Genomic DNA, 93,678 nt, shown 5'->3' with positions numbered 1-93,678 from the left:
CCTGAAATGGCTCGCTGGAGTAATACACATTGCCCAAATGCTGTGTGTCGGCTGGGACTTAAACACATTAAATAGTAATAGTTTTCAGTTTTTATGAGGTATAAATATGGAATCAGACAATATGAAAAAAGCATTGATCGCCATGAGTGGCGGCGTAGATTCTTCAGTGGCCGCTTACCTGATGAAGGAGCATGGATATGACTGCATCGGTGTCACCATGAAGCTTTTCCAGAATGAAGATGCCGGTGTGAGCCGCAAAAAAAGCTGCTGTTCTCTGGATGATGTGGAGGATGCAAGGAGCGTAGCGCATAATCTTGGAATCCCGTATTACGTGTTTAATTTCACCGCAGATTTTAAAAAACAAGTTATGGACCGCTTCGTAGCAGCCTATGAAAACGGTGCGACTCCCAATCCCTGCATTGACTGCAACCGCTATCTGAAATTCAACAGCCTTTACCACCGCGCAGAAGAATTAGGCTGTCACTATGTAGTAACCGGACACTATGCCAGAATTGAACAGCGGGAAGATGGAAGGTATCTTCTGAAAAAAGCGGCTGACCCTGCAAAAGACCAGAGTTATGTTCTTTACTCTCTTACTCAGGAGCAGCTGGCACACACCATGTTTCCACTTGGAGACATGAATAAACATCAGACCCGCATGATCGCAGACCAGCAGAATTTCTATAACGCAGATAAGCCGGATAGCCAGGATATCTGTTTTGTCCCAGATGGGGATTATGCTGGATTTATCCGCCGGTTTACAGGAAAAGACTATCCGGCAGGCGATTTTACAGATAAAGACGGAAATGTGCTTGGGCATCATAAAGGAATTATTGGCTACACGGTAGGTCAGCGAAAGGGGCTTGGCATTGCAGCTGGCAAGCCTGTTTACGTTACCAAAATCTGTCCGGCAGAGAACCGCGTGATTCTGGGAGATAATGAAGATTTGTTCCATCGCGAACTGGATGTGGAAGACTTTAATTTCATCTCCTTTGATACCCCGCCGGCAGAATTCCGCGCCAAAGCCAAGGTACGTTACCGCCAGAAGGAGCAGTGGGCAACTGTAAAAGTTACTGGAGAACATAGTGTACACATCATTTTTGATGAGCCCCAGCGAGCTATTACCAAAGGGCAGGCAGCTGTGCTTTATGATGGAGACGTAGTCATTGGCGGTGGTGTGATCACAGGCTGATAAAATCCGAAATTGCATGATATCTGTTGAAAATACATTGATGTAAAACAACCGGAAGAAATATAGCTAAGTCTATATTAAATTCTGGTTGTTTTTTGTTTATGCAGGCAGTTTACAAAAAATTAAGAATATGTATTTGTTTTATAGATGACGAACCCCATGGGAAAATGTTACAATAATCCATATCAGGCATCGAAGTGGGGCGTATAGATGATAGAATGCCTTTTCAAACACGCTCCAGGCAACTACAGTGAAATATTCAGAAATGGAGGTATATGTGGAAAAAAGAAAATTAATCAGAGAACTTCAGTCCCATCAGTCCGTCTTAAAGGAAAAAGCCAGGGAGAAAGCCAGAGAATCCATCAGCGCAGTGATTCCCATTGTACTGATCGTTTTTATACTTGGTTTTACCGTGGCTGCGTTATCTCCAGGCATCCTGGTGGAATTCCTGGTAGGATCTGTGCTTGTGATCCTGGGAATGATCTTTTTTTCCATGGGAGCAGAATTATCCATGACGCCCATGGGAGAACATGTGGGAGGCAGTATGCTTCGCACGAAAAAGTTAGGCTTTATTATAATTATCGGTTTTATTCTGGGCTTTATTATCACAATATCTGAACCAGATCTGCAGGTTCTTGCAGAACAGGTTTCCTCTGTGCCCAATCTGGTGCTGATCTTATCTGTGGCACTTGGTGTTGGTGCGTTTCTTGTTGTGGCCTTATTGCGTATCCTTTTTGGAATTGCGCTGCCGCCATTGTTATTCAGTTTCTATATTTTAGTATTTGTATTAGCCATGTTTGTTCCTGAGAATTTTCTGGCAGTGGCATTTGATTCCGGTGGAGTGACCACTGGACCTATGACGGTACCCTTTATTATGGCATTGGGTGTTGGTATTGCATCCATCCGTAATGATAAACATGCCGGAGATGATAGTTTCGGGCTTGTGGCTCTATGCTCCATTGGACCTATTTTGGCAGTTCTGATTCTGGGACTTTTGTACCACACGGAAGGCAGCGCTGCGCTGGAAGTGGTTTCTGAAGTGGAAAATTCGATAGAACTGGGAAAATTATTTGCAGTTGCACTGCCGAAATATTTTAAAGAAATCGCTGTATCCCTTTTCCCAATTGTTGCTTTCTTTGGAATTTTCCAGATTGTTTCGCTGAAATTGAATAAAACTGTGCTGATTAAAATCTGTATCGGCTTATTTTATACATACATAGGACTTGTTCTGTTCCTTACCGGGGCGAATGTAGGCTTTATCCCAGCTGGAAATTATCTGGGGATGGTATTGGGAAATCTGCATTATAACTGGATTCTTGTGCCTCTTGGAATGGTGATCGGTTATTTTATTGTAAAAGCCGAGCCTGCGGTATATGTGCTGATGAAGCAGGTAGAGGAACTGACTGACGGTGCGATTTCCGGGAAATCCATACAGATTGGTCTGTCTGTGGGTGTGGCAGTCTCTGTTGGGATTTCCATGCTCCGGGTGCTGACTGGAATCTCCATTTTCTGTTTTCTGGTGCCAGGTTATGCCATTGCCTTAATCCTCAGCCTGTTTGTTCCCAAAATTTTTACTGCCATTGCATTTGACTCCGGTGGTGTTGCCTCAGGACCTATGACCGCAACCTTTCTCCTTCCTCTGGCACAGGGAGCCTGTGAAGCTGTGGGAGGAAACATTGTGACAGATGCCTTCGGCGTAGTGGCAATGGTTGCTATGACGCCGCTTATTACTTTGCAGGTGCTAGGCTTGGTTTACCGGGTAAAAGGCGGCGAGCTTGGAGGCAAGGGGAAGAATTTGCCTGCGAACAAAATACCAGTGGAAGCTATACCAGTGGCGGAACTGTTTGAAGAACTGGAAGACACAGAAATTATAGAGTTATAGAAAATTAAGAAAATAGGGATTGAGTGTTGACTCAAACACATTATAAATGAACAACTATAGTTAGGAACACCTAATAGATGCCATTTTTGTGTAGCACAAAGTGGAAGTACAGATTATAGGAATGATGATTGGGTACACTCAGGAGAGATTATGAACAGTGTTAAAATTTGCAAAGAAAGGAATCATCTATGAGCGAATTATACATGATGGTTACCATCACCAACCGAAAATACATGTCGAAATTTGCAGCATTTTACCGGGAAAATCAGATAGAAGTAGGAACGATTTCCCTTGGTATGGGAACTGCCTCGAGCTCCATCCTTGACTATATGGGATTAGAAGATGATGAGAAAAGCATCTGTTTTCACTTTGTGACAGCAGCCACCTGGAAAAAGGTGAAAAAGGGCTTGCAGAATCAGCTTAGGATCGATGTGCCCGGAACCGGGATCGTGTTTACCATTCCCATGAGCAGCATTGGCGGCAAGCGGGAACTGGGATTTCTCATTCAGGGGCAGGAGTTTGTAAGAGAGGAGGAAGGTACATTGAAAGAGACAAAGCATGAACTGATCGTGGCAATTGCCAATTACGGATATAACACCCAGGTGATGAAAGCAGCAGAGGAGGGTGGCGCAACCGGCGGTACGGTTCTTCACGGAAAAGGGGTAGGAATGAAGCGTGCCGAACAGTTTCTTGGCGTTTCCCTGGTTTCCGAAAAAGAGGTGATTTTCATTGTGACAAAATCAGAGCAGAAAAATGCCATTATGAGTGCTATCATGGAAAAAGCCGGTCTTACCTCCAAAGCAGGAACCATCGTATTTTCCCTCCCCGTAACCAGCACCGCCGGGCTGCGGATTCTGGAAGATGAGGAAGAAAATTCATAATCTCCACTTTTTTACGTGGAGAAGTCATGAAAATATTTGCAGATTGATGTTGTTTTTGCATTCTGAGATTATAGTAATAAAATTATGGTGACCGCTTTACAATAGAATAGAACTTATTTTTGAGGAGACATCCTATGCTTGGAAAGGCAATAAGAAAGGCGGTTTTACCAATTTTGCTGGCCAGTCTCATGGTGGGACCTGGCTGTCGGATTGTATATGGGGAAGCAGATATATCGTTGAATGAAAGGGCAGAAAATTTTACAAGTGATAATACCGCTGCATCCCAGGAAGAACAAGAAAAAACCACGGAGCCAGCAGTATTTGATGATGCGCTTGTGCAGGCACCTTCTGCTCTTTTAATGGAGGCCAGTACAGGCACTGTAATTTACGAAAAAGATTCGGATATCAGGCGAAGTCCGGCGAGTATTACAAAGATTATGACTTTAATCCTGATTTTCGATGCGTTGGAGAATGGTACACTGAAAATGGATGATCTGGTAACCACCAGTGCCTATGCGAAATCTATGGGTGGCTCCCAGGTATTTCTGGAGGAAGGAGAAACCCAGGACGTGGAGACTATGATCAAGTGCATTGTGATCGCCTCTGGAAATGACGCCAGTGTAGCAATGGCAGAGCATATTGGAGGCAGCGAGCAGGAATTTGTACGGCAGATGAATGAGCGGGCAGCAGGGCTTGGAATGGAGAATACCCATTTTGTAGACTGCTGTGGATTGACAGAATCCACAGATCACTACACAACTGTTCGGGACATTGCCATTATGAGCCGGGAGCTGATCACCAAATATCCGAAGATTCTGGAATACTCCTCTATATGGATGGAAAATATTACTCATGTGACCAGACAAGGCTCCAAAGAGTTCTGCTTAACGAACACTAACAAGCTCCTTCGCAGCTACGACGGATGCATCGGTCTGAAAACTGGAAGTACCAGTCTGGCAAAGTATTGCGTATCTGCTGTGGCGTCCCGAAATAACATTACCTTGATTTCTGTAGTTATGGCAGCACCCGATTACAAAGTTCGTTTCAAGGACGCCGCTGCCATGCTGAACTACGGTTTTTCCAAATGCAGCTTTTACACGGATGAAAATCCCGAAAAGCTTCCCCAGATAGAGGTCCGAAAAGGAACCAAACCTACCACAGAAGTAAAATATGAAAAGAACTTCCAGTATCTGAGCACCGACGGCAAAACCATAGGCGAAGTGGAACGGAAACTGAATTTGGAAACCCAGGTGCAGGCTCCGGTGAAAAAGGGCGAAACTGCTGGTACTCTGGAATACTACAGAGATGGGCAAAAGCTTGGCGAGATCAACATTCTTTTCACTGAAACCATAGAAAAAGCAACCTATAAAAACTGTTTGGAGAAAATAATTACAGAAGCATTTTGACAAAATAGTCCTCGTCGGTTTATAATAAACTCTGTATGAAAATTTTTGCTGATGTCTTACAAAAATATAGCAGCAAAAGCGGAGGAGAATCATATGAAACAAGAGAAAAAACAGCCTGGCAGATTAAAGATGCTTGCAGGCTATTATAAACCATATAAGGGACTGTTTTTTGCAGATCTTTTTTTTGCATTCCTTGGGGCTGCAGTGACACTTGTCATTCCACTGATGGTTCGTTATATTATGAATTCCATAAGTGAAATGCCAGCGGCTGAAGCGAAGACCATGATTTTGAAAATCGGGGTGGGAATGCTGGTATTGATCTTGGTGCAGCTTGGAAGTCGTTATTTTATCACCTATTATGGACATATGATGGGGGCTTACATTGAGCATGATATGCGAAACGAGATATTCAGCCATTACCAGAAACTCTCTTTTGCATTTTATGATAATCAGAAGGTCGGTCAGCTTCTTTCCAGGATCACAAGTGATCTTTTTGATATTACAGAGCTTCTCCACCATGGACCGGAGGATATTCTGATCTCAGTGATCAAGCTGTTCGGAGCACTGATCATTCTTATGAATGTAAAGCCGCAGATGGCGCTGCTGTGTTTTGCAGTTGTAATTATTATGCTGATCTATGCACTGATTTATAATAAAAAGATGAAAAGTGCATTTAAGGAAAACCGTGTGCGCATGGGCGAGATCAACAGCCAGATCGAGGACAGTCTTTCCGGAATCCGTGTGGTAAAATCTTTTGGAAATGAGAAGCGTGAGATTGAGAAATTCCGTAAAGGAAATGAGCGTTTTGTGGATTCCAAGCGTGTGACTTACCGCTATATGGCAGGTTATCATGCAGGCATGGATGCGTTTACCACACTGATCACAGTTACTGCACTGGTTTCCGGAGCCATGTTCCTGGCAGCAGGAGATTTAAGCGCCACAGATCTTGTGACCTTCCTTTTGTATATTAACAATTTTACAGAGCCGGTTACCAAGCTGGTAAACTTTACCGAGCAGTTCCAGAACGGCTACAGTGGTTATGACCGCTTCCTGGAAATGATGTCCATTGCGCCGGATATTGAGGATGCGCCGGATGCCGTTTCTATGGATCATGTAAAAGGAGATATCCGTTTCGAAAATGTTTCTTTCCACTATGAAGACCACAATGAGAAAGTGCTTTCTAACGTAAATCTGGAAGTGAAGCCCGGTGACTATGTTGCCCTTGTAGGCACCTCTGGAGCTGGAAAGACTACCCTTTGCAGTCTGATCCCCAGATTTTATGATGTTTCATCTGGTGCCATTTATCTGGATGGAAAAGATATCCGAAAGATCAAACTGAAGGATCTTCGTAATCAGATTGGCATTGTGCAGCAGGATGTATACCTGTTTGCAGGAAACATTATGGAAAATATCCGATATGGCCGTCCGGACGCTACCGACGAGGAAGTCATCCGCGCAGCCAAGCTTGCCAATGCTCATGATTTTATTATGGAAATGCCGGATAACTATGGCACAGACATTGGACAGCGTGGCGTGAAGCTTTCCGGAGGACAGAAACAGCGTCTTTCCATTGCGAGAGCTTTTCTGAAGAATCCGCCGATCCTGATCTTTGATGAGGCAACATCCGCCCTGGATAACGAAAGTGAGAAGGTAGTGCAGCAATCTCTGGAACGTCTTGCCAAAGACCGAACCACCTTCGTGATCGCCCATCGTCTTTCCACGATCCGCAATGCCAGAAGGATCCTGGTGCTGACCGAAGATGGAATTGCAGAAGAAGGTACACATCAGGAGCTGATGGAGAAGGACGGCGTATATGCGAAACTTTGCAAAGCCGGATTGTGATCGTAAACAGCAATTATATGCGAAAGGATGAATTGCAGAATGAAAGAAATAAGAACCGAAGACGCAGCAGGCCAGATCCTCTGCCATGATATTACACAGATTATAAAGGATGAGAAGAAAGGCGTTCTGTTTTCCAAAGGACATATTGTGAAAGAAGAGGACATTCCGCTGCTCCTTTCTGTTGGAAAAGAACATCTTTTTGTGTGGGAAAAGAAAGAGGGAATTCTTCATGAAAATGAGGGCGCTGATATTTTGTATAAAATCTGTGCAGGAGATTCCATGCATGGAACTGATGTGAAAGAAGGCAAGATCGAACTGGTAGCAGACGAGGACGGAGTTCTGAAAATCCGCAGAGATGCCCTTCTGGCAGTGAATTCTCTGGGGGAGATGATGATTGCTTCCCGCCATGGGGACTTCCCGGTAAAAAAAGGAGATAAACTGGCTGGCACCAGGATCATCCCTCTTGTAATCGAAAAAGAAAAAATGGACAGAGCTGTGGAAGCCGCTGGCCCGGAACCGATTTTTTCCATTCTTCCCTATCATTTTAAAAAGGTTGGAATCGTTACAACTGGAAGCGAGGTAAAAAAAGGTCTGATTCAGGATACTTTTACCCCTGTATTAAAAGAAAAGCTTTCTGAGTACCCCACTGAGGTGATCGGTCAGACGACTCCAGGAGATGACAAGGCACAGATCACAGACGACATTATGGAATTTATTAACCAGGGTGCAGACATGGTAGTCTGCAGCGGCGGCATGAGTGTAGATCCAGATGACCGTACACCTGGAGGAATCCGTGATACAGGAGCCAGAGTTGTTACTTACGGTGCACCGGTACTGCCAGGAGCCATGCTTCTCATCGCTTACTATGAGAAAGAGGGCAAATGCATTCCGATCCTTGGCCTTCCCGGATGTGTCATGTATGCGAAGCGTACTGTATTTGACCTGGTTCTGCCAAGAATCATGGCAGACGATGAAATTTTCCCGGAAGAAGTTGCTGCATACGGAGAAGGCGGTCTCTGCCTGAGCTGCAAAGTCTGTACCTTCCCCAATTGTGGATTTGGAAAGTAAGCAGGGCCTGGGGCGTGCAGATTGCAGAAGGCCTTTTTCAAACACGCTCTGGAAATTACAAAGTATTTAAGGAGATTTATGGAAAAATTTCGAATTGTAACCTATGAAGTCCATAACCCGAAAATAAAAAAAAGCGTGCGCTTTGCTGTTCTTGCAGACCTTCACGGAAGCATTTTCGGCGAAGAGAATAGTGCTTTGCTGAAAAAAATCCAGGAAAATGCCCCCGATGCCATTCTTCTTGCCGGAGACATGGTGGTCCGGATGGATCCTTTCACCCTGGAAACTGCCAGAAAACTGCTTTGTACACTGGCGAAGAATTTCCCCATCTTTTACGCCATGGGAAACCACGAAACCAAAATGAAAGCCAAAGGGCACCTTTATCGGAATGAGTACCTGAAATATCAGGCAGAGTTGAAACAAAAAGGAATCTGTTTTCTGGCAAATGAGAAGAGCAAAGTTGTTCTGGCTGGCAATTCCTTTGTGGTAAATGGACTGGAACTTCCACTGGAATACTATCACAAGCCTTTTTCCCCGAAGCTAACTTCTGAAAAAATGGAAGAGCTTATGGGAAAGCCAGATCCGGAAGCCATAAATATTCTTCTTGCCCATAACCCAAAATATGGCAGAACCTATTTCCGCTGGGGCGCCGACCTGATTCTGTCTGGACATTACCATGGCGGTGTGCTCCGTTTTTCCAGACATGTGGGAGCCATCAGTTCCCAGTTTATACCTTTTCCAAAATACTGTTGCGGCGATTTTTACAAAAATGGCAAATGTATGATCGTAAGTGCAGGCCTTGGGGAACACACAGTGCCTCTTCGGATCCATAATCCAAGAGAGCTGATTTTTATAGAAATGAAACCGTAAGGGAGAGAGGAAAGCGCATGGCAATTCCCATAAAACTGAATGTTTTTGAAGGACCGCTTGATCTGCTCCTTCACCTTATTGATAAAAATAAAATTGATATTTATGATATACCGATTGTGGAGATTACGGATCAGTATATGGAATACATTCACGCTATGGAAAAAGAAGATCTTGGAGTTATGAGTGAGTTTATGGTCATGGCAGCCACACTTCTGGATATCAAGTGCCGGATGCTTCTTCCAAAAGAAATCAATGAAGAAGGAGAAGAGGAGGACCCCAGAGCGGAGCTGGTTCAGAAACTTCTGGAATATAAGATGTATAAATATATGTCTTATGAGCTGAAGGACAAAATGGACGATGCCAGCGGCGTTTATTTCCGTGAGCCGGATGTGCCAAGGGAGGTGCTTCAGTATCGGGAGCCAGTGGATCCCTCAGAACTTCTGGCTGGTCTTACTCTTGAGAAATTAAACGCCATTTACCAGTCGATCATCAGGCGGCAGGACGACAGACGGGACCCTATCCGAAGTCAGTTTGGAAAAATCGAGAAGGAAGAAGTCAGTCTTTCTGATAAAATGCTGGAGATGAAAGAATTTGCAAAGACTCACAGGAAATTCAGCTTTCGGGACCTGTTGAAAAAGCAGTGTTCCAAAGTACAGGTAATCGTTACCTTCCTTTCCGTGCTGGAACTGATAAAAATGGGACACATTCATGTGGTTCAGGAAGAGATTTTTGATGACATTCAGATCAATGTTGTGACAGAGCCGGAAACCTGGAAGAATCTGACAGAATTTGCAGAGGAAGAAGGATAGTGTATGGAAATTAAACGATTAGAAGGTGCCGTTGAGGCAATCCTGTTTGCGATGGGTGAATCTGTGGAATTAGGTCAGATTGCGAAAGCAATCCAGCAGGATAAGCCAACGACAGAAAAACTACTCCATAATCTGATGGATAAATATAAGGATGAGGGAAGGGGAATCCAGATCATTGAGCTGGAGGGCTCTTATCAGCTGTGCACCAAACGGGATTACTATGGCTGTCTGATCCGGATTGCCATGCAGCCTAAGAAACCTGCCCTTACAGATGTTATGCTGGAAACGCTGTCTATTATAGCCTATAAGCAGCCTGTGACAAAAGCTGAGATTGAAAAGATCCGGGGAGTAAAAAGCGATCATGCAGTAAATAAGCTGGTTGAGTATAATCTGGTAAAGGAGCTTGGACGTCTTGATGCACCTGGACGGCCGATCCTTTTCGGCACTACAGAAGAATTTCTTCGCACATTTGGTGTTCAGGGTCTGGAAGAGCTGCCGGCTGTGGATCCGGTAAAAATGGCGGATTTTAAGGCTGAGGCAGAAGAGGAAGTACAGCTGAAGCTGGATATATAAGACAGGACAAGTAAGCCGCAGATAAACTGCAGGCGATAAGACAGGAGAGAAAAAATGCCCACAACATATGCACATGATTTGTTTGGTCAGAAAGTATACAGGCAATTGCCCGATCAATTGAAAGAAATTATTCGGAAAAACGGTGAACTGTATCGGATCGGTCTTCACGGACCGGATATTTTCTTCTATTATTTTATTTTTAAGAATCACGTAAGCAGTGTAGGATACCGTATGCACAAAGAAAAAGCCCGGGCATTTTTTACCCAGGGAATGGCGCAGGTCAGAGAGACTGGTGATGAGGCACTTCTTGCCTATCTTCTTGGCTTTGGCTGTCATTATCTTCTGGACTCTTCCTGTCATCCTTTTGTAAATGAAATGAATGATAAGGGCAGGATTTCCCACAGCCTTCTGGAAATTGAATTTGACCGCTTCCTTATGGAAGAAAATGGGAAAAATCCATATGCCTTTTATCCTTCTGATTGTATCAAAGCAAAACGCAAAAATGCAGCGGAAATCCACAAGGCTTTTCCTCTTGTAAAAACAGGAGATATTCTTCTGAGCCTTAAACTGATGAAATTTATGACAAATCTGCTGGTATGTGACGATGGCGGGACGAGACGGGCGCGTCTGTCGAAGCTTTCCAGCCTTGGAGGAAGAAGAGCACAGTCTGCTTTGATCGATCACTATATGATGGCTCAGCCGGCAGGTGGCAGCAGGGAACCTGTGGAACAGCTGAATACATTGTTTGAAAAAGAGGTGAAAGAGGCACCGGCAGAATTGCTGGAGCTGTATCAGCTTTCCAAAGAGGACAGGCTGTTGTCTGAGCGATGGAATCTGACTTACAATGGTTAGCTATAATATACAAATTGAAAATTGAACCAATTTCAGGAACAGGTATTTCTGTAAGATACCTGTTCTTTTTATCAGGCAAAACTTGTAGAGTGAGCTTTGCATAGTTTGGGACAGGTCCGCGTAAAATACTATAAACGGAATGTGGGGTGGACTATGAAAAGCAGATACAGATTCTTTTGTCTTACACTGACCTTTGTACTTGTTTTATGCACTGCTGCCCAGGTGTCAGGAAGCACTGGCACAGATGAAAAAAAGGCTGTCAGCTCCATTGTGCAGATGATACCGGCAGCTGTTGATATGAAAGAAACAGACGGACCTGGAAATCTCTATGCCTTATCCGCCGTTCTTATGGATGGGGATTCTGGCCGGGTACTGTACGAAAAAGAGGGCTATACAGCTCGCCCAAATGCCAGTACCACAAAGGTAATGACCTGTATCCTTGCACTGGAAAAGGGCTCCGGTGATGATTATGTAATGGTGTCAGAAAATGCGGCCTCTCAACCAGAAGTAAAGCTGAATTTAAAGGAAGGGGAGCAGTATTACCTGGAAGATCTTCTTTATTCTTTAATGTTGAAAAGCCATAATGATACGGCTGTGGCAATTGCTGAACACATTGGCGGTTCTGTGGAAGGGTTTGCAAAAATGATGAATGCAAAAGCAAAGGAGATTGGCTGCACGAACACTCATTTTGTTACGCCGAACGGTCTTGACAGTGCAGATGCAGGAGGCATTCATCAGACTACCGCAAGAGATCTGGCTTTGATCATGAGCTATGCTGTGAAAAATAAAGCATTTCTTCATATCACACAGACCAGGGATTATTCTTTTTCTGATATTACAGGAAAACGTCAGTTTTCCGTCCATAATGCAAATGCATTTCTTGATATGACTCCGGATGCCATTTCAGGAAAAACCGGTTTTACAGGAAATGCGGGTTATTGTTATGTGGCAGCCTGTGAAAATGAGGAAAGAAAATTTATTATTTCCCTTCTTGGCTGCGGCTGGCCGAATAATAAGACATATAAATGGAAAGATGCCATGAAACTGCTGGAATATGGCAAAGCAAATTTTCACAAGGAAACCTATTGGCAGGAGCCGGAGATTCCGGCTATACCAGTAAAGGACGGGACTGACGAAAGCAGCGGGAAAGAATCTGGCAAGGAAAACAAGGAAAATCCCGGAAAAATTCTCACAGAAACTGGGACAGGTTTCGCAGATGTATATATAAATGGCCGGATTCAGGCATCTGATTCTGACAAAAAGAAACAGATCCTTCTGAAAGAAGGGGAAAAGATTACCTGCCATCTGCGTATTGAGAAAAATTTGACAGCACCTGTGAAAAAGGGGCAGAAAATTGGTCAGGTCACTTTTTGTCTTGGAGAACTTGTCTTGGATAACTATTTTGTGACAGCAGATCGCAATATTGTTAAAATCACCTATTTATGGTGCGCAAACAAGGTGTTTCATGACTTTTTTCACTAAAAAGCCTGACGGAATATGTATGATATATAAAAAAATCCCCCGAAAATCGAGGGATTTTTTTGCATAAAAACACGGAAAACTATTGAAAAATTGTGTGAAAAAATGTACAATTAGAATCGGCAGAATTTTTGGTTATACTTTTAAATTATTATAAAATGGAGGGCAAGAAAGAATGAGTAACGCAACACAAAGTTTAGCGGGCACAAGAATCACTTCTTTGCTTGACGCGAACAGTTTTGTTGAGATCGGCCAAAGTGTAACAGCCAGAAATACAGATTTCAACATGACTGAGAAAAAAGCACCTTCAGACGGTGTTATTACCGGATATGGTGTAATCGATGGAAATCTGGTGTATGTGTACAGCCAGGATGTTTCCGTACTGAACGGAACCGTTGGTGAAATGCATGCCAAGAAGATTACCAGACTTTATGATATGGCTATGAAGACCGGTGCTCCGGTGATCGGCCTGATCGATTGTGCAGGTCTCCGTCTTCAGGAGGCAACTGACGCACTGGAAGCATTCGGTGAAATTTATATGAAACAGACTCTGGCATCCGGACTGATCCCACAGATCACAGGTATCTTCGGTACCTGCGGTGGTGGTATGGCACTTGTACCGGCACTGACAGACTTCACATTTGTTGAAGAGAAGAAAGGCAAACTGTTTGTAAACACCCCGAACGCCCTTGAAGGCAACCACGTTTCCAAATGTGACACATCCTCAGCCAGATTCCAGAGCGAAGAGACAGGTCTTGTAGACGGAATCGGCACTGAGGACGAGATCCTTGGAAAAATCCGTGAACTCGTAACATATCTGCCATCTAACTGCGAAGACACTGATTCTTACATGGAGTGCACAGACGACCTGAACCGTGTATGCGAGGATATTGAGAACTGCACAGGTGACACAGCCATTGCACTTTCCAGAATCGCTGATAACGGTCAGTTCTTCGAGGTAAAAGCTGACTACGGCAAGAGCGTTGCTGTTGGATTTATCAGACTGAACGGCGCTACCGTTGGTGCTGTTGCAAACAGAAGCGAGAGCTATGATGCAGAAGGCAAAAAGGTATGGGAGTCTGATGGTACCCTTAGTGCACGCGGTGCAAGAAAAGCAGCAGAGTTCGTAAAATTCTGTGACGCTTTCGAGATCCCGGTACTTACTCTTACAAATGTAAACGGCTTCAAGGCTACTGTATGTGGCGAGAAGATGATGGCGAAATCTGTCGGAGCACTGGTTCATGCATTTGCAGACGCTACTGTTCCGAAGGTTAACGTTGTGATCGGCAAAGCATTTGGAACCGCTTACACAGCTATGAACAGCAAAGCAATCGGTGCAGACATGGTATACGCATGGGAGAACGCAGAGATCGGTATGATGGATGCAGACCTTGCAGCCAAGATCATGTATGCAGGCGATGACGCAGCAGCTCTTACTGAGAAAGCAGCTGAGTACAGAGAACTTCAGAACTCTGTTTCCTCTGCAGCAGCAAGAGGATATGTTGACACCATTATCAGCCCGGCTGATACAAGAAAATATGTGATCGGTGCATTTGAAATGCTGTTCACAAAAAGGGAAGAACGTCCGTCCAAGAAACACGGCACGGTCTAAGCGAGGTGGAGCATATGAAACAGATTTTTAAGAAAGTATCCTCCCTTTGCACAGTACTTCTCATGATGGCAGTTCTCACTCTTACCGGAGTATCCTCCGTATGGGCAGCTGATGAGGTAGATGACACGGTAAAGCAGACCCTGGTCACTACCGCTGAGGGACTTACCGATACCATCATTGCTCTCAGTGATGAAGATATTGAGAATTATACCAAGTCATCTGATGAGTTTACTGTTGGAGCAATGACTGCATGGGCAGGCTCCAAGGATGAAGTTGGGGCTTTAAAGGAGAGAACCGGAGAGACAGAGGTGAAGGCTTCTGACGACGGATATACCGTTACTGTACCGGTCTCCTTTGAGAAAGCAGATGCAAATTTCGTTTATATTTTCGATGCTTCTACAGGAGCACCTACATCCCTTACTGTTGATGTACAGTACTCCATGGCTGAGACCTTAAGAAGAGCTGTTATGAATACTATCATGGGTATTGCAATCGTATTCATCGTTCTTATTTTCCTGAGCTTCCTGATCTATCTGTTCAGATTCATCCCGAATCCGGAAGCAAAGAAAAAAGCTCAAGCTGCAGCAGCCCCTGCCCCTGCACCGGTGGCAGCACCAGTGGAAGCTGCAGAAGCAGACGATACAGAACTGATCGCGGTTATCGCAGCAGCAATTGCAGCAGCTGAGGGAACCACTACAGATGGATTCGTTGTTCGTTCCATCCGCAAAATCAATCGTAAAAAGAGATAAATACAGGAGGATCCTAAAATGAAAAGTTATACAATTACCGTTAACGGAACAGCATATGAAGTAACTGTTGAAGAGACAGGAAGCGTTTCCGCACCAGCAGCTGCAGCTCCAGCAGCAGCTCCGAAAGCAGCACCGGCACCGAAGGCAGCTCCTAAGGCAGCAGCCGGAGCAGGCGCAGTTAAGGTTGCAGCTTCCGTACCTGGAAAGGTTCTGAAAATCGCAGCAAGCGTTGGACAGGCTGTAAAAGCCGGTGACAACATTGTAATCCTGGAATCCATGAAGATGGAGATCCCGGTTGTAGCTCCTCAGGACGGAACCGTTGCAAGCATTGACGTTGCAGAAGGTGCCTCTGTAGAAAATGGAGATACCCTGGCAACAATGAACTAAGTCGGGAGGTAATAGGATGTCTTACGTAGCAGACACTTTGTCCAACCTGATCCATCAGACCGCATTTTTTAATCTGACATGGGGTAACTACCTGATGATCGTGGTTGCTTGTGTATTCTTATATCTTGCCATTGCAAAGGGATTTGAGCCTCTGCTGCTTGTTCCCATTGCATTTGGTATGCTCCTTGTTAATATTTATCCGGACATTATGGCAAATCCGGAAGACATGTCCAACGGTGTTGGTGGTCTTCTTCATTACTTCTACATCCTTGATGAGTGGAGTATTCTTCCTTCCCTTATCTTTATGGGTGTAGGTGCCATGACAGACTTTGGTCCGCTGATCGCGAACCCGAAGAGCTTCCTGATGGGTGCTGCAGCACAGCTCGGTATCTATATGGCTTACTTCCTTGCAATCTTCCTTGGATTCAACGGAAAAGCAGCAGCAGCAATCTCCATCATCGGTGGTGCAGATGGTCCGACCTCCATTTTCCTTGCAGGTAAGCTTGGTCAGACTGCTCTTATGGGACCGATCGCCGTGGCGGCATATTCTTATATGTCACTGGTTCCGATCATCCAGCCTCCGATCATGAAACTGTTTACTACTGAGAAAGAGCGTAAAATCAAGATGGAGCAGCTTCGCCCTGTATCCAAGCTTGAGAAGATCCTCTTCCCAATCGTAATCACAATCGTTGTCTGCATGATTCTTCCGACAACAGCTCCTCTGGTTGGTATGCTTATGCTTGGTAACCTGTTCAGAGAGTGCGGCGTTGTAAAACAGCTTACAGAGACAGCTTCCAATGCACTTATGTACATCGTAGTTATCCTTCTTGGTACATCTGTTGGTGCTTCCACAAGTGCAGAGGCATTCCTGAATGTGGATACTTTGAAGATCGTTGTATTAGGTCTTGTGGCATTTGCATGTGGTACTTTCGGCGGTGTTATGCTCGGAAAGGTTATGTGCAAGCTTACAGGCGGCAAGATCAATCCGCTTATTGGTTCCGCCGGTGTATCTGCGGTACCTATGGCAGCCCGTGTTTCCCAGAAGGTTGGTGCTGAGGCAGATCCTACCAACTTCCTTCTGATGCATGCAATGGGACCAAACGTTGCCGGTGTTATCGGTACAGCCGTTGCTGCCGGAGCATTTATGGCTATTTACGGAATCTAATAATGATACCAGAAATTCGGATTTTTCCCGGCTTTCTATAGTGAAACCGGGAAGTCCGGATGAACTAAATAAATAAGGAGAACAATTATGGCAGAAATTGAAAAAAAACCTGTTAAAATTGTGGAAACCATTCTGCGTGATGCACATCAGTCCCTGATTGCAACCCGTATGACAACAGAGCAGATGCTTCCAATCGTTGATAAACTTGATAAAGTAGGCTACCATGCAGTTGAGTGCTGGGGCGGTGCTACTTTCGATGCAAGCCTTCGTTTCCTTCATGAGGATCCGTGGGAAAGACTTCGTAAATTACGTGCAGGATTCAAGAACACAAAGCTGCAGATGCTTTTCCGTGGCCAGAACATTCTTGGATATCGTCCATACGCTGATGATGTAGTAGAGTATTTTGTTCAGAAATCTCTGGCAAATGGTATCGATATCATCCGTATTTTCGACTGTATGAATGACCTTCGTAACCTTCAGACTGCTGTACATGCTGCAAACAAAGAGCATGGCCATGCACAGGTTGCTCTTTCCTATACACTTGGTGATGCGTATACTCTTGAGTACTGGACAAGCATTGCAAAACGTATTGAGGAAATGGGTGCAGACTCTATCTGTATCAAAGATATGGCCGGCCTTCTTCTTCCATATAAGGCAACTGAGCTTGTTACAGCCCTGAAAGAGACTGTTAAGATCCCGATCGATCTTCATACACATTACACCTCTGGTGTAGCTTCCATGACTTACTTAAAAGCTGTTGAAGCTGGTGTTGATATCATCGATACTGCAATGTCTCCATTTGCACTGGGTACTTCCCAGCCTGCAACTGAGGTTATGGTTGAGACCTTCAAAGGCACTCCATATGATACCGGATTTGATCAGCAGCTTCTTGCTGAGATCGCAGACTACTTCCGTCCAATGCGTGACGAGGCTCTTGAGAGCGGCCTTCTGAATCCGAAGAACCTTGGCGTAAACATCAAGACTCTTCTGTATCAGGTACCAGGTGGTATGTTATCCAACCTTACTTCCCAGCTGAAAGAGCAGCATGCAGAAGACAAGTTCTATGATGTTCTTGAGGAAGTTCCGCGTGTACGTAAAGACCTTGGTGAGCCGCCGCTTGTTACTCCATCTTCCCAGATCGTTGGTACACAGGCTGTATTTAACGTTCTCATGGGCGAGAGATACAAGATGGTTACCAAAGAGACAAAAGATGTTCTCAGCGGAAAATATGGTGCTACAGCAAAACCATTCAATCCAGAAGTTCAGAAGAAATGTATCGGTGACACACAGCCGATCACATGCCGTCCGGCAGATCTTCTTGAGAATGAGCTGGGCAAACTTGAAGGCGAGATGGCACAGTATAAAGAGCAGGATGAGGACGTTCTGTCCTATGCACTGTTCCCACAGGTTGCTACTGACTTCTTCAAGTATCGTCAGGCTCAGGAGAAAAAGGTGGATGAGACGGTTGCTGATACCAAAAACGGAGCATATCCGGTTTAATCAGTGAGGAATAATTTGTCAGTGTCTGGCCTATAGACACTTTGCTGACAAAAATAATGAAAGACACGTGCAGAGAAGCCTTTTGCACGTGTCTTTTTGAAAAATATAAGTAAAATTTGTGTAACTTTCGGTAGTTACTGAATAGTTGCAAATCTGTTTTATGAAAGGTATGTAAATGAGTAAAATACTGATCATAGGCGGCGGTGCTGCCGGAATGATGGCCGGTGTTTATCTGGCAAGGGCAGGACATGAGGTCCACATCCTGGAGAAAAACGAGAAACTTGGAAAGAAAGTGTATATTACAGGAAAAGGCAGATGCAATGTTACAAATAACTGTGACACGGAAGAACTGTTCCGGGCAGTTATGTCTAACCCGAAATTCCTGTACAGTGCTTTCTATTCTTTCACGCCCCAGGATGTAATGGAATTCTTTGAAGAAGCGGGAGTTCCACTGAAGACAGAGAGAGGCAACCGGGTTTTCCCTGTGTCTGACCATTCTTCAGATATTATCCGCGGTCTGGAACGGGAACTTAAGAAAGCTGGTGCCCATATCCATCTTCGCACAGAGGTGAAAACGGTGAAGGTCAGTCCCTATGAGGAACCGGACGTGGATGAGAAAAAGGCACATCACAGCCGGGTAACAGGTGTAGAACTGGCAGATGGAAGTTTTATGGAGGGCGATCATGTTCTGGTTGCCACTGGAGGGCTTTCCTATCAGTCAACAGGCTCTACAGGTGATGGCTATCGCTTTGCAGAGGAAACCGGCCATAAAGTAAAGGAGCTTTCTCCGTCACTGGTTCCTCTTAAGACAAAAGAGGATTATATCCCAAGACTTCAGGGACTTTCCTTAAAAAACACCGAACTTACGATTAAGTCAGGCAAAAAGGTGCTCTTCCGGGATTTTGGTGAGATGATGTTCACCCACTTTGGCGTGACAGGCCCCATGATTTTATCTGCAAGCGCACATATTGGCAAACAACTGCAGAAATCCGGAGAATTGAATGCTTATCTGGATCTGAAGCCTGCCCTTACCATGGAACAGCTGGATGCCAGGATTCTGCGGGAATTTGAGGCAGGACAGAATAAACAGTTTAAGAATGTGATCGGCGTACTTTTTCCATCATCCCTTACACCTGTCATGCTGGAACTGGGTGGTATTTCTCCGGAAAAAAAGATACACGATATTTCCAGGGAAGAAAGAATTCACTTTGAAGAACTGGTGAAAGCTTTCCCATTTACCATCAATGGAATGGGAGAATATAAAGAAGCAGTTATTACAAGAGGCGGTGTTTCTGTGAAGGACATTCAGCCGGGAACTATGGAATCCCGAAAGGTAAAAAATCTCTATTTTATTGGAGAAGTGCTTGACCTGGATGCGGTAACCGGTGGCTATAATCTTCAGATTGCCTGGTCAACTGCGTATCTGGCAGCCATGGCATTGAAAAATGGATGAAAATCTGTTATAAATGTAAGAAGTGAAAAAACTGCGATTTAAGAGGAGGTAACAGAGAAAATGGGATGTAACATTGCCATTGACGGGCCGGCAGGAGCAGGCAAAAGCACAATTGCAAAGAGAGTGGCAAAGGAGCTGTCTTTTATCTATGTAGATACAGGCGCTATGTACCGCGCCGTAGCACTTTATCTGCTGAGAAATGAAATTGACGGAACAGATGCGGAAGCAGTTGCAGATAACTGTCAGAGCGCTGAGGTTTCCATTCGATATGAAAATGGAGAGCAGGTTGTAATTCTTAACGGTGAGAATGTAAATCAGTATATCCGTACGGAAGAGGTTGGAAACATGGCATCCAAAACATCTGCAAACCCGGCGGTAAGGGCACATCTTCTCAATCTTCAGAGAAATCTGGCAGCAAAGAATGATGTTGTAATGGATGGCAGGGATATTGGAACTGTAATTCTTCCGGACGCACAGGTGAAGATTTATCTTACTGCCAGCGTGGAGACCAGAGCTAAGAGGCGTTATGATGAATATCTTGCCAAGGGCGAGGGTGCTGATCTTGAAGAAATCAAGAAAGACATTGAAAACCGGGATCATCAGGATATGACAAGAGAGATTTCCCCGCTCCGGCAGGCTGAAGATGCCGTGCTTGTAGATTCTTCTTTCATGAATATTGACGAAGTTGTAGCTGCAATTCTCGGAATCTACAAAGATAAGGTGGAATAACCATGGAAGTGAAGGTTGCGAAAACAGCAGGCTTTTGTTTTGGCGTACAGCGTGCTGTAGACAAGGTTTACGAGCTAATCGGCAGTTGTCCTGACAGGCTTTTTACCCTGGGTCCAATTATTCATAATGAAGAAGTAGTGAATGATCTGGAAAAGAAGGGGGTCAGAGTGGCATCTGAGGATGATCTGAGAACACTTCCTGAGGGCAGCACGGTTGTGATCCGTTCACATGGTGTGGGAAAAGAGGTTTATGACCATCTGGAAGAATACGGACTTTCCTATGTGGATGTAACCTGTCCCTTTGTTCTGAAAATTCACCGGATCGTAGAGAAAGAGAGCAGGGCAGGCGCCCATATTGTGATCATAGGAGACCCGGATCATCCGGAAGTGGTAGGAATCTGCGGCTGGTGCATGGGACCTTACACGGTAATTCGGACTGAGCAGGATGCACTGGATTTTGTGTTTCCGGCTGACAAAAGCATATGTATTGTGTCTCAGACAACATTTAATTATAATAAATTTAAAGATTTAGTTGAAATTCTTTCAAAAAAGAGGTATGATAATACTGTTTTAAATATTCTTAATATTTTAAACACTATTTGTAATGCTACCGAAGAACGGCAGAGAGAAGCAAAGAGCATAGCCGGAGAGGTAGACACTATGTTAGTCGTAGGAGGCCGACATAGTTCCAATACTCAAAAGCTGTTTGAAATATGTAAAAAGGAATGTGAAAATACTTACTATATACAAACACCTGTAGACTTGGATTCAGATATGTTCCAATGCAGTAGTTATGTAGGTATTACAGCAGGGGCTTCAACCCCAAAGAAAATTATTGAGGAGGTTCAAGAACATGTCAGAATTAAGTTTTGAACAGATGCTGGAAGATTCCGTAAAAACAATCAGAAATGGAGAAATCGTACAGGGAAAGGTCATCGATGTGAAAGAAGATGAAATTATCCTGAATATTGGCTATAAAGCTGATGGTATTATCACCAAGAGTGAATATAGCAATGATCCTTCCGTAGTACTCACAGACGCTGTACATGTAGGTGACTCCATGGAAGCCAAAGTGCTTAAGGTAAACGATGGCGAAGGCCAGGTTATCTTAACCTACAAGAGACTTGCTGCAGAGAAAGGCAATAAACGCCTTGAGGAAGCATTCGAGAATCAGGAAGTATTAAAAGCTCCTGTAACTCAGGTACTTGACGGTGGATTGTGTGTTAACGTTGAGGAGACACGTGTATTCATTCCTGCAAGCCTTGTTTCCGACACATATGAGAAAGATCTCAGCAAATATGCTGATCAGGAGATTGAGTTCGTTATCACAGAGTTCAATCCAAGAAGACGTCGCATCATTGGTAACCGCAAACAGCTTCTTGTTGCTGAGAAAGCTAAGAAACAGCAGGAGCTTATGGAGCGTATCCATGTTGGCGATACAGTAGAGGGTGTTGTTAAGAACGTTACAGATTTTGGTGCATTCATCGATCTGGGCGGCGCTGACGGACTGCTTCACATCTCTGAGATGTCCTGGGGCAGAGTAGAGAACCCGAAGAAAGTATTCACAGTTGGTGAGACTGTAAAGGTTATGATCAAAGATATCAAGGGCGAGAAGATTGCTCTTACAATGAAATTCCCAGAGGAGAATCCATGGCTTACAGCTGCTGAGGATTTCGCTGTTGGAAACGTAGTAACTGGTAAAGTTGCACGTATGACAGACTTCGGTGCATTTGTTGAGCTTGCACCTGGCGTAGATGCACTTCTTCATGTATCTCAGATTTCCAGAGAGCACGTTGCAAAACCATCTGATGTGCTTACAATCGGACAGGAAATCCAGGCTAAAGTTGTTGATTTCAATGGCGAAGACAAGAAGATCAGCCTTAGCATGAAAGCTCTTGAGGCTCCGGCTGAGGAAGAGTCTGTAGAGGAATAATTTAACCAAGAGGGAAGTGTTGTGCATTTCTCTTGTCCCATGTAACTAACCGCCATTCACAGGATTTGTGAATGGCGGTTAGTTTTGATATCATGAATATGATGTTGATAAAAAGACATTGTCTGTTAGAGCGTGTCTGGAAAAGGCTTTCTGCAAGATGTGCGTCACAATTTGCGGGAGATTTTGTCCGGATGAAGGCGCCGTAGCGAGCTACGACAACCGAATTCGGGTGAATCTCCCGCAAGTGGGGTGTTCAGATTGTGGGAATGATTTTTCAGATACGCTCTGGGGATGATGTCTTTTTTACGTGAGATTTTATATGCTTTGGAAGTTAGAGTATGTTTGAAAAAGGTTTTGGGAATTTTGAAATATAGGTTGAAAGTTTATTTTAATTTCCAAAATAAATATTCCAGGGTATGTATTAAATATTGCTTTTGCTTTTCTTCATTTTCCAGAAATTCCTCTGTGCATGGAAACCAGGTATAACAGGTCTCTCTTGTAGCAGATTTTTTCAGTCCTTTTTCCATAAATTTGCTAATAGATTTAGGGACTGCCATGTCCTCTCCGGGCAGATAATCATAACTTTTGTAATCACTGTAATATTGGCGGATACGGCCATTTAAAGGCTTTACAAGGAGGCTTACCAGGTTGTCCTGACCTGTAATATAGAATTCTTCTGTGCCGTTAGAAAAGGAAGCGGGCAGGCTGTAATGGGGGTTTATCTGCAAAATCAGATTGTCCCCGTCAAAATCAGTTCCGCGAACAGTAAATGCACCATCCCTGAGCGCAAGATACCCCATCATCTTAAACACATCTCCAAGTCCGAGAAGATCTTCCATATTGTGTCCCATAACCGTATCCAGGTCTGTCTGCTCCTGGTGTGCCATATATTTTTTATAGATTTTAATGCATTCCCCGCCATTACAGTAAATGCGCTTCTGTTCTCCTAGAAAGGCTTCCATCTGTTCCTGCTTTAACCCTGGGAGCTTTAAAAATCCCTTCAGAGGGCGAAGCACTTTATACAGGTCAAAAGAAGAAATCCCCTCAAAAGGATCTGGTAGCTCATAGAATTTATAACGAGCCTGAAGGTAAGGCTGGTCAAAAGAATCTCCATTGTATTGGATGGTACAGCTGAAATTTTTTATAAATTCTGAAAAAAACTCCAATAATGCTTTTTCTTCCCGGAAATCGGGTGCAAGCCACTGATATAGCTGCCAGGAACCAGATTCATAGCAAACTGCACCAATTAAATATAAAAAAGATGAATTTCGTCCCAATCCAGTGGTTTCAATATCATAAAATAATGGTGAAAAATTGACATCCTCAGCAGCATTTCCAGATAAATTTTTAACAGTCTCAAAGTCCGGAAAACCTTGCAAAATCGGCATTTTTTTAACAATCAGCATGTTTATACTCCTTTCATGGATTGTATTTAATTATACACAATTTTTTTATTTTTAGGTAGTGAATTTTTTCATAAAATGCGGTATAGTAGAATGTATAGAATAGTCAGAATATATAAAGAAAAGGAGAAACCTATGTGGGATTTAGCAATTAATGGAGTGGATTTCTATCACATTGCCAATTGGTTTTACATATACAGTTTTCTTGGCTGGCTTTGGGAAACCTGCTACGTGTCTGTGCGAAAGGGCAAATTGATAAACAGAGGATTTATAAATGGTCCCCTGTGTACCATATATGGCTGTGGAGCTCTTGCTGTATACTTGATTCTTCTTCCCATCAGTGATAATCTGCTTCTTTTATTTGTGGGTGGAGTTGTAGTCGCCACTGCACTGGAATATGTGACAGCAGTGTTGATGGAGAATATTTTCCACACATCCTGGTGGGATTACAGTGATAACAAGTTTAATTTCCAGGGACGTATCTGTCTGGGCTGTTCCCTTGGATGGGGGGTGTTTACCGTTGGGCTTTTCAGAGTGCTTCATCCGGTAGTTCAGGAATTTACAGAATTGTATACCAGAAGAACTGGAGAGGTGGCTGTCTGTGTAATTACAGTCGTTTACATTGTGGATTTTGCTTTTTCTGCAGCTGCCGCTTTCCATTTGCACGAGCGTATTCCTGCATGGGAGCAGGCACTGGATCAGATGCGTGCAGAACTGCTTGTACAGGCGCGTGAGAAGATGGAGAATCTGGAGGAGAGCAGCGGACTTTCCAGAGATAGAATCAAGAAACAGTTAGAGAATAAGCTGGGACGCCTTGATGATGTTGCACTGATCAAGGAACTGGAAGAGAAGAGAACTGCTATGATGTCAGATATCTCTGAAGAGCTTCAGAAGCGTAAAGAGGCTATGGCTGGAAAGGTCAGCCACAACATGCAGCGTTTTGTAAAGGCATATCCAAATCTGAACCGTGGATATAAGCTCCATAAGAAATATGGATTTGGCAGGAAAAATAAAGACGCTGAATAAATACTCAGACAAAAGTGATATTAATAATATAAATCAAACAGACAATAAATCAGGTTGCTGCAGACAAAAGAGTCAGTGATCAATAATATAAAGGCGGTGAATATTAGTGCGATTAACTTTTAAAGGAGGCGTACACCCCTTCGAGGGGAAAGAAATGTCAAAGGACTGCCCGGTGGAGAAATATCTCCCTAAGGCAGATCTGGCGTATCCATTGTCCCAGCACATTGGTGCTCCGGCGAAGCCTGTGGTTGCAAAGGGGGACCACGTGCTTGCAGGCCAGATGATCGCAGAAGCAGGCGGATTTGTATCTGCCCCTGTTCATGCTTCTGTATCCGGTACGGTGAAAGGCATCGAGAAACGTCTGACAGCTACCGGAAGTATGGTAGATTCCATTATAGTGGAGAATGACGGACTGTATGAAGAGGTGGAATTCCACCCGGCAGATCCGGCTTCGCTTACCCGTGAGGAGATTATCGGAAGGATTCGCGATGGCGGTGTAGTAGGTCTTGGTGGTGCAGGCTTCCCCACACATGTGAAGCTTTCCCCCAAGGAGCCTGACAAGATTGAATACATATTGGTGAACGGTGCAGAATGTGAGCCCTATCTTACAAGTGATTACAGGCGCATGATGGATCAGCCGGAGAAGGTTGTGGAAGGACTGAAAATCGTAGTCGGACTTTTTCCAAATGCAAAGGGTTGTATCTGCATTGAGGACAATAAGCCGGATTGTATTGCCAGAATGAAAGAACTGGCTGCCGGAGTCCCGAATATCGAAGTAAAAGAACTGATGACCAAATATCCCCAGGGTGGTGAGCGTACCCTGATCTATGCAGTGACAGGAAGAGAAATCAACTCATCCATGCTTCCAGCAGATGCCGGATGTATTGTAGATAATGTTGAAACAATATGCAGTATTTATGACGCAGTGGCACTTGGAAGACCGATCATGAAGCGGATTTTCACAGTAACTGGTAAGGGCATCAACCGTCCGGCACATTTTGAAGTCTGTACAGGAACGGATATGGCCGAACTGATCGACGCAGCCGGTGGCCTGAAGGAGCATGCCGGTAAGGTGATTTCCGGCGGTCCTATGATGGGATTTGCCATGTATGATCTTCATGTACCATGTGTGAAGACCTCTTCTTCCCTTCTGTGTATGCAGAGTGACCCGGTATCAGATGCGAAAGAGGAAGAGACAGCCTGCATTAACTGCGGACGCTGTGTAAGTGTCTGTCCCGGACATGTTATTCCGGCAAGACTTGCGACTTTTGCACAGCGCGGCGATATGGAGAGCTTCCAGAAGTTTGATGGAATGGAATGCTGTGAATGCGGCTGCTGCAGTTACATCTGTCCGGCCAAACGTCCGCTGACCCAGAGCATTAAGTCCATGCGTAAAATGGTTCTGGCAAGCAGGAAGAAGAAATAATAAGGGGGAAGAAACGAATGGAACAAATGTTTAATGTATCATCTAATCCCCATGTCCGGGCAAGGATGACCACTGCAAAAATCATGCAGTTGGTTGTCATAGCGCTTTTGCCTGCTGCCCTTATGGGAATTTATAATCATGGATTAAAGGCTCTTGCCGTTCTGGTGGTATCCACCGGTTCAGCAGCGCTTGCAGAGTGGTTATATGATCATTTTATGCACAAAAAGAACACTGTGAAGGATTTCAGTGCAGTGGTAACCGGACTTCTTATCGGCCTGAATATGCCGGCAGGAATTCCGCTCTGGATCCCGGTGCTCGGCAGTATTTTTGCAATTATTGTGGTAAAACAGCTTTTTGGCGGTCTTGGACAGAACTTTATAAATCCGGCCCTGGCAGCCCGCTGTTTCCTTATGATTTCCTTTGCCGGCAAGATGACAGATTTTTCTGTATCAGACAGCTTTAAAGGTGCAGTTGACGGTGTGACAGGCGCCACTCCTCTGGCCGCTCTTCGTGACCATGGCTTTGTGGCAGGCTCCTCCGTTCCGGTTAAGAATCTGATTTTTGGTAATATCCAGGGAACCATCGGAGAGACTTCTGTAATTGCCATCCTGATCGGTGCAGCAATCCTGCTTTGCTACAAAGTGATCAGCGCCAGAATTCCGCTGACCTATATCGGCAGCTTTGCAGTATTTGTGATCATCTACATGCTCGCTTCCGGCAAAGGCTTTGATGTAAATTATCTGCTCACCCATCTCTGTGGTGGTGGTCTTATGCTTGGTGCATGGTTTATGGCGACGGACTACGTTACAAGCCCCATTACACCAAAGGGGCAGTATGTATATGGCGTCTGTCTTGGTGTTCTTACCGGAATTTTCCGTATTTTCGGAGCTTCCGCAGAGGGCGTTTCCTATGCGATTATTTTCTGCAACCTGCTGGTACCTCAGATTGAGCGTTTCACCCGTCCGGTTGCTTTTGGAAAAGGAGGCGCGAAGAAATGAAAAATAAGATCGTAAAAGATACTCTTGCGCTGACCGTGATCACACTGGTTTCCGGGCTGCTTCTTGGTCTTGTAAACGATATTACAGCAGGTCCGATTGCAAGCCAGCAGGCGAAAGAGAAAGAAGAGGCATATAAGGCAGTATTTGCTGATGCAGCCAGCTTCGAGACAGTTACAAGCGGTGAGGATACGGATCTGGAAAGCTATCTGGATGAAAACGGTTTCAAAGCTCAGAATATTGATGAAGTCATGCTGGCAAAGGATGACCAGGGAAATGAACTTGGCTATGCCTTTACCGTAACAACCTCAGAAGGCTATGGCGGGGACATTCAGTTTGCCATGGGCGTTCAGGATGATGGAACTCTGAACGGAATTTCCATTTTATCCATCAGTGAGACCGCTGGTCTTGGTATGCGTGCAACTACAGATGATTTTAAAAATCAGTTCAAGGATAAGAACGTAGAGAAATTTACCTATACAAAAACTGGTGCCACCTCTGATGATGAGATCGATGCTTTAAGTGGTGCGACAATTACCACAAATGCCATGACAAATGGCGTCAATGCAGGACTTGCCGCATTCCGTTATGAGAAAGGGGGCAGCCAGAAATGAAAAAGAATACACCATCTGAGCGACTGATAAATGGTATTATCAAAGAAAATCCTACTTTTGTGCTGATGCTTGGTATGTGTCCAACACTGGCCATCACCACATCTGCAATCAATGGTATCGGAATGGGACTTACCACAACGGTGATTCTGGCAGCATCCAACCTGATGATCTCCCTGCTCCGTAATTTTATTCCGGACAGTGTGCGTATGCCTGCTTACATTGTTGTTGTAGCATCCTTTGTAACAATTGTGCAGATGCTTCTCCAGGGCTTTATCCCGTTTTTGTATTCTTCCCTTGGAATTTACATTCCGCTGATCGTTGTAAACTGTATCATCCTGGGAAGAGCAGAGGCTTATGCATCCAAGAACAAACCAATTCCCTCACTTTTTGATGGTATTGGAATGGGACTTGGATTTACTTTAAGCATCACCTGCATCGGAGCAGTACGTGAGCTGATCGGTGCCGGCAGTATTTTCGGCAAACAGATCCTTCCTCTTGCAGACGCTGCAGCAGGAAAAATGGGCTATGAGCCGGTAACCATCTTTATTCTTGCACCTGGCGCATTTTTTGTCCTTGCATTTTTATCTGCGCTTCAGAACAAATTCAAGATTGGTGCTGCAAAACGGGGCATCGATCCAAGCAATCCGGATTGCAAGGGTGGCTGTGCTTCCTGCGGAAATTCCATGTGTTCGGGAAAAAGGGGGTAAGAGAAGATGAAAGAATTATTACTGATCATTGTAAGCTCTGCGCTGGTAAATAACGTAGTCTTGAGCCAGTTTATGGGACTTTGCCCTTTCCTTGGAGTCTCCAAGACTACAGATACTGCAGCTGGTATGGGTGGCGCGGTTATTTTCGTAATCACATTGTCCTCCTTTGTAACGAGTGTGATCTACAAGCTGATCCTTCAGCCGCTTGATCTGACTTACCTTCAGACCATCGTGTTCATTCTGATCATTGCAGCACTGGTGCAGTTCGTAGAAATGTTCCTGAAGAAAAGTATGCCTTCTCTTTATAAAGCACTTGGCGTGTATCTGCCTCTGATCACCACAAACTGTGCAGTTCTTGGTGTGGCTCTTACAAACGTGCAGAAGGATTACAATATTCTGGAAGGCACTGTAAACGGTTTCGCAACAGCATTTGGTTTCTCCATTTCTATTGTGCTGATGGCAGGAATCCGTGAGAAAATTGCCTACAACGATATTCCGGAATCATTCCAGGGATTTCCAACCGTTCTTTTGACAGCTGGACTGATGGCGATTGCATTTTTCGGATTTTCAGGATTAATTTAAGGAGGCGTCGGGATGAATATTAGTGCGATTATAGCAGCAACAATTCTGGTTGCAGCAGTAGGCCTCTTCATCGGTGTTTTTCTTGGAGCAGCCGGAAAAAAATTTGCTGTTGAAATTGATGAGAAGGAAGTTGCCATAAGAGAAGCTCTTCCTGGAAATAACTGTGGCGGCTGTGGATATCCGGGCTGTGATGGTCTGGCAGCAGCAATTGCCAAAGGTGAAGCGCCTGTAAACCGTTGCCCGGTAGGCGGAGAGCCTGTTGGGAAAATAATTGCCGGTATTATGGGACAGGCGGCAGTTGAGACTGCCCGTCAGGTAGCTCATGTAAAATGCTCCGGAACCTGTGAAAAAGCGAAAGAAGAGTATGTTTACACTGGCGTGGAAGACTGCGAGATGCTTCCTTTCGTGCCAAATGGCGGTGCAAAGTCCTGTACATATGGCTGTTGTGGCTTTGGAAGCTGCGTGAAGGTCTGTCCATTTGATGCCATTCATATTGTAGATGGCATTGCAGTAGTAGATAAAGAAGCTTGTAAAGCCTGTGGAAAATGTGTTGCCAAATGTCCGAGACATCTGATCGAGCTGATTCCGTACGACCAGAAAGTGGCTGTGGACTGCAGCTCCCATGATAAGGGCAAACAGGTGATGGATGCCTGTGAGATTGGATGTATCGGCTGTAAGAAGTGCGAAAAAACATGTCCAAACGGTGCAATTACCGTGGAAGATTTCTGTGCACATATTGATTATGAGAAGTGTACAGGATGCGGAGCATGTAAGGAGGCCTGTCCGAGAGGGGTTATCCGGGAGGCATAAAATAAAAATGAAAAGCCTGTATTTTCAGACTGTTGGCATAGAATGTAAATTATATGAGAACCAGCAGCTGGAATACAGGCTTTATTCTTGGGGTCAGAGCGTGTTTGAAAAATTATTCCCACAATCTGCACGCCCCACCCCGCGGTATATTTTGCCCGAATTCAGTTGTCGTAGCCCGTTACGGCGCCTTTATTGTGACATACATCTTGCAGAAAACCTTTTTCAAACACGCTCTATTGTGCTATGATATTCTAATCGGGTTTTCCCGGAACGTTTTTATATTTCAATAAACAAAAGAGGAGACATGCATATGATCTGGAAATTACTATGGCTGTTTCTCATCTATTCCTTTGCAGGATGGGTGCTTGAGACAGTCCTTGCTTCCCTGAAACAGAAGAAATTCGCAAACAGAGGTATTATTAATGGACCATTCTGTCTGATCTATGGATTCGGCGGATTCTTCATTACTGCATTTACAAGAGAACTGACGGGCATCTGGCTGTTTCTTGGCTGTGCCATTGTAGCTTCCCTGCTTGAATGGATCGCTGGTCATTTAATTGAGATGTGGTATCACGAAAGATGGTGGGATTACCGCAAGATCAAGTGGAATCTGGACGGCTATGTCAGTGTGCCGACCTCCTGTGTCTGGGGTATTCTTGGTGTATTTGTGATCAAAATCGGAAATGGGCTTTGCATGTCCTTGTATGGCATGCTCCCAGGTCTTATAAGCAGAATTATCATACTGGTTTTGCTGGGGGTTCTGGCAGTGGATGCTATTGCCACACTGACTATCCTTTTTGGGCACAGCAAGAATCCTGAAAGATGGATTGCTGCTGACCGGGATATTGACTCTGTAACAAAGAAGCTTGGGGCAAAAATTGATGATGTTGTAAATCGTCGAATTACCAAAGCCTATCCTCAGAAGCAGCACACGGAGAGCGAAGAGGCACATCCGGAGATTTTTGCCTACGGCTGCAGCTTTTATAAAATCGTACTGCTGTTTTTTATCGGCGCATTTCTTGGAGATATTACAGAGACTATTTTCTGCAGGATCACAGCCGGATATTGGATGAGCCGCAGCAGTGTGGTATGGGGAGATTTCAGTATTGTGTGGGGACTTGCCATTGCAGCGGTTACAGCCCTTCTCTATAAATACAGAAACCGCTCCCAGCAGTTCCTTTTCTGGATGGGTACATTTCTTGGTGGTGCCTATGAATATATCTGCAGTGTTTTCACAGAAATCGTGTTTGGAACCGTATTCTGGGATTACAGCGATATCCCGTTTAACCTTGGTGGAAGAATCAATCTTCTGTACTGTTTTTTCTGGGGATTTGCTGCAGTGGCATGGTTTAAAATATTCTATCCGCCTGTTTCCAGGCTGATCGAGAAGATTCCGGTGAAAATTGGAAAAATCATTACCTGGCTCCTTATTATATTTATGCTTGCTGACGGAATTGTATCCAGCGCTGCACTGGCGCGTTATAATGCCAGAAGCAATGGCATAGAAGCGGAAAACAGCTTTGAAAGCTGGGTGGACAAACATTTTGACGATGAGCGGATGGCGCAGGTATATCCCAAGGCAAAGAAGGTTGGTTAAGGACTTGTTTTAACCGAATAATTGCTTGATATAAATTCTAGAAGTTATAATAATGCTGTCAGTGTGAAAGGATTTTTTACACCGACAGCTTATTTTTTGCCGGAATTTAACAGGGGGAAAACAGCGGATTTTACAAATAATGTATAAAATCATACGTGTTCGAATTAATCGCTTTATGAAAAAGAAGGAGAAAATGTACATGAAAGCAAAAAAGATCAGCGCATTATTATTAGCAGCAGCAATGACCGCTTGTGCGGTTCCGGCACAGGGTGCAGCAGCAGATGAACCAAAAGTTCCGAAATATATTTTCTTGTTTATTGGTGATGGAATGAGTTATCCTCAGGTTCAGACAACAAACTATTATCTGAATGCAATTGAAGATGATGGAGATGATATTCTTACAAGTGAAAGCAAACTGAATATGATGAAATTTCCGGTAGCAGGCTCTGCGCAGACCTATGACAGCACTTCATTCTGTCCGGATTCCGCTTCTACAGCTACTTCCATTTCCACAGGCCATAAGACTTACAGTGGAACAATCAATATGGATGAGAAGATGGAAACTTCTTATGAGACAATTGCTGAAAAATTAAAAAAACAGCTTGGCTATAAGGTTGGAATTCTTTCTTCCGTAAACTTAAATCATGCAACACCGGCTGCATTTTATGCTCATCAGGCTTCCCGAAATAACTATTATGAAATTGGTCAGGAACTGATTGCAAGTAATTTTGATTATTTTGCAGGTGGTGGTCTTAAGAAAACAACTGGTTCAGAGGGAGACCAGACAGATTTATATGAGCTTGCTCAGGAAGCTGGATATAAAGTGATTAAGACAAAAGCAGAGGCAGAAAATCTTACTGCAGAAGATGGAAAAGCAATTGTAATTGATGAGACACTTGCTGATGACGATGCGATGAGCTATGATATGGATCTGGAAGATGGCGAATGGGGTCTTTCTGACTATGTGAAAAAAGGTATTGAAGTTCTGGATAATGATACTGGATTTTTCATGATGGTTGAGGGAGGAAAAATTGACTGGGCCTGTCATGCAAATGATGCAGCTGCAACTATTACAGATACTGTTGCAATGGATGAGGCAGTGGGAAAAGCTGTTGATTTTTATAACGAGCATCCAGACGAAACTTTGATTTTGGTAACAGGTGATCACGAGACAGGTGGTCTTACCATAGGATTTGCAGGCACCGACTATGATACATTTCTTGCAAATATCAGTAATCAGAAAATCTCTTACGCAAAATTTGATTCTGATTATGTAGCGGCATATAAAGAAAACAAAACTGATTTTGATACAGTAATGGCTGATATCACAGAACTCTTTGGTTTGCAGGCACCTACTGGTACAACAGAGTCCTCAAATCAGGCTGACAGCAAGGATGTGCACCCAGAAGGCGAAGAAGATAAGGGAAGTCTTGTAATGACAGATTATGAGTATCAGAAGCTTCAGAATGCTTATGAGGAAACAATGAGCAGAACAGGAGAAGAGGAAGAGTTTGGTCAGGAAGAATATCTGATGTATGGAAGCTATGAACCACTTACTGTAACAATTACTCATATTCTGAACAACAAGTCTGGCATTAATTTTGCATCTTATGCACATACAGGACTTCCGGTGGAAGTATTTGCCATGGGAGTCGGACAGGAGCAGTTTGAAGGCTATTATGACAATACCGATATTTTCAATAAAGTGGCTGCAATTACAGGAGTAAAATAAATGGTAAGAGACAGACTTAAAAAAAGTTCTGTTTCTATAATAGCAATATTGTTAATCCTCATCCTCATAGTTCTTCCAACGGGTTATGAGGATGCTGCTATTTATAAGGGAACAGACAGAGTAAGAGCAAAGGTGATTTCCACAGATGAAAGCTCTGTGATTAATAATGGCTTGATTCAGTCAGGCGAGCAGTATTGTAAGGTGAAAATACTTGATGGAAAGTTTAAAAATGAGACTGCAGATGCAGTAAATATGCTGAGTGGCTCTTTGGAAGCGGACAAAATATTTCAGCAAGGAGATGTTGCCCATGTAGTAATCAGTTATAGCAAAGATAAGATTCTTTCAATTATGATGAGTGACCATTATCGTCTGGATAAAGAAGCTATTCTGGCTGGATTATTTGTTTTGCTTTTAATCGGGTTTGCAGGAAAAACAGGTTTAAGAGCAGTATATTCGTTTCTCATTACAATTTTGGCAATCTGGAAAATTTTGACACCAGCTTATTTAAAAGGTGCGAATCCAATATGGTGGGGAATTGCGTTGACTGCCTTTCTTACTCTTCTTATTATATTTTTGGTGTACGGATTTGACAGAAAAACACTGGCTGCATCTTCAGGTGCTTTGCTGGGGGTGTTTGTGACTTGTGTTATGGGGTGTATTTTTACAGACGCTTTTAAAATTCACGGAGCAGTTATGGCATATTCGGAAAGTCTTTTGTACGCTGGTTATCAGAATCTGAATCTTTCTCAGATTTATATGAGCGGTATTTTTATCGGAGCATCAGGTGCTATGATGGATCTGTCCGTTGATATTACTTCGGCAGTAAATGAAGTAATTTGTAAAAAGCCGAATATTGGATGGAAAGAAGCAGCCAGATCAGGAATGAATGTTGGCAGAGCAGCAATGGGAACTATGACTACCACATTGCTTCTTGCTTATTCTGGCGGTTATATTGCTCTTTTGATGACGTTTATGGCACAGGGAACACCAATTGATAATATTATGAATTACAAATATGTTGCGGCTGAATTACTGGATACTGTAGTTGGAAGCTTCGGGCTTGTGACAGTTGCCCCTTTTACAGCCCTGACAAGTGCCTGGCTTCTTACAAAGAAAAAATAATACTACACTTTTACTATTATTTTCTGAAAATTAAAGTGCTATACTCCTTTCGGACAAGGAAATAAGGGCCCGCAAGTTTCCTTCCTGCAACTGAAAGGAGTATTTTATTATTATGAAAAGAAAATATATCGCTTGCCGGCGCGTCCTTTTTGAAAAAATCGAATGAATGTTTGCTTTTTTCGGTGGAATATGGTATGATGACAAAGAATTTCGAATATAACTCTTTACAATAGATAAAACAGGAGGTCCTCCCCATGATCTCATTCATCCGAGGAACAGTAGCAGACCTTACCGAGAATTCTGCAATCATAGAATCAAATTGCATCGGATTTGAAATAAATATGACCGGAAACGCTCTGGCACAGCTGCACATTGGACAGGAAGTGAAGCTTCATACTTATTTTCAGGTAAGAGAAGATGCAATGGTTCTCTATGGATTTTTCAATAAAGATGATTTACAGGTGTTTAAACTTCTTCTTGGTGTAAACGGAGTTGGACCGAAAGCTGCTCTGGGAGTTCTGGCAGGAATCACTGCAGATGAGCTTCGCTTTGCTGTTCTTTCCGATGATGTGAAAACTTTGTCAAAAGCCCCTGGAATCGGTAAAAAAACAGCCCAGAAGCTGATCCTGGAGCTGAAGGATAAGCTCAGTCTGGAAGAAGCCTTTGAGCAGAAGCTTGCCAATGAACAGGCTCAGGCTACTACAGCTGCAGCTGGAGCAGGAATGACAGATGCCAGACAGGAAGCAGTAGAAGCACTGGTGGCACTTGGCTACAGCAGTACAGATGCCCTCCGCGCAGTGCGCAAGGTGACAGATGTGGAGCCGACGGATGTAGAAGGAATCCTGAAAGCTGCATTGAAGAATTTTTAGATTCCATAAATTTTTTCGCAAAGGGTGCTATCGTGAATGAGATGCATCCCGGTATATAAATGCAAACACTAATTTCAAGAGGTAAAAAATGGACAATCGTATCATAACCACTGATGTTATGGAAGAGGATTTTTCTCTGGAAGGGAATCTTCGCCCACAGACCCTGGACGAGTATATTGGCCAGGAAAAAACCAAAAATACCTTAAAAGTATATATTGAAGCTGCCAAACAGCGTCACGATTCCCTGGACCATGTCCTTTTCTATGGCCCTCCGGGACTTGGAAAAACTACCCTTTCCGGTATTATTGCCAATGAAATGGGTGTGCATATGAAAGTGACTTCCGGCCCTGCAATTGAGAAGCCTGGAGAAATGGCGGCGATTCTGAATAATCTTCAGGAAGGGGATATTCTTTTTGTGGACGAGATCCATCGCCTGAACAGACAGGTGGAAGAGGTGCTTTATCCTGCCATGGAGGATTTCGCCATCGATATTATGATCGGGAAGGGCGCTTCCGCCAGGTCGATCCGACTGGATTTGCCGAAATTTACCCTTGTAGGTGCTACCACCAGAGCCGGGCTTCTTTCTGCGCCGCTCCGTGACCGTTTTGGTGTGATTCATCATCTGGAATTTTACAGTAAGAAGGAACTAACCACAATCATCATGCGCTCTGCCCAGGTACTTGGAGTAGAAATTGACGTGAAAGGTGCCGGAGAGATCGCCATGCGCTCCCGGGGAACGCCCCGTCTTGCAAACCGTCTGTTAAAGCGTGTCCGTGATTTTGCCCAGGTGAAATATGATGGAAGGATCACTTACGATGTTGCATGCTTTGCTTTGAACCTTCTGGAGGTAGATCAATATGGTCTGGACAAACTGGACCGCCAGATCCTGACTACTCTTATTGTAAATTTCAAAGGCGGCCCTGTTGGACTTGACACTTTGGCAGCAGCCATCGGTGAAGATTCCGGTACTTTAGAAGATGTGTATGAGCCGTACCTTCTGAAAAATGGCTTTCTGAACCGCACCCCGAGAGGGCGGATGGCCTCCGCACTTGCTTACGAACACCTTGGTTTTCCTGTTCCGGAAATATAAAAGATAAACTTTTGTAAAAAATCCTATACTTTTCAACATTTTTCGATTATAATAGGAGTGCTTACATAAATTGTAATACGAAAAGATAATAAACAGACTGGTTTTTCCGGGCATATTGTGTTGCTGGTCACAGAGTGAACAGTAACAATATGAAGTTGCTGTTTTCTGCTAATATTCCGCGATACGGTTACTGTCTATAGAAGAAAAGCAGCGGATTATTTGGGGGGTAACAGTGTAAGGAGAAGCTGGTAGTATAAAGATACAGGAGGCTTGAACGAATGGCGGTCAAGAATACAGCACAGGTGATCATCGGGGGTAAGATCATTACCCTTGGAGGATATGAATCAGAGGAATATTTCCAGCAGGTTGCATCATATATGAATAAGAAGATAGGAGAGCTGGAGACTGTGCCAGGATACGGCAGACAGCCTATGGAGACCAAGCATATGCTTCTCAGCCTGAACATTACCGACGATTACTTCAAGGCGAAGAAGCAGGTGGAGACTTATGAACTTGATCTGCAGCAGAAGGATCAGGAGATGTATGATCTGAAGCATGAGCTTATTTCTCTTCGTATGCAGATTGAAGAGGCACAGAAGAATGAACAGGAAGCCCTTGACGAGAAGAATCTCCTGGAGGGTAAAGTAAAAGAACTGGAAAAAGAACTGGATGAAATGCTGAAATAATAGCAGGAGGGATTGCTTAGGTGATTCCTCTTTTCCTTTATCAAAGTGTGTAAAAAACGTTTTCGCAATTTGCAGATTTAGGCCTGCTATACATAAAGGAAAAAGCTGTGAATTGTGGAGGCTGTTTTCATTGAAGAAACCTTAAATTCTCATAAAAATTGGAGGACAAACTTTGAATCCTAATAACATAGAATTGCTGGCTCCTGCCGGTTCCTACGAAGGCTTTGAAGCTGCACTTGGAGCAGGTGCGGACGCTGTGTACGTAGGCGGTGCAATGTTCGGAGCCAGAGCATATGCCCAGAATTTTAACGAAGAAGAGCTTCTTCGCGCCATTGATGTGGCGCATATTCATGGTAAGAAGCTGTATCTTACGGTCAATACCCTGTTAAAAAATAGAGAATTAAAAGAAGAACTGGTTTCCTATCTGGAACCATACTACAATGCAGGCCTGGATGCAGTGATCGTCCAGGATATGGGAGTATTTTCCCTTTTGAAAAAAGAATTTCCGAAACTTCACCTTCATGCCAGCACGCAGATGACTGTAACTGGTCCGGAAGGAATGAAATTCCTGGCAGATCAGGGGGCGACCCGGGTGGTAGCTGCAAGAGAACTTTCCCTTCAGGAACTTTCCCGTATGCATGAAGCCTGCCCAATTGAGATAGAGGCTTTTGTCCATGGAGCACTTTGCTACAGCTATTCAGGACAATGTCTGATGAGCAGTCTTTTGGGAGGCAGAAGCGGAAACAGAGGTCGTTGTGCCCAGCCTTGCCGTCTGCCATACCAGGTGAAGAATTTCAGGGCAAAAGAGTATGGAAAAGGAGAATTCTGCCCGTTAAGCCTGAAAGATATCTGTACCATTGAAATTTTACCTGAAATTATAGAAGCGGGAGTTACCTCTCTGAAAATAGAGGGCAGAATGAAGCAGCCGGCTTACACTGCTGGCGTTACCGGTATGTATCGGAAATATCTGGATTTTCTTTTTGAAAAAGGACCTGCGAATTATCACGTGACAGAAAAAGATAAAAAATATCTTCTGGATCTGTTTAATAGAGGCGGTTCCTGTACAGGCTACTATCAGATGGGAAATGGTCCTCAGATGATGGCATTTACAAATGAGAAAAAAACGGGGGAAGTTTTTCTGGAAACGAAGCAGCTGAAAGAGAAAATTACAGGCGAACTTCACCTTGTCCCCGGTTCTCCGGTTCTTCTTCATGTTTCCTGTCAGGGGGAAGATGCATATGAATGTGTTGGAGAAGTACAATACGCAAAGAGCCAGCCGGTAACGGAAGAGCGGGTGCGTCAGCAGATGGACAAGCTGGGAAACACCTCATTTATATGGGAAAAACTGGAAATTTATATGGAAAATTCCGTTTTTGTTCCCATGAAGATTTTAAATGAAGCGCGGCATCAGGCATTAGAGGATCTGAAGGAGAAGCTTTTACAAAAATACAGGCGAAACGTGGGAGACGAGCGGGTTAAGAGAATTGCGGAGGAGACGCCGGCAAAAATCAGTGCGATTGCGGCCTGTGATAATGTTCCCCGCAAAAAAGAGGAATACATTCCGGTTTACGTGTCCTGTGAAAGCGAGGAGGCTTCTGAAGTCCTCTGCCCAAAAGACGGAATCCAGGGTATTTATCTTCCTTACGCATTAATAGAGAAACATTTGCAGACAGGTCTTGACAATGGAAAAGAAATGTATCTTTCTCTTCCTCACATTACAAGAGAAAATCCACCGGAAGGCTATATGGAGCAGGTGAAAAAGTGGCTGGAAGCAGGGCTGAGCGGATTTCTTGTGCGGAATCTGGAGTCCTACAGTGCACTGGCACAGATGGGACTGGCAGACAAGTGTGTGCTGGATCACTCCCTGTATACCTGGAATGATGAAGCCATCCGTTTCTGGAAAGATCAGGGAATCCTTCGAAATACAGTTCCCCTGGAGCTGAATGAGAAGGAACTTCGCCACAGAGAAAATGCAGGCAGCGAGATGATTGTCTACGGCCGTCTGCCTCTTATGCACAGCGCCCAGTGTGTACGAAAGAATACTTTCGGCTGCAATGGACAGGAGGAGAGGCTTGTTCTGAAAGACCGTTATGACAAGGAATTTCCTGTAGTCTGTTATTGTCGTCCATGGAAAATGGGAAATACAAAGGCGGCAGAGTCGTGTTATAATATCATCTATAACAGTCTGCCATACGGTCTTTTGAAGGAAGCTGACAGGGTGAAAGAGCTTGGTGTTTCATCTGTAAGACTGGCTTTTACCATAGAAAGCAGGGAAGAAACAGAACGGATCGTGGAAGACTTTGTGGCTGCATATCATGGCAGCCAGGTATCTCACGAATATGAGTTTACAAAAGGTCATTTTAAAAGAGGAGCCGAGTAAAGGCGTATGATTAATATTGTTGTTGAATTATCCAAATATGTGATCCTGACACTGATGATCGTGTACACAGTTTTGTGCTACTACCTTGTTGTGGGGAAACACGCTTCAGACAGGAAAGGACTTTTAAGAAGTCAGATCACTTTAACCTTTTTTCTGGATTTTACCGCATTTGTTGTGATTTTTCTGAAAACCTTTGATTTTAAGGTTGTCATCTTTTATGCAGAAATGATGATATATTTTGCTGCGATCCTTATTTTATACCGCAGAATTTATAAAAATGCGTCTATGCTGCTTTTAAATAATATGTGCATGCTTTTAAGCGTTGGATTTATAATGCTGTGCAGGCTGGATATTGCCTCTGCCAATAAGCAGCTTTTGATCGTTGCGTGCGGAAGTGCAGTGGCGCTGGTGATCCCGGTTATGATCCGCAAGATGAAATTTCTCAAGGATCTTACCTGGGTGTATGCAGGGCTTGGGATTGTTCTTCTTGGAGCAGTTCTTGTTCTGGCACAGACAAGCTACGGCGCCAAGCTTTCTCTGATGGGAATCCAGCCTTCCGAGGTGATCAAGCTCACCTTTGTGTTCTTTATGGCATCCCTTCTGGCAAGAGAGGTAACTTTTAAGAAAGTTGTGCTGGCTACTGTTGTGGCAGGTCTCCATGTGGGAATCCTGGTGCTTTCAAGAGATCTTGGAAGCGCTGTAATCTTTTTTGCAGCTTATCTGGTGCTGATCTATGTATCAACCAGGAAGCCGGCATACCTTTGCATTGGAATTGCAGGCGGTACAGCAGGCGCTGTAGTGGCATATCACCTGTTTGGTCATGTAAGGCAGCGTGTCAGTGCGTGGAAAGATCCTATGGCAGTTTATCAGAATGAAGGATACCAGATTGTACAGTCCCTGTTTGCCATTGGTACAGGCGGATGGTTTGGAATGGGACTTTGCCAGGGCTCTCCGGAGAAAATTCCGGTTGTAAAAAACGACTTTATTTTCAGTGCGATCTGCGAGGAGCTTGGCGGGATTTTTGCCATCTGCCTGATCTTTGTGTGTATGAGCTTTTTCCTTACTATCGTGGAGATTGCCCTGCAGATCAAGAATCCATTTTATAAACTGATCGCCATTGGTCTTGGTGCGGAATATGCGTTTCAGGTGTTCCTTACCATTGGAGGTGCTACCAAATTCATACCTATGACAGGTGTGACTCTTCCTCTGGTCAGCTATGGAGGAAGTTCCATTATGTGTATGATTTTGATGATCGCTATTATCCAGGGCTTGTATATTTATAGAGAGGACGAGGACGAAGAAATTGAGAGACATCGACGAGAGGCAGCAAAGAGAGCGAGACAGAGAGCTGTTGAGGCAGCGGAAGAAAGAGATTACTAAAAAGCGCAAAGCCAGAAATAAAGAATATACCTTTGTTTCCATCTTCTTTGGGATTATTTTTATCAGTATGATCGGGTATCTGATTTATTTCGATGGCTTTAAAAGCGATGATTTTATTAACAGCCCTTACAATACCAGACAGGATTCCTTTTCCGACCGTGTAGTACGAGGTAAGATCCTGTCTTCTGACGGACAGATTTTGGCGCAGACCAATGTAAGTGAGGATGGAACTGAGACACGTAATTATCCATATTCCAATATGTTCTCCCATGTTGTGGGTTATGATACCAATGGAAAAAGCGGTCTGGAATCAGAGGCGAACTTTACCCTTCTGACTTCCCATTCCTTTTTTCTGACGCAGATGAAGAATCAGTTCCTTAATGAGAAGAATACAGGAGATACGGTTGTATCTACCCTGAATGCCAATCTTCAGAGCATTGCATACAATGCATTGGGTGACAGAAGAGGGGCTGTTGTGGTAATGGAACCATCTACCGGAAAAAGGCTTGTAGAAGTGAGCAAGCCTGATTTTGATCCCAATACCATTGGGGATAATTGGGACTATCTGGTAAACGACGAGAATGACAGCAGTCTTCTGAACAGAGCCACAAATGGTGCATATCCGCCAGGTTCCACCTTCAAGGTTGTGACTGCACTTGACTATTTCCGCAAAAAAGGAACTTTTGAGGGATACAATTATCTCTGTGAGGGAAGTATCACCTTGCAGGATCACACGATCCACTGTTATCACAATACAGTTCACGGGCAGGAGAATTTCTATTCTGCATTTGCAAATTCCTGTAACTGTGCATTTGCAGATATTGGAGTTGGTCTTGGGGGTGCGTCTCTTCGCGAGACTGCGGAGAATCTTCTGTTTAACAAGAGTCTGCCGCTGAACTCCTACAGAACCAGCAGCTTTTCCCTTGATGCGGATTCCGTAACGCCTCTGATCATGCAGACTGCCATTGGACAAGGCAATACTCTTGTGTCTCCTATGCATATGGCATTGATCACCTGTGCCATTGCAAATGACGGTGTTCTGATGAAACCTTATCTTATTGACGAGGTGGTAAATGACAATGGCGATTCAGTAAAAAAGACAGAACCGGTAGCTTATAAACGGCTGATGAGTTCCAATGAGGCCAATCTTCTTGGCAAATTAATGAAACAGGTGGTTGATTCCGGTACAGCTTCCGCACTTTCCGGCAGAAGCTATACAGTAGCAGGTAAGACTGGTTCCGCAGAGTTTGACGAGGAAGGACACAGCCATTCCTGGTTTATCGGCTATTCCAATGTGGATGATCCGGATCTGGTGGTTGCCGTGATCGTGGAGAATGGCGGTTCCGGCAGTGAGGCAGCAGTTCCGATTGCGGGACAGATTTTTGATGCTTATCACGCCAGCTAACAGCAATCTATATGATATTCCCTGTTGCCAGTTTTCTGAAAAAGAGGTATACTATATACAGTTTAGAAAACACACGCATTACAGGAGGATTGCAGCATGATAGAAGCAACGAGCTGTGGCGGTGTGGTAATTCATCGAGGTAAGATTCTTGCACTATATAAATCTTACAAAAACCGTTACGAAGGCTGGGTTTTACCGAAAGGAACCGTAGAGCCAGGAGAGACTCATGAGCAGACCGCATTGCGGGAAGTGAAGGAGGAAGCTGATGTCAGAGCTTCCATTGTGAAGTATGTAGGCAAGAGCCAGTACAATTTCACAGTGCCGGAAGACATGGTCAATAAAGAGGTACACTGGTATCTTATGACGGCGGATAATTATCATAGCAAGCCTCAAAGAGAGGAATTTTTCGTGGACTCCGGGTATTACAAGTTTCACGAGATTTACCATCTGCTTCGTTTTGCAAACGAGAAGCAGATCGTTGAGAAGGCGTACCAGGAATATCTGGAACTGCGAAGTGCCGGATTATGGGACAGGCAGCAGAAATATTTCTGATTCATGGGGAGAATAAAGGCTGCGTAGCTGATTTACGCAGCCTTTATTATATGATAATGTTGCTAGAGCCTGTTTGAAAAAGCATTCCCGCAATCTGCACGCCCCACTTTGCGGTATATTTTGCCCGAATTCGGTTGCCGTAGCCCGCTACGGCGCCCTCCTCCGGACAAAATCTCCCACAAATTGTGGCGCACATCTTGCAGAAAGCCTTTTTCAAACACGCTTTAGGGAATGATTTTTCAAACACGCTCTAGCATCTGACAGGTTCGTTCTGTGAACGAGGTTCACAAGAAATGCTTTGCGGAATAGTTGCAAAATGTTTAAAATTTCCAGAGAAGGGAATCATTAATATAACAAAAGGTGTATGTCAAGCAGTAATAACAAAGGAGAGTTGTGCCGAATATGCTGAAATGGCGAGAAGACTATTATGTGGGAGAAGGAATCAAAGACGCGGCAAAAGCACGGAGGAGGATTGACGCAGGCAGGGTGGCTTTTGGTGTTTATCTGGTCACATTGTCTGAGAATCCGGGAAATCTTCTTGAAATTGTACCGTCCTACATGCTGATCCAGAAGAGCTATTATGCCAGATGTCCTGAGATTGTTGGTATGGCGAAGGGAAAAGACGAAGCCATTGATCTGGCAGTAGATATTGTGAAGAATATTTACGGGGAGACAGGTGCATTTCAGGTAAAAGAATATTTTAAGAACAGGTGAGCGCATGTTACATATACTGTGGATCCTCATAAAGTTTATATTGATCATACTGGGAATCCTGCTGGGACTTGCGCTTCTGGCAGTGCTTCTTCTGTTGTTCTGCCCGGTACGCTACCAGGCGAGGGCTGTGAAGGAGACCGGCAGCTTCAAGGAGACAGAACTGGAAGCCAGAATTACCTGGCTGTTCCACGTCATAGGCGTCAGGTTTTGCTTTCATAATGGAGAAGGAAAGCTGGTGATCCTGTTTTTTGGAGTTTCATTAGAAACTATAAAAGGCTGGCTTAAGAAGCTAAAAGGCGGCAGAAGAAAGAACTCCGTCAGCCAAACCTCCAGGAGTAAGGCAAAGAAGAGGAAAAAGAAATCTGCGCAAACGAAGGGAATATCTCAGGAGAACAGAACAAAAAAGCCAGATGTAAAAGAAGCTTCTGGTGAAGAGTCGAATGTGAGTAATGCTGTTGCTGAAGAGAAAACTAAGCAGATGGCAGAGTCTCGCATAGAAACTGAGAAGAAAGCATCTCAGCCTGAAGCACATGCAGCAGAGAATTTTCAAGATCATGCGCCAAAAACTGAGGCGGTGCTGTTGGAAAATAATACAGCAGAACCGCAGACAGGGAAGCCATCAGCAGAGAAGCAGGAAGAAAATATCAAATCTGCTTCAAAGTCCGGCTTAATTACGCGTATTTGGGAAATACTAAGCAAAATAATCCGATTCCCGGGTAATCTGTGGAATAAGGTTATTTCAATAATTAAAGGTATAATTGAGAAAATTAAAAATATAAAGAAAACAATTTCAGGAATCACAGATAAGCTTGGCTGGTGGAAAGAATTTCTTACCAATGAACGGACCAAGGCTGCAATTTCTCTTATATGGAAAGATGCAAAAGGTCTGCTCCATCATGTACTTCCAACGAAATTGGAAGGTGATGTTACTTTTGGATGCGATGATCCGGCCATTACCGGGACAGTTCTGGCAGTGCTTGGTATGACCTTTCCATTTCACAAGAACAGGATTCATGTGAATCCGCTTTTTGATGGAGAGAACCAGCTGACTGGAAATGTATTTCTGAAAGGTCGTATTTATGGCATTGTGCTTATCAAGGCAGCAATAGAGATTTACTTCAATAAAAATATAAAATACGTTATCAACCGATGGAAGCATAAGGAGGACTAGAAATGGAAAACGAAAACAACTTTAAAGAAACCGTAAGCTCCCTGTTTAAGGGAATGGATGGATTTGTATCTGCGAAGACAGTGGTAGGAGATGCGATCCATGTAGGAGACACCATTATACTTCCACTGGTGGATGTATCCTTTGGTGTAGGCGCTGGTGCATTTGCAGGTGATAAAAAGAACAATGGCGGCGGAGGTCTCGCCGGAAAGATGACCCCATGCGCAGTTCTGGTAATCCAGAATGGTACCACCAAGCTTGTAAACGTAAAGAACCAGGATGGTCTTACTAAAGTTCTGGATATGGTTCCTGACTTTGTAAACCGCTTCGCACCTGGCGGAGATAACAGCGCGGATGAAACTGTAGATTCTGAAGAGAACTAGATCGTGTCTGATCGAGTAACTGATTATAAAAGCTGCAGGCGGTTATTTTAGAAGTTAATGTGTTCAGATGTGGCATTTCAGCATAAAATATACTAAACCAAAGAGGCAAGGCTGTATGAATTATGGGAAAAGCTCTTGGTTTTATGCTGTTTTTCATCGGACTTGGAATGGTGATCGGCTTGCTTGTCTCCGAGACCACCGCACTTCTGATTGCAGCAGCTTTGTGTATGCTGTGTGGCTATCATTTATTTTGTAAATAAAATGGGTATGAAAAGATTATCAGCGAATCCTTTCATACCCATTTACATTTTATGTAACTATCCATTTATTAAAATAATATCTGTCTGGGAGAAGCTGCTCTGGAGTTTGTTGAAAAAGGCTTTCTGCAAAATGTGCGCCACACTTTGCGAGAATGATTTTCAAACACACTTAGAAAATGCTTATTCGGGAAACAAAAAAATAGCCCCCACAAAACTGTGAGGGCAGGTGTTTCTTAGGCTCTTTCAACGTTTCCGGATCTTAAGCAGGAAGTACATACGTACATTTTCTTAGCTCCGCCTTCAGTTTTAACCTTAACGGATTTCACGTTTGATTTCCACATCTTATTGGATCTTCTATGGGAATGACTCACATTATTTCCGAAATGAGCACCTTTTTCACAAATTGCGCATTTAGCCATGATAGCACCTCCTTGACGCTTTTTTTCAACAGTTCATATTCTAACAGATGGAAAAACATTTTGCAAGCAAAAAAAGGAAAATTTTAAAACAATTTAAAATAAATTTGCTATTTGCGTGGATGCGTGCTAAAATTGGACATTGTGTTATGAATGAAAACATAGCATATTTATTGTGTGAATGCTTGCAACCATTGATTTTACAGTATTTAGAAACATATAGAAAACTAGCAAAATACAGTTTTATGCCAATTTTACGACAAACAGCGGAAAATTTCTTAGATTTCAAGTAAGTTGGTATATTGATTTCAAGATTTGCATATGCTATAATTGCCGTAGGCAAAAGAGATTGCAAGTCCATGTGGACAAAAAAGAGTGAAGCCCTCAGTACTGCGAATACTGGGGGCTTCTTCTTGTTTATTTATAGTGGACAAGAAACCACCAGGTCAGTGTTGCCCTACTTGTCGCCGTCTAACCATTTGATGATGAAGTGGCAAGCTACACCAGCCATGCAGGAGACAAGAAAAGAGATTGCAATTTCCATGTAGATCACCTCCTCCCGTTGCCGGGTATCGGTTGGACAACATAGCTAGTATAGCATGGGTTAGAACAAAATGGAACAGGAGAAAATGATTCAATATAGAAAATTAAAAGTAATTCTTTTTTCTGTTGCTATAAAAGTGAAAGTCGTCCATATAGTAAGAAACAGGATGGACTATTTCTTTTTCATATTTTTTTAGAAATTCAGATGATAATTGATAATTATAAAGGTCAGCAAGTTTTATTAAAAAGCCTTCAAGAATTTTTTCAGGTGAATAACCTAAAATAATACTGGAAAAATCAATTTCTCGAATTTCTTCAAGTCGTCGATCAATAATTTTTATTAATTTTTTTCTAGGAATATTAAAGTAGTTTTTTTCAATAAATTCAAATAATTGCTGAATCATATTTTGAGCCAAATTCGGATCAACTCCATGAGAATCGTAACGGTCAATCTCATCAGTTAATATTTCATCGAATAAATATACTATTCGATTTTTTAATATTTTCTTATCGACAATTTCTGTTCTATAGGCATACGTGTAACATGAATCGATAAGAACAGGCGTTTCCGTCTTAATTATAACAGTGCTATTTTCTACAGAATTAAACAGTAGATTATAAATTAAGTGTGCTAATTCAAGAATTTTATTTGAATTAGCTAGAAAATCCATCATAGTGCAAAAATCTTGAGAAAAATCTTGAGAATTTCGAGTAATAAGATCAAGCGCATATGTTTTATCAAGATACTGTTCTATTTGATATTCTATATCTTTATTATTATATGTTTTTGCCATTTCAGCACGCATATTCATGTCCTTGTCTTTACTATTTAGTCCAGTAGTATCAGAAATTGTTAACATATTATGTTTAGGAACATCTATTTCACCAATAAGATAAGCAATATCAACATCAAATTCCTTTGCCATTAAATCTAGGTATTCTATAGGAGGAAAAGTATTATTTGTTTTTCGCATATAATGCTTTAATCCGTTAGTACTTATTCCTAAAGTTTCAGCAATTTCTGCTTGAGTCTTCTTTTTAAGTTTACATAAATTTTTAAAACGTGTAATAAAAATACCCTTACTTATCAAATATAAAACCTCCTGTGTATATTTTAGTGTAGTGACATTATACTACATATGAGATACAATATCAATAGATGAAAAGCCAGCGCGCAGGATGTTTCACAATAAATTATGCAAGGAGGGTTGACAATGAATGCAGCAGTAATAAACAGAAAGGCAAAACTACAGAGAGTACAAGAAGCTTGTTCCGATACTAATTGGAGCAGAAACACTCTTATGAAGGTTGCTACAGAAGCCAACGCGGTTATTCGAGTTGGGCGAACTGTAAGAATTGATATGCCAGTACTTTACAGATACATTGATTCTGTTTACAAAACCAACTAACACATTTCTACGAAAGATAATTAAGCACATTAAACAGGTGCATCTAATACATATGATGAAACTGTCGAATCTGGTAGATGAAAATTCAATTAAATAATACGAAAAAAAATCAAATGAAAGGAGTGGTTGAGCAACGAGAGAGGATTTTGAAACAGTAGCACAGCAGGTAGGCATTGAAAGCGTGGCAAGATATTTACTTGAGAAACAGGGGCATTTGTATAAGTTTCCATCCGAAAGAACGGCGAGTATCCGCATTTATTCGGCAACACAAAGCTTCTATGATTTTGGCAGGGGTTGCGGCGGCGATGTAATCCGTTTGTGGTCGCACGTTAGGGGAGTTGATTCCTGGACGGCTTTAAAACAAATCCGGGAATGTTTCGGGTTAAATACGCCCGATAAGGCACATAGCCGGGATTTGATACGCAAACAGGAAGAAGCCAGGCGGCAGCAGATTGAAGCCAAGAAACAAGAAAAAAAGCGCTGGAGAATGGAAGTTGATACACTGAAAAGCGAGTGTCAACTTTACCAGGCAATTCTTGAAGGCGAACATTGCAGACCGTTGTCATGGATGTGGTGCACTTGTCAGAATCGGTTAACTGCAGCCCGGGGACTGCTAGATTTGCTGTGTGGGATATATTAAAAATTAGAAAGGTGGTCAAGAGCGCCATATGAGAGCCAAGACAAGGTGATTTACAAATGGCAGAAAAAGAGAATTTACTTGTCAATTTAAACGATATAACTGAAAAAGAGGCATCTTGGTTAGTTCCACAACGTATGCCAAAAGGTCAGATTATTATTCTGGCTGGCGATGGTGGTAGTGGAAAAACAAATGCTTGGTGCGCTTTGGCAGCTGCAATTAGTTCTGGGAAGCAAGTGTTTTTTGATGAAACGCCGAAAGAGTTTTTTCAAGCGGAGCCGCAGAGAGTACTATTTTTTTCCTCGGAAGATTCTTTGGAATACACTCTAAAAGCAAGACTTAGAAAAGCAGGAGCAAATTTCAATAATATTTTTTCGGTGGATTTGAAAAATGAAAGGTTTTCGGAAATCAAATTCAATTCAGAATTATTGAAAAGTTTGATTGAGGACGTAAAACCAACCCTAGTTGTCTTTGATCCGTTACAGGCCTTTGTTCCTGTCGATATGCAAATGGGACAGCGAAACGCAATGCGAGCTTGCTTAAGTCCTTTAATTGGAATTGGTGAAGAGTTTGGCGTAACAAGCCTAATTGTTGTTCACACCAACAAAAAACAGGGAGTGTTTGGACGAAATCGAATAGCAGATTCCGCGGACGTTTGGGACATTGCTAGATCAGTGATGATTGTTGGAACTATTACAGGAAGCAGTGAACGATATCTAAGCCAAGAGAAAAACAATTATGCTCCATTAGCACAAACGGTACTATTTAATATTACTGAAAATGGCGCGGAATTTGTAGGATTTTCAGACAAGAAAGATGCAGATTTCGTTAGTGAACGAGATTATGAACGGCGGCAAGCACCACAGAGAGCAGATGCGGAGAAGTTTATAATTGATTTTCTTAGAAATGGCAAAAAGCCAACTTCTGAACTGGACGAAGCAGCAGAAAGCGCAGGCATTAGTAAAAATACTTTAAGTCGCGCGAAAACTGAACTACGCAAAAAGAAATTGCTTAGTAGCGAAGCAGAAGGTTTTGGAAATTCAAAGGTATTTTACAGTTATTTACTCAGCACTTCTCACTAAGGGAGGTTTTTGATGGGGGAATAAGCAAAAAAACCTTTAAAATCAATACTTTTACTTACTCCGCACCTTGGGGTAGTAAAGGAAAAAGTGAAATGCTTACTACCCCACCATGATGAGTAAGCAGAAACCGCATAAACACTGGGTTTGACGCTTACTCATCCATTTAGCTGTACTGTCAGTGACATGTGGTGGAGTAAGTACGCCGAATAAGGAGTAAGCAAGGGATTTCTTCTTATTAGGCCTTATTGTAAAGGTTCGACACTATGTTGAGGAAAGGAGAACATTGAACTTTAAGGAACAATATTTTGATGTTTGGACAGCCGTTTGGAATTTGCACAAAAAATATCATGGCATCCGGCAACAGGACGAGCAGAAGTGGCAGGAGCTTGACCAAGCGTGCGAGCAACTTGATGAAAAATACCGGGGAGAACCAGAACAAAAGTTTGCGGAATCGCTACTGTTGGCGGTTTGCGCGGAATTGGAAGAAAGGAGCAAGGATGAAAAAAATTAGGGCAGAACCGGGAAAGCATAGGCTTGATAATGGGTTTATGAAGTGGAGCCAAGAAACGATTGAAGCAAACAAGAAAACAGGGCATGGCATAACGGATAAAAAAGAAACCTGCCCGAATACTCCGACACATTAAAAAAAGACAATTTGCACGCATGGCATCACGGATAAAAAAAACGACACACCTTGACACATAAAAAAAGGCAGTAGAACCATTCGGAATAATCTTCCGAACCTCGTCAGAATGGTTGGTTTCCTCGTCCTTGGTGACGAATGCTAAAGCCTTGCGGTCAATCTTTGAGCTTATGATTTGTAGCTTGTAGATCAGGGCGATTAGCATGATCCTGTGTGTTCTGCTGCCAGATTGTCACAAATATTGTCATAATCGTGCGTGACAGATGGCACAAAGCCTTATAAATAGGGCGTTTCGAGTCATGAGAATGATTTATTCAGAGAAAAGCAATACATTTTCATGGCTGAAAAATCAGCTATGAACAGGAGGCAGGGAACGCCCCCGGAGGGGTATATATGCCGCCCATCTTGGGCTGAATAACCTACCCTTCCACTCGAGCAAATAAAAAAGGCTTTTAATATCAAGCTCCCTCAAAATTTTTCAAAAAAACAAAAAAGGGACTGAAATATTCTGGATGTCCGTTTTTCGGACAGTCAAAGTTCACAAAATGGGAATTGCTCAAAATTGCTTAGACGAAATTCGTCACCCCTACAATTTACATAATAATAAGCATTAAACGCCCGAATTTTGGATTTTGTGTCGTAGATGGACAATTACCATTGAATGTTTAAAAGCTGATTTTAGGACGAAATAAGCAACCAATTAACAGAGATTAAAGCAAACCTAGGCATTTATTAGGCTAGAAAGGAGATTGAAAAAATGACGATTGAAGAAGCGGCTACGGAACTAATGAAAACCTATTCCCGATTTGGGGTGGATAAAAAAGAGTTAATCCGAATGATGAAAAATGGTGTCCGAAATTATGATTTGACTGTTGCAAGCACATTTCATGGACTTCGGATGATGCTGTCTGAACAGTTTCACACACAAGAATTGTTTTCACAGCGAGATATTGCGGAAATGCTGGACATTTCAGAGCAAGAAGCAGTCGAGCAAATTGAAAAAGCGAAATCAGAGTTGCTAGAGCAGGGCGAGGATATGAGCAAGTACATTATTTCGGAGCCGAAGCGTCAAAAGTTTATATTATCACCGCAAAAATGGACAAGTTAATTTGAAAGGAGATCAGAAAAAATGGAAAAAAAATATTTTAAAGTTTTATCTAAAACTTCAAAAAGCGGAATTGGTAAAGATGGAATGCCGTATTGTTTTGAAAGTTTGACTATTGATTTTTATGGAAAATCAGCAAAAGTTGGTCTGTCCGAGAATATGGAAGTTAAACCGGGGCATTTCGTAAAACTGGGATTCTGCACACGTCGGAGTTATGGCTGTGCGGAAGTTGTTGCAACTGCAGTTGAAGTTCTTAAACCAGAAGTGAAAGGGGAATAAAGGGATGGGAAAATTTGATGAAATTCGAAGAATTATGAAGGATTTTAAGGGCGATGTGGACGGTTTGGCAAATCGAAAAATTGAAGAGATTGAGACTGCAAAGGCTCGACTGAATCCAACGGCATTAAAGGAAGAATTGGCAAGTTTGGATGCAGAATATGGTAAACATTTTGAATTTACCAGAAATATGTACCGGGAAAAATTGGCTGCTGCAGTCGCAGATCGGAGAAGGGGCAACGCTAACAAGTACATAAAGGGCTACTTTGATTTTGATTTGCTTAATAAGATGAATATTATCAGCCAAAGCGAGGTGCAACTTACAGAAGATGAACTGGCCAGCTTTTGTAAGGATGCAATGAAGAGCAGATCGGAATTTTGTGTCCGAAAAGTGCAGTTGATGGCAGAACAGAACGGATTCCGCTTAAATGTTCCGTCAGAAGCAAAGGCAAATGCGGTGCTAGATGAAGTGGCAAAAACAGCAAGTGAAGTCATTGATAAATTTACTGGGGAATTGACCGGGAAAGAAAATGGCGGAACAGGCCGTGATGGTACAAGTATGAAGATTCGTGTACATGCAGAAGGTACTTTTTTAAACAGATATGAACAGCAGTATGAGAAAGAAACAGTTGAAGACGTTCGGATCAGCCGCATTAGTAAGCAAGGCTTTGCAGAAATGGAAGCAAACAAACAGAAAAAGGCAGATCAAGAACCTGTTGAGCTTGTAAATGCTGATGGTGTTCATGTGACAGCTCAATCTAATGGAACGAACAGTGCGGCGGCGTATTTTGCAAAAAATTATTCCAATTGTATGAACCAGAAAACAACAGAGCCAGAAGATTAAGAAATTAAGTTCCCGGTGCTGGCAATCTGGTGCAGGGGCGCAAACAGGAGGGGCTGCAGTGACCGATCAAGAAATTGTTGGATGTTTGATAACGGAATTTTCCACTTTCTATCGGATATCGCCGGAACGTATCGAGAAAGTTTTCCAACTTGCAAAACAAGAGCTGGGCGATTCTATGAACGCATACTACGCGACTCAAACTCTGCTAGTGAATATGTTCCGGGCTAATTCTGAGCCGATCTGGAAAATCTCAAAGCAGACAGAAACAGTCATGAGAAAAATTCTAAGTCAATAAAAAAACCCTGGTTACTCGTGTGCGTGCATTGAATAACCGGGGTTCCTAGAAAGGTGATCGTTATCTATTAATTATTATAGTACAAGTAGCACAGAAACGCAATAAAAAAGACCGCCCAAACGAAAGAGCAGCCCTTTTTATTCATTTAAGGAAATGAAACTATCCTTTTTGTGTAGATTTATGCGTGTGGTGAGTTCGTTAAAGCTCCACGCAAGCGTTAGCCTATTTTTAAAATAGCACAAAAAGAACAAATGTTCAAGCTCTTTTTCTCTTTATTAGGCTTGATTACTTTTTGCAGTCCTGCTCCATGCGCTGATCTACAGCTTTTTTAATATAGCCGTTTACAGATTCCCCGGCGGCTTCTGCTGCCTGGCGAATGATTTCGCGTTTTCCTTTTTCAACACGAATTTTGATTTCGTCATAATTATTTTTCATATATTTTGCAACTGCTTTTTGCTGAGCTTTACTAATCTTGCTTTCTTCCGACATGTTGAACTCCTTTCTATGTTGTTGGATATAATTAAAATTATTATAGTTTATAATACTATCGGGTACAATATACATATTACACAAAATAACATTTTTATATCGGGTACAATATCGTGAATTTTACATATTGATATATCGGGTACGATAGACTATACTATAATCAGTTCAAGGGAACAGAGAACAGCGAAAAGTGAAAATGATGAGATCGCAAGATGTACCAAAGACACTGACATAACACCGGGCAAGGGTAAGCAAAGGCACAGGAGTTGTCGAGATTGGTTTAAGACCTGCCGGAGCTGATCGGGATTTCCAGAAGAGAAAGGAGATGTACATATGAGATATAATTTATCAAAGGTCATGTTGAAAGCCTGGAAGATTTACCGTAAAACAAAGGGTATCAGTTTTGGTGAAGCTCTTCACAGAGCGTGGTTATCTGCAAAGGCTGAGGAAGTAAACAATACTCGCATTGAAACAGCCAAAAAAGCGGCAAATATAACCGAGCCTGTTAATACATGGGCTAGGTGGAAAGAACTCGGATTTGAGGTTATTCACGGAAGCAAGGCATTGTTTAGCACAGCGCTGATTTGGGGAAGCCGGGGAGATGGTGCTACCTATAAGGCGAGCTTTTTCGGGGAATCCCAGGTACAACCGATATGACAGCAGAAGAGGTTTTGAAATACATTCAGCTGGTAAGCAGAAAATCTTTTATTATTTGTCATAGCGGTAATGACTGGAAACCAGAATATGAGATTGAAATGAAGCAGATTGATCAAGAACTTGCTTTACTTCGTCCCTTGGTGGATGCAGAGCATACCAAAAGAAAGGAGTTTGAGAGATGTTCACAGCAACAGAAGCAGTATTAATTTTCTTTTCTGGTGTGATGTGTACCGTTCTGTTTCAGCTCGTACATGATGGAAAAGGAATTTAATAAAAATGCCCTTGTCAGAGCTGCAACTCCGACAGGGGCGTGTAACCCGGAAACAAGCAAATCACAGGGCTACAGGTGCAGTATATCATTCCTGTTAGCCCCTAGCAAGAATTTTATGGAGGAATGATTGAATGAACAGAGCAGAAATCGCAGAAAAATACAAGGCGGTAATCGAAAGAAGATTATCAAAATTCAGAAATGATGAGGCACAGGAATTTTACACAAAAACCCTGCCTAATAGACTGGAACAGTTCAGAGCAAACTACACAGGAGCTCCAGAAAAAATGGAAGCGGCAGTGGAGGAAGAGGAAGAAGAGCGAGTTTTGGATTTCTGGGATTACCTGGATGATGAGACCGCCGAAGAGAAAGAAAAGGCTATTTCCGAGTATGCGGAGAATGATGCAGACTATCAGCCGTTGGCAAGTGAGATCATTACAGACCAGCAGGAAGAAATCGAACAGTTAAAAGCAAAATTAAAGGAAACAGAGGAACTTTGCGATTTATACTACAGTCAGAAATCTGTTAGTACACTGCAACTTGATATTATTAATTTTGTGTCAAGGATATATTCTAAGGAAACATTAAGTTTTTTGTACGGTGCTGCTAAAACGGCTTATGAATACGAGCTTAAACAGGAGGATGAGAACTAATGGAAAGATGTGCATTAACTCAAGTTCCTTGTAGAGAAGCAATTGCGGAGATTGTAGCGGAGAATAAAAACAGATATTTCTTGCAAAGAACTTATGAAGTTGCAAAAATTCTTTTGGACGGAAGCAAAGAAGAAAAGCTTATGAGCATGTCAGAAGAAGACCAAGCGAGATTCTTTTTGATCTGGAATATTTTGTGCGTGAATGAAACCGATGAAATTAAGAAGATACTTAGCTTTTCAGATTGTTTGGCAACCATGCGATTCAGAAAAAGAGCAGAGGCACAGAAGGAGTAAATATGGATTACAAGAAAGAAATTATTGAGATGCTTGACAAAATAAAAGTGGATCAGATTTTACGATACATTTATATTATTATTTCTGACATATTAAAGGAAAACAAAAATGAATAGTACAGATTTAATATATACAGAAGATCAGCAGGAAAAAATATTAGAAGAAATAAAAAACCCTCAAAATAAAGAGGGTCTTCCATCTGCTTCACTTGTTTATTCAGTTATTAACTTGCTTGGAATACAGGCAAATATGATTCAAGAATTGCAAAAAACTATTCAGAAGTTAGAACAACAAAGCAAATGTGTTGTTTCGGGGGAAAAAGAAGAATGAATTACTATAAAACAGAGATTATCAATCTTGTGCAGAATTGTGACAATAGTCACTGGCTAAAAGTTATTTATGCGTATGTGAAAGCCCTGTTAGGGTGAAGCGAATAGGGCGGCGGTAACTGCTGCCCTTTTGTAATAAAGGAGTTGTGGAAATATGGCAAGAAAAAAGAGAACAGACAGCCGGGGCAGAGTGCTGAGAGTTGGCGAAAGTCAAAACAAGCAGGGAAGATACTGCTATAGATGGACTGAACCAGTAACAGGGAAAAGAGGCACTGTATACGCGCTTTCCCTGGTGGAATTGAGAGAAAAGGAACAGCAAATACAAAAGGATATTCAAGACGGTATCAATACCAATTCTGCAAATATGACGCTGAATCAGCTATTTAACATATATATGGACGGTAAAGCAAATATCAGAGAATCAACCCGGTGCAATTACGAGAATGACTGGAATATTAGTGTAAAGCAAAGCATACTTGGTGATATGAAAATATCACAGATTAAGCAGATTCATGTAAAAAAGCTATATGCAGAGCTAAGTAAGCGGAATTTTAAAGGCTCTACAATTCAGACTTGCCATGTATTATTGTCATCAGTTTTTCAAATGGCCGTTGATTCAGATATGTTAAGAAAGAATCCCTGCAAAGGCTGTCAGAAGGAAATAAAAGTGGAGCCGAGCCAGAGGCAAGCTCTGACAGTAAAAGAGCAAAATATATTACTTGATTTTGTGGAGAACAGCAAAACTTATAATGTATATCTTCCCATGCTGACATTTGCCCTGTCTACAGCCTTGCGAATTGGTGAAATTATTGGACTTACATGGAATGACATTGATTTAAAAAATAATTTAATTCATGTTCGCCGACAATTGATATACAGAGATTTTGGAGATGGCTATAAACTTCACGTTGAGCTACCGAAAAGCCGTTCGGGAAATAGAGACATCTCATTAACAGCTATTGCAAGAAAAAGCCTATTAAAGCAGAAAGAATTGGATTTGGTTCTTGGAAAGAGGGTAAAGGAAAGACCAATTGACGGAATTAAGGGATTTGTTTTTATCACTTCAAACGGTACGCCAATATTGCCATTTAATTTCAATGATGTACTGCGGAATATTACCAACGCGTATAATAAAAAGGAGTCCAAGCTGGCAGCAGCTGAGCACAGAGAACCTATTTTGCTACCGCATATAACAGCCCATATATTACGGCACACTGCATGTACGAGAATGGCAGAAGCCGGGATGGATCCTAAAATATTACAGGGAATCATGGGGCATAGTGATATTAGCATGACAATGAATGTTTATAATCATGGAAGTATAGAAAGAATGCAAAATGAAATGAAAAAGCTAGAGAAATATATGTAAGATCAAAGCCATTCCCTACTATTGGGCGTGGCTTTTTCTACGCCAATTTTACGCCAAATTTTACGACAAACAAAGGAATATAGACGCAAATAGACGAAACATAGATTTATAAGAAATTCAAAAAAACCTTGAAAATACAGGCTTTTTGATATATGATGAACCAAGTCGAACTCTAGCATTGCGTAATGAATGAAAAAAGGGTATAATATGGTATATACATTTTGAAAATCAAATTAATGGAGGTAAACCATATGAAGGGACGTATAGATTCCGGCCTTGGCCAGATCATTATTGATACGGATGTAATCGCGACTTATGCAGGAAGCGTTGCAGTAGAATGTTTTGGTATTATCGGTATGGCCGCTGTCAGCATGAAGGACGGCCTTGTAAAGCTGCTCAGGAGAGATTCCTTACAGCATGGTATAAATGTTAAGATCACAGAAGATAATAAGATTCGCCTTGATTTTCATGTAATCGTGGCGTACGGTGTGAATATCAGCACTATTGCAGATAATCTTGTAAACAATGTGAAATATAAAGTCGAGGCTTTTACAGGAATGGAGATTGAGAAGATCAACATTTACGTAGAAGGTGTTCGTGCAATAGATTAGGATTAGAGGAGGAAACTTGTGGTGGATAGACAGACCATAGATGCCAAGATACTTTCCAGAATGTTTCTGGCAGGAGCCAAGAACCTGGAAGCGAAGAAAGAATGGATCAACGAGTTGAATGTATTCCCGGTTCCGGATGGAGATACCGGTACGAATATGACAATGACTATTATGTCAGCTGCATCAGAGGTAAGCAGTCTTACAGATCCTGATATGGAGACACTCGCCAAGGCTATTTCGTCCGGTTCCCTGCGTGGAGCCAGAGGTAACTCAGGCGTTATTCTTTCCCAGCTTCTCAGAGGCTTTACCAAGGGAACCAAGGGACATAAAGAAATGGATGCAGTTGTGATCGCAGCTGCTATGGAGAAGGCTGTAGAGACTGCATACAAAGCAGTTATGAAGCCGAAGGAAGGTACCATTCTTACAGTAGCACGTGAGGCCGCAGTAAAGGCTGCTGAGATTGCAGAGGAATCTGCAAATCTGGAGCTTTTCTTCCGTGCCATTTTCGAGCATGCTGAGAAGACACTTGCCCGCACACCGGAAATGCTTCCTGTCCTGAAAGAAGCAGGTGTAGTAGACTCAGGCGGACAGGGACTTCTAGAAGTTTTCCGTGGTGCATTTGATGGTTATCTTGGAAAAGAAATCGACTATTCTGCATTTGAGAAGGTATCTTCCGGTCCGGCAGTGACCAGGATCTCCCAGCAGGCAGAAGCGGATATCAAATTTGGATATTGCACGGAGTTCATCATTCTTTTGAATAAGCCTCTTCCAGATGAGGAGCTTCACAGCTTCAAGGAGTTCCTTACATCAATTGGTGATTCCATTGTACTGGTAGCAGATGATGAAATCGTGAAAGTACATGTACACACCAATCATCCTGGCCAGGCATTCGAGAAAGCGCTTACCTACGGTGCACTTTCCCGCATGAAGATTGATAACATGCGTGAGGAACATCAGGAGAAGCTGATCAAGGATGCCGAGAAGCTTGCCCGGGAGCAGGAAGAACAGGAGAAGAAGGAAGCTGCTGCGAAAGCTGCCAAAGAGCATAAGAAATACGGATTTATCAGTGTTTCCGTCGGAGAAGGACTCTCCACCCTGTTTAAAGAGCTGAATGTAGATTATATCATCGAGGGCGGTCAGACCATGAACCCAAGTACAGAGGACATGCTCAATGCCATCGCTGAAGTAAATGCAGATACTATTTATATTTTCCCGAATAATAAGAATATTGTTCTTGCTGCAAACCAGGCGAGAGACCTTACCGAGGACAAAGAGATCGTGGTAGTTCCTACCAAGACGATTCCGCAGGGAATCACAGCTCTGATCAGCTTCCAGCCGGAAATGAATGGAGAAGAGAATCTGGAAGCCATGATGGAGGCTGTATCCATGGTGAAGACCGGACAGGTAACATACGCAGTCCGAGACACCAGACTGGATGAGAAAGAAATCCACGAGGGCGATATTATGGGAATCGGTGATCACGGAATTCTTGCAGTAGGCAAGGGACGTGAGAATGTTGCCAAAGAGATGGTGGCAGCTATGGTAGACGAGGATTCTGAGGTGATCAGCATTTACTACGGTGCTGAGACCACAGAAGAGGATGCCGAGAGCCTTGCCGCAGAGCTGGAAGAAGCATATCCGGACTGCGAAGTAGAGGTAAATATGGGCGGACAGCCGATTTATTATTACATTATTTCTGTTGAGTAATGAATGTTACTGTTCACTGATAACGTTCCGCGAGGTGTTTTTTGTGAACAAAGTTCACAGAAAACCCGAGAATTAAGTTTGCGCAGCAAACGCTACTTCTTGTGCTTGTCACAAGAAGGTTCGTCTTTCTGTGCATCGCGAAGCGCGTTACTGGTCACGGAGTGAACAGTAACTAATGAATAGCTGCAGGGCGGCGAGTGATAAAGAGATGGAAGACAGGGTGGAAGATTTCCGCCCTGTCTTCTTTAATAATAAACATAGGCTCATTGGTAATATTAAGTTTTTTTGCGCACCGTGAAGCTGTTATTGAGTTGGAAGTGGTTAGCAGCAGGAGATATTGCTCTGGGTAAAGTGAAATAAGTATGGAAAATTGACAGTCTTTGTTGTAAAATAATGAGAACGCTTTTCGGGTAAATGAAGAAAGACCCGGAAACAGAGATGAATGATCAGAAAGAGAGGAAAAACAGTGGCAAAGCTTCTTCGGGAACTAAAAGGAGTAGGAGAAAAGACGGAAAAACTATTTCAGAAGATCAGTATCACCACAACAGATGATCTGCTCCATTATTATCCAAGAAATTACGACTCATATGAGGCACCGGAGGAAATTGGTTCTTTGAAGGAGAACTCCGTGGTGTCTGTTCGTGGAACTGTCACTGCCGGAGTCTATGTAAACAGGATCCGTAATCTTCAGGTGATCTCCATCACTGTGGCAGATACCACCGGAAAACTTCCTGTGGTATGGTTTAATGCCCCCTACTTAAAAAACACTCTGAAAAAAGGCAGCTGCTTTATTTTCCGTGGCAAAATCTCCAGAAAAAAAGGTCATCTGGAGATGGAGCATCCGGAGATTTTCACACCCGCAGCTTATGAAGAAATCCTTCACAGCATGCAGCCCATATACGGACTTACTGCAGGGCTTACAAACAAACTGATAATCAAGCTGATGCATCAGATCCTGGATGAACAGAGCCTGCAGACAGAATTTCTCCCAGATGAGATTAAGGAATTTTATCACCTGGCAGATGATAATTATGCCATTTCCACTGTCCATTTTCCAGGCAATATGCAGGAACTTCTGGTGGCGCGAAAACGCCTTGTGTTTGACGAATTCCTTTTGTTTATTCTGGCAGTACAGATCCTGAAGGGAAAAACAGAAGAAGCTCCCAATGCTTTTCCCATGAAGCCGGTATGGACCACAGAACAGGTTATGGAAGGTCTTCCTTATGATCTGACAAAGGCACAGCTAAACGCCTGGCATGAGATCGAAAGAGACCTTTGCGGACATACCCTTATGTCCCGGCTGGTTCAGGGTGACGTTGGAAGCGGAAAAACGATTCTGGCTTTTCTGGCAATGATCCTTACTGTGGAAAATGGCTATCAGGCAGCATTGATGGTGCCCACAGAGGTACTTGCAAATCAGCATTTTGAAGCATTTACAAAGCTGATAGAGGAACAGGAGATTTCATCCTGCCATCCGGTTCTTCTTACTGGCTCAACCGCCCAGAAAGAGAAAAGAAGAATCTATGGAGAAATCGCATCCGGGGAGGCAAATGTGATCATTGGAACTCACGCCCTGATCCAGGAAAAAGTGGTGTACGAGAATCTTGGCCTTGTGATCACCGATGAGCAGCATCGCTTTGGCGTGAAGCAAAGAGAGGCACTGACTACCAGGGGAAATGCGCCGCATGTGCTGGTTATGAGTGCCACTCCCATCCCCAGAACTCTTGCGATCATTGTATACGGGGATCTGGATATTTCCATTATAGATGAGCTTCCTGCCATGCGTCTCCCGATTAAGAACTGTGTAGTTGGCACGTCTTATCGCCCGAAAGCCTACTCCTTTATAGAAAGGCAGGTGCGGGAAGGGCGCCAGGCGTATGTGATTTGCCCTATGGTAGAAGAAAGCGAGGGGGCAGACGGGGAAAACGTGACGGACTATACAGCACGGCTGAGAGAGATTTTTCCATCAGACATCACCATTGGAATGCTCCATGGAAAAATGAAGCCCAAGGAAAAGAATGAGATCATGGAACAGTTTGCAAGGGGAGAAATCCAGGTGCTGGTGTCTACTACAGTAGTGGAAGTAGGTGTAAATGTGCCAAATGCTACGGTGATGATGGTAGAAAATGCAGAGCGGTTCGGACTTGCACAGCTTCATCAGCTGAGAGGGCGTGTTGGACGTGGGGCATATCAGTCTTACTGTATTTTTATGCAGGGAAATGAAGAGGAAGAGACCTCCAGGAGACTGGAGATTTTGAATAAATCGAATGATGGATTTTTTATAGCAGGGGAGGATCTGAAGCTTCGGGGACCGGGAGATCTGTTTGGAATCCGTCAGAGCGGACAGCTGGAGTTCCGGATCGGAGATATTTATCAGGATTCAGATGTACTGAAAGCTGCCAGTGACGCCGCAGGAGGAATTCTGGAGCTTGACAGGGAACTGGATCTGCCCCAGCACGAAAAACTGAAGGAAAGATTGAATGCTTATATGAAATATGACCTTGAGAACCTTGGTCTGTAAGGTTATACAGGGAAATAGATGACGAAAAAAACAAGAAAATCCATCCATTTTTTGGCAATAACTGTGCAAGAAAACAAAAATTATCAGGATTTTAAGATTTGTACCCGAAGATTTCCTGAAATTAACAGGTTTTGTTTGTGTACTTTTACCTATGAATTCAGAGAAATGGTTTGTCAAGGGGGATTTTAGCAGAACTTGCAAAAAAAATTGATTCGTAGTATTCTATCATAGAAGCGAAAACGAAGATTATATTCACCGTCAAGGAGGCTATTATAATGGCTACGAAGAGAACTACAAAAAAGGCAGAAACAATGGCGGCCAAGAAGGCTGCTAAGACTGTGGCTGAGGTTAAAGCTACAGCTGCAGCAGAGGTAAAGGCTGAGCCAAGTAAGGCAGAGGCTGTTAAGACAGCTGTTGTTGAGACTGTGAAAGCAGCTACAGAGACTGTTAAGGCTGCTACTGAGAGCGTTAAAGAGACTGCGAAAGAGGCTGTTAAGGAGACTGCAAAGGCTCCGGCTAAGACAGCTGGGAAGGCAGAGGCTAAGAAGCCTGCTGTTAGAAGAACTGCTAAGAAGGCGGCTGTTGCAGCTGAGGAGATTTTTATTCAGTATGCAGGCAAGGAATTCACTACTAAGGATGTAGTAGCAAATGTGAAAAAGGCCTGGACAGAGATGACCGGAAAGAAAGAAGAAGATATCCAGGATATTAAAGTTTACGTTAAGACTGAAGAGAATAAGGCATATTATGTAGTAAACGGTGAAGCAGAGGGACATTACGTAGAGCTGTAATTTCCCCTATATGAATGGCTTCAGGGAGTGTGTGAGTGCGTTCCCTGAAGCCTTTTTTGATTTCGAGGGACGTGAGAGGAAGTGAGTGCCGTCTGGGGGCGGTGCCGAAATGGGGTGTCTGGCTCCGCCGCCTAGTGATCTATAAAATTGCAAACTCGCCCTTGCAGGGCTCAGACAGTGCAATTTTATAGATCGCTATGCTCGCCAGACGCCCCATTTCGGCAATGCCCCCAGACGGCACCCACTTCCTCTCACTGGTTACTGGGAAGGGACGGCGGCTGCAGGCAGCGCCTGGGGGAGTATAATTGTATAGGTGGTGTGGGGAAATAAATTGCTGGACAAAAGGGGGTAAATAGGATAAAATATTTAGATATAGACAGGAGTAGCCCCTTGATTTGACAAGGGGTCTTTTTATGAAAGGAATAAAGTATGTTTAATGAAATTGATTTCAGTAAGATAGATACGAGTATTACACCGCCTCAGGATGATACAGAGCGTCAGTATTATTATATGGCGAAGCTGGCTGAGATGGTGGCTTTGAGGGAGCGGGAGCTGGGACGGCGGATTACTTATTGTCTGCAGACGTTTGGGTGTCAGATGAATGAGAAGCAATCTGAGGTTGTTGCAGGGATTATGGATGAGATTGGTTTTAAGAGACAGGAAACAGAGGATGCGGATGTTGTGATTTATAATACCTGTACGGTTCGTGAGAATGCCAATCTTAAGGTGTATGGTCGCCTTGGTAAGCTGCATAGTCTGAAGAAGTCTAATCCGGATATGAAGATTGCTTTGTTTGGGTGTATGATGCAGGAGAAGCAGGTTGTGGATAAGATCCAGAAGGATTATCCATTTGTCAATCTGGTGTTTGGAACCCATAATATTTTTAAGTTTGCAGAGCTGTTTTATGAGATGGAGAATCGTGACAGCCAGCTGATCGATATCTGGGAGGGTACGGATAAGATCGTGGAGGAGCTGCCTACAGAGCGTAATTATTCTTTTAAGTCCGGTGTGAATATTATGTTTGGATGTAATAATTTCTGCAGTTATTGCATTGTGCCTTATGTAAGAGGGCGTGAAAGAAGCCGTGAGCCGGAGGCGATTGTGAAAGAGATAGAGGCTCTGGTGGCGGATGGCGTTACAGAGGTTATGCTTCTGGGACAGAATGTAAACTCTTATGGAAAGACTTTGAAGGATCCGGTGACTTTTGCACAGCTTCTTGAGAAGGTGGAGCAGATCGAGGGGCTGAAGAGAATCCGGTTTATGACTTCTCATCCGAAGGATCTATCTGATGAGCTGATCGAATATATGAGTAAGAGCAGGAAGGTGTGCCATCATCTGCATCTGCCTATGCAGTCTGGCAGCAGCCGTATCCTGAAGATCATGAACCGGCATTATGATAAGGAGAAGTATCTGGGACTGGTGGAGAAAATCCGTACAGCGGTGCCGGATATTTCCCTGACTACAGATATTATTGTAGGTTTCCCGGGTGAAACTGAGGAGGATTTTCAGGAAACTCTGGATGTAGTGGAGAAATCTGATTTTGATACTGCATTTACCTTTATCTATTCCAAGAGAAGCGGCACTCCTGCGGCGAAGATGGAGGATCAGGTTCCAGAGGATGTGGTGAAGGATCGTTTTGACCGCCTTCTAAAGCTGGTTCAGGAGAAAGGAAGAGAAGTCTCTTCCAGATTCCAGGGCGAGGTTCAGGAAGTTCTTGTTGAGACGGAGAGCAAGGAAAAGGGTATTTTCACAGGAAGAACCCAGTATAATCTGCTGGTTCATTTTCCAGGAACCCCGGATCTTCTTGGCAAGTATGTGAATGTGCGTCTGGATACCTGTAAAGGCTTCTATTACATGGGAACAAGAGTGGAGGATTAAAGCACCTGCCGAATCGTTACAAAAGATTTATATATCAGATTTTTTGATTCTGTAATCCTGACTATGAATAAAAAGCAATATTTGGCAAAAAGGCTACTGTCACTTCGTGACCAGTAACACGCTTTGCGATGCGCAGAAATCATGCATTCGCATGATTTCGCGCTGAGATTCCCGGGTTCCCTGTGAACTTTGTTCGCAAAAAGCACCTTGCGGAACGTTACCATTGAACCGTAAAGTAAAAAGCGCAAATAATATAAATAATTACAAAAAAAGGTTGCATTTTTGTGATAAATAGTGCAATATTATTATATTGAACACTCGTGGGAAAGGCGGCACCTGTAATGGTTAAAGGGCTGTGCAGGAAATTTAATGCATTGTTGAGGAAAGAAGCAGTTCATGAGAATGAGCCTCAGCGTATATTGTTCCTTCTCAGAATTATATTGTTGATTCTGGGACTTTATTTTCTGATCATTCCGTTAGTATTCTGCATTGTGGGACCGAAGACAGAGGTCTGGACAGGATATATTTTCGCAGCAATGTCGGTTGCTGCTTTTTATGCAACATACCGGTTGAAGGTACACACCAGTGTGCTTGTCTGCAGCGGTCTGCAGCTGGCATGGATAATTGTGTTTGTTATTCTCTATGGATGGGACTGCGGTATTCAGCATCTGATGTTTGAGATGCTGGTACTGGTATATTTTGCTGTCTACAATTCTCTTGTGTATAAGGTCAGCTATACAGCAGTTCTGTTTGCAGTACGATTCAGCCTGTTTTTGTACTGCAGGGTAAATATTTCTGTTTTTGCCCTGACAGAAACGGCTACAGTTGTATTACAGATCATAAATACCATTGTGACGTTTGTGCTTATGGCTGTAGCGTGCAGTATGTTCAGCTCCAATGTGGAATCTGCGGAGAAGAAGCTGGTGTTGTATAATGAGCAGCTGAAGAAACAGGCAGGGACCGATCCGCTGACAGGTTTGTGGAACCGCCGTCAGATGATGCAGTATATTACGGAGAAGCACAGGAAAGAGCCTGCTATGGCGTTTACCATTGGTATGGGCGATATTGATTTCTTTAAGAGGATCAATGACCACTGGGGACATGACTGCGGAGATGCGGTACTGGTATGGATCACACAGCATATGAGCCGGGAATTGGGTGAGCATGCCAAATTGTGCCGCTGGGGAGGCGAAGAATTCATCTTCTTTTTCCCAGATATGAACGGAGACGAAGTATGCCTTATGCTCAACTCTCTTCGCATGAAGCTGGACAACGATCTGTTTGACTGGAGGGGAGAATGGATTCCGGTTACTATGACGTTTGGCGTGGAGGAGAATGATTTCAAGTCCAATATAGACACCTTGCTGAAAAATGTGGATGCGAAACTTTATATGGGCAAAGAACAGGGAAGAGACCGGGTGATCTATTAAACTCACCGGGTCTTTTGTCGAATTAACAACAGTAATAAGCAGGAGAATAAAACTTGTATGTATACAGTTGAAGAAATAAAAAATAAAGTAAAAACAGGAACCTGGACAAAAGAGGATGTGGCACGCTGTGTGGAGGAGCTGAAGCAGATATCGGATTTTACTGTTTATACAGAAGAAATCTATTATATAAGTTATGGGATTTTTGCCTATAATTTTCGGGAATATGCCTATCCTCTGATCGAAATCTGCCGGGAGGCCGGAGTTCACATGGAGCGTTCCAAGGAGAAATCCAGACTTTATCTTGCCCTGGTAAGACTTTATTTCTGCCTTGGTTTTCCCCCGAAGATTGTGGAATATGGCCTGAAATATGCCAATTCCGGATTTACCTTAAGATCCCCTCTGAAATCTGTTTATAACACTATCGTAGCCGCTTTTTCAGACTGTGGACTGTTTTTTGAGGCGGATTTTTATCTGGAGAAAATGATGGATATTTCCAGACTGGATCCCTGTGACAGCAGTGTGGATTTCTGGAATTCGGATACTTTAAATGAGCTGGTCTATTATGACAGCAAGGTTTACGTGAAGCTGGGCATGGGAGATGTTGCAGGCGCGGAGCAGGCGGCAGTGGATATGCAGGCGATTCTTACAGAACGGGAGATTCCTGAAGATGGCAGAGCCTTTTTCCTGCTTCAGAAGGAATTTACGGACTTGTATCTTCGCCTTTACCAGCAAAAAGACAAGGCGGTCATTGCGGAAGAATTTAACAGCTATATGAAGAAAATGGAAGCCGGGGAGGGTGCCAGGGATACCTTAAGCTTCTGCGTCTGCTATTTCGGAGAGTTCCTTCAGGTAATGGCGGAGGAAGAACGCTGGGACGATATTATACGTATTGGCAGCTACATTAAGAATGCCCGGAATTTCAGCGGAAGCTTCTGTCCGGTTTATAAGCTTATGCGCACGGCTGCATACGGAAGTGACCGGGAAGAGCTTCGGAGACAGATACCGGAATTCGAGAGAATGTATCTGGAGTCTCTGGAGCAGGAGAAGGAGAATTACGACCAGATGGTACGTCTCCTTACCCGTGAGGAGCTTCGGATTGAACGCCTGAAGGTGTCCATGGAGAGGGATGCCCTTACCGGCTGTCTGAACCGTGCGGCTTTTGACCACAACAGCAAGCGCTTTATGAAGAATCATAAGAAGGGCAGCCTTGTATTTATTGACCTGGATTATCTGAAGCTGATCAATGACTGCTATGGCCATGAAAACGGAGACCGTTACCTGGTGTGTTTTGCAGAGAATATGAAGTGTGCTATGGACAGGCAGGATCTTCTGTACCGGTATGCAGGAGATGAGTTCCTTATTTTGTCTGCACTGGAGCCGGAGCAGATACAGGAACGGCTAAACGAAATTCTGGAAAAGAGCCCGATCCATTTTGATATTAACGGAGAAATCCGCAACATCAGCTTTTCCTATGGCATTGTGGCATTTGAGGAAAAAAAGGGAAAAATCGCAGATTTGGTGAAGGAAGCGGATCAAAGAATGTATCAGTGCAAGAGCCGGAATCATGAGCGTATTTCCAAAAGAGGTGCGGCGGAATGATCACGCGGGAAAATATTATTCATTTTTACACCAAATACAAAGAAAATCTGAAGACGGAAGATCAGATTCAGGAGAATCTGCTGAAGGCAGAAGACCAGGAGGCGTGGATCGAAAATCTGAAGAACAAATCCAGAATGATGCGCCGGCTTTACATTGAAAATGAGGCACTTCTGAATCTGTATATCCGCCCCTTCCTTGACGGAGAGGCGGAGCTGAACGAGGAACTGGCAAGAGAATTTCTGCATCAGATCCGCATGGCCGATGAGGAGGGCTATGAGGATAACCTTGCCATGCTGGAAATTCTGGAGCTTCTGGATGGATATTTTCAGAAAAGTGATGATCTGGACTCTTATATCTGGACCCTGAATCTTCTGGGAAATTTTTATAACCGTCCCTTCAGTGATGAAGATGGAAAGAAAGGAGCCATGTATTTTGACAGACTGCGGGCACTTTCTTCCAGATATTTTGAAATCGAGGATTTTGACGTAAGGAAGCGAATCCTTTTTTCTTATTATAATTTTCCGATAGTGTTGATGAACTTTAATCTGGACACGGCCAAGGAGCTTTTGCAGTACATTGATGAGGCAATGGAATTTTATAATGATGAGAAAGTCCGGGAATTAGACGGAGAGCGGTTTGATTTTGATGAACTGATCGAAGAACTGAATTATGATCTTCTTGGAAATTCAGTCCTGAGATTTACCGTGAGGGAGATTGATCCGGAGCTTCTTTCCAGAGCATCCCGGGTTCTGGAAGAATATTATCAGCGTGAGCTTGAGAAGAATCCGGAGCCCTACGAAATGCTGGATGAAATATACTGTAATTATAAGTCCTGTCTGTTCTATCAGGGTAAGATAACCTGCACAGAGCTTCTGGAGGATTACCGGAAATTCTGTGAACACAGTATGGAGCATGACGATCTGGACAGCCAGGAGGGAGTGCCTTTTTCTGACAGCCGCTATTTTCAGGTTGCGATTAACCATTTGCCGACGATTTTGGAATTGTTGGAGAAATATGCGGATGAATATCACGGAGCACCAGATCTCCGTGATTTTTGTGTATCCAATTATGTGCATGCTATTCGCAGGCTGTCCAGGACAGAAAACGATACCTTTGTAAATGATGTAGTATGGCGTTCTCTCAGGGATGTGTTGAAATATATTACTGGAGATGAAATAAACACCCTGGTTCTTATGCAGATCATGGTAAGCCGGGATGAGGGCACTGCCATGCACAGTGCAATGGTGGAGCAGATTGCCAGGCGAATTCTGAATGTAGTGATGAAAAAGCGGCCGGAGCTTCTGATTGGAACCTTTGGTTATGAGAACGTGGTGGAAGTGCTGGAAAATCAGGAGACCATTCTGGACTATGTTTCCCAGTCTGCACAGCTTCTGGATATTGGAATGATCAGACTTGCATCTATTGTGAACAAGCAGTCACGGCAGCTGACACAAAGGGAAAAGAATGATATTCTCAGCCATCCCTGTGAGGGGGCTAAATTCGTAGAGGAGATTCCGGCTCTTTGCAAATATCGGGATGCTGTTCTGGGACATCACAAATCCTGGGATGGAAAAATAGGATATCCGGCAGATTTTGACAATACCAGGTCAAATGTGCGTTTCCTTATTGAAATACTGCATATCAGCGATTGTCTGGATGCAGCCACTGACTTTGTGGGACGAAGCTATAAGAATGCCAAGAAGCTGGAACAAGTAGCGGAGGAGTTTTCCTGGGGAAAGGGTTCTGTTTATTGTCCGGAGCTGGTGGAGCTTCTGGAAGAGGATAAAGAACTGCAGGGAGATCTCAGATATCTGCTGGGAGCGGGACGCATCCGTACTTGTTATTCGGTATATGGCAAGGCAGTAGATCAAAATGAAATAGAAGAAAGCAGGCTGTTCACAGATATTGAAAACTGGGAAGCCAGCAGCCGGAAGCAAAGTGATGAAGAGGGAGATACGATTCTCGATTTCCTTCACAAAAGCGGAAACGAGAGCCGTCAGCTTCTTGGAGCACTGGCAAGGAATTCTCTGATCATTTTGTATGTGGATATGATGTCTGGCGAATACAAGGTATACTACCGCGGAAACCAGAGACTTCTGGATAAAAAGATTCCGGACGGTTATTACGGAGACTTCCTGAAAGAATATCTGGCGCCAAACTGTGAACCGGGTGATTGGGAAAAAGTACGGCTGAAAATCAGACTGTCAGAGCTTTCCCGCATATTTCTGGAGCAGGAGGGCAGCTATGAGTGTGAAGCCCGGATCCGGGCAAAAGATGCTTACCGCTGGGTGCGGTTCCAGTTTATCTGCCTGGACGAGGAAAATGTTATGCCTGGCATGATGACTGTGATCGCGACAGATGTTCAGGAAAGCCACAGCAGAAATGAACAGCTGATGAACAGTCTGAAGGAGGCATATCAGTCTGCAGAAGAGGCAAACAAGGCAAAAAGCATTTTCCTCAGCAGTATGTCCCATGACATTCGCACTCCTATGAATGGAATACTTGGTATGACCCAGATCGCCATGAATCATCTGAACGATCCTGCGCGTATTCTGGATTGTCTTCAGAAGATCGACGATTCTTCCAGACACCTTCTGGAGCTGATCAATGAGGTTCTGGATATGTCGAAAATTGAGAGTGGGGATACGATGCTTCATGAGGAACCACTGTACCTGAGCAAAACCATGAAAATTGTGGATGGAGTATGCCGTCAGGCAGCTGTTGACAAACACCAGATTTTTGATATGGATATAGAAGAAATCCGGGACGATCATGTGCTGGCAGATCCGGTAAGACTCAGGCAGGTTTTGATCAATCTGATTTCCAATGGAGTGAAGTACACGCCTGAGCATGGATGTGTGCAGGTAAAGGTAACCCAGGGCAATAGCTTTGCAGAGGGCAAAGCAAGCTATTCTTTTGTGGTGAAGGACAATGGAATCGGCATGTCGGAAGAATTTCAGAAGAAGCTGTTTGAGCCTTTTTCCCGCGAAGATAACAGCATGACAAATGCTACCCAGGGAACTGGACTGGGACTTTCTATTGCCAAGTCTATCATTGCACAGATGGGTGGAAGTATTGAGGTAAAGAGCATTCAGGGGAAAGGTACGACGTTTCTTGTGCGGCTGGATCTGAAGCTTGTGGAAGAAGAGAAGGAGGCTGACCAGGCCTTACTGGCAGCAGAGGCTGGTGAAGAGAAGGAAAAGGATCCGGGCTTTTTGAAGGGACGCAGGATCATGCTGGTGGAGGACAATGAGCTGAACCGGGAGATTGCGTACGAGCTTTTGTCCGAATCCGGTCTGATCGTGGATGTGGCAGAGAATGGGCAGGAGGCGATCAAGCTTCTTGGAATCAGGCCGGAGAATTATTATGAACTGATCTTCATGGATATCCAGATGCCGGTGATGAATGGGTATGAGGCCACGGCAACTATCCGTGCAGGAGAGAGTGACTACTGGAAAAATATTCCGGTGATCGCCATGACCGCAAATGTGTTCCAGGAGGATGAGAGCCGGGCAGCAGAGTGTGGAATGAGTGATTATGTGACTAAGCCTATTGACATGAATGTGATTTATTCTGTCCTTGAAAAATGGCTTCGGGGACAGAAAGGATGATGTGAGCCAGTACCTGCCAGAGCTTTTTATATACTCTGGCAGCAGACCGGAAGAGGCTTCCGGTGGTGCTGGCATATGGATGAGGGAGCGATAGAGTTGAGTAAAAATAAGTACGAAATTGATATGTGTAACGGAACCATTATGGACAAGCTGGTTTCTTTTGCCATTCCGCTGATGGTTTCCGGAATCCTGCAGCTGATGTTCAATGCTGTGGATATTATTGTGGTGGGACGGTTTTCCGGCAGCCAGGCCCTGGCAGCAGTTGGTTCCACTACCGCTTTGATCAATGTGTTTACCAATCTTTTTATTGGTGTTTCACTGGGAGCTAATGTTCTGGCTGCCAGATTCTATGCGGCAGGTAAGGCGAAGGAGATGTCAGAAACGGTACATACGTCTGTGACACTGGCTTTGGTCAGTGGTGTGGCGATGGCTGCTGTAGGACTTGTTTTTTCAAGATGGGCACTGGAGGTTATGGGAACGCCTGCGGATGTGATTGACCAGTCCACTTTGTATATGAGGATTTATTTCCTGGGAATGCCGTTTTTTATGCTTTATAACTATGGTGCAGCTATTCTGCGTGCGGTAGGGGATACCAGACGTCCGCTGCTGTTCCTGGTTGTGGCTGGTGTGACCAACGCGGTGCTGAATATGATTCTGGTGATCGTGTTTCATCTGGGTGTTGCAGGTGTTGCCATTGCGACCATTATTTCCCAGCTGATTTCCTGTATTCTGGTTCTTAGATGTCTGTATATGACGGACAGCAGTTATCAGCTTCGGTTTTCCAGATTGTGTATGAAGAAATTTTATCTGGTACAGATTTTTCAGGTGGGAATACCGGCAGGAGTGCAGAGTACGGTTATTAACATTTCCAATGCGCTTTTGCAGTCTTCTGTAAATTCCTTTGGTTCCACTGCCATGGCTGGTTATACGGCGGCGAATAATATTCTGGGATTTTTGTATGCGTCTGTAAATGCGGTCACTCAGGCCTGTATGAGCTTTACCAGCCAGAATTATGGCGTTGGGAAATATAAACGTATGGACAGAGTGCTGCTGGACTGCGGAATCCTGTCTTTTGTGATCGCCCTTGTGCTGGGATGCGGCTCTTACATGTGTGGCGGTGAGATCCTGAAGGTTTACACAGAGGATCCGGAGGTTATCCGATGCGGTGTGGAAATTCTTTCCATCACCACAGTGCCCTATTTCTTATGTGGAATCATGGATCTTTTTCCTGGCGCTCTCCGGGGAATGGGACATTCCGGTGTGCCTATGATCCTTTCTATTATCGGTACGGTTGGTACTAGAATTGTGTGGATCTTCTGGATATTCCCACAGCACAGAAGCCTGTACACCTTGTTTATTTCCTATCCGGCATCTTGGTTTATTACCATTGTGCTGCAGGTAATCTGTTTTGTGTTTGTGAGACGGACAGTGCATGGACAGCTGAAGGGTACCGGGGAAACGGTGTGATGGAAAGGAAGAAGAGAAATAAGCCCAAAAGGGTTGGGTTAAAAGGCGTTTGAAAAGGGCTGTCTGCAAAGTGGATAAGATGTAGGTGTGAAACGTTATAATATGTTTCTGAAACGGGTAAGAGCCAGGGAAAGCGAAACGCTTCCCTGGCTCATTTTTAGCTTCCGTTCCCTCTGAGCTTCACGAAAGATAATAATGGAAAATGACATAATTGGGTAAGTGTGAATGATTTAATAATTCGGCTGGGCTAACTTCCTCCCATTAAAGTTAGTGCAGGCGATTATTTGTGTGGGCATTTGGCGTAGGTGCGTGTGCCAACGTAATCCATGATGACAAGGTGGTTGCATTTCTGACAGATTTTAGCAGTGTAAGTTTTAACGACACAGCCACCGTTGCTTTTTGAATTATGAACATCCGCATATCCAGATTTAAAATCGTGTGTACAAATAATTGCACGTGGTTCTAAATCGGAGTCATTGACTAAGATATTTACGTGTTCATCTGTTTCAAAGTAGATATTAGAATTTGCAAAGGGGTTGTTTGAAGCACTGTCAACAAATGATACTGTTTCATTAAGTTGCACAGAATCTGCCGCTTCCGTTGTCTGCATCGGTGCATATCCAAACACCGTAGTCCCGCTCAAAAATACAGATGCCAATATTGCCGCAGCAGTACCAATTTTACTGGCTTTTCTATTCTTCATCATAATAAATTCCACTCTCCTTTTCATCGTATGTTTGGCCCCCAACAAGTTGTTTTTCCAGACTACAGGAACCTGTCTGTTTCTTGCGGAAAGATTCACGAGAGCGACTGCGTAGGCTTTTCTCTCCTCCGTGGTGAAACCTTCAGTGGCGGCTTGATCTGCAATATTTTCGGAAAAGCTGGTGTAAAGCAGAAGCGTAAGCAATGTTAACGGGTTATAAAAATGAAGGCAAATGGCTAACAGGCAGAGCAGCTTTACAGCTGAGTCATGACGGCGCAGGTGTGAATATTCATGCCGCATAATCATTTCTGACAATCTGGAATCCTCAAGGCTCTCCGGCGCGACAATGAAAGGCTTCAGGAAACCTATAGTATAGGGAGAACCAATAAGGGGAGAAATACGGTATTCTACATCCCCGATTCCAGGTAAGAAACAAGTTCTTTTCTCAGTAATCTTTTTCAGCTTTCGCGTGAGCCGGTGATACTTTATGATTTCGTAAACACTGAAGCCTGAGATTAAAAATAGCCAGCATAATCCAATCATAAGAATCCAGTCGGACATCCATAATGAAATTCCGTGATAAGAAATTGCTCCTTTGTCGTCAAAATTGATGTAATAAGAGATGTTTGCAAGAGCGTCTGTTCTTATCAAAACATCTGTTGGCATCAGATATTTAACCACCTGAAACGGTATCAAATACCCCGCCAGACTCAGAAACACCAGGTTCCGGCCAAGCCGGTATGAAAATTTTTTCCTTTGGAGAAGCAATAGCAGGAGACAGATGATCAGTGGCACTGTTCCTGCTATGCTCATACAGATTAAAAGCATGCAAGTCCCTCACTTAAAATTTGTCAATAAAATCCAGCAAGTCCTTCTGATCTTCTTCGCTGAGATCGGAATCTTCGGCAAAGGCACAGAACAGACAGGTAAGTGAATTTTTAAAGCTCTGGAAATCAGAATCTCCAGAATCCCTGCAGCTGGTCTGGCGATTTTTTATCAGCTCCTTCATCGCATTCCGGAACAACAGGTTCTTCTTATCAAGCTTTCGTCTAAGCTGCAAACAGTGTACGAAGAGACCTAAGGTTACCAGAGGAAGGCTAAAGGATAACAGAATTGCTTTCGCCAGGTAAAAGGCAGCAGCCGGCTGATCCAAATTCGGAATTCCGTTCATCATGCAGATCAGCAGCGAGCATCCGGTGACGATCACAAAGAGAACGCCGGATAAGGTTAAAATTATTTTTTTCATTGAGTACCTCCTCATTCTACGTAGAGCGGGAATTCAGAAATAATTTTGTTTTCTGCTCCCTTCACTATATATACGAAAACCAGAGAAAGAAATAACACGAAATCTGAAAAAATTTTTGGAAATTTTTCAGATAAGATAAATTTATGGTATACTTACAGAGAGATTGAGAAAAATTACAGGTCTGATATCATATCAGATATTGAAAAGACACTTCCTGACAGTGTGTAAAAATCAACGCTTCGTTAGGAAACTGTCAAATAATCATAGAAGGAGAACAATTATGCCCAAATTTCTGATCATCGACGGCTCCTCCATGCTGTCCACATCCTATTACGGAAATCTTCCCAAATCTATCCTTTTCGCAAAGACAGACGAGGAAAAAGAGAGACACTATCCGGAAATCCTGCACACCTCCGATGGAAAATACACAAATGCCATGTTCACCATGCTTCGCACCCTTCTGGCTGTCTATAAGAAGGTAAAGCCGGAATACGTGGCATTTACCTTTGACATGACAAGAGATACTTTCCGCCGCACCCAGCTTGGCGCCGATTTTTACAAAGCCAATCGCAAGGAGACTGCCCAGCCATTAAAAGAACAGTTTATCCAGATGGAAGAGCTTCTGAAAGCAATCGGCTGTCCGGTATTTATGAGCCAGGACTATGAGGCTGACGATTATGCGGCATCTCTTGTGGAGAAATTCCAGGGCCCGGATCTGCAGACTTATGTGCTTACCAAGGATCACGATTATTTTCAGCTGGTAAGCGAATATACCCGCATGTGGCGTGTTGTTACGAAGGATAAGCTGGAGAATTTAAAGGATGCATATGGCCTGTTTGGAAAAGAGGCTTACGAGGAACTCCCTTCTAATGTATTTGAATATACACCGGAAATTGTCTGTTCTGAGGAAGGGGTATATCCGGAACAGATTCCTGTGCTTCTGGCGATCACTGGAGATCCAGGCGATGGAATTCCAGGCTGTAAGGGCGTTTCCTCAGCAGCAGCGCCGCTTGTAGCAGAATATAAAACCCTGGACGCGATCTATGAAGCAATTGAGGACTGCGAAGACGTGGCAAAGAAAGAAAAGGAACTGAATACTTTCTGGAAAGAAAACCTTGGAATAGGCAGAAGCCCTCTGAAAGCACTGAAAACAAATAAAGAGATGGTATACTTAAGCGAACAGCTGGCAACTATGAAACATGACATTGAGATAAAAGAAAGCCTGGAAGATATGCGGCTTCATATTAATGCAGAAGAACTGATCAGACAGTTAAAGCGCTACGAAATGAACAGTATTTTGACGGAATATGAAAAAACACTAAAATTGTCAAAATATAAAGAAAACACTTAATTGTCAGAAAAAAGAGAAAATATCAGAAAAAATACAAATGGGTGTGGGTAATGTGTGCTTATTTGCACAAAATACATAAATTATTCACAAAACACTTGCCTAAAACGGAGTAATACGCTATAATTTCCCCATACTACTTATTGATCAATTTCAATAAATTTAATTCATGGAGGGAAATGTATGAAGAAAGATTTGAAAACACTCAATAAGTCTGTTGCCATTGCAATTGCAGCGGCAATGACCGCAACTTCCGCACCGACACCACTTCTGGCGTCAGATTTTACAGATGGAGGAGATTTCGTATCTGAGTCTCCGGCAGCGGAAGCGGACACCACAGAGGAAGCTGCTGTAGAGGCAGATGGCTTCGGAGATGAAGCCGCAGTGGCAGCTGTTACAGAGGATGGCTTCGGTGACAGTGAGGCAGTTGCAGACGCAGAAGAGAGCGGAAGCACCGACGAGGTTGCTGCTTTTGATGCAGAGGCACCTGGCAAGATCGGACATGTTGCATTTGATGAGGAGGATAAGAATGTTCTTACCTGGTATGCAGACCAGAAGGCAGATGAATACCAGATCCGTGTAACAGACGGAGAGTACACTTACCGCTACTATTATAATGCAAGCGAGCCAGAGACCGGTTATCCGTCCACAGTCAACTTAAGCTATAGTCTTACAAATCTTACCATGCAGCCGTTCAAGGTTGACGCAGAAGGAAACCTTGTATACAAACCAGATGGTAAAAACGGATATATTGCAGGTCTTGAGAATGGCAAGACATACAAGGTTTCCGTTCGCGCCGTAAACCGTAACAGCGCAGATGGAACTGTTGCATATGGTGAATGGTCTGACGCTGTAGATTATACCTACGCAAAGAAGGTCGCTGAGCCGAAGAGTGTGACAATTTATGCAGCTGAAAGAAAGAATCAGATTCAGGTATCCGGCGAGAACCAGAACCTCGAGGTTTCCATTAAGGATGAAGCTGGAAATGAATATTATTCTTATGCATACGGAGCAAAGGAACCCTCCTATGTAACTACTTCAGGTAACTGGCTCAATTTCTATGAGAATTACGGTTATCTGCTTAAAAAGAACGACACCACAGGTCTTTATGAAGTCGCTTCTGATGCAGACGGAAAATATATCGGTGCTTTCCAGAAAGGCAAGAAATATACCGTTAAAGTCCGTGCATATACAGGCTCCGGCGATGAGAAGAAGGTAGGCGACTGGTCCAATGAACTGGTTGTAGAAGCAGACGACAGCGGCAGTCTTGTACCAGAGAAGACCGGTAATTTCAAATACAACGATGAATATGAATATGTAAGCTGGAACCGTATCCAGAATACATATGTATCCCAGTACGAAGTTGAAGTAGATGGAAAAGTTGCCTTTACAACAGATTCCAATTATTCCTATCCAAACTTCTATTTAGGAAGAACCTACGGAGAGTTCAAATTTGAAAGAGGTAAAACCTATACCATCCGTGTCCGCGGAATTAATTACAGATATGAGAATGGTGCAAACAAGAAGCAGGAAGGTGAATGGTCTGACGCTTATACAGTAACTTATAAAGCTGTAGATACAAGCCTGAAGAAAATCTCCGGTGTAACAGCATCTTCTTATGTTCTCAGCTGGAATCCGGATAAGAATGCAGACAGCTATGAGATTAAGATTACAGACGAAGCTGGACGTGAGTACTTTGAGTCACTGGCATCCGATCGGAAGAGTGGCAGGTATACCAGAGTAAGCGGCACCAGATATTCCTTTGATGAGTCTGATTATAGAACTTATACAAGCGTAGACGGAGTTCTGGAACCTGTTATTTATCCGGCTACCGGTCAGCCTGTTTATGCATTTGAAGACGGAAAGACCTATAATCTTTCTGTTCGTGCCGTTAAGATCGGAGAGGATGGTAAGGAAGTATACGGAGACTGGTCCAATGCATTTGCATACAAAGTAACCGCTTCAGATGCAGGTACCAGTGAGAAGCCTGCAGCTGTTTCCGGTGTAAATGTAAACACAGAGGCTAGTGAGCCAACCTTGCGTTGGAACGCACTTGACAATGTAAACCGCTATGAAATCCTTGTAAAAGATTCTGCCGGCCGTGAATACGTGAGCTCAGCTTCTCTGAAGGATGACGGAACTGTTGATAAGACCTACTACAGCGTCGGACGCGGTAATTTCCCAAGTGTTTCCCTGTCAGAGCTTAAAGATGAAGATCTGTATACATATACAACAGATCCTAAGGTTTCATTTGACCGTGTAAGAGATGAGAATGGCGATCCGATCAAGGCAATGGCTCCTGGAGAATCCTATACTTTCCAGGTACGTGCAGTACGCACTTATACCGTTGATATAGACGGAAAGAAAGTCACAAAGACCGTAGAAGGCGACTGGTCAGCACCGTCCGCTGCATTTACAGTAGATGCTCTTCAGCCGATCACAGATCTTCAGTATGTGAAAGCTGACGACAATTACTATTATTTCACATACAGTGCAAAGGTTGATTTAGACAGCGTATGGTATCAGATCGCAACAGGCACAGAATTTACTACTGCAACTATGGTAAGTGACTGGAGCAGCTTCTATTATGATGGCTCAGCTGGTTCCGCGAAACTGAAGATCAGCAAAAACAACAGTAATCTGGAAGCAGGAAAAACCTATTATGTTCGTGCAGTGAGCAGTGCAGACAGACCGGAAGAGGAAGAGGTTGCAAAACTGAAACCTGCAGCAGTCTCCTTCACTACAGATGCAGAAAAGGCACCTAAGAATGTAACTGGCTTAGAGATGTATAAAGAATCTGAAAACAGCTTCGAATTCCGTTTTGATGCTGTTCTGGAAGATGGCGACTCTTATGAGCTCCAGTACACTGATAAGGCACAGCCTTCCGAAGAGGACTGGGTAACAGCTTCTTCCAGTGGTTACTATGATGAAGATGAAGATGAGTACTATGAGGATGATGATGCACTTACATTGAGAAAATCCTTATTAAAAGAAGGAGCAACCTATGTAAGAGTTGTCGCTTATGTAAAAGACAAGAGCGGAAACAAGAAATACGGTACTCCTTCCAATGTAGTAGCTGTCAATGTCTCCAAAGCCACTTCAGCGATCAGCAACCTGAAGCTGGTTGAGAAAACACCGGATGGTTATGTATTCTCCTATGACGGAACTGTAAGAAAAGAAGAAGATGTAGAATTCTGGTATTCCGAATCACCTGAATTTGTAAATGATTACAAGGTTACAGATTGTATTTCTGGTGAGAATAATAAGGCAACACTTTACTTTGAATCACTTACACCAGGCAAGACCTATTATGTGCGTGCCCGTGTAAAAAATGATAAGGCAGCTACACTTGCACAGAAATACAGTGCATACACAAATACAGCATCATTTAAAGCTGGTATGCCGAATATATCTGTAACAAATGTTATCACAGCTAAGACCGTTACCTTAAAGATGAGCGCTGAAAGCGGATCAGAAAGCTGGCTTACCGGCTATCAGATCCAGAGAAAGAATGGCAAGAAATATAAAACAATTGCCAAAACTACAGACAGCGTTTATAAGAACACCAAACTGAAAGCAGATACTACCTATACTTACAGAGTAAGACCATATTATTATGATTCCGAAACAGGCAAGACCACTTATGGAGCATGGGCTTATAATAAGGTTACTACCTGGGGCGGTGCGCTGAAGCTGAAAGCAACACCTAAGAGCACAACTTCTGTAAAACTGTCCTGGACCAAGATCAAAGGTGCTAAGGGATATGAGATTTACAGATGTGAAGGATCTTCTATTGGAGATACTGTAGCAGCTGGCATGACCAACAATTTTGCTAAGTATAAACTGATCAAGACTACAAGTGCAAAGGCTTCCAGTTATACAGACAAGAAGCTTCAGAGCGGTATGGATTATTACTATCTTGTAAGAGCATACAAGACTGTAGGAAACAGCAAGTATTACATTGATGAAGGTGTATATGCAAATCTTAGCTTCGAGATGACTACCGTTAACAGAATTTCTTATGCAAACGGTAAGATGAAGTTAAGCTGGCAGCCGGTATATGCAGGAAAGGGTTATCTGGTTGAGAAGAGAAATGAAGAGACTGGTGCATGGGAAACCTATAAGACACTGAAAGCTTCCACATCTTCCATTACATTCCCGGCAGCAGATACGGAAACAACCTATCGTGTACGTGCATACAGAGGACAGGAATACAGCAATGAAATCAGAGCAACAGTTAATCCTGTTTTAGCAACTCCTGGCAATGTAAAAGCTGTTGCAAACAAAGCAGATGGAAGTATTACTGTAACATGGAATCCGGTAGCAGGTGCTGATTACTATCGTGTATACAGAACCACCTCTTCCTGGAACAGATATAACAAAGACAGCAATTCTTACAGCTATAGTTACGGTTCCAGTGCAACTGTCCCGAATTATGTTGCTGATTCCACAACAGTCAGCGGATACAAATTCGTTAGTGAACTGAAGGAAACGACTATTACAGATCGCGAGATCAAGTACACCTATAATGGTGCAACAAGCACAGAGTACAAAGGACCGAAAGCAGGAGTAAAATATTACTATTATGTAATTGCTTACAAGAATGGTAAGTCCTATGAGTACAAAGATTCTGCTGATGAAACATATACAAGTGGTGCAAGCAAATCTGCAAGTGCTATAGTTTCCACAGCAAAGATCGCGAAGCCAACCAGTCCAAAAGCGAAAGCAACAAAGGGCAAGATTACTGTCAGCTGGAAGAAAGTAACAGGAGCTACCGGATATCAGGTATACCGTTCCACTAAGAAAGGTTCCGGATACAAACTGGTAGGAACTATTACAAAAGGCTCCAAAGTGAAATATGTTGACAAGAGCTCCAAGAAAGCTGGAACCAAGTATTATTACAAAGTACGCGCCGTTGGAAACAACGAAGCAGGTGTTCCAATCTATTCTTCTTACAGCACACCAAAATATGCGAAAGCAAAATAAATAAAGTGTAATAAAATCCCCCTCCTGTTAGACAGGAGGGGGATTTTCGATTACCCAGATGTAAAAACTTATGCAACTATTTGAATGCAGATATAAGAAAAGAAGACCCGTATCACAGGCCTTCTTTAATAAGCTTACCATCTTTTAAATGCAGAATTCGCTGATTGCTGCTCCCTCTGAACTGAAGGGAGAGGTTTTTCAATTCCTGAATAAACTCTCCGTCTACCAGAACGTCGATGCAGGAAAGCATCCGGTCTGTAAAAGGAGTGTAGATCTTACCTCCGGGAACCATATCTTTGTCAAAAAGATATCCACTGTAACACCAGATGGATTTATCCGGAAAGGTACGCCTGATCTCTTCCAGAAGCTCTGCCAGAACAGGCTGATTCTCTGGCTCGAATGGCTCGCCGCCGAGTAGGGAGAAGCCCTCTATATAAGACGGAGCAAGCAGCTCCAGGAGCTTATCCTGAGTCTCCCGGGTAAATGGCTTACCGTAGTTAAAATCCCACGTAGGTGCGTTAAAACAGCCCTTACAGTGGTGCCTGCAGCCAGATACGAACAGGCTTACACGCACGCCTGTGCCGTCTGCTATGTCGTAGGATTTAATGTTTCCGTAGTTCATAACTGATTCCTCTTTTCCTCCTGTGCCTGATAATCAAATACACACATCTTGCAGAAAACCCGGAAACCATTACTTATTACAGATGTAATACACGATCCTTGATCTCCTGGGTACGTCCCTGGTTCCAGAACTGGGTACCGATGTATCCGCAGGTTCTTCTGGCAACGCTCATCTTGTCCTGATTGCGGTTACCGCAGTTCGGGCATTCCCAGATCAGCTTGCCGTTCTCGTCTTCTTTGATCTGGATCTCTCCGTCATATCCGCAGACATCACAGAAATCACTCTTGGTATTCAGCTCTGCATACATGATGTTATCATAGATAAACTTCATAACAGAGAGAACTGCCGGAATATTCTGCTTCATATTCGGAACTTCCACGTAGCTGATGGCTCCTCCTGGAGAAAGCTTCTGGAATTCAGACTCGAATTTCAGCTTGGAGAATGCGTCGATCTCCTCAGTAACGTGAACGTGATAGCTGTTTGTAATATAATTCTTATCCGTAACTCCTGGAATGATGCCAAAACGCTTCTGGAGACATTTGGAAAACTTGTATGTGGTGGATTCCATCGGAGTGCCATATACAGAGTAGCTGATGTTCTCAGCTGCCTTCCACTGGGCACATTTGTCATTGAGGCGCTGCATAACCTTCAGCGCAAACGGACGAACCTCAGGGTCTGTATGAGGCTTTCCGTACATTCTCATGCACATCTCATGGAGACCTGCATATCCAAGTGAGATCGTAGAATAGCCGTCATAAAGAAGCTTGTCAATGGTCTCACCCTTCTTAAGCCGTGCAAGAGCACCATACTGCCACAGGATCGGGGCAACATCGGAAACTGTGCCAAGAAGACGCTCATGTCTGCAGCGGAGTGCTCTGTGGCAAAGCTCCAGGCGCTCCTCCAGAATCTCCCAGAACTTATCAAAATCGCCGTCTGAGGAGCAGGCTACATCTACAAGGTTAATGGTAACAACACCCTGGTTAAAACGACCGTAGAACTTGTAGGAACCGTCCGGGTTCTTCTGTTTCTCCTCAACGGTAAGGAAGGAACGGCATCCCATGCAGGTGTAAACATTGCCGTTTTTTAACTGGCGCATGATCTTGGCTGAGATGTAATCCGGAACCATACGCTTGGCAGTACATTTCGCTGCAAGCTCTGTGAGGTACCAATATTTGGAATCCTCGTGGATGTTATCCTCATCCAGCACATAGATCAGCTTCGGGAATGCAGGTGTGATCCACGCACCGCGCTCGTTCTTAACACCCTGCATACGCTGCTTCATAACTTCCTCGATGATCAGTGCAAGGTCATCACGGGTGCGTCCCTCCGGAACTTCATCAAGATACATGAAAATCGTTACAAATGGTGCCTGTCCGTTACAGGTCATAAGAGTGATCAGCTGGTACTGGATCGTCTGGATACCACTCTGGATCTCATCCTTCAGTCTGCGTTCCGATACCTTCTGGATGATCTCATCATCAAGAGGCTCACCGCAAGCCTTACGTTCCTCGATTACCTTGTTACGGATCTTCTGGCGGCTGATGTCTACAAAAGGAGCCAGATGGGCGAGAGAGAAGGACTGTCCGCCGTACTGATTGCTGGCTACCTGTGCGACGATCTGTGTGGTAACGTTACATGCGGTAAAGAAGCTGTGAGGCTTCTCAATCAGTGTCTGGCTGATAACCGTGCCGTTCTGGAGCATATCCTGCAGATTGATCAGGTCACAGTTATGCTCACGCTGTGCGTAGTAATCGGAATCATGGAAATGAATGATTCCCTCGTCGTGAGCCTTTACGATCTCCTCAGGAAGAAGAACACGCATGGTCAGGTCCTTGCTGACCTCGCCTGCCATGTAATCACGCTGGGTAGAGTTAATAGTAGGGTTCTTATTGGAGTTCTCCTGCTTGGCATTCTCATTAATCTGGTCAAGAAGAGCAAGGATGCTGTCGTCTGTGGTATTGGACTTGCGGGTAAGCTCTCTCTTGTAGCGATAGCGCACATACTTCTGTGCAACCTCATAACCGCGCATCTCCATAATGCCGGTCTCTACCATATCCTGAATATCTTCCACATTGACAGCGTGGGAGGATTCAAGGGCACGGGTGGCAATCATATCAGCAAGCGCTGTGATCTGGTAATGACTCAGCCTGTGAAGCTTAGAAACCTCCTCATTCGCTTTTTCAACGGCGTTGATGATCTTCGCCTTATCAAAAATAACTTCCACGCCATTTCGTTTAATGACGTTTGCATTGACCTCAGTACTCATTCTTTCAAATCCCTCCATATATTGTGTTTAAATCTTTGATTACATACTAGATGTTGTGCACTATCAATATTACAGTATTCTACAGAAAAGTCAAGGTCAAAACCATTGATTTTAAAAATCTGTGAAATGTGCTGAATTTTCGTCAGCAGGACAGAAGAATCATTCGGTGATCTCCGGTATAGAGTTCCTGAAATGTGCGGAATCATCGGGGTTATTCCGTATGTGAAATTTTACCGTACACAATAAAACAGTTACTGGATGACCAGTAACATGCTTTGTATGATTTCGCGCCGCAGCTGTGAACAATGTTCACAAAAACACCTGGCGGAATACTGCCTTCTGAATAGTTATGGGGCATGAACAAAGGGCTGCCCTGGGCAACCCTTTCTCGCGTCCGCATCTTCCTCTATTATACTTGGAAAAAAATAAAAATCAACCCTTGACACCACCAGAAGTGAGTCCTCCAACCAGATTTTTTTCGATTCCGACGAACAGAATCACAACTGGAACAATTGCATAGAGGGAAGCAGCAAACAGATACTGCCACTCGATCATATTGTAACCGTTGAAAATATTGATACCAACGGTGAGAGGCTTGAAGGTATCAGTGGAGATCAGTGTCAGTGCCACTGTATATTCGTTCCAGGCGTTGATAAATACGAAAATAAGCGCTGTAACGATACCAGGTGCAGCAACAGGCAGAAGGATCCTTAAAAGGGCATGTACGCGGTTACAGCCGTCAATAGTGGCAGCCTGCTCCATCTCAGGGGAGATGCTCAGGAAAGTACCGCGGAGCAGCCAGATAGCAAATGCCTGGTTAAATGCTGCGTTGATAAAGATCAGGCCGATAATGCTGTTGGTAAGATGGAACGCCATCATAACCTTGTAGATACCGATGAGAAGTACAACCGGTGCGAACATCTGGGAGACAATAACAAATCCCAGAAAAGCAGTCTGGCCTTTGAATTTCATTCTGGACAGGGCATAAGCAGCTGGGATACCGCAGACCATAGCCAGAAGAGTGGAGCCTCCTGCGATCACAATGGAGTTCATCATGTAATTGCTCATGGGAGCCAGCTTCCATACGTCTGTGAAGTTGGACCAGATGGCCTCAACAGGGAAAATAGTTCCATTCATGGAAAAGATTTCCGCGCGGCTTTTAAGAGCAGTACATACAGTTACAAAATATGGGTATAAAGTTATCAGACAGATGGCGATGATCACTACATAGAGCAATACACGCAAAACTGTGTTTCTGGTATTTTTTTTCTTAACTGAAGCATTGGTGTTTGCCATATTATTCGTCTCCTTTCTTCAGTACGGAAACCATGTACAGGCTGGCGCAGAAAAGAAGAATCAGGAAGCCGATAACAGATACGGCTGCTGCCTGTCCCTGTTTGCCGTTGTAGAAGGCCAGTTTGTACAGATAGGTAACCAGGGTGTCGGTACGGTTAGCAGGGTCACCCTTGGTGATGGTCCATATGATCGGAAAAGAGTTAAATACGTAGATAATGTTCAGGATGGTACTGATGGTAAGATTCGGACGTACCAGCGGGATGGTGATCTGGAACATTTTCTGCCAGTAGCTGGCTCCGTCTACGGCTGCTGCCTCATAGTAGCTGGCATCAATACTCTGCAGACCGGAAAGTACGGTAAAGGTTACAAATGGAATGGTAACAAAAATACCGCAGGCAATTTCCCAGGCGAAATAAGCACCGGCAGTAGGAGTCCAGTTCACAGCGTGGTCAATAATGCCAAGCTTCATCAACAGTGTATTTAAGGTACCGTAATCTGTGTCGATGATGAATTTCCAGATACTTGCCTGAACGATCAGGGTTGTGGCCCATGGGAAAACAACAACGGCACGTGCAAGCTTACGGCCTTTAAATTCATTGTTGAGGAGGATCGCAAGGATAAATCCAAGGAGTGTGGAGATGCCGACTACGGCAACGGTCCACACAAGGGTGTTTTTCAGCACCATGGCAAAAACAGGGCTGCTTGTTACCTTGCGGAAATTTTCCAATCCGGCGAAGCCTTTGATCAGACCAGCTTTGCTGACGTCGCTTAAGGCCATACGGAATACAAAGATAATAGGAACCAGGATGAAAATTGCCATGAGAAGGACACTTGGCAGGATCCATATATATGGTTCCACTTTTTTGAATTTTTTCTTCACAGGGATACCTCTCTTTTTATAAAAATAGCGTTGACGCTGCGCAGACAAGCACAGAAAACGGCGTTTGTTACGCAGAAAAACAGAACCTTCTTGTGACAAATACAAGAAGCAGCGTTTGCTTCGCAAAAAGGTGGAACCTTCTTGTGCCTGGCACAAGAAGTAGCGTTTGCTTCGCAAACTTAAAAATGGACCGGACCCGTAAGTCCGGCCCATTATCTTCCTCGTAATGGGAAAAACAGTGGATTAAGATCAGCCAGCGATTTCTGCCTGAAGGTCATCCAGTAATTCCTGAACGTCGCCGCCAAGAAGAGCATTCTGCTCTACGTTGATAACGCCCTGTTTTACATCTGCCCATTCTGCTTTCGCTGTTGGATAGAATTTACAGCTGTCTAAGATATCAATCCAGCTTGCCATATCTTCGTTAGCTGCTGCGAGAGCCTCGCCGCCGGACTTGGTTGCCGGAAGGAATCCCTCCATGTCAACCCACTCTGTATAACGGGCATCATCATAGAAATAATCAAAGAATGTGGAGATAGCAGCTTTCTCATCATCTGAGTAGTCGTTATCGAAGCACATGAAGCGGTCCATAACACCTGCGGATACAGATTCGCCTGTATTGGACGGAATGGAAGCAACGCCGTAGTTTACTTCATTTCCGCCTGTAGCAATGTAGGTAGGTAAGCTGTTCGGTGCGATGAGCATAGCTACTTTGCCAGCGCCGAACATATCCTGCAGATCATAACGGGTATCGTTAGCAGGATCGGTGTTTGTGTAACCGGAATTTACAAGATCAATTGCGTACTGGATTGCTTCAACGTTCTGCTCACTGTTCAGTGTCCAGTTACCTTCATCGTCAACAAATCCGCCGCCGTTGTTCCAGGTGTAGTATGCGAATGCTGCCTGACCTTCGTCAGTAGTCATATCGATACCCCATGGATAAATGCTGTCGTCATAAGCCTTAAGAGCTTCACATGCAGCTTTCAGTTCATCCCAGGTAGTAGGAACTTCTACGCCTGCTGCATCAAGGATGTCTTTGTTATAGTACATAGCACGTGCAGATGCAAGATCCGGGATAGCCCATACAGTTCCGTCAACTTCTGATTGTGCAAGGAATGCATCGTACATCTTGCTGTAGGTCTCTTCAGAAACAACGTCCTGGATTGGAAGAAGGAGATCATCTGCCTGATAATCTGCAAATACGTCGATATTCAGGACATCAGGAGCTTCGCCATTGGCGATACGTGTATTTACTACGGTGTAGATATCGTTCCAGGAAACAACTTCTACGTTCAGGTTAATGTCCGGGTTTGCTTCATTAAATTCTGTCACGAAGTTCGCCCACCAGTCAGCAGTCTGCTGACCATACTGTGCAGCAATGACGTTTATGTCTACTTTGTCTGCGGCGGATGCGGTGACCGGAGTCATGGAGAGGGCCATTGATAAAGCTGCGCCTGTTGCTAAAACCTGTTTCATTTTCATAAGTATTACCTCCCTTTAGATACGAGTTGAGGCATTCCATAGATACATCCTTGTACCAAATGGAGTGCCTCTCTGTAGAAAATAGCATACAACAAAAACAGTCAGATGTCAACAGAAATTGGTGAAAAAAACAATGAAAAATATCAAAAACAAAGAAAAACACAACGAAATACACAAAAGAAAAAACAAAAAACCACAAAAGCCATGGAAAAAATGTAGAGAGTAGAATAAAATAACAGATGAGTTATAAAAAATTATACAAAAAACGAGAAGTATGGTACGAAATCATACAAATCAGGATTTCTTTGCTCACGAAGAAATTACGATAACCAGGATTTGGTTAAAATGTGGTTTGACATTTCAGGGGCGGATATTATACAATCATATTTAATCGAAAAAATTCAGGAAAGGAGTATGCGGCAGTCAAAAAGAACTGAGAGGGTAAGCCCTGATGGCATGCACTGCTGCAGAACATAAAATGGAAGAATTATACGCTGCAATTGAGAAAAAAATCAAAGCTTCCGGTTATCCGCGTGAGATTTCCGGTGCAGATGTGTATGATGATATCTGCGACCAGATCGAGGGAAAAGAGAACGGAAGCTATATTCTGCTGTCCAAGTTTGAGGATGATGTAATCTTTGAGTATCATATCACGGTAATGGATGATGATTTTAATCTCGGGGTTCTTACCATGCGTACGCCTGAGGGAGTATTTGAGACCGATTTTGATGAATAAAAGAACTATTCAGACACGCTCTGGCAGAAGAGTTTGCCATACGAAATATCCTGTAAGGTAAGAAATCAGGAAGAGTCTGGATTAAGAAATACCAAAATACAATATTAAGAAATACATAGAAAGCGTGCATAAAATGAAAGTATTGGAAATTATTTTGCCCGTACTGGTGATGATCCTTCTGGGCATGGCCTGCAAGCGGCTGAAACTGCTGGATCAGAATGGAATTAACAATATGAAGCTTCTGGTGACCCAGATCATGCTTCCTGTAGCAATTTTCCATGCCCTTGCTACGGCAGATTATAATAAAGAAACCGGAATTCTGGTTGGAATCATGTTTGTAATGCTGGTTGTTTCCTTTAGCATCGGTTTTTTACTCCGCCCGCTTATGCCGGCAGAGCGTTACCGGAAATATCTGCCCTTTATGGTCAGTGTATACGAAGGCGGTTCCATGGCCTATCCTTTATATACCAGCCTTTGCGGAGCGGAGAACCTTTCCCAGATCGCTGTGCTGGATATTGCAGGTCTTTTGTTTGGCTTCAGCGTCTATATGGGAATGCTCGGACAGGTGGAAAACGGGGAAAAGATTGATCCGGGAAAACTGTTTTCCAGTGCAATACGTACACCGGCGTTTATTGCAAGTGTGCTGGGAATCATTGCCGGACTTACCGGTGTGGTGCAGAAGCTTCTTGCCGGACCGTTTGCAGGTACCTATACAAGTGTGGAGAACATTCTCACCACTTCCATAACCTCAGTTATTCTGCTGGTGGTAGGATTCAGCATTGAATTTGATAAGAAACTTCTTTCCACATGTATCAGGACCATTGTACTTCGTATTCTTCTTCAGGCAGTCATGATCGGGGGAGTGCTGCTGGCAATACATTACATAGTGGGAGATCATCTGCTTTTGAACCTTGCAGTGATCAGCTACATGTCCGCTCCAGCCACATTCAGTATGCAGACCTTCCTGAAGAGTGAGGATGGAAGCGCTTATGTTTCCACCACCAATTCTCTGTATTGCCTGGTATCCATACTGGTGTATGTGGTCATGGCATTTGTAGTTTATTGATGCAGAAAAAGAAAGCTTCAGACAGTATCATTTTTGATATTGTTCTGCAGCTTTCTTTTTTTGTTGGATTCAGGGAAAATATACTGCAAAGTGGGGCGTGCAGATTGCGAGAATGATTTTTCAGATACGCTCCAGAGTGTGTCTGCATGAAACCTCTCTGCTTTGCTTATAGATGAGAAACGGCTGTTTTCTGTATGCGCAGCATAATTTTTGCAGTAAAAACACCATTTTCATAAGTGAAGCTGCTGTCTCCTCCGTTTTTTTCTGCAATGTGGCGGACAGACTGGATTCCCACTCCGTTTCCGGGACGCTTGGACGACTGGAAAATATGATTTTTCTCCTGTATTTTCCCTTCAAAGGTATTTTCCACCTGGATCAGGAGAAGGTGCTTATGATGAAGGTAAACCTCTGCATGGATTCTCCTGTTGAAAGGCTTTGCTTTCAGGCTGGCTTCCAGAGCATTTTCCAGAAGGTTGGAGAGAACCAGGCACATATCGATCTGGTCTATGGAAATGTGGGCTGGCAGAGCTGCATTTGCCTGGAAAGGAATGTTCTCCCGTTTTGCCAGAGCGGCATAATGGCTGATCACGCTATCAGCCGCCTGGTTTTCACAAAAATGCAGGTTGTAGTCTGGGATTTTACTGTTTGCATTGGAAAGATATTCTTTTATTTTTTCCAGATCTCCCTTTTCAGCCAGGGAAGAAAGCTGCAAAAAGTGATGGCGGATATCATGTCGTGCCTGTCTTGCCTCCTCTATGGCAGAGCAAAGGTTCTCATATCGTGCCTGCTGAAGGGAGAGAAAATGGTTTTCCTGCTGAAGCCTTGCATTTTTATTCAGGCTGTTGGCCATCATAAGAAACATTGTGTAAAACAGCATGAGAATTATAAGAAGCACCAGGCTGATCACAATGTAGCCCTGCAAAATACGTCCGGTATACAGAGTTCCCTCATATTTGGGAATCATAAACAGGTTCAGACCTATAAAAATCAGTGGCAGTATCCAGAAAACATACCAGGTCTGGGCTAAATTTTCGTCATCAATCATAGTGCGGGCTGCATGGGAGGCTGGGTACCAGGCGGCAGCAACGAACAGAAGACATATTACATTGTAAAAAATACCGGCACTGGTGTGAAACCAGATTTCTGTTTCTGGAAGTCCAAGTCTTTCTGCCACAATGGCATTTACTGCTCTGGAAAGGCTGTTTACACAGGCAAAGACCGCACATACTGCCAGAAAAATGCTGCCGGATTTCCAGATAGAGATAGTCAGGCTTTTGTGATAGATCAGCATCAGTACCAGCAGAGTGGGAAAAAGCACTGAGCTGGTAGGGATGTTAAGAAAGTAACAAAATCCTCCTTCCAGGAGACAGATTCCTGCCAGAAGAGGTGCAAGCCATGCAGCCAGTCTGCCGGGCGGTTGTTTCAGATATGTCTGTACCGGCAGATAGGCAAGGAACAGACCAGAAATCATTACCGTAAGCTCCAGAACAGGTCTTAATATAGTATTCATATTCAATGTCCCCTTTGAAACAGAAAATCCATAAAAGTCTGTCTTGCATTTTTAACCAGCTTCCGGCTGACGGAAATCCGGGTTTCATCGTCCAGGATAAACAGGGCTCCATCAAAATCAACAGCATGCTCCAGATTGATCACAACGCCTCTGCTGCAAAGATAAAATCTTGGATCCATTTTCAGGGATGCAGTAAAGGCTTCGAAGGACTGGCGGGTGATCAGCTCTTTGCCGCCGGTAGTGTGAATATGGATCATATGGGAAAAATGTTCTGCGTATATAATATGTCGAAACGGAACCTGTACATTGCTTCCATTTACTTTTATATCTATGTATTTTCCGGAATCCGGGATCCGGGAAAGAACCTCATCGATCAGGTCTGAAATTTCATTTTCGGGATATGGCTTCACAAGGTAGTGCATGGCACGGACCTTGAACCCATCCAGAGCATGATCCGTAGAAGTGGTAGTAAAAATTAAAAGTGCATCCGAGTCAAATGTCCGAAGCTCTCTGGCAGTCTCGATCCCATTTGCACCACTCATGTAGATGTCCAGAAAAACGACGGTGAAAGGACGTTCCTTTGCCGCAATAAGAAAATCTTCTCCATTTTCAAATTCAAATAAATTTACGTGAATCCCACGTCTGGAAAGTTGTTTCGTCAGTACGTCTGCGAGCTTGTCACGCTCTTCTTTAATGTCATCAACAATTGCAATTCTCATAATGGTTTCCTTTGTTTTGTGATAGGTTTATTATAATACCATTCGCGCCATTTTCCAACACTTCGTGACAGAATTATTGAAATATGATGTGGTTTAATTATAATAAACCTATGACTATTAAATCTGGTACCATTTAATTTCGTTTGCATCCATATGAAGCGGGAAGCTGCTGCCATCTCCTTTATAGACGACTGTATCCTGTGACTCGTAAGTATTGTTTACGACACAGTACTTGCCATTCTTTACATAAGCGTGGACCTCTACATTATAATTGGTGGAATACCATCGGTTCAGTTCGTCCTCGGCAGATGCAGACCAGAGAACCGCACGGTAGAGCACACGGCTGTTTCTGAAGCTGTATGGAAGTCCGCTGATGTAAACACCGCGGCCTTTTCCAAAGGTTTTTACTGCCATCTGTACCTCATGGTCATTCTGGATCAGGATCCGGGTTTCCGGAAGCGCAAAAATATTCTTTTTGCCCTCACCGAAGTCCACATCACCTTCTGCATCAGCCAGAATAAAGTGGTCTCTGTGTTCCTCCCAGTTGTATTTATCGGTATTTAAATTGAAGCCTCTTTCTTCTTCCACACCCAGTACATCATCCAGCTGGAAGAATTTTCCCTGCCACTGATGGGCTGCAGGCTCGCCAACTCCGATGAAACCGCCGCCATTGTAAACGAACTCCTTTACAGCAGTAATAATGGTTTCATTTACCCAGTACTCGCCGCCGCTTTGCGCAGTATCCGCATCCCCTACATTGATCACAACATCAAATTTTTTCAGCAGATCCTTATCTGCCAGAATATCATCAAAACTGATAAAGGATACATCAAAGGGTGCACCGCTTAATGCCTCAATAATGCCAAAGTAAGAGTAATTCTGTTTGTAATAGATTGCGTGATGTACCATATGATTGCCCCAGGAACGCATGCGCCCCCAGCAGTTTAACACAGCAACACGTTTCACGCAGTAAGGAGTCACACCCTGGATATTATCATAAAGGGTGCGGAATTCCTGGCAGACCTCTTTAATGTACTGGACAAAATCCGGGAACTGAAGAGCCAGCTTCAGATATCCGCCATAACCAATTCTCTGGATGGGGCTTCTGAGAATGGCACGCCTTGCAGTTACCCAGTTTACCTTCGCCTCTTTCACCGGGTCTCCACCTTCGTGGAAGGTGTCCGGGAAAAAGTATGGAAGAAATCGTCCTTCCGTGTATTTTACATTTTTAATATCGCTGAACAGACGCAGGGTTGCACCATTTCCTACACTTCCAACCACAGCATCAAGACCGATGGAAGCAAACTCATCCATAAATGGCTCCATGCCGATCCAGTGGTCACCCATGAACATCATGGCTTCTTTGCCATATTCATGGACAATGTCTACCATTTCCTTTGCAAGCTTCGCGACCTCGCGGCGCTGGAATGCCTGGAAGTCCTTGAATTCCTTAGATGGAATGCGATAGGTATTGTTCATGTAGCCCTGGTCGATAATGTATTCCGGGCGGAAGGGATAACCAACCTCTTTTTCAAACTGCTCCAGCACATATGGACTGACAGATGCGGAATAACCGAACCAGTCTACATATTTTTCCCTTGCCAGCTCATCAAAGATCAGGGTGAACTGATGGAAAAAGGTGGTGAAGCGTACCACATCCACATACTGGTGGGTGTCAAGGAATCTGCGGAGGCGCTCCAGGGAATGAGTTCTTGTCTTTGGCTGGCGCACATCAAAGGTGATCTGCGGCTCTACATCTTTCCAGTCGTTTACCACTGCATTGTACATATGTACCGGATCCCACATAATATAAGCCAGGAAGCTGACGGTATACTCATGGAACGGTTTTACAGGTGTAATTACCACATTTCCGCTCGTTTCATCATAATGCCACTGACTTGCCGGAACCACTGCTCCTGTGGTACGGTCGATTACTTCCCACCACTTTGTGATATCATCGCGTGTGTTCACCTTCAGCATATCCGGGTACAGGTGGTCCATAAGGTGGATTTCCAGTTTGTCTGATGTTGCGGTGTGGAAAGAACTCATAATGTACATTTGCTGGATCTCATCCGGATTAGCCTTTGCCCAGGCATTGTCCTTTCGGGTGGTGTAGTAGGTAGCGTAGATTTTCGCACCAGTGTCCTTCAGCTCCTGTGGGAATTCGGTTCCATCACAGTCACGGATGGCATCTGCGCCCCACTCATTCATAATATCCAGTGTTTCCTTTACCACATCCAGGTTGGTAGGAATAGTAACTCTGCCTTTTTTCTGTTCCATTTTGCGACCTCGCTTTTCTTTTTTTTATTTACAAGGGTTGTTAACATTGTTTGATAGTTGTTTTTTTCTGTAATATAAGAATACGTTTTTGACAGCTGTTTTTCAACAGAGTTGTTGCTAAGGTTTTTAGAAATATTGCTGTATTTTCCGTTCTATGGTACTCTAAGTGTGCGAGTGTTTATTCCCTGTTGTTTGAAAACGCTGTATTCGGAATATCGGGAGCCGACAGCGCAGACAACAAACTATAGTTTATGATACATAAGGAGAATCTATGAGTACACGTTCCTTTTCTTTTTCCAATGATAATCCACTTTCTACAGAAGCAGTTCTGGTGAATGCCTC

The 93,678-nt window shown here is 43.5% G+C and carries 89 protein-coding genes and 2 pseudogenes (1 of these 91 cut by a window edge); 74 read left to right on the top strand and 17 right to left on the bottom strand.

What is annotated here, in order from left to right:
• Nucleotides 1-106: 106 nt before the first annotated feature.
• The 21 genes from mnmA to rpsA all read left to right on the top strand — a co-directional run bounded on the left by mnmA (nt 107) and on the right by rpsA (nt 22,378).
• On the top strand, nt 107-1,192 hold the full coding sequence (mnmA, locus tag LIZ66_RS05105; protein WP_226837743.1) for a tRNA 2-thiouridine(34) synthase MnmA: 1,086 nt from the start codon (nt 107-109) through the stop codon (nt 1,190-1,192).
• A 265-nt stretch (nt 1,193-1,457) separates the two neighbouring features.
• Nucleotides 1,458-3,074: a DUF1538 domain-containing protein gene (locus tag LIZ66_RS05100; protein ID WP_408611499.1), complete on the top strand. Its 1,617-nt coding sequence runs from the start codon at nt 1,458-1,460 to the stop codon at nt 3,072-3,074.
• Nucleotides 3,075-3,262: 188 nt separating this feature from the next.
• The gene (locus tag LIZ66_RS05095) at nt 3,263-3,955 is read left to right on the top strand and encodes a P-II family nitrogen regulator (RefSeq protein WP_148461979.1); all 693 of its coding nucleotides are present in this window, start codon (nt 3,263-3,265) and stop codon (nt 3,953-3,955) included.
• A gap of 134 nt (nt 3,956-4,089) precedes the next feature.
• On the top strand, nt 4,090-5,361 hold the full coding sequence (locus tag LIZ66_RS05090; RefSeq protein WP_227200518.1) for a D-alanyl-D-alanine carboxypeptidase family protein: 1,272 nt from the start codon (nt 4,090-4,092) through the stop codon (nt 5,359-5,361).
• A 93-nt stretch (nt 5,362-5,454) separates the two neighbouring features.
• Nucleotides 5,455-7,203 (top strand): ABC transporter ATP-binding protein, encoded by a 1,749-nt coding sequence (locus LIZ66_RS05085; RefSeq protein ID WP_148461980.1) that lies wholly within the window; start codon nt 5,455-5,457, stop codon nt 7,201-7,203.
• Nucleotides 7,204-7,242: 39 nt separating this feature from the next.
• Nucleotides 7,243-8,271, top strand: a complete 1,029-nt coding sequence (locus tag LIZ66_RS05080; RefSeq protein WP_173717744.1) for a molybdopterin-binding protein — start codon at nt 7,243-7,245, stop codon at nt 8,269-8,271.
• Nucleotides 8,253-8,378 (top strand): DUF6783 domain-containing protein, encoded by a 126-nt coding sequence (locus LIZ66_RS19835; RefSeq protein WP_368356998.1) that lies wholly within the window; start codon nt 8,253-8,255, stop codon nt 8,376-8,378. Before LIZ66_RS05080 ends, LIZ66_RS19835 begins: the two co-directional genes overlap by 19 nt.
• Nucleotides 8,350-9,138 carry a metallophosphoesterase gene (locus tag LIZ66_RS05075; protein WP_195391621.1) on the top strand — a complete coding sequence of 263 codons (789 nt, stop codon included), beginning with the start codon at nt 8,350-8,352 and terminating at the stop codon, nt 9,136-9,138. The genes LIZ66_RS19835 and LIZ66_RS05075 overlap by 29 nt, the downstream gene beginning before the upstream one ends.
• Nucleotides 9,139-9,155: 17 nt before the next feature.
• A complete protein-coding gene (locus LIZ66_RS05070; RefSeq protein ID WP_227200516.1) occupies nt 9,156-9,947 on the top strand; it encodes a segregation and condensation protein A in 792 nt (263 codons plus the stop codon).
• A gap of 3 nt (nt 9,948-9,950) precedes the next feature.
• Entirely contained in the window at nt 9,951-10,520 is a 570-nt protein-coding gene (gene scpB, locus LIZ66_RS05065; RefSeq protein WP_118578031.1) for an SMC-Scp complex subunit ScpB, read from the top strand.
• A gap of 54 nt (nt 10,521-10,574) precedes the next feature.
• Nucleotides 10,575-11,372 (top strand): zinc dependent phospholipase C family protein, encoded by a 798-nt coding sequence (locus LIZ66_RS05060; protein WP_195391622.1) that lies wholly within the window; start codon nt 10,575-10,577, stop codon nt 11,370-11,372.
• Nucleotides 11,373-11,525: 153 nt separating this feature from the next.
• On the top strand, nt 11,526-12,854 hold the full coding sequence (locus LIZ66_RS05055) for a D-alanyl-D-alanine carboxypeptidase family protein (RefSeq protein WP_227200515.1): 1,329 nt from the start codon (nt 11,526-11,528) through the stop codon (nt 12,852-12,854).
• 172 nt (nt 12,855-13,026) lie between these two features.
• Nucleotides 13,027-14,463 (top strand): acyl-CoA carboxylase subunit beta, encoded by a 1,437-nt coding sequence (locus LIZ66_RS05050; RefSeq protein WP_148461985.1) that lies wholly within the window; start codon nt 13,027-13,029, stop codon nt 14,461-14,463.
• A gap of 14 nt (nt 14,464-14,477) precedes the next feature.
• Entirely contained in the window at nt 14,478-15,212 is a 735-nt protein-coding gene (locus tag LIZ66_RS05045) for an OadG family transporter subunit (RefSeq protein WP_195391623.1), read from the top strand.
• An 18-nt stretch (nt 15,213-15,230) separates the two neighbouring features.
• Complete coding sequence (locus tag LIZ66_RS05040; RefSeq protein WP_118578036.1) at nt 15,231-15,599, top strand: biotin/lipoyl-binding carrier protein; 369 nt, start codon at nt 15,231-15,233, stop codon at nt 15,597-15,599.
• Between the two features lie 16 nt (nt 15,600-15,615).
• Entirely contained in the window at nt 15,616-16,764 is a 1,149-nt protein-coding gene (locus LIZ66_RS05035) for a sodium ion-translocating decarboxylase subunit beta (protein ID WP_118578037.1), read from the top strand.
• An 87-nt stretch (nt 16,765-16,851) separates the two neighbouring features.
• Nucleotides 16,852-18,264: an oxaloacetate decarboxylase subunit alpha gene (locus LIZ66_RS05030; protein WP_173715969.1), complete on the top strand. Its 1,413-nt coding sequence runs from the start codon at nt 16,852-16,854 to the stop codon at nt 18,262-18,264.
• 175 nt (nt 18,265-18,439) lie between these two features.
• A complete protein-coding gene (locus LIZ66_RS05025) occupies nt 18,440-19,717 on the top strand; it encodes a BaiN/RdsA family NAD(P)/FAD-dependent oxidoreductase (protein WP_173715970.1) in 1,278 nt (425 codons plus the stop codon).
• Nucleotides 19,718-19,777: 60 nt separating this feature from the next.
• A complete protein-coding gene (gene cmk / locus LIZ66_RS05020) occupies nt 19,778-20,446 on the top strand; it encodes a (d)CMP kinase (RefSeq protein WP_118578040.1) in 669 nt (222 codons plus the stop codon).
• Nucleotides 20,447-20,448: 2 nt separating this feature from the next.
• A complete protein-coding gene (gene ispH / locus LIZ66_RS05015) occupies nt 20,449-21,318 on the top strand; it encodes a 4-hydroxy-3-methylbut-2-enyl diphosphate reductase (RefSeq protein WP_195391624.1) in 870 nt (289 codons plus the stop codon).
• Nucleotides 21,299-22,378 carry a 30S ribosomal protein S1 gene (gene rpsA, locus LIZ66_RS05010; RefSeq protein ID WP_118578042.1) on the top strand — a complete coding sequence of 360 codons (1,080 nt, stop codon included), beginning with the start codon at nt 21,299-21,301 and terminating at the stop codon, nt 22,376-22,378. Before ispH ends, rpsA begins: the two co-directional genes overlap by 20 nt.
• 1 nt (nt 22,379) lies before the next feature.
• Here the strand turns inward: rpsA and LIZ66_RS19050 are convergent.
• Nucleotides 22,380-22,556 (bottom strand): annotated as a pseudogene (locus LIZ66_RS19050) (DUF6783 domain-containing protein); the annotation flags it as partial.
• An 82-nt stretch (nt 22,557-22,638) separates the two neighbouring features.
• Between LIZ66_RS19050 and LIZ66_RS19045 the strand changes: the two are divergent.
• Nucleotides 22,639-22,689, top strand: a complete 51-nt coding sequence (locus LIZ66_RS19045) for a hypothetical protein (protein WP_308768383.1) — start codon at nt 22,639-22,641, stop codon at nt 22,687-22,689.
• Nucleotides 22,690-22,761: 72 nt separating this feature from the next.
• Here the strand turns inward: LIZ66_RS19045 and LIZ66_RS05005 are convergent, their stop codons facing one another.
• Nucleotides 22,762-23,784, bottom strand: a complete 1,023-nt coding sequence (locus LIZ66_RS05005) for a ribonuclease H-like domain-containing protein (RefSeq protein ID WP_227200514.1) — start codon at nt 23,782-23,784, stop codon at nt 22,762-22,764.
• A 132-nt stretch (nt 23,785-23,916) separates the two neighbouring features.
• On the opposite strand from LIZ66_RS05005, the gene LIZ66_RS05000 reads away from it, so the two are divergent.
• The 7 genes from LIZ66_RS05000 to LIZ66_RS04970 all read left to right on the top strand — a co-directional run bounded on the left by LIZ66_RS05000 (nt 23,917) and on the right by LIZ66_RS04970 (nt 29,941).
• Nucleotides 23,917-24,807 carry a putative ABC transporter permease gene (locus tag LIZ66_RS05000; RefSeq protein ID WP_173715973.1) on the top strand — a complete coding sequence of 297 codons (891 nt, stop codon included), beginning with the start codon at nt 23,917-23,919 and terminating at the stop codon, nt 24,805-24,807.
• 106 nt (nt 24,808-24,913) lie between these two features.
• Entirely contained in the window at nt 24,914-26,233 is a 1,320-nt protein-coding gene (rsxC, locus tag LIZ66_RS04995) for an electron transport complex subunit RsxC (RefSeq protein WP_226815006.1), read from the top strand.
• 17 nt (nt 26,234-26,250) lie between these two features.
• A complete protein-coding gene (locus LIZ66_RS04990; RefSeq protein WP_195699212.1) occupies nt 26,251-27,231 on the top strand; it encodes an RnfABCDGE type electron transport complex subunit D in 981 nt (326 codons plus the stop codon).
• Nucleotides 27,228-27,842 carry an RnfABCDGE type electron transport complex subunit G gene (locus tag LIZ66_RS04985; protein ID WP_118578046.1) on the top strand — a complete coding sequence of 205 codons (615 nt, stop codon included), beginning with the start codon at nt 27,228-27,230 and terminating at the stop codon, nt 27,840-27,842. Before LIZ66_RS04990 ends, LIZ66_RS04985 begins: the two co-directional genes overlap by 4 nt.
• Nucleotides 27,839-28,549 (top strand): electron transport complex subunit RsxE, encoded by a 711-nt coding sequence (gene rsxE / locus LIZ66_RS04980; RefSeq protein WP_118578047.1) that lies wholly within the window; start codon nt 27,839-27,841, stop codon nt 28,547-28,549. Before LIZ66_RS04985 ends, rsxE begins: the two co-directional genes overlap by 4 nt.
• A gap of 6 nt (nt 28,550-28,555) precedes the next feature.
• On the top strand, nt 28,556-29,131 hold the full coding sequence (rsxA, locus tag LIZ66_RS04975; RefSeq protein ID WP_173715976.1) for an electron transport complex subunit RsxA: 576 nt from the start codon (nt 28,556-28,558) through the stop codon (nt 29,129-29,131).
• Nucleotides 29,132-29,143: 12 nt separating this feature from the next.
• Nucleotides 29,144-29,941 carry an RnfABCDGE type electron transport complex subunit B gene (locus LIZ66_RS04970; RefSeq protein WP_173715977.1) on the top strand — a complete coding sequence of 266 codons (798 nt, stop codon included), beginning with the start codon at nt 29,144-29,146 and terminating at the stop codon, nt 29,939-29,941.
• Here the strand turns inward: LIZ66_RS04970 and LIZ66_RS19040 are convergent.
• Nucleotides 29,872-30,072, bottom strand: coding sequence for a hypothetical protein (locus LIZ66_RS19040; protein WP_308768379.1), 201 nt, complete (start codon nt 30,070-30,072; stop codon nt 29,872-29,874). The two genes, LIZ66_RS04970 and LIZ66_RS19040, sit on opposite strands and share 70 nt — an antisense overlap.
• On the opposite strand from LIZ66_RS19040, the gene LIZ66_RS19035 reads away from it, so the two are divergent.
• The 11 genes from LIZ66_RS19035 (at nt 29,995) to LIZ66_RS04920 (ending at nt 42,754) form a co-directional block, all read left to right on the top strand.
• Entirely contained in the window at nt 29,995-30,231 is a 237-nt protein-coding gene (locus LIZ66_RS19035; RefSeq protein ID WP_306467702.1) for a DUF6783 domain-containing protein, read from the top strand. The genes LIZ66_RS19040 and LIZ66_RS19035 overlap by 78 nt on opposite strands.
• A 20-nt stretch (nt 30,232-30,251) precedes the next feature.
• The gene (locus tag LIZ66_RS04965; RefSeq protein ID WP_173715978.1) at nt 30,252-31,538 is read left to right on the top strand and encodes a putative ABC transporter permease; all 1,287 of its coding nucleotides are present in this window, start codon (nt 30,252-30,254) and stop codon (nt 31,536-31,538) included.
• 199 nt (nt 31,539-31,737) lie between these two features.
• Nucleotides 31,738-33,270 (top strand): alkaline phosphatase, encoded by a 1,533-nt coding sequence (locus LIZ66_RS04960; protein ID WP_330589364.1) that lies wholly within the window; start codon nt 31,738-31,740, stop codon nt 33,268-33,270.
• Nucleotides 33,271-34,392, top strand: a complete 1,122-nt coding sequence (locus LIZ66_RS04955) for a YibE/F family protein (protein ID WP_173715980.1) — start codon at nt 33,271-33,273, stop codon at nt 34,390-34,392.
• Nucleotides 34,393-34,646: 254 nt separating this feature from the next.
• On the top strand, nt 34,647-35,261 hold the full coding sequence (gene ruvA, locus LIZ66_RS04950; RefSeq protein WP_118578051.1) for a Holliday junction branch migration protein RuvA: 615 nt from the start codon (nt 34,647-34,649) through the stop codon (nt 35,259-35,261).
• An 88-nt stretch (nt 35,262-35,349) separates the two neighbouring features.
• Nucleotides 35,350-36,351, top strand: a complete 1,002-nt coding sequence (gene ruvB / locus LIZ66_RS04945) for a Holliday junction branch migration DNA helicase RuvB (protein ID WP_173715981.1) — start codon at nt 35,350-35,352, stop codon at nt 36,349-36,351.
• Nucleotides 36,352-36,629: 278 nt separating this feature from the next.
• Nucleotides 36,630-37,037 carry a cell division protein ZapA gene (gene zapA, locus LIZ66_RS04940; RefSeq protein ID WP_021925518.1) on the top strand — a complete coding sequence of 136 codons (408 nt, stop codon included), beginning with the start codon at nt 36,630-36,632 and terminating at the stop codon, nt 37,035-37,037.
• 172 nt (nt 37,038-37,209) lie between these two features.
• Nucleotides 37,210-39,417: a U32 family peptidase gene (locus LIZ66_RS04935; protein ID WP_226815009.1), complete on the top strand. Its 2,208-nt coding sequence runs from the start codon at nt 37,210-37,212 to the stop codon at nt 39,415-39,417.
• A gap of 6 nt (nt 39,418-39,423) precedes the next feature.
• Nucleotides 39,424-40,797: an FtsW/RodA/SpoVE family cell cycle protein gene (locus tag LIZ66_RS04930; RefSeq protein WP_118578052.1), complete on the top strand. Its 1,374-nt coding sequence runs from the start codon at nt 39,424-39,426 to the stop codon at nt 40,795-40,797.
• Entirely contained in the window at nt 40,721-42,202 is a 1,482-nt protein-coding gene (locus tag LIZ66_RS04925) for a peptidoglycan D,D-transpeptidase FtsI family protein (protein ID WP_173715982.1), read from the top strand. The genes LIZ66_RS04930 and LIZ66_RS04925 overlap by 77 nt, the downstream gene beginning before the upstream one ends.
• Nucleotides 42,203-42,298: 96 nt before the next feature.
• Nucleotides 42,299-42,754, top strand: coding sequence for an NUDIX hydrolase (locus tag LIZ66_RS04920; RefSeq protein ID WP_021925514.1), 456 nt, complete (start codon nt 42,299-42,301; stop codon nt 42,752-42,754).
• A 46-nt stretch (nt 42,755-42,800) separates the two neighbouring features.
• Here the strand turns inward: LIZ66_RS04920 and LIZ66_RS19830 are convergent, their stop codons facing one another.
• Nucleotides 42,801-43,001, bottom strand: a complete 201-nt coding sequence (locus LIZ66_RS19830) for a DUF6783 domain-containing protein (RefSeq protein ID WP_408611498.1) — start codon at nt 42,999-43,001, stop codon at nt 42,801-42,803.
• Between the two features lie 155 nt (nt 43,002-43,156).
• Between LIZ66_RS19830 and LIZ66_RS04915 the strand changes: the two genes are divergently transcribed.
• The 4 genes from LIZ66_RS04915 (at nt 43,157) to LIZ66_RS04900 (ending at nt 45,279) form a co-directional block, all read left to right on the top strand.
• The gene (locus tag LIZ66_RS04915) at nt 43,157-43,468 is read left to right on the top strand and encodes a hypothetical protein (protein ID WP_148462001.1); all 312 of its coding nucleotides are present in this window, start codon (nt 43,157-43,159) and stop codon (nt 43,466-43,468) included.
• A 4-nt stretch (nt 43,469-43,472) separates the two neighbouring features.
• Nucleotides 43,473-44,639, top strand: coding sequence for a DUF2953 domain-containing protein (locus LIZ66_RS04910; RefSeq protein ID WP_227200512.1), 1,167 nt, complete (start codon nt 43,473-43,475; stop codon nt 44,637-44,639).
• 2 nt (nt 44,640-44,641) lie between these two features.
• Nucleotides 44,642-45,019, top strand: a complete 378-nt coding sequence (locus LIZ66_RS04905; protein ID WP_118578055.1) for a GerW family sporulation protein — start codon at nt 44,642-44,644, stop codon at nt 45,017-45,019.
• A 122-nt stretch (nt 45,020-45,141) separates the two neighbouring features.
• Nucleotides 45,142-45,279: a hypothetical protein gene (locus LIZ66_RS04900; protein WP_173715983.1), complete on the top strand. Its 138-nt coding sequence runs from the start codon at nt 45,142-45,144 to the stop codon at nt 45,277-45,279.
• A 233-nt stretch (nt 45,280-45,512) separates the two neighbouring features.
• Here LIZ66_RS04900 and rpmB read toward each other — a convergent pair whose 3' ends face one another.
• Together rpmB and LIZ66_RS04890 are read right to left on the bottom strand one after the other, a co-directional pair.
• A complete protein-coding gene (gene rpmB / locus LIZ66_RS04895; protein ID WP_118578056.1) occupies nt 45,513-45,698 on the bottom strand; it encodes a 50S ribosomal protein L28 in 186 nt (61 codons plus the stop codon).
• A 644-nt stretch (nt 45,699-46,342) separates the two neighbouring features.
• Nucleotides 46,343-47,329, bottom strand: coding sequence for a helix-turn-helix domain-containing protein (locus LIZ66_RS04890; RefSeq protein ID WP_195982993.1), 987 nt, complete (start codon nt 47,327-47,329; stop codon nt 46,343-46,345).
• A 123-nt stretch (nt 47,330-47,452) separates the two neighbouring features.
• On the opposite strand from LIZ66_RS04890, the gene LIZ66_RS04885 reads away from it, so the two are divergent.
• The 9 genes and pseudogenes from LIZ66_RS04885 to LIZ66_RS04845 all read left to right on the top strand — a co-directional run bounded on the left by LIZ66_RS04885 (nt 47,453) and on the right by LIZ66_RS04845 (nt 52,529).
• Nucleotides 47,453-47,647, top strand: a complete 195-nt coding sequence (locus LIZ66_RS04885) for a DUF6462 family protein (protein WP_195982992.1) — start codon at nt 47,453-47,455, stop codon at nt 47,645-47,647.
• Between the two features lie 151 nt (nt 47,648-47,798).
• Nucleotides 47,799-48,287 (top strand): annotated as a pseudogene (locus tag LIZ66_RS19825) (hypothetical protein); the annotation flags it as partial.
• Between the two features lie 56 nt (nt 48,288-48,343).
• Nucleotides 48,344-49,366, top strand: a complete 1,023-nt coding sequence (locus tag LIZ66_RS04875) for an AAA family ATPase (protein ID WP_195982990.1) — start codon at nt 48,344-48,346, stop codon at nt 49,364-49,366.
• Nucleotides 49,367-49,649: 283 nt separating this feature from the next.
• Nucleotides 49,650-49,877 (top strand): hypothetical protein, encoded by a 228-nt coding sequence (locus tag LIZ66_RS04870; RefSeq protein WP_195982989.1) that lies wholly within the window; start codon nt 49,650-49,652, stop codon nt 49,875-49,877.
• Nucleotides 49,864-50,010: a hypothetical protein gene (locus tag LIZ66_RS04865; RefSeq protein ID WP_195982988.1), complete on the top strand. Its 147-nt coding sequence runs from the start codon at nt 49,864-49,866 to the stop codon at nt 50,008-50,010. The genes LIZ66_RS04870 and LIZ66_RS04865 overlap by 14 nt, the downstream gene beginning before the upstream one ends.
• Before the next feature lie 756 nt (nt 50,011-50,766).
• Nucleotides 50,767-51,117: a hypothetical protein gene (locus tag LIZ66_RS04860; RefSeq protein ID WP_195982987.1), complete on the top strand. Its 351-nt coding sequence runs from the start codon at nt 50,767-50,769 to the stop codon at nt 51,115-51,117.
• A gap of 21 nt (nt 51,118-51,138) precedes the next feature.
• Nucleotides 51,139-51,393 carry a hypothetical protein gene (locus LIZ66_RS04855; RefSeq protein ID WP_195982986.1) on the top strand — a complete coding sequence of 85 codons (255 nt, stop codon included), beginning with the start codon at nt 51,139-51,141 and terminating at the stop codon, nt 51,391-51,393.
• Nucleotides 51,394-51,397: 4 nt separating this feature from the next.
• The gene (locus tag LIZ66_RS04850; RefSeq protein WP_195982985.1) at nt 51,398-52,234 is read left to right on the top strand and encodes a hypothetical protein; all 837 of its coding nucleotides are present in this window, start codon (nt 51,398-51,400) and stop codon (nt 52,232-52,234) included.
• A gap of 58 nt (nt 52,235-52,292) precedes the next feature.
• A complete protein-coding gene (locus LIZ66_RS04845; RefSeq protein WP_195982984.1) occupies nt 52,293-52,529 on the top strand; it encodes a hypothetical protein in 237 nt (78 codons plus the stop codon).
• 285 nt (nt 52,530-52,814) lie between these two features.
• Here LIZ66_RS04845 and LIZ66_RS04840 read toward each other — a convergent pair whose 3' ends face one another.
• Nucleotides 52,815-53,018, bottom strand: a complete 204-nt coding sequence (locus LIZ66_RS04840) for a DUF1778 domain-containing protein (protein WP_195982983.1) — start codon at nt 53,016-53,018, stop codon at nt 52,815-52,817.
• A 333-nt stretch (nt 53,019-53,351) separates the two neighbouring features.
• Between LIZ66_RS04840 and LIZ66_RS04835 the strand changes: the two genes are divergently transcribed.
• The 15 genes from LIZ66_RS04835 (at nt 53,352) to LIZ66_RS04765 (ending at nt 72,199) form a co-directional block, all read left to right on the top strand.
• Nucleotides 53,352-53,675 (top strand): hypothetical protein, encoded by a 324-nt coding sequence (locus tag LIZ66_RS04835; RefSeq protein ID WP_195982982.1) that lies wholly within the window; start codon nt 53,352-53,354, stop codon nt 53,673-53,675.
• Nucleotides 53,672-53,881 carry a hypothetical protein gene (locus tag LIZ66_RS04830; RefSeq protein WP_195982981.1) on the top strand — a complete coding sequence of 70 codons (210 nt, stop codon included), beginning with the start codon at nt 53,672-53,674 and terminating at the stop codon, nt 53,879-53,881. The genes LIZ66_RS04835 and LIZ66_RS04830 overlap by 4 nt, the downstream gene beginning before the upstream one ends.
• A gap of 196 nt (nt 53,882-54,077) precedes the next feature.
• Entirely contained in the window at nt 54,078-54,596 is a 519-nt protein-coding gene (locus LIZ66_RS04825) for a hypothetical protein (protein ID WP_195982980.1), read from the top strand.
• Nucleotides 54,596-54,889 (top strand): hypothetical protein, encoded by a 294-nt coding sequence (locus LIZ66_RS04820; RefSeq protein ID WP_195982979.1) that lies wholly within the window; start codon nt 54,596-54,598, stop codon nt 54,887-54,889. Before LIZ66_RS04825 ends, LIZ66_RS04820 begins: the two co-directional genes overlap by 1 nt.
• Before the next feature lie 108 nt (nt 54,890-54,997).
• The gene (locus tag LIZ66_RS04815; protein ID WP_195982978.1) at nt 54,998-55,219 is read left to right on the top strand and encodes a hypothetical protein; all 222 of its coding nucleotides are present in this window, start codon (nt 54,998-55,000) and stop codon (nt 55,217-55,219) included.
• Between the two features lie 153 nt (nt 55,220-55,372).
• Nucleotides 55,373-56,587, top strand: a complete 1,215-nt coding sequence (locus LIZ66_RS04810) for a tyrosine-type recombinase/integrase (protein ID WP_195982977.1) — start codon at nt 55,373-55,375, stop codon at nt 56,585-56,587.
• Nucleotides 56,588-56,838: 251 nt separating this feature from the next.
• Nucleotides 56,839-57,198 carry an Asp23/Gls24 family envelope stress response protein gene (locus LIZ66_RS04805; protein ID WP_117851829.1) on the top strand — a complete coding sequence of 120 codons (360 nt, stop codon included), beginning with the start codon at nt 56,839-56,841 and terminating at the stop codon, nt 57,196-57,198.
• Nucleotides 57,199-57,258: 60 nt separating this feature from the next.
• Nucleotides 57,259-58,905 carry a DAK2 domain-containing protein gene (locus tag LIZ66_RS04800; RefSeq protein WP_180006252.1) on the top strand — a complete coding sequence of 549 codons (1,647 nt, stop codon included), beginning with the start codon at nt 57,259-57,261 and terminating at the stop codon, nt 58,903-58,905.
• 442 nt (nt 58,906-59,347) lie between these two features.
• A complete protein-coding gene (gene recG, locus LIZ66_RS04795; protein WP_227200509.1) occupies nt 59,348-61,426 on the top strand; it encodes an ATP-dependent DNA helicase RecG in 2,079 nt (692 codons plus the stop codon).
• Between the two features lie 275 nt (nt 61,427-61,701).
• Complete coding sequence (locus tag LIZ66_RS04790) at nt 61,702-62,214, top strand: DUF6465 family protein (protein ID WP_118578057.1); 513 nt, start codon at nt 61,702-61,704, stop codon at nt 62,212-62,214.
• Nucleotides 62,215-62,643: 429 nt separating this feature from the next.
• Nucleotides 62,644-64,092, top strand: coding sequence for a tRNA (N6-isopentenyl adenosine(37)-C2)-methylthiotransferase MiaB (miaB, locus tag LIZ66_RS04785; protein ID WP_118578058.1), 1,449 nt, complete (start codon nt 62,644-62,646; stop codon nt 64,090-64,092).
• A gap of 341 nt (nt 64,093-64,433) precedes the next feature.
• Nucleotides 64,434-65,522 carry a GGDEF domain-containing protein gene (locus tag LIZ66_RS04780; RefSeq protein ID WP_227200508.1) on the top strand — a complete coding sequence of 363 codons (1,089 nt, stop codon included), beginning with the start codon at nt 64,434-64,436 and terminating at the stop codon, nt 65,520-65,522.
• A gap of 57 nt (nt 65,523-65,579) precedes the next feature.
• Entirely contained in the window at nt 65,580-67,121 is a 1,542-nt protein-coding gene (locus LIZ66_RS04775) for a GGDEF domain-containing protein (RefSeq protein WP_227200506.1), read from the top strand.
• Nucleotides 67,118-70,732 carry an ATP-binding protein gene (locus LIZ66_RS04770; protein ID WP_227200505.1) on the top strand — a complete coding sequence of 1,205 codons (3,615 nt, stop codon included), beginning with the start codon at nt 67,118-67,120 and terminating at the stop codon, nt 70,730-70,732. The genes LIZ66_RS04775 and LIZ66_RS04770 overlap by 4 nt, the downstream gene beginning before the upstream one ends.
• A 75-nt stretch (nt 70,733-70,807) precedes the next feature.
• Nucleotides 70,808-72,199, top strand: a complete 1,392-nt coding sequence (locus LIZ66_RS04765; RefSeq protein ID WP_408611497.1) for an MATE family efflux transporter — start codon at nt 70,808-70,810, stop codon at nt 72,197-72,199.
• A gap of 280 nt (nt 72,200-72,479) precedes the next feature.
• Here the strand turns inward: LIZ66_RS04765 and LIZ66_RS04760 are convergent, their stop codons facing one another.
• Together LIZ66_RS04760 and LIZ66_RS04755 are read right to left on the bottom strand one after the other, a co-directional pair.
• Entirely contained in the window at nt 72,480-73,715 is a 1,236-nt protein-coding gene (locus LIZ66_RS04760) for a M56 family metallopeptidase (protein WP_227200521.1), read from the bottom strand.
• Between the two features lie 28 nt (nt 73,716-73,743).
• Complete coding sequence (locus tag LIZ66_RS04755) at nt 73,744-74,148, bottom strand: hypothetical protein (RefSeq protein ID WP_173715990.1); 405 nt, start codon at nt 74,146-74,148, stop codon at nt 73,744-73,746.
• A 280-nt stretch (nt 74,149-74,428) separates the two neighbouring features.
• Here LIZ66_RS04755 and LIZ66_RS04750 point away from each other — a divergent pair, with 280 nt between their 5' ends.
• Both LIZ66_RS04750 and LIZ66_RS04745 read left to right on the top strand, forming a co-directional pair.
• Entirely contained in the window at nt 74,429-75,499 is a 1,071-nt protein-coding gene (locus LIZ66_RS04750) for a 5'-3' exonuclease (protein ID WP_195379719.1), read from the top strand.
• A gap of 180 nt (nt 75,500-75,679) precedes the next feature.
• On the top strand, nt 75,680-80,482 hold the full coding sequence (locus LIZ66_RS04745; protein WP_195379718.1) for a fibronectin type III domain-containing protein: 4,803 nt from the start codon (nt 75,680-75,682) through the stop codon (nt 80,480-80,482).
• A gap of 112 nt (nt 80,483-80,594) precedes the next feature.
• Here LIZ66_RS04745 and nrdG read toward each other — a convergent pair whose 3' ends face one another.
• From nrdG to LIZ66_RS04720, 5 genes are all read right to left on the bottom strand, one after another.
• Entirely contained in the window at nt 80,595-81,104 is a 510-nt protein-coding gene (gene nrdG / locus LIZ66_RS04740) for an anaerobic ribonucleoside-triphosphate reductase activating protein (RefSeq protein ID WP_118578070.1), read from the bottom strand.
• Nucleotides 81,105-81,180: 76 nt separating this feature from the next.
• Complete coding sequence (gene nrdD / locus LIZ66_RS04735; protein WP_118578071.1) at nt 81,181-83,370, bottom strand: anaerobic ribonucleoside-triphosphate reductase; 2,190 nt, start codon at nt 83,368-83,370, stop codon at nt 81,181-81,183.
• Between the two features lie 432 nt (nt 83,371-83,802).
• On the bottom strand, nt 83,803-84,666 hold the full coding sequence (locus LIZ66_RS04730; RefSeq protein WP_118578072.1) for a carbohydrate ABC transporter permease: 864 nt from the start codon (nt 84,664-84,666) through the stop codon (nt 83,803-83,805).
• 1 nt (nt 84,667) lies between these two features.
• On the bottom strand, nt 84,668-85,546 hold the full coding sequence (locus LIZ66_RS04725; RefSeq protein WP_227200503.1) for a carbohydrate ABC transporter permease: 879 nt from the start codon (nt 85,544-85,546) through the stop codon (nt 84,668-84,670).
• Between the two features lie 249 nt (nt 85,547-85,795).
• On the bottom strand, nt 85,796-87,025 hold the full coding sequence (locus LIZ66_RS04720; RefSeq protein WP_226837204.1) for an ABC transporter substrate-binding protein: 1,230 nt from the start codon (nt 87,023-87,025) through the stop codon (nt 85,796-85,798).
• A 478-nt stretch (nt 87,026-87,503) separates the two neighbouring features.
• Here LIZ66_RS04720 and LIZ66_RS04715 point away from each other — a divergent pair, with 478 nt between their 5' ends.
• The 3 genes from LIZ66_RS04715 (at nt 87,504) to LIZ66_RS19820 (ending at nt 88,999) form a co-directional block, all read left to right on the top strand.
• Entirely contained in the window at nt 87,504-87,761 is a 258-nt protein-coding gene (locus tag LIZ66_RS04715) for a hypothetical protein (protein ID WP_148462016.1), read from the top strand.
• Nucleotides 87,762-87,894: 133 nt separating this feature from the next.
• Nucleotides 87,895-88,827, top strand: a complete 933-nt coding sequence (locus LIZ66_RS04710; RefSeq protein ID WP_227200501.1) for an AEC family transporter — start codon at nt 87,895-87,897, stop codon at nt 88,825-88,827.
• Between the two features lie 67 nt (nt 88,828-88,894).
• Nucleotides 88,895-88,999 (top strand): DUF6783 domain-containing protein, encoded by a 105-nt coding sequence (locus tag LIZ66_RS19820; protein WP_308768381.1) that lies wholly within the window; start codon nt 88,895-88,897, stop codon nt 88,997-88,999.
• Here LIZ66_RS19820 and LIZ66_RS04705 read toward each other — a convergent pair.
• The 3 genes from LIZ66_RS04705 to gnpA form a co-directional block, all read right to left on the bottom strand.
• Entirely contained in the window at nt 88,994-90,337 is a 1,344-nt protein-coding gene (locus tag LIZ66_RS04705; protein ID WP_227200499.1) for a sensor histidine kinase, read from the bottom strand. The two genes, LIZ66_RS19820 and LIZ66_RS04705, sit on opposite strands and share 6 nt — an antisense overlap.
• A gap of 2 nt (nt 90,338-90,339) precedes the next feature.
• Complete coding sequence (locus tag LIZ66_RS04700; protein ID WP_118578074.1) at nt 90,340-91,056, bottom strand: LytR/AlgR family response regulator transcription factor; 717 nt, start codon at nt 91,054-91,056, stop codon at nt 90,340-90,342.
• A 117-nt stretch (nt 91,057-91,173) separates the two neighbouring features.
• Nucleotides 91,174-93,336 carry a 1,3-beta-galactosyl-N-acetylhexosamine phosphorylase gene (gene gnpA / locus LIZ66_RS04695; protein ID WP_227200498.1) on the bottom strand — a complete coding sequence of 721 codons (2,163 nt, stop codon included), beginning with the start codon at nt 93,334-93,336 and terminating at the stop codon, nt 91,174-91,176.
• Between the two features lie 271 nt (nt 93,337-93,607).
• On the opposite strand from gnpA, the gene LIZ66_RS04690 reads away from it, so the two are divergent.
• Nucleotides 93,608-93,678, top strand: partial view of a helix-turn-helix domain-containing protein gene (locus LIZ66_RS04690; RefSeq protein WP_148462020.1) — the start only. The gene runs 754 nt beyond the window's last position; only the first 71 of its 825 coding nucleotides appear in the window; it begins with the start codon at nt 93,608-93,610; its stop codon lies beyond the right edge, outside the window.

It is taken from the genome of Blautia faecis (assembly GCF_020554845.1).
Lineage (GTDB): Bacteria > Bacillota > Clostridia > Lachnospirales > Lachnospiraceae > Blautia_A > Blautia_A faecis.
The sequence above is the reverse complement of the archived record's forward strand: the minus strand, read 5'-3'. Positions and strand labels throughout refer to the sequence as shown.

Bases quoted from the DNA above. Each gene is read 5' to 3' on its own strand.
- LIZ66_RS05075 (WP_195391621.1), top strand. From the start codon at position 8,350: ATGGAAAAATTTCGAATTGTAACCTATGAAGTCCATAACCCGAAAATA.
- LIZ66_RS05035 (WP_118578037.1), top strand. From the start codon at position 15,616: ATGTCTTACGTAGCAGACACTTTGTCCAACCTGATCCATCAGACCGCA.
- LIZ66_RS04930 (WP_118578052.1), top strand. From the start codon at position 39,424: ATGATTAATATTGTTGTTGAATTATCCAAATATGTGATCCTGACACTG.
- cmk (WP_118578040.1), top strand. From the start codon at position 19,778: ATGGGATGTAACATTGCCATTGACGGGCCGGCAGGAGCAGGCAAAAGC.
- LIZ66_RS04775 (WP_227200506.1), top strand. From the start codon at position 65,580: ATGTATACAGTTGAAGAAATAAAAAATAAAGTAAAAACAGGAACCTGG.
- LIZ66_RS04815 (WP_195982978.1), top strand. From the start codon at position 54,998: ATGAATAGTACAGATTTAATATATACAGAAGATCAGCAGGAAAAAATA.
- LIZ66_RS04885 (WP_195982992.1), top strand. From the start codon at position 47,453: ATGAATGCAGCAGTAATAAACAGAAAGGCAAAACTACAGAGAGTACAA.
- LIZ66_RS05000 (WP_173715973.1), top strand. From the start codon at position 23,917: ATGTGGGATTTAGCAATTAATGGAGTGGATTTCTATCACATTGCCAAT.
- ispH (WP_195391624.1), top strand. From the start codon at position 20,449: ATGGAAGTGAAGGTTGCGAAAACAGCAGGCTTTTGTTTTGGCGTACAG.
- rsxA (WP_173715976.1), top strand. From the start codon at position 28,556: ATGAAAGAATTATTACTGATCATTGTAAGCTCTGCGCTGGTAAATAAC.
- LIZ66_RS04970 (WP_173715977.1), top strand. From the start codon at position 29,144: ATGAATATTAGTGCGATTATAGCAGCAACAATTCTGGTTGCAGCAGTA.
- LIZ66_RS05045 (WP_195391623.1), top strand. From the start codon at position 14,478: ATGAAACAGATTTTTAAGAAAGTATCCTCCCTTTGCACAGTACTTCTC.
- LIZ66_RS04820 (WP_195982979.1), top strand. From the start codon at position 54,596: ATGGAAAGATGTGCATTAACTCAAGTTCCTTGTAGAGAAGCAATTGCG.
- LIZ66_RS05090 (WP_227200518.1), top strand. From the start codon at position 4,090: ATGCTTGGAAAGGCAATAAGAAAGGCGGTTTTACCAATTTTGCTGGCC.
- ruvB (WP_173715981.1), top strand. From the start codon at position 35,350: ATGGACAATCGTATCATAACCACTGATGTTATGGAAGAGGATTTTTCT.
- gnpA (WP_227200498.1), bottom strand. From the start codon at position 93,336: ATGGAACAGAAAAAAGGCAGAGTTACTATTCCTACCAACCTGGATGTG.
- LIZ66_RS04985 (WP_118578046.1), top strand. From the start codon at position 27,228: ATGAAAAATAAGATCGTAAAAGATACTCTTGCGCTGACCGTGATCACA.
- LIZ66_RS04700 (WP_118578074.1), bottom strand. From the start codon at position 91,056: ATGAGAATTGCAATTGTTGATGACATTAAAGAAGAGCGTGACAAGCTC.
- LIZ66_RS05095 (WP_148461979.1), top strand. From the start codon at position 3,263: ATGAGCGAATTATACATGATGGTTACCATCACCAACCGAAAATACATG.
- LIZ66_RS04830 (WP_195982981.1), top strand. From the start codon at position 53,672: ATGACAGCAGAAGAGGTTTTGAAATACATTCAGCTGGTAAGCAGAAAA.
- LIZ66_RS04760 (WP_227200521.1), bottom strand. From the start codon at position 73,715: ATGAGCATAGCAGGAACAGTGCCACTGATCATCTGTCTCCTGCTATTG.
- LIZ66_RS05070 (WP_227200516.1), top strand. From the start codon at position 9,156: ATGGCAATTCCCATAAAACTGAATGTTTTTGAAGGACCGCTTGATCTG.
- LIZ66_RS04865 (WP_195982988.1), top strand. From the start codon at position 49,864: ATGAAAAAAATTAGGGCAGAACCGGGAAAGCATAGGCTTGATAATGGG.
- recG (WP_227200509.1), top strand. From the start codon at position 59,348: ATGATCAGAAAGAGAGGAAAAACAGTGGCAAAGCTTCTTCGGGAACTA.
- LIZ66_RS04850 (WP_195982985.1), top strand. From the start codon at position 51,398: ATGGGAAAATTTGATGAAATTCGAAGAATTATGAAGGATTTTAAGGGC.
- LIZ66_RS04965 (WP_173715978.1), top strand. From the start codon at position 30,252: ATGATCTGGAAATTACTATGGCTGTTTCTCATCTATTCCTTTGCAGGA.
- LIZ66_RS04855 (WP_195982986.1), top strand. From the start codon at position 51,139: ATGGAAAAAAAATATTTTAAAGTTTTATCTAAAACTTCAAAAAGCGGA.
- rpsA (WP_118578042.1), top strand. From the start codon at position 21,299: ATGTCAGAATTAAGTTTTGAACAGATGCTGGAAGATTCCGTAAAAACA.
- LIZ66_RS04825 (WP_195982980.1), top strand. From the start codon at position 54,078: ATGAACAGAGCAGAAATCGCAGAAAAATACAAGGCGGTAATCGAAAGA.
- LIZ66_RS04915 (WP_148462001.1), top strand. From the start codon at position 43,157: ATGCTGAAATGGCGAGAAGACTATTATGTGGGAGAAGGAATCAAAGAC.
- nrdG (WP_118578070.1), bottom strand. From the start codon at position 81,104: ATGAACTACGGAAACATTAAATCCTACGACATAGCAGACGGCACAGGC.
- LIZ66_RS05005 (WP_227200514.1), bottom strand. From the start codon at position 23,784: ATGCTGATTGTTAAAAAAATGCCGATTTTGCAAGGTTTTCCGGACTTT.
- LIZ66_RS04765 (WP_408611497.1), top strand. From the start codon at position 70,808: ATGGATGAGGGAGCGATAGAGTTGAGTAAAAATAAGTACGAAATTGAT.
- LIZ66_RS04955 (WP_173715980.1), top strand. From the start codon at position 33,271: ATGGTAAGAGACAGACTTAAAAAAAGTTCTGTTTCTATAATAGCAATA.
- LIZ66_RS04750 (WP_195379719.1), top strand. From the start codon at position 74,429: ATGCCCAAATTTCTGATCATCGACGGCTCCTCCATGCTGTCCACATCC.
- LIZ66_RS04990 (WP_195699212.1), top strand. From the start codon at position 26,251: ATGGAACAAATGTTTAATGTATCATCTAATCCCCATGTCCGGGCAAGG.
- LIZ66_RS04745 (WP_195379718.1), top strand. From the start codon at position 75,680: ATGAAGAAAGATTTGAAAACACTCAATAAGTCTGTTGCCATTGCAATT.
- LIZ66_RS05085 (WP_148461980.1), top strand. From the start codon at position 5,455: ATGAAACAAGAGAAAAAACAGCCTGGCAGATTAAAGATGCTTGCAGGC.
- LIZ66_RS05100 (WP_408611499.1), top strand. From the start codon at position 1,458: ATGGAGGTATATGTGGAAAAAAGAAAATTAATCAGAGAACTTCAGTCC.
- LIZ66_RS04755 (WP_173715990.1), bottom strand. From the start codon at position 74,148: ATGAAAAAAATAATTTTAACCTTATCCGGCGTTCTCTTTGTGATCGTC.
- LIZ66_RS04810 (WP_195982977.1), top strand. From the start codon at position 55,373: ATGGCAAGAAAAAAGAGAACAGACAGCCGGGGCAGAGTGCTGAGAGTT.
- LIZ66_RS04920 (WP_021925514.1), top strand. From the start codon at position 42,299: ATGATAGAAGCAACGAGCTGTGGCGGTGTGGTAATTCATCGAGGTAAG.
- LIZ66_RS05040 (WP_118578036.1), top strand. From the start codon at position 15,231: ATGAAAAGTTATACAATTACCGTTAACGGAACAGCATATGAAGTAACT.
- rpmB (WP_118578056.1), bottom strand. From the start codon at position 45,698: ATGGCTAAATGCGCAATTTGTGAAAAAGGTGCTCATTTCGGAAATAAT.
- LIZ66_RS04710 (WP_227200501.1), top strand. From the start codon at position 87,895: ATGAAAGTATTGGAAATTATTTTGCCCGTACTGGTGATGATCCTTCTG.
- scpB (WP_118578031.1), top strand. From the start codon at position 9,951: ATGGAAATTAAACGATTAGAAGGTGCCGTTGAGGCAATCCTGTTTGCG.
- LIZ66_RS04780 (WP_227200508.1), top strand. From the start codon at position 64,434: ATGGTTAAAGGGCTGTGCAGGAAATTTAATGCATTGTTGAGGAAAGAA.
- LIZ66_RS04730 (WP_118578072.1), bottom strand. From the start codon at position 84,666: ATGGCAAACACCAATGCTTCAGTTAAGAAAAAAAATACCAGAAACACA.
- nrdD (WP_118578071.1), bottom strand. From the start codon at position 83,370: ATGAGTACTGAGGTCAATGCAAACGTCATTAAACGAAATGGCGTGGAA.
- LIZ66_RS04910 (WP_227200512.1), top strand. From the start codon at position 43,473: ATGTTACATATACTGTGGATCCTCATAAAGTTTATATTGATCATACTG.
- LIZ66_RS04705 (WP_227200499.1), bottom strand. From the start codon at position 90,337: ATGAATACTATATTAAGACCTGTTCTGGAGCTTACGGTAATGATTTCT.
- LIZ66_RS05050 (WP_148461985.1), top strand. From the start codon at position 13,027: ATGAGTAACGCAACACAAAGTTTAGCGGGCACAAGAATCACTTCTTTG.
- mnmA (WP_226837743.1), top strand. From the start codon at position 107: ATGGAATCAGACAATATGAAAAAAGCATTGATCGCCATGAGTGGCGGC.
- LIZ66_RS05060 (WP_195391622.1), top strand. From the start codon at position 10,575: ATGCCCACAACATATGCACATGATTTGTTTGGTCAGAAAGTATACAGG.
- LIZ66_RS04720 (WP_226837204.1), bottom strand. From the start codon at position 87,025: ATGAAAATGAAACAGGTTTTAGCAACAGGCGCAGCTTTATCAATGGCC.
- miaB (WP_118578058.1), top strand. From the start codon at position 62,644: ATGTTTAATGAAATTGATTTCAGTAAGATAGATACGAGTATTACACCG.
- LIZ66_RS05055 (WP_227200515.1), top strand. From the start codon at position 11,526: ATGAAAAGCAGATACAGATTCTTTTGTCTTACACTGACCTTTGTACTT.
- LIZ66_RS19035 (WP_306467702.1), top strand. From the start codon at position 29,995: ATGAGAACCAGCAGCTGGAATACAGGCTTTATTCTTGGGGTCAGAGCG.
- zapA (WP_021925518.1), top strand. From the start codon at position 36,630: ATGGCGGTCAAGAATACAGCACAGGTGATCATCGGGGGTAAGATCATT.
- LIZ66_RS04875 (WP_195982990.1), top strand. From the start codon at position 48,344: ATGGCAGAAAAAGAGAATTTACTTGTCAATTTAAACGATATAACTGAA.
- LIZ66_RS05025 (WP_173715970.1), top strand. From the start codon at position 18,440: ATGAGTAAAATACTGATCATAGGCGGCGGTGCTGCCGGAATGATGGCC.
- LIZ66_RS04715 (WP_148462016.1), top strand. From the start codon at position 87,504: ATGGAAGAATTATACGCTGCAATTGAGAAAAAAATCAAAGCTTCCGGT.
- rsxE (WP_118578047.1), top strand. From the start codon at position 27,839: ATGAAAAAGAATACACCATCTGAGCGACTGATAAATGGTATTATCAAA.
- LIZ66_RS05080 (WP_173717744.1), top strand. From the start codon at position 7,243: ATGAAAGAAATAAGAACCGAAGACGCAGCAGGCCAGATCCTCTGCCAT.
- LIZ66_RS04960 (WP_330589364.1), top strand. From the start codon at position 31,738: ATGAAAGCAAAAAAGATCAGCGCATTATTATTAGCAGCAGCAATGACC.
- LIZ66_RS04840 (WP_195982983.1), bottom strand. From the start codon at position 53,018: ATGTCGGAAGAAAGCAAGATTAGTAAAGCTCAGCAAAAAGCAGTTGCA.
- LIZ66_RS05030 (WP_173715969.1), top strand. From the start codon at position 16,852: ATGGCAGAAATTGAAAAAAAACCTGTTAAAATTGTGGAAACCATTCTG.
- ruvA (WP_118578051.1), top strand. From the start codon at position 34,647: ATGATCTCATTCATCCGAGGAACAGTAGCAGACCTTACCGAGAATTCT.
- LIZ66_RS04860 (WP_195982987.1), top strand. From the start codon at position 50,767: ATGACGATTGAAGAAGCGGCTACGGAACTAATGAAAACCTATTCCCGA.
- LIZ66_RS04835 (WP_195982982.1), top strand. From the start codon at position 53,352: ATGAGATATAATTTATCAAAGGTCATGTTGAAAGCCTGGAAGATTTAC.
- LIZ66_RS04770 (WP_227200505.1), top strand. From the start codon at position 67,118: ATGATCACGCGGGAAAATATTATTCATTTTTACACCAAATACAAAGAA.
- LIZ66_RS04905 (WP_118578055.1), top strand. From the start codon at position 44,642: ATGGAAAACGAAAACAACTTTAAAGAAACCGTAAGCTCCCTGTTTAAG.
- LIZ66_RS04790 (WP_118578057.1), top strand. From the start codon at position 61,702: ATGGCTACGAAGAGAACTACAAAAAAGGCAGAAACAATGGCGGCCAAG.
- LIZ66_RS04900 (WP_173715983.1), top strand. From the start codon at position 45,142: ATGGGAAAAGCTCTTGGTTTTATGCTGTTTTTCATCGGACTTGGAATG.
- LIZ66_RS04805 (WP_117851829.1), top strand. From the start codon at position 56,839: ATGAAGGGACGTATAGATTCCGGCCTTGGCCAGATCATTATTGATACG.
- LIZ66_RS04800 (WP_180006252.1), top strand. From the start codon at position 57,259: ATGTTTCTGGCAGGAGCCAAGAACCTGGAAGCGAAGAAAGAATGGATC.